Below are 113,787 nucleotides of genomic sequence, written 5' to 3'. Positions count from 1 at the left end.
GTTCGACCTCGGCTTCACCAACTTCCAGCCCTCCGAGGTCGCCAAGCTCGTGCTGGCCCTGTGGGGCGCCCACGTGCTGGCGCTGCGGGCCAGCTACCTCACCGTGCAGAGCCTGCTCGTGCCGCTGGTCCCGGTGTTCCTGCTGCTCTGCGCGCTGCTCATGCTCGAGCCGGACTTCGGGGCCAGCGTCACCCTCGGCCTGGTGCTGTGCGGGCTGCTGCTCGCCGCCGGCGCACCCTGGCGCGTGTGGGCCGGGATCCTCGGCGCGGGGGTGGCGGCCGCCGCCGCGCTCGTGGTCGTGGCGCCGTACCGCATGGAGCGGCTGACGTCGTTCCTGGACCCCGAGGCCGACCCCACCAACGCCGGCTTCCAGGCGATCCGCGGTTTCTACGCCCTGGCCACCGGCGGGTTCTGGGGCGTGGGCCTGGGCAACAGCGCGATGAAGTGGAACCTGCTGCCCGAGGCGGAGTCGGACTACATCTTCGCGATCATCGGCGAGGAGCTGGGTTTCCTCGGCTGCCTCGTCGTCGTCGCGCTGTACGGCGTCCTGGCCGCGGCCGGCTTCCGGATCGCCAAGCGGTCGGCCGACCGGTTCGTCCAGCTGGCCAGCGTGGCCATCACCGTGTGGCTGGTCGGCCAGGCAGCCATGAACATGGGGTACGTGGTGGGACTGGGGCCGGTGACCGGCGTGACGCTGCCGTTGATCTCGGCCGGTGGCACGTCGCTGGTGCTCACCCTCTTCATCGTCGGCCTGCTGATCCGCTTCGCCCGCTCCGAGCCCGCGGCGATCGAGCACCTGCGGCAGCGGGAGAGCGGCCGCCTCGGCCGGCTGCTGCTGCCCGTGCCCCCCGCCGCGGTGGACCCGGTCCGGCCGCGCAGCCGGCGCCGCCCCGCCGAGCCGCGCACGCCCCGGCCGGCCGCCGGCGCCCGGACCGTCGTGCGCGTCCCGCCCGCCCGGACCTCCGGCCAGCCGCGCGAGCGCGCCGCCGCACCGCGGGAGCGGCGGTCGGTGCCCGAGCGGCCCCGCGCCGGCGAGTCCCGGCGGCAGCCCCCGGCCCGGGCCCGCGCCGCGGCGCCGGACGCCCCGAGGCGGCCCCGGTGACCGCCGCGGACCGGCCGGTCAGCGTGGTGCTCGCCGGCGGCGGCACCGGCGGGCACATCGAGCCGATGCTGGCACTGGCCGACGCGCTGCTGCGCCGGGCCGGTGCCGTGGCCGGTGGTGTCCGGGTGACCTGCCTGGGCACCGCCCGGGGCATGGAGACCCGGCTGGTACCCGCCCGCGGCTACGACCTGCGGCTGATCCCGCCCGTGCCGCTGCCGCGCACGCCGACCCCGGACCTGCTCCGGGTGCCGGGCCGCGTGCGGCGCGCGGTCCGGGAGACCCGTGCGCTGCTCGACGAGCTCTCCGCCGACGTCGTCGTCGGCTTCGGCGGCTACGTGGCGCTGCCGGCCTACCTGGCGGCCCGGGGCCGGCGAGGGCGGGCGGGGATACCGATCGTCGTGCACGAGCAGAACGCGCTGCCGGGCCTGGCCAACCGGATCGGCGCCCGCATCGCCGCGCGCGTGGCCGTCACGGTGCCGGGCACGCCGCTGCATCGCGGTGAGCACGTCGGCATGCCGCTGCGGACGGCGATCAGCTCGCTGGACCGCCTCGCGCGCCGGGCCGAGGCGCGGGCAGCCTTCGGGCTGGACCCCGAGCGGCCGACGCTGCTGGTCTTCGGTGGCTCGCAGGGGGCCGCGTCGCTCAACCGCGCCGCGGTCGGCGCCGCCGACGCGCTCACGGGCGCCGGGGTGCAGGTGCTGCACGCGCGCGGACCCAAGAACACCGACGTCGTCGTGCCCGACCGCGCCGCGGGGCAGGCTCCTTACGTCGTCGTCGACTACCTGGAGCGCATGGACCTCGCCTACGCCGCCGCGGACCTGGCACTCTGCCGGTCGGGTGCGGTGACCGTCGCCGAGCTCTCGGCGGTCGGGCTGCCCGCGGCGTTCGTGCCGCTGCCCATCGGCAACGGGGAGCAGCGCCGCAACGCGCTGCCCGTCGTCGAGGCCGGGGGAGGGATGCTGGTGGACGACGCCGAGCTGTCCCCGGCCTGGATCGCCGATCACCTGGTGCCGCTGCTGACCGACCCGTCGGCGCTGGCCGGGTACGCGGCGCACGCCGCGGCCGCCGGTGTGCCGGACGCCGACGAGCGGCTGGCCGACATCGTGCTGGAGGTGGCTCGTAGATGAGCGAGCTCGCGAGCTCATCCGAGGAAAGAGCAGTGCAGGCACGAACGAAGCCGACGAGCGCCAGCGAGGAGGCTCCGTGAGTGCTGCTGCGGTGGCCGCCTGGAAGGACCCGATCCCGGCGCTGGCCGAGCTCGGCGGCGTGCACTTCGTCGGGATCGGCGGGGCGGGGATGAGCGGGATCGCCCGGATCATGCTGGCCCGCGGCGTCCGGGTCTCGGGCACCGACCGCCGCGACACCCCCACGCTCCTGGCCCTGCGGGCGCTGGGCGCGCGGGTCGTCCTCGGTCACGCGCCGGAGAACCTGGGCGACGCCGACACGGTCGTGGTCTCCACCGCCATCCGGGAGGACAACCCCGAGCTCGCCGCCGCCCGTGAGCGCGGCCTGCGGGTGATCCCCCGGGCGGTGGCCCTGGCCGCCGTCATGGCCGGCCGGCGCAGCGTGGCGGTCGCCGGCACGCACGGCAAGACCTCGACCACCTCGATGCTCACCGTCGCGGTCCAGGCGTGCGGCGCCGACCCCTCGTTCGCGATCGGCGGTGACCTCAACGAGTCCGGCAGCAACGCCCACTCGGGGCAGGGCGACGTCTTCGTGGCCGAGGCCGACGAGAGCGACCGGTCGTTCCTGCTGCTGGCGCCGCACGGGGCGACCGTCACCAACGTCGAGGCCGACCACCTGGACAACTACGGCGACCTCGCCGCCGTCGAGGAGGCGTTCGACCGGTTCCTCGGCACGCTGGCCCCCGACGGCTTCGTCGTGCTGTGCGCCGACGACCCCGGCGCGGCCCGCCTCCGGCAGGTGCCCACCCCCGCCCGGGTCCGGACCTACGGCACGTCCGCGGACGCCGACCTGCGCCTGGTGGACGTCGAGGTCGGCCGCGAGACCACGTCGTGGACCGCGGTGCTGGACGGGGAGACCATCGGCCGGGTCGGTATCCGGGTGCCCGGCGAGCACATGGCCCGCAACAGCGCCGCCGCGCTGCTGGCCGGCCTCGAGCTCGGGCTCCCGGCCGAGGGGCTGATCGCCGGGCTGGGCCGCTTCGGCGGCGTGCACCGCCGGTTCGAGCTCAAGGGCGTCGCCGGTGGGGTCCGCGTCTACGACGACTACGCCCACCACCCGACCGAGGTGCGCGCGCAGCTGCTGGCCGCCCGCGCCGTGGCGGGGGAGGGGCGCGTCGTCGTCGCCTTCCAGCCGCACCTCTACAGCCGCACCCGGGAGTTCGCCGACGGCTTCGGTGAGGCCCTCGGGCTGGCCGACGAGGTCGTGGTCATGGACGTCTACGGCGCCCGCGAGGACCCGGTGCCCGGGGTGACCGGCGCGCTGGTGGCCGACGCCGTCCCCCTGCCGGCCGGGCGCGTGCACTTCGAGTCGTCCTGGTCGGCGACCGCCCCGGCGCTGGCCGAGCGGGCCCGGCCCGGTGACCTCGTGATCACGATGGGTGCCGGGAACGTGTCGATGGTGGGTCCCGAGGTGATCGCGGCGCTGACCGCCCGGGACGCCGGATCCGCCCCGCCGCCCGACGGCGCGGCACCGGACCGGTGAGCCGCGCCGCCACCACGCGCGACCGGCAGCGCGGCCCGGCCCCCGAGCCGCGCCGGCCGGACCGGTCGCCGCGGCGACCGCGGCCGGTCGACCCCCGCCGCCGGCTGGCCGTGCGCATCGGCCTGCTGGTCAGCGCGGTGCTGGTGGCGGTCTGGGTCGTGTGGGGGAGTCCGCTGCTGGCCGTCTCCACGGTGCGGGTGGACGGCGCCGGATCGCTCACCGCCGAGCAAGTGCGCGCCGCCGCCGGGGTGGCCGAGGGCACGCCGCTGCTGCGCGTCGACGTCGACGCCGCGGCCGCCCGGGTCGCCCGCCTGCCGCAGGTGGCCTCGGTCCAGGTGACCCGCGGCTGGCCGCGGACGGTGGTCATCACCGTCCGGGAGCGGGTGCCGGTGGCCGTGGTGGAGCAGGCGGGCACCCGGTCGCTGCTGGACGCCGACGGTGTGCTGTTCGACACCGTGACGGGGGAGCCGCCGGCCGGGGCGGTGCCGCTGGAGGTCGCCGACCCCGGACCCGACGACGCGGCCACCCGCGCCGGGCTCGCCGCGCTGGTCGAGCTGCCGCGGGACGTGCGGGAGCAGCTCGCCTCGGTCACCGCCGGCTCCGAGCACGACGTGACGCTGACCCTGACCGACGGCACCACCGTGCTGTGGGGGACGGCCGCGGACTCCGACGAGAAGGCCGACGTGCTGGTCGCGCTGCTGGGCCAGGTGGCGTCGGGGGCCCTGGAGCCGGCCGCGACCATCGACGTCAGCGCGCCGTCCGCCGTCGTCCTGCGCTGACCCCCCGGGCCTTCAGTCGCGGCCGAGGGCGCGTTGCGGGGGGCGGACCGCCGACACGCCGACCCCCTCCGACACGCCCGACCGCGAAAACCTTCTGCGGTGATCCCGCCGACGGCGTGTCCGGCGGGGTCCAGTCCGACATGAGACGGATGAGCAGCGGGTCGTCACGATCAGTGGTGCTGATGTGACCACTGGGTCGCCGGAGTCCGGTGAGGTCCTGCCGATGCGACACGCCGGGCCCGTGACGGTGCTTGTAGGCCCCTCTGGCCACACCTAACTTCGTCCGCGTCGACCCAGTTGACATAACTATAAGGCTTTACTTGAGGATGAGGGTCGAGGTCGGGAGCCCCACATGACACCTCCGCACAACTACCTCGCGGTCATCAAGGTCGTCGGCATCGGCGGCGGCGGGGTGAACGCGGTCAATCGGATGATCGAGGTCGGCCTCAAGGGGGTCGAGTTCATCGCCATCAACACCGACGCCCAGGCGCTGCTGATGAGCGACGCGGACGTCAAGCTCGACGTCGGCCGCGAGCTCACCCGCGGGCTGGGCGCCGGCGCGCAGCCCGACGTCGGTCGGCAGGCCGCCGAGGACCACCGGGAGGAGATCGAGGAGGTGCTCAAGGGCGCCGACATGGTCTTCGTGACAGCCGGCGAGGGCGGTGGCACCGGCACCGGCGGCGCGCCCGTCGTGGCGTCGATCGCCCGGAAGCTCGGTGCGCTGACCATCGGCGTCGTCACCCGCCCGTTCTCCTTCGAGGGCAAGCGGCGGGCCGTGCAGGCCGAGTCGGGGATCGAGGAGCTGCGCAACGAGTGCGACACGCTCATCGTCATCCCCAACGACCGGCTGCTGCAGCTCGGCGACCGCAACGTCAGCGTGATGGACGCCTTCCGCACCGCCGACCAGGTGCTGCTGTCCGGCGTCCAGGGCATCACGGACCTGATCACCACGCCCGGCCTGATCAACCTGGACTTCGCCGACGTCAAGTCGGTCATGTCCGGCGCGGGCTCGGCGCTGATGGGCATCGGAAGCGCCCGCGGGGACAACCGCGCGCTGCTGGCCGCCGAGCAGGCCATCGCCAGCCCGCTGCTGGAGGCCTCGATGGAGGGCGCCCACGGCGTCCTGCTGTCGATCTCCGGCGGCTCGGACCTCGGCCTGTTCGAGATCAACGAGGCGGCGTCGCTGGTCTCCGACGCCGCGCACGCCGACGCCAACATCATCTTCGGTGCCGTCATCGACGACGCCCTGGGTGACGAGGTCCGGGTGACGGTGATCGCGGCCGGCTTCGACAGCGGCCGGCCCAGTGCCCGCAAGGACACCGCGTTCGGGTCGGTGACCCCGGCGACGCCGGCGGCACCGGTGGGGACGCCTCCGCAGGCGCAGCGGCCCGCCGCGGTGCCGCAGCCGGTCCGCCCGGCGGCTCCGGCCGCGACGGGGGAGCGGCTGGTCGGTCACCAGGGTGCACCGGTCGCGCCGGCTCCGGCCGCCGCGCCGGCGCCCGCGCCGGCCCGTCCGGGTCCGCAGGGCGGGGGCATCACGGTGCCGCCGCTGCCGCCCATCCCGGGTCCGGTCTCGGCTGCCTCGGCGGCCGGACGGCGACCGCTGTCCAGCGAGGACTTCGAGGAGGAGCTCGACATCCCCGAGTTCCTGAGGCAGTGACGGAGGACCCCCTGGCCCCCTCGCAGGGGCCCGCCGCGAGCTCGCGAGCGGTGGGGGGCGAGGGGGTCCTTCATCCCTCGGCGGTGCGACCCCGCCGGGTCGTCACCGATCGACGGGGCGGCCGCTCCGTTCCCCCGTACGACTCGTTCAACCTGGGCGGGCACGTCGGCGACGACCCCGCCGCGGTGGCCGCCAACCGCGAGCGCCTGGCCCGGGAGATCGGCGCGGCCGGCGACCGGCTGGTCTGGATGGACCAGGTGCACGGCCGTGGCGTGGCCGTCGTCGACGGCCCGGTGGACGGTCCGCTGCCGGCCACCGACGCGGTGGTGACCTCGACCCCGGGGCTCGTCCTCTGCGTGCTCGTCGCCGACTGCGTGCCGATCCTGCTGGCCGACTCCGAGACCGGCGTGGTCGCCGCGGTGCACGCCGGCCGCGAGGGGGTCCGCCAGGGCGTCGTCCCCGCGGCGCTGTCGGCGATGGCCAGCCTGGGTGCCCGCGCCCGGCACGTGTCGGCGCTGCTCGGCCCCGCGGTGTGCGGAGCCTGCTACGAGGTGCCCGCCGAGATGCAGGCCGACGTCGCCCGCGTCGCGCCGTCCGCCGCCGTTCCCACGCGGAGGGGCACGCCCGGTCTGGACCTGCGGGCCGGCGTCGAGGAGATCCTCCGCCGGGCCGGCATCCCGCAGGTGGTGCACGACCCGCGCTGCACCGGCGAGGACCCGACCCTGTTCTCCCACCGCCGCGACGGGGTCACCGGCCGGCAGGCCGGGGTGGTCTGGCTCGACTAGCGGCCGGGGATGATCCCGGCATGAGCGAGCTCGCCGAGCACCTGCGCGCGGTCCGGGACCGGGTCGACGCCGCCGCCCGCGCGGCCGGTCGCGACCCGGCGTCGGTCGAGGTCCTGGCCGTCAGCAAGACCTTCCCGGCCGACGACGTCCGGGCCCTCGCCGCGCTCGGCCACCGCGACTTCGGTGAGAACCGGGTCCAGGAGCTCACCGCCAAGGCCGCCGAGCTGGCCGACGTCGACGTCCGCTGGCACTTCGTCGGCCAGCTGCAGCGCAACAAGGCCGCCGCCGTCGCGCGCCTGGGAGCCGTCGTGCACTCGGTGGACCGGGAGGCGCTCGTCCCGGTCCTCGGCCGGGTGGGGGAGGAGACCGGGCGGCCGGTCGAGGTCTACGTCCAGGTCGACCTCGGTGGCCCCGAGGGCGAGCTCGCCGCCCGCGGCGGCGCCGCGCCGGACGTCGTCCCCGCGCTGGCCGACGCCGTCGCCGACCACGCCGGGCTCCGGCTGGCCGGCCTCATGGCCGTGGCACCCCGGGGGGAGGAGCCGGCCGCGGCGTTCGAGCGGCTGGCGGAGCTCGCCGCACGGGTCCGCGCGGACCACCCGGAGGCCGCCGGGCTGTCGGCCGGGATGAGCGGCGACCTCGAGGCGGCGGTCGCGGCGGGCGCCACGCTCGTGCGTGTCGGAACCGCGATCTTCGGCCGGCGGCCCCTACCCTCCCCGTCAGATGCGGCTCACCAGCCACGCGAGTCACACCAGTCACACGGGCCTCGCAGGTCCGAGTAGAGGGGGAGGTCCGATGGCAGGCGCCATGCGGAAGATGGGCATCTACCTGGGGCTCGTCGAGGACGACGACGCCCGGGCCTACGGCCGGTACGACGCCCGTCAGTCCGACGACCGCTACGACGACCGCCGCTACGGCCGCTACCTCCCCGAGGACGGCTACGACGACGGTCACCTCGAGGGTCGCGACCACTACGACTACTACGAGGAGGAGCTGGCCGCGCCCGAGCCGCTGCCGGCTCCCGAGCCCGTGGTGCTGCGCCGCGGGGGCACCGCCCGCAGCCTGGGGGTCGCGCCCGCCGCGGGCTCGACGTCGGCCTCGGCCGGCCGGCTGTCCACGGCCTCGTCGCCCGGCGGGTCGGCCGCCAGCGCGGCGGTCGCCCAGGTGCGCGAGCCCGTGGTCGCCGTGGCGCCCGAGCCGGCTCCCGCCCCGACGCCCAAGCCCTACCGCATCACGACGCTGCACCCGCGCACCTACAACGAGGCCCGCCAGATCGGCGAGAGCTTCCGCGAGGGCATGCCCGTGATCATGAACCTGACCGAGATGGACGACGCCGACGCGAAGCGCCTGGTGGACTTCGCCGCCGGTCTGTCGTTCGGGCTGCGCGGTAGTATCGAGCGCGTCACGGCGAAGGTGTTCCTGCTCAGTCCGCGGGACGTCGACGTGACCGCCGAGGACAAGGCGAAGATCCGCGAAGGCGGGTTCTTCAACCAGTCCTAGGCGCCGCCGGCCGCCCGTGGCCGGTGGTCAGCGCGGCACGCCAGTGCCCCCGGACGAACGAGGACCGTGGCCGTTTTCTGGGAGATCCTGTCAGCAGTGCTGCTCGTCTTCCTCATCCTGCTGTTCGCGCGGTTCGTCGTCGACTGGGTGATGGTGCTGGCCCGCAGCTGGCGTCCGTCCGGCCTGGTCGCGGCCGGTCTGGAGGTCGTCTACTCCACCACGGACCCGCCGCTGAAGGCGGTCCGCAAGGTGATCCCGCCGCTGAACCTGGGAGCCATCCGGCTGGACCTCGGGTTTATGGTGCTCCTGATCGCCGTGTTCATCCTGAAGGGGATCGTGGACACCCAGGCCCTCAGATCGTGAGTGCCTCCCTGTCCTCGTCGCGGCGTCGCCGCGTGTCGGCTGGTGGCTGCTGCCGCCCGTCCGAGAACGTCCCTGTTCCCGCCGTCCGACCCGAGGTGAGCTAGTTGCCACTCACGCCTGCCGACGTCCACAACGTCGTCTTCAAGAAGCCGCCGATCGGCAAGCGCGGATACGACGAGGACGAGGTGGACGCCTTCCTCGACGTCGTCGAGGCGGAGCTCGCCCGGCTGATCGAGGAGAACAACGAGCTGCGGGCCAACACCGGCCGCACGCCCGCCGCCGTCGTCGAGCAGCCCGCGCCGGCCCCCGCGCCCGCGCCCGTGCAGGCCCCGCCGCCGGCCGCGCCCCGCGAGGACGACAGCGCCCGCGCCTCCCGGATGCTGGCCCTGGCCACCGAGACGGCCGACCGCTACGTCAACGAGGCCAAGGCCCAGGCCGACGCGATGGTCTCCGACGCCAAGACCAGCAGCGAGCGGATGCTGTCCGACGCACGGGCCAAGAGCGAGCAGATGGTCAGCGAGGCCAAGATGCGCGCCGACACGATGATCGGCGACGCCCGCACCCGCGTGGACACCCTGGAGCGCGAGGCGCGCGCCAAGGCCGCCGCCCTGGAGCAGGACGCCGAGCGCCGGCACTCCGAGGTCGTCAGCGGCCTCGAGCAGAAGCGCAGCAGCCTGGAGCGCAAGATCGAGGAGCTGCGGACCTACGAGCGCGAGTACCGCACCCGGCTGCGGTCCTACCTCGAGTCGCACCTGCGCGACCTGGACGGCCGCGGCTCGGCCGAGCCCGCTCCGGCCGGCCGGCAGAACCAGCACGCCTCCGCCTGACCCCCGGCTCGCACGAGGGCCCCCGGACCGCCTCGGTCCGGGGGCCCTCGTGCGTCCGGGAGGGGCCGCGCCGACGGGCGGGGCGGGTGTGTCCGCCGCTACAGTTCAGCGGTGATCTTGGCGGCCGGACTGCTGGTGCTCGCGGGGCTGGGTCTGTTCGTCGGCGGCCTCGCCACGGGGACGACGAGCTACTACTGGGGCTGCGTCGCCTGCTGCGCGCTCGCGGCGGTGCTGCTCATCGCGGTGCGGCTGTGGCCCCGGTCCCGGGTGGCCGCCGCGGTCGAGCCGGAGAAGGCACGAGGAGCAGAGGTCCGGTCGACGAGCGGGTCCGGGACCGCGGCCGCAGACGACGTGCCGGCCACGCCGGCGGCGCCACGGGAGGCGGTCGCGGAGCCGGCCGCCCCGGCCCGGCGCGGCGCCCACGAGGCCGCGTCCGACGAGGCCCCGTCCGACGAGGACCCGGGCGAGGAGGACGTGGAGGTCACCGACCTGCTCATGGTCGTGGACCTCCGCGACCAGGTGCTCGTCGTCGACGAGCACCCCCGCTACCACCTCGCCGACTGCCGGTGGTTGCGCGGCCGGCCCACGATCCCGCTGCCGGTGGCCGAGGCCCGCTCCGACGGGTTCACCCCGTGCGGCGTGTGCCGGCCCGACCGCTCGCTGGCCGACCTGGCCCGGGCCCGCAAGGCCGCCGACAAGAGCTGACCTCGCGGGCCCGCGAGTTCATCCGGCGCGGACCACCCAGAACCGGGAGCCGCCGGGGCCCTCCACGCCGGGCCCCTCACCGGGGGTGGAGGCGTGCACGGCGACGGCCAGCACCTCGGCCGCGACGGTCTCGGCCTGCTCGGTGAGCGCCTCGGCGAGGGGGCCCTCGGCGGTCCAGGACAGCTCGATCCGGTCGCTGACGGCGAGCCCCGCGGCCTTGCGGGCCTCCTGGACCAGCCGCACCGCCTCGCGGACCAGGCCGGCGCGCTCCAGCTCCGGGGTGAGCGTCAGGTCCAGGGCCACGGTGAGCCCGCCGCCGCTGGCGACGGTCCAGCCCTCGCGCGGGGTCTCGGTGACGACCAGGTCGCCGTCCTCGAGCGGCACGGCGGCGCCGTCGACCTCCACCGACGCCGTCCCCGCCCGGTAGGCCGACACGAGAGCGCCGGCGTCGGCCGCGGCGACGGCCTTGGCGACGGCCTGCACCTGCTTGCCCAGCCGGCGGCCGACGGCGCGGAAGTCGATCTTCACGCTGACGTCGACCAGCTCGCCCTCGACCGCGGAGAGCTCGGTCAGCTCCTGCACGTTCAGCTCGTCGGCGACCTCGGCGACCAGGTCCCGGGGGAGCTGCGCCCAGCCGGCGGCGGCGACGAGGGCCCGGGCCAGCGGCTGCCGGGTGCGCACCTTGGACGACGTCCGCGCCGAGCGGCCCAGCTCCACCAGCCGGCGGACCAGGGACACCTGCTCGACGAGCTCGGGGTCGCGGGCGTCGGCGTCCACCTGCGGCCAGGAGGCGAGGTGCACCGAGTCGACCGCGCCGTCGAGCCCCGGGGCCACGGCGCGGCCCCACACCTCGTCGGTGACGAACGGGGTGAACGGCGCCATGAGCCGGGTCAGCCCGTCGAGCACCTCGTGCAGCGTGCCCAGCGCCGCCGGGTCGCCGTCCCAGAAGCGGCGACGGGAGCGGCGGACGTACCAGTTGGACAGGTCGTCGACGAACTGCGCGAGCTGCCGGCCGGCGCCCTGGGTGTCGAAGTCCTCGAGCGCGGCGGTGACGCCCTCGGTGACCTCGGCGAGGGTGGCCAGCGCCCAGCGGTCCAGCAGCGGCCGCTCCGCCCGCGGGGGAGCCGGCGTCGCCCCCGGGTCCCAGCCGTTGGTCTCCGCGTACAGGGTGAAGAAGCTGGCGGTGTTCCAGTAGGTCAGCAGGACCTTGCGGACCACCTCGGACAGCGTCTCGTGACCGACCCGGCGGGCCGACCACGGCGAGCCGCCGGCCAGCATGAACCAGCGGACGGCGTCGGCGCCGTGCCGGTCCATCAGCGGGATCGGCTCGAGGATGTTGCCCAGGTGCTTGCTCATCTTCCGGCCGTCCTCGGCGAGGATGTGGCCCAGGCAGAGCACGTTCTCGTAGGAGTTCTGCTCGAACACCAGGGTGCCGACGGCCATCAGCGAGTAGAACCAGCCACGGGTCTGGTCGATCGCCTCGCAGATGAACTGCGCCGGGTAGGCCGCCTCGAACTGCTCCTGGTTGCGGTACGGCGCGCCCCACTGCGCGAACGGCATGGAGCCCGAGTCGTACCAGGCGTCGATGACCTGGGGGACCCGGCGGAAGGTGCCCTCCTCGCCGGGCAGCGTGAAGGTCACCTCGTCGATGAACGGCCGGTGCGGGTCCAGGTCGGACAGGTCGCGGCCGGTGAGCTCCGACAGCTCCGCCAGCGAGCCGACGACGACGAGCCGGGTGGGGTCGGCGTCGTTGCGCCACACCGGCAGCGGGGTGCCCCAGTACCGGTCGCGCGACAGCGCCCAGTCGACGTTGTTGTTCAGCCAGTCGCCGTAGCGGCCCCACTGGATGGTCTCGGGGTACCAGGAGGTCTTGCCGTTCTCGGCCAGCAGCTGGTCCTTGACCGCGCTGGTCCGGATGTACCAGGACGGCTGCGCGTAGTACATGAGCGGCGTGTGGCAGCGCCAGCAGTGCGGGTAGCTGTGCTCGTAGCGCTGCTCGCGCCACAGCACGCCGCGCTCGGTCATGTCGACGACGAGCAGGTCGTCGGCGGCCTTGAAGAAGTGCCCGCCCACCAGCGGCACGTCGGCGAGGAAGTGGCCGGTCGAGTCGATCGGGTTCACCACCGGCAGGCCGTAGCCGCGGCAGACGGCGAGGTCGTCGGCGCCGAAGGCGGGGGACTGGTGGACCAGGCCGGTGCCGTCGTCGGTGGTGACGTAGTCGGCGAGGACGACGTAGTGGGCGTCCCCCTCCGGGAACTCGACCAGCTCGAACGGCCGCTGGTAGTGCACCCGCTCCCAGTCCCGGCCCGTCGTGGTGGCCAGCACCTCGCGCGGGGTGTCGGCGCCCAGCACGGCGTCGACCAGGGGCTCGGCGACGACGACGGTGCGCTGGGTGGGTGGGCCGCCGTCGACGGAGTGCTCGGTGCGGACGACGACGTAGGTGACGTCGGGGTTCACGGCGACGGCGGTGTTCGACGGCAGCGTCCACGGCGTCGTCGTCCAGACGAGCAGGTCGGCCCGGCCGGCCCACTCACCGCTGGTGACGGGCAGCCGGACGTACACCGAGGGGTCGGTGATCGACTCGTAGCCCTGGGCCACCTCGTGGTCGGACAGGCCGGTGCCGCAGCGCGGGCAGTACGGCGCGACGCGGTGGTCCTCGACCAGCAGGCCCTTGTCGAAGACCTGCTTGAGCGACCACCAGACGCTCTCGATGTAGTGCGGGTCCATCGTCCAGTAGGCGGTGGACATGTCGACCCAGTAGCCCATCCGGCGGGTGAGCTCGGAGAACGAGTCGACGTGCCGCAGCACCGACTCGCGGCACTTGGCGTTGAACTCCGCGATGCCGAACTTCTCGATGTCGGGCTTCCCGGCGAAGCCCAGCTCCTGCTCGACGGCGATCTCGACCGGCAGGCCGTGGCAGTCCCAGCCGGCGCGGCGGGGCACGTGCCAGCCCTGCATGGTCTTGAACCGCGGGAACACGTCCTTGAACGCGCGGGCCTCGATGTGGTGCGTGCCGGGCCGGCCGTTGGCGGTCGGCGGGCCCTCGTAGACGTTCCACTGCGGCTTGCCCTCGGCGTCCTGCACCGTGCGGGCGAACACCTCGGTCTCCTCCCACCGGCGCAGCACGTCGTGCTCGAGGGCGGGCAGGTCGACCTGCGGGGGCAGCGCACGGAACGGGCCGGGAGAGCTCACGCTCCCATTGTCCCCGAGCCGTCGAGCGGCTTCCGCACTGGTGGAACCGGCCCGACACGTGGGTACGGGACACTGCCCGCGTGACGGGGGGCCGGCGGTGAACACGACGGTCACCGTCGCGCTCGCCATCGGCGCCTCGGTGGTCCTCGTCGCCGCCGTCGCCCTGCGGCTGGCCGACCGGCTCGGCCTGCCCAGCCTGCTGCTCTACCTGGCGCTCGGGGTGGTCCTCGGGGAGAGCGGCCTGGGTGTGCAGTTCGAGGACGTCGAGCTGACCCAGACCCTCGGGGTCGCGGCGCTGGTGGTGATCCTCGCCGAGGGCGGTCTGACCACCCGGTGGGCCGACGTCCGGCGGGCGATCGGGCCGGGCATCGCGCTCTCCACGGTCGGGGTCGCGGTCAGCGTGGCGGTCACGGCCGCGATCGCCGTGTGGCTGCTGGACCTGGACTGGCCCTTCGCCCTGCTCCTGGGCGCCGTCGTCAGCTCCACCGACGCCGCGGCCGTCTTCGCCACCCTGCGCCGCCTCCCGCTGCCGCGGCGGATGGTCGCTTCGCTGGAGGTGGAGAGCGGCCTCAACGACGCCCCGGTCATCCTGCTCGTCGTCGTGCTCGCCGAGCGGCTCACCGGCGGGGAGACGACGGTCTGGTGGCTGACGCTGCTGGAGGTCCTCGCCGAGCTGGCCGGGGGCGCCGTCATCGGCGTCGCGCTGGGCGCCGGCGGGGCCTGGCTCCTGCGCCGCTCCGCCCTGCCGCTGGCCGGCCTCTACCCGCTCGCGACCCTGGCGCTGTGCGTCCTGGCCTTCGCCTCCGCGGACCTGGTGCACGCCTCCGGCTTCGTCGCGGTCTACCTGTGCGGGCTGGTGCTGGGCAACGCGCCGCTGCCGCACCGCTCGGCCAGCGTCGGGTTCGCCGAGGGGATGGCGTCCCTGGCCCAGATCGGCCTCTTCGTGCTGCTGGGCCTGCTGGCGTCGCCGTCGCGGCTGCTCGACGCGCTGGGGCCGGCGCTGCTCGTCGGCGGCGCGCTGCTGCTGGTCGCCCGGCCGGTGTCGGTGCTGGTCAGCCTCGCGCCGTTCCGGATGCCGTGGCCGCAGATGGCGTTCGTGTCCTGGGCGGGGCTGCGCGGGGCGGTGCCGATCGTCCTGGCCACCTTCCCCATCGCCGCCGGGGTCCCGCGGTCGACGCAGGTGTTCGACACCGTCTTCGTGCTGGTCGTCGTCTTCACGCTCGTGCAGGGGCGGTCGCTGCCCTGGGTGGCCCGCCGGCTGGGGATCGCCGCGCCGGTCGCGCCGCGCGAGGTCCAGGTGGAGGCGGCGCCGCTGGAGGAGCTGGACGCCGAGCTGATGCAGCTCACCGTGCCCGAGGGCTCCCGGCTGCACGGCGTGTACCTGCCCGAGCTGCGGCTGCCCGAGGACGCGGCCGTCGTCCTCATCGTGCGGGAGGGCCGGGCCTTCGTGCCGGACGCGACCACCCGGCTGATGCGCGGCGACCAGGCATTGCTGGTCGCCGCGCGGCGGTCGCGGGCCGAGGCCGAGCGCCGGCTGCGTGCGGTGAGCCGGGCCGGCCGCCTCGCCACCTGGCGCGGCGAGACCGGCAGCCCCACGGAAGCCGATTGAGCGGAGTCGCTCGAGCGCGGAAACCGCGCTCGAGCGACTCGCGTCAGCCGACGAGCTCGAGGGTCTTCGTCGTCTCGTCGCGGACCTCGCGCAGGAGCGCCAGGTCCGTGGCCAGGCTGCGGCCGTAGGAGGGGATGGCCTCCTGCAGCTTCGGCCGCCAGTCGTCGACGTGCTGGGGGAAGCAGCGCTCCATCAGCGTGAGCATCGCCGAGACCGCGGTCGAGGCGCCGGGGGAGGCCCCGAGCAGTCCGGCGATGCTGCCGTCGGCGCCGGTGATCAGCTCGGTGCCGAACTGCAGGACGCCCTTGCCGGTGTTCGGGTCCCGCTTGATGACCTGGACCCGCTGGCCGGCGGTGATCATGTCCCAGTCGCCCTGCTCGGCCAGCGGCACGAAGCCCTGGAGGGTGCGGTGCCGGGCGGCGCGAGACTGCAGCAGCTCGCCGATCAGGTACTTCGTCAGCGCCAGCTCCGTGCGGGCGACGCCGAGCATCGAGCCGAGGTTGTTCGGCTTGACCGAGAGCGGCAGGTCGAACATCGACCCGGCCTTGAGGAACTTCGGCGACCAGCCGGCGTACGGCCCGAACAGCAGCGAGTACTCGCCGTCGACCAGGCGCAGGTCCAGGTGCGGCACCGACATCGGCGGGGCGCCGACGGCGGCCTGGCCGTAGACCTTCGCCTGGTGCTGGGTGACCAGCTCGGGGGAGCGGGTGCGCAGGAACTCGCCGCTCACCGGGAACCCGCCGAAGCCGCGGATCTCCGGGATGGCGGCCTGCTGCAGCAGCGGCAGCGCGCCGCCGCCGGCGCCGACGAACACGAAGCGGGTGCGGACGGTCCGCCGCTCGCCGCTCTCGACGTCCTTGACGGTGACCTTCCACCGGCCGTCGTCCTCGCGGTGCAGGTCGTCGACCCGCTGGCCGACGTGCACGTGCACACCGCGGGCCTCGGCCTCGGCGAACTGGAGCCGGGTGAGGGCGCCGAAGTTGACGTCGGTGCCGGCGAGGGCGCGGGTGCCGGCGACGACCTCGCCCGGGTCGCGGCCGGCCATCATCAGCGGGACCCACCCGGCGAAGGTCGCCGCGTCGTCGGTGAACTCCATCCCCTCGAACAGCGGGTGGGCCACCAGGGCGGAGTAGCGGTTGCGCATGTAGCTGCGCCCGTCCTCGCCGGTCACGAAGCTGATGTGCGGCACCGGGGCGATGAAGTCCTTGGGCGACCCCGTCATGCCCTCGCGCACCAGGTGCGACCAGAACTGGCGGGACAGCTGGAACTGCTCGTTGATGGTCGCGGCCTTGGTCGCGTCGACCCGGCCGTCGGGCCCGGCGGGCGTGTAGTTGAGCTCGCACAGGGCGGCGTGGCCGGTACCGGCGTTGTTCCAGGGGCCGGAGCTCTCCTCGGCCACGGCCGGGCCGGACTCGAAGACCGCGATGCTCCAGCCGGGGGCGACGATCCCGAGCAGCGACGCCAGGGTCGCGCTCATGATGCCGCCACCGACGAGGACTACGTCGGGGTCGGTGGCGGGGGCGAGCTCGGTGGACACGCGTTGCCTCTCTGGCCGGGTGGAAGGTCCAACACCGACCATCGGCCTTTCCAGGCCCGGGCACGCCCCCTCGTCGGTGTGAGATGCGTCGTACCCGTCATGAGATGAATCACGCGGACGCGGGTGGTACACGCGGACCACCGCGGCGCGGCGGTCCCGGGAAGGTCCCCCGGCTAGGCTCGACCGACCCGTCCGGGCCGGCGACCGGCCCCCGATCCCAGGAGCGCGCGCTGTCCGACGAGCCCGAGGACGCCCGCGACGACGGCGCCGCGACCGCCGCTGCGGACTCCGGGCCCGCCGCCCGCCGGCCGAGGACCCGCCTGCTGCTCTCCCTCGCCCTCGGCGTCCTGCTGCTCGACCTCGGCACCAAGCTGCTGGTCGTCGCCACCCTCGAGCGGGGCGAGGACGTCCGGCTGCTCGGCGGGGCGCTGCACCTCACCCACGCCCGCAACACCGGGGCGGCCTTCTCCTTCGCCGAGGGCTTCACCGTCGTCTTCACCCTGATCGCGGTCGCCGTGGCGGTCGTCATCGTCCGGGCCGCCAAGAAGCTGTTCTCGCTGGGCTGGGCGGTCGCGCTCGGCCTCGTGCTCGGCGGCGCGGTGGGCAACCTGGTCGACCGGGTCTTCCGCGACCCCGGCTTCCTGCGCGGCGGCGTCGTCGACTTCATCTCGGTCTTCGCCCCCGGCGGCGACTTCTTCCCGATCTTCAACATCGCCGACTCGGCCATCACCTGCGGCGGGATCCTGGGCGCGGTGATGGCGCTGCGGGGCATCGAGTTCGACGGCTCGAAGGCCGGATCGGCCCCGTCCGGGGGCTCGCCGCGAGCCCGCGAGCGGTGAGGGGGACGGGGTCCTTCGGCACAATGGGGCGGTGACGACCGGTCAGCACCGCGCCCTCCCGGTGCCCGACGGGCTGGAGGGCCAGCGGGTCGACCAGGCGCTGAGCCGCCTGTTCGGGCTGACGCGGACGGCGGCCGCGGACCTGGCCGACGCCGGCGGCGTCGTGGTCGACGGCCGGGTGCGCGACAAGGGTGACCGGCTGACCGGCGGCAGCTGGCTCGAGGTCGAGCTGCCGCCCCCGCCCGGCGAGCCCGCCGCGCCGCAGGAGGTCCCCGGCATGGCCGTCGTGTACGACGACGACGACCTCGTCGTGGTCGACAAGCCGGTCGGCGTCGCCGCCCACCCCTCCCCGGGCTGGGACGGGCCGACCGTCATCGGCGGCCTGGCGGCGGCCGGCTACCGGGTGTCGACCTCCGGCGCGGCCGAGCGGCAGGGCGTCGTCCACCGCCTGGACGCCGCGACGACCGGGCTGATGGTCGTGGCCAAGAGCGAGCGGGCGTACACCGCGCTCAAGGCGGCGTTCAAGGAGCGGACGGTCGACAAGGGCTACCACGCCCTGGTCCAGGGCCACCCCGACCCGACCAAGGGCACGATCGACGCCCCGATCGACCGGCACCCGAAGCACGACTGGAAGTTCGCCGTCGTCAGCGGCGGCCGGCCCTCGGTGACGCACTACGAGGTGATCGAGGCGTTCCGCGCCGCGAGCCTGGTCGACGTCCACTTGGAGACCGGCCGCACGCACCAGATCCGCGTGCACTTCTCCGCGATGCGCCACCCCTGCGTCGGCGACCCGCTCTACGGCGCCGACCCGACGCTCTCCGCCCGGCTCGGGATGTCGCGGCAGTGGCTGCACGCCGTCCGGCTGGGCTTCGAGCACCCCGCCGACGGCCGGTGGGTCGAGTTCACCAGCGACTACCCGGCCGACCTCGCCGGGGCGCTGGCGATCCTGCGGGCCGAGGCCCAGGGGTAGGGCCGGCGCCGGGATGGAGGGGCTGCCGACCTCGCTCGCCGACTACGGTCCGGCGGCGCTCTCGGCCGTGGTCGTCGCCGCCTACCTCGTGGCGGGGGAGCCCGTCGTCGGCGCGGTCCTGCACCGCCGGTTCGAGGGGCGGCTGCGCACCGACGCCGGCGCGCGGCGCTCCTTCTACCTGCGGCTGCTGATCCTCGAGTGGGGCCTGGCGCTGCTCGCGCTGGTCATCTGGCTCTCGGCGCCGGACGTCGACGCCGCCGCCGTGGGCATCGCCTGGCCCGACGGCTGGCCCGGTCCGGTGGCCGGTGGCCTGGCGCTGCTGGTGGTCGTCTTCGTCGTCGGGTCGACCCGCGCGCTGCGGGGCGGGGTCCTGCACGACCTCCCGGCCCCCGCCGCCGACGCGGCCGCCGGCCGGCACGCGGAGCTGCCGGTGCACGCCACGCTGGCCCTGCTGCCCCGGACGCGGTCGGAGCGGCGGCTGTTCACCGTGGTCGGGCTGACCGCCGGCATCTGCGAGGAGTGGCTGTACCGGGGGTTCTTCCTGGCCGTGGTCGCCGCGGTCGCCGGGGACCTGCCCGACGTCGTCCTGGTGTTCCTGGCCGCCGTCGCCTTCGGGCTGGCGCACGTCTACCAGGGCATCGGCGGGGTGGTCACCACCGGCGTGCTGGGCGCGGTGATGGCGACGCTCTACCTCGACACCGCCTCGCTGCTGCTGCCGGTCCTGCTGCACGCGCTGATCGACCTGCGGTTCCTCGCCGTGCCCAGCCGGGCGCTGCCCTCGGCCGGTGCCCGGTGAGCGCGACCGTGTCTACCCCGGGCGACTGGGCCGAGGTGCGGGCGCTGCGCACCCGGGTCTTCGTCGAGGAGCAGGGCGTCCCGCCGGAGCTCGAGCAGGACGCCACCGACGCCGTCGCGGTCCGCGCGGTGGGCCGCGACGGGTCCGGCCTCGTCGTCGCCACCGGCCGGCTGTTCGAGCGGGACGGCCGCGGGGTGATCGGCCGGATGGCGGTGGACGCCGGCGCCCGCGGGGCCGGCCACGGGGCGGCCGTGCTGGCCGTGCTGCACGGCGAGGCGCTGCGGATGGGGCTGGCCGAGGTCGAGATCCACGCCCAGCTGTCCGCGCGGGGTTTCTGGGAGCGGGCCGGTTACACGGCGGTGGGGGAGGAGTACGAGGAGGCCGGGATCCGGCACGTCACGATGCGCCGCCGCCTGGAGGACGACACGCACGGCTAGGTGGCGCCGAGCTAGATTGCGCCGCTACTGTCCGGCCCGTGGCTGACGACCGGCGCGCCCAGTGGCTGCGCGGAGTGCTCGACCTGTGCGTGCTCGCGGAACTGGAGCGGGGGGAGTCCTACGGATACGGGGTCGCCCAGGCCCTGGAGGGACTGGGCCTGGGCCCCGTGCCCGGCGGCACCCTCTACCCGGTGCTGGGCCGGCTCGAGCGGGCGGAGCTGATCCGGTCGCGATGGGTCGACTCGGCGGCGGGGCCGCCGCGCAAGTACTACGCCGTGACAGCGGACGGGCAGGCACTGCTGGCCCGGGAGCGCGAGCAGTGGGCCGGCTTCGCCGCCCGTGTCGGGACGGCGCTGTCCCAGGCGGCCCCCCGGTGAGCCCGGACGGAGCGGCCGCCGGGTGGCTCGACGACCTCGGCCGCGCGCTGCGCCGGGAGAACGTCGACGGCTGGCATCACGACCAGGTGCTGGCCGAGGCCCGGCAGCACCTCGCCGACAGTGGGGAGGATCCGCTCGTGGCCTTCGGCCCGGCCGTCGACTACGCCCGTCTGCTCGCCGGTGAGCTGGCCGGCGCGCCCGTCACGCCGCCGCCGTCGGTGGGGCCGGCCCGGCTCCTGGTCGAGGGCGTCGTGAAGACGTACCGCGGGCGACCGGTTCTCACCGGCGTCGACCTGGCCGTCGCCGGGGGCGAGGTGGCGGCGGTGATCGGGCCCAACGGCGTCGGGAAGTCCACCCTGCTGCGCATCTGCGCCGGACTGGAGAGCCCGGACGCGGGCTCGGTGACCGTCACCGGCGGTCTGGGCTACTGCCCCCAGCGCCCGGCGCTGGTGGACCTGCTGCGCGCCGAGGAGCACATGGAGCTGGTGGGTGCCGGGCGTGGCCTGAGCCGGGCGGAGGCCCGCCGGCACGGCGCCCGCCTGGCCGCAGACCTGGACTGGGTACCCGACCGGAGGCTGGTGGGCGACCTGTCCGGGGGAACCCGGCAGAAGCTCAACGTCGTCCTGGCCGCGCTGGGGGACCCGGCCGTCCTGCTGCTGGACGAGCCGTACCAGGGCTTCGACGGGGAGTCCTTCCTCGACTTCTGGGAGCAGGTGTGGCACTGGCGCGACGAGGGGCGGGCCGTCGTCGTCGTGACCCACCGGCCCGAGCAGCTCAAGCGGGTGGACCGGGTCCTGGACCTGGGGCGCGAGGGAGCCGTGGCCCGGAGGCGGTCGCGGTGAGCCGGGTGCGGGCGGTGGCACGTGCCACCGTGGTCGACCTGCTGCGCCGGCGCACCGTCGTGGTGCTCATGGTCCTGGTGCCCCTGGCGTTCTACGCCGCGCGGCACGACCTGGAGGGCCAGTCCATCCGGTTCCTGGCGATGGGTCTGGCGTGGTCGCTGTCGACGCTGGCGGCGTTCGCCGGCCTGGCCGGGCAGGAGATCGACCCACGGCTGCGGCTGTCGGGGTTCGGTGCCGGCGAGCTGCTGGCCGGGCGGGTGCTCGGGCTGTCGTCCTTCGCGCTGCCGCTGGCCGGGCTGTACGCCGCCGTGGTCCTGGTCGACCGGCGTCCCGAGCGGTGGGCGGGCATCCTGCTCGCGCTCGGGCTGACCGTCGCCGTCGCCCTTCCGGTGGGGCTGGTGGTGGCCGCCCTGCTGCGCCGGCCCCTGGAGTCGGCGATGCTCCTGCTGGTCGTCGCGGGGTTGCAGATGCTCCTGGACCCGGCGGGCGACGCGCCCCGCGCCCTGCCGTTCTGGTCGGTCCGCGAGGTGCTCACCTGGACCGTCGACGGGACCGACGGTGGGTACGTCCGGCGGGCGCTGCTGCACGCGGCGGTGGCCGTCGTCGTGCTGGGCGGGACGACGGTCCTGGCGCGTGCCAGGTCCCTCCGGCGCCGTCCCCACCTCCGGCACTCGGTGGTGTGACGAAGCGGACGCCGCCGACCCGCCGGACGGTCGTGACACGTTCCGTCAGACCCTCGGCGTAGACAGCTCCCAGTGCGAGGATCAGGGGCGGCCCCGGAGCTCCGTCGAGCTCCCCGGGCCCGACCAGGACCCCGCACCGCCGGTCTTCCCCACCGGTCGCCCGCCGGCCCGCCGACGGTCGGGCACGCACGACCACGAGGAGATCGACCGAACCGTGAGCAGCGACTCCTTCGTCCACCTGCACGTCCACACCGAGTACTCGATGTTGGACGGCGCGGCGAAGCTGCCCGAGGTGACCAAGGCCGCCGCCGAGCACGGGATGCCGGCACTGGCGATGACCGACCACGGCAACGTGTTCGGCGCCTACGACTTCTACAAGCAGGCGAACTCCGCCGGCGTGAAGCCGATCATCGGCATGGAGGGCTACTACACGCCCGGCTCGCGCTTCGACCGCGCCCCGTTCGACTTCGGTGACAACCTCATCGACGAGGAGGGCGACGGCGGGTCCAACCGCGGCAAGGCGGCGTACACGCACATGACGCTGCTGGCCCGCACCACCGAGGGGATGCACAACCTCTTCCGCATCTCCTCGCTGGCCAGCCTCGAGGGCCAGTACCGCAAGCCGCGCTTCGACCGGGACCTGCTGGAGAGGTACGGCACGGGCCTGATCGCCACCACCGGCTGCCCGTCGGGCGAGGTGAACATGTGGCTGCGCGCCGGCAAGGAGGACAAGGCGCGGGCGGCCGCGGCCGACTTCCAGGACATCTTCGGCAAGGAGAACTTCTACGCCGAGCTGATGGACCACGGGCTGTCCATCGAGAAGAAGACCCGCCCGGCGCTCATGGCCATCGCGAAGGACCTCGGGATCCCGCTGCTGGCCACCAACGACCTGCACTACACGCACAAGGAGGACGCGCAGGCGCACGACGCGCTGCTGTGCATCCAGACCGGCTCGCGGCTGAACGAGACCAACCGCTTCCGCTTCAACGGCGACGGCTACTACCTGAAGAGCGCCGCGGAGATGCGCGCGCTGTTCGACGGCGACCTGCGCTCGGCGTGCGACAACACGTTGCTGGTCGCCGAGCAGTGCGAGGTCCAGTTCACCGAGGGTGCGGACCTCATGCCGCGCTTCCCGCTGCCGCCGGGGGAGGACGAGACCTCCTGGTTCATCAAGGAGGTCGAGCGCGGGCTGCACAAGCGCTACCCGAACGGCATCCCCGACCACGTGCGCAAGCAGGCCGACTACGAGACCGGGATCATCTGCCAGATGGGCTTCCCGGGGTACTTCCTCGTGGTCGCCGACTTCATCAACTGGGCCAAGGACAACGGCATCCGCGTGGGGCCCGGCCGTGGGTCGGCCGCCGGCTCGCTGGCCGCCTACGCCATGGGCATCACCGACCTGGACCCGCTGGCCCACGGCCTCATCTTCGAGCGCTTCCTCAACCCCGAGCGCGTCTCCATGCCCGACGTCGACATCGACTTCGACGACCGCCGCCGCGGCGAGGTCATCCAGTACGTCTCGCAGAAGTACGGCGAGGAGCGGGTCAGCCAGATCGTCACCTACGGCACGATCAAGGCCAAGGCCGCCATCAAGGACGCCGCCCGCGTGCTCGACCGGCCCTTCTCGGTGGGCGACGAGCTGACCAAGCTCATGCCCCCGGACGTGATGGGCAAGGGCATCCCGCTGTCGGGCGTCTTCGACCCCAAGCACGAGCGCTACAAGGAGGCCGCGGAGTTCCGCGCCCGCTACGAGTCCGACCCCGGCGCCGCCGAGGTGGTCGACCAGGCGCGCAAGCTCGAGGGCCTGAAGCGGCAGTGGGGCGTGCACGCCGCCGGCGTGATCATCGGCCGGTACCCGCTGATCGACAGCATCCCGATCATGCGCCGCGAGGCCGACGGCGCGATCATCACGCAGTTCGACTACCCGACCTGCGAGACGCTCGGCCTGCTCAAGATGGACTTCCTGGGCCTGCGCAACCTCACGGTCATCGACGACGCGCTGCGCAACATCGTGTCGAACGGCAAAGAGGCCATCGACCTCGACGAGATCAGCAAGGACCTCACCGACCCGGCCACGTACGCATTGCTGTCCCGGGGCGAGACCCTCGGCGTCTTCCAGTTCGACGGCGGGCCGATGCGCTCGCTGCTGCGCCTCATGCGGCCGGACAACTTCGAGGACATCTCCGCCGTCGGCGCGCTCTACCGACCCGGTCCGATGGGCGCGAACTCGCACACCAACTACGCGCTGCGCAAGAACGGCCAGCAGGAGATCACGCCGATCCACCCCGAGCTGGCCGAGCCGCTCGAGGAGATCCTGGGCGGCACCTACGGCCTGATCGTGTACCAGGAGCAGGTCATGGCGATCGCGCAGAAGGTCGCCGGCTACTCCCTCGGCAAGGCCGACCTGCTGCGCCGTGCGATGGGCAAGAAGAAGAAGTCCGTCCTGGACGCCGAGTTCGTCGGCTTCGAGGCCGGGATGAAGGAGCGCGGCTTCTCGGCCGCCGCCATCAAGACGCTGTGGGACATCCTCGTCCCGTTCGCCGACTACGCGTTCAACAAGGCGCACTCGGCGGCCTACGGCCTGGTCTCCTACTGGACCGCCTACCTCAAGGCGAACTACCCGGCCGAGTACATGGCCGGGCTCCTCACCAGCGTCCAGGACGACAAGGACCGCCGGCCGATCTACCTGGCCGAGTGCCGCCGGATGGGCATCAAGGTGCTCCCGCCGGACGTCAACGAGTCGTCCTGGGACTTCACCGCCGTCGGCACCGACATCCGCTTCGGCCTGGCCTCGGTGCGCAACGTCGGCCACAACGTCGTCGACTCGATCGTGCGGGCCCGCGAGGAGAAGGGCGCCTTCAAGGACTTCGCCGACTTCATGAAGAAGATCGACACGGTGGCCTGCAACAAGAAGGTCATCGAGTCCCTCGCCAAGGCCGGCGCCTTCGACTCCCTCGGCCACTCCCGGCAGGGCATCGTCGCCGTCCACGCGCAGGCGGTGGACTCGGCCATGGGGCTCAAGCGCAAGGAGGCCGAGGGGCAGTTCGACCTCTTCGGCAGCTTCGGCGACGACGCCGGCGCCGACGACCCGTTCGCCGGCGCGCTCGACATCACCATTCCCACCGCGGACTGGTCGAAGAACGAGCGGCTCATGTTCGAGCGCGACATGCTCGGGCTCTACGTCTCCGACCACCCGCTGCACGGGGTGGAGCACGTGCTCACCTCGCACGCCGACACCCCGATCGCGGAGATCAACGCCGGTGGCGTGGAGGACGGCGCGAACGTCACGATCGCCGGCATCCTCACCGCGGTCTCCCCGCGCACCAACAAGCAGGGCGCGCCGTGGGCGATCGCGACGGTCGAGGACCTCGAGTCCGGCATCGAGGTGCTGTTCTTCCCCAAGACCTGGGCCGAGGTGTCGGAGCGGGTGGTCCGCGACCAGATCGTCGTGGTCAAGGGCCGGATCAGCCGCCGCGACGACCAGCCGTCGGTGTTCGGCGCCGAGGTGACCGTCCCGGAGCTCACCGAGGGTCCGCGCGGTCCGGTGCTGGTGTCGATGCCGGCCGCCCGCTGCACGCCGCCGGTCGTCGAGCGGCTGCGCGAGGTTCTCGGCAGCCACCCCGGCACGACCGAGGTTCAGCTGAAGCTGGTCAACGGCGCCCGCGAGACCGTGCTGCGGCTGGACCAGGGGCTGCGCGTGCGGCCGAGCACCGCGCTGATGGGCGACATCAAGGCGCTGCTCGGGCCGACCAGCGTCGCGCTGCTGTGAACCCCCTCCGGTCGTGACCGCGCCGGGAGGGTTCACTGAAGGGGTGAGTGACACCGCCGGCCCGCTGCCGGCTGCCGCGGACACCGGCCCGGTGACGACCACCGGACGTCGCGCCGACCGGCGGTCGCGGCCGGTCGCCGGCCGGTGGGGTGGCGTCGCGGAGCTGCGCGCCGACCTCGTGCCGGCGCTGCGACTGACCGCCGCCCTCGTCCTGACCGGGATCCCTGCCGGCCTGCTGTGGTGGGCGCTGGCGCCGCGGGAGGACTACCGCGTGCTCGCCGACGGCGGCGTGGAGGCCCTCGGTGACACCTCCGCGGAGCTCTTCGCCGCCGATGACGCCGTCTTCGTGCTGATCCTCGCCGGGCTCGGGCTGCTGGCCGGGATCGCTGCCTGGTCGCTGCGCCGCCGTCGCGGGGTCACCGTGCTCGTGGCACTCGCCGTGGGCACCGGCCTGGCCGGGCTGCTGGCCTGGCAGCTGGGGGAGCTGCTCGGTCCCGGCCCGACGGCCGACGAGCTGTCCGACGTCGGGTCGACCGTGACCACCCGGCTGGAGCTGGCGTCGATGCCGGCGCTGGCGGTGGGGCCGTTCGTCGCGGTGCTGGTCTACGTCGTGGCGACGCTGCTGGCCGCCGGCGAGGACCTCGGCCGCGACTAGTCGTCAGCCACGGACCCTCGCCGGGCAGCGCTCCTGTCGCGTTGCACCGGAACAGCACAGCTGCCGGGTGACAGCGACGACGCCGGCTGCAGGGGCATGATCGCCGTCGTGCCCGCGGAGGAGCCGACGTCCGAGCGGACCGTCACCCTGTCGCTGGAGTGGGACCGGGGGGCCGGTGCCGGTTACGTGGCCTTCGGCCGGATCGGCGCCGGCGAGGCCGTGTCGCAGCGGATCGTCGAGAACCCGCTGCCCGGGATCGGCGACGTCGTCCTGGACTTCGACGAGCGGGGCCGGCTCATCGGGATCGAGTTCCTCGACGAGCGCGCAGTCCCGCCGGGTCTCGCCACGCCCTGAGGTGCCTGGGCAGGCGCTCGAAACATGTCGTCACAGCGCCGCTCACCCGCGACGATGAGGTCGTGAAGCTCGCCGACCTGCAGCTCGAGGACAAGACCGTGTCCATCGGCCACCTGGTGCTGACCAGCGGTGGCCGCCGGCAGGAGTTCGTGGACGTGACCGCGGCCTTCGCCGCCGGCTTCATCTACGTCGAGCGTTTCCTCGCCGGCCGGATCGTCGTCAGCGCGTACCCGGCGGCCACCGTCGAGGTGGCCGAGGACATCTCCGCCGGCGGCCCGCTGACGTGGTGACGCCTAGTTGACGCTGGTGGGACCGGCGAAGCGCTGCAGCGGCGCCGGCACCGCGCCGATCGTCTCCAGCAGCGTCAGCTCCCGGCGCAGCAGCCGGGACTCGGTGGCCAGCCGCCGGCGGGTCGCCGACTCCGCCAACAGTGCCTGCCGGTCCTCGGTGGTCAGCAGCGCCGCCGAGGCCACGAGGTAGGACAGCGCCGTCGGGTCGTCGCCCACCGCGGCCATGAGCGCGGCGCTCTCCGCGTCGCTGCTGGGCGGGACGGGTCTGTCCCCGGCCTCGGCCACCTCCTCGCCGTCGCCCACGCGCAGCGCGCCGACCGCGGCCACGTACCGGGCGAACAGGTCACCGACGTTGCGCACGAGGACGTCCATGCTGCCCCGGGCGACCGAGTCGACGAGCTCGTCCAACCCGGCCGCGGCCGCCTCGTCCGGCGGGGCCAGGGGCACCTCGCCGGGCAGCCCCACGATGCCCTCCGCGTCGCCCGCGGCCTCCTCGGCGGCCTCCTCCTCGGCCAGCCACTCGACCTCGGCCTGCAGGTAGGGCGGGTCGTCGGCGACCAGGACGTCGAGCAGCCGGAACCGGTCCCCGCCGACCGTGGAGATGTGGAACCCACCGTCGGACAGCGGCCGCACCGACTGCAGCCGGGCGGTGCAGCCGATGTCGTAGAGCGCCTCGGCCGGCGCCACCCGCTCGACCTCCCAGCCCTGCCGGATGGCCACGACGCCGAAGAAGCCGGGCGTCCGCTCCTCGGCCCGCTGCACCAGCAGGTCGCGCATCAGCCGGCGGTACCGCGGCTCGAAGATGCGCAGGGGCAGGACGACGCCCGGGAAGAGGGGCGTCCCCAGCGGGAAGAGCGGGATGACAGCGCCGGCTTGCATGCCCACGCGGCGAGCCTAGGGCCCCGGGGTGGCGGTACCGGCCGCGGCTACCCTGGGAGGTCGCCGTCCCCTCGCCGCTCCCCGGAGGCATCCCCGTGCTCAGCCGCATCGACCTGCGCGGATCCGCGCTGCCGGGGGTGCGCGAGCTCTCCGGGCTGCTGCCCCGCGCCGCCACCGACATCGACTCGGTGCTGACCACGGTGCGCCCGCTGTGCGAGGACGTGCGCGTGCGCGGCGCCCAGGCGGTCCGCGAGATCACCGCCCGGCTCGACGGGGTGGACGCCGAGGACTTCGCGGTCCCGCCGGCGGCGATCACCGAGGCCCTCTACACCATCGACCCGACCGTGCGGGCGGCGCTCGAGGAGGCGATCGCCCGCGTCCGCCGGGTGCACGCCGACCAGGCCCGCACCGACGTCACCACCCAGGTCGTCCGCGGCGGCACCGTCACCGAGCGCTGGGTCCCCGTCCGCCGGGTCGGCCTGTACGTGCCCGGAGGCCTGGCGCCGCTGCTGTCCAGCGTGGTCATGAACGTCGTCCCGGCGCAGATCGCCGGCGTCGAGTCCATCGCCGTCGCCTCCCCGCCGCAGCGCGACAACGGCGGGCTGCCCGACCCCGGCGTGCTGGCCGCCTGCGCGCTGCTCGGCGTCACCGAGGTCTACGCCGTCGGCGGTGCCCAGGCGATCGCCGTCTTCGGCTACGGCGCGGGGTCCTGCGAGCCGGTCGACATGGTCACCGGTCCGGGCAACGTCTACGTGACGGCGGCCAAGCGGCTGCTGCGCGGGCTCATCGGCATCGACTCCGAGGCCGGCCCGACCGAGGTCGCGATCCTCGCCGACGACACCGCCGACCCGGCGCACGTCGCCGCCGACCTGATCAGCCAGGCCGAGCACGACCCGCTGGCCGGCGCGGTCCTGGTCACCGACAGCGAGGAGCTGGCCGACGCCGTCCTGAGCCTCGTCCCCGCCCAGGTCGCGGCCACCAAGCACTCCGACCGCATCAGCACCGCGCTGCACGGCACCCAGTCCGGCATCGTCCTGGTCGACGACGTGGAGGCGGGCCTGCGCGTGGTCGACGCCTACGCCGCGGAGCACCTGGAGATCCAGACCCGCGACGCCCGCGAGGTCGCGGCGCGGGTGCGCAACGCCGGCGCCATCTTCGTCGGCGCCTGGTCGCCGGTGAGCCTCGGCGACTACTGCGCCGGCTCGAACCACGTGCTGCCCACCGGCGGCTGCGCGCGGCACTCCAGCGGGCTGAGCGTGCAGTCGTTCCTGCGCGGCATCCACGTCGTGGAGTACGACGAGCAGGCCCTCGCCGAGGTCGCCGGCCACATCGACGCCCTCGCCGGCGCCGAGGACCTGCCCGCCCACGCGGCGGCGGTGCGGGCGCGGCAGCGCGCATGACCTCGCTCGACGCCCTGCCGCTGCGCCCGGAGCTGCGCGGCAAGACGCCGTACGGGGCCCCGCAGCTTCAGGTCACCCACCGGCTCAACACCAACGAGAACCCCTATCCGCTGCCCCCGGAGCTGCTCGCCGACCTCGCCACGGCGCTGGCCGAGGCCGCCGTGGAGCTGAACCGCTACCCCGACCGGGACGCGGTCGCGCTGCGCACCGACCTCGCGGCGTACCTGACCCGGACGGCGGGGGAGCGGTTCGGGCCCGAGCAGGTGTGGGCGGCCAACGGCTCCAACGAGGTGCTGCAGCAGATCCTGCAGGCCTTCGGCGGCGCCGGCCGCACCGCGCTGGGGTTCACGCCGTCGTACTCGATGCACCCGATCATCTCCGCGGGCACCGGCACCGGCTGGGTCGACGGGCACCGCCGCGCCGACTTCACGATCGACCCGGACGCCGCCGCCGCGCAGGTGCGCGAGCTCCGGCCGGACGTGGTCTTCGTGACCAGCCCCAACAACCCGACCGGCACCGCGGTCGACCTGGCCACCATCGAGGCGCTCTACGAGGCCACGACCGGGGTGCTCGTCGTCGACGAGGCCTACGCCGAGTTCGCCCGCACCGGGACGCCGTCCGCGCTGAGCCTGCTGCCCGGCCGCCCCCGGCTGGTCGTCAGCCGCACGATGAGCAAGGCCTTCGGTATGGCCGGGCTGCGGCTGGGCTACCTGGCCGCCGACCCGGCCGTCGTCGACGCCCTGCAGCTGGTCCGGCTGCCCTACCACCTGAGCGCGCTCACCCAGGCCGCCGCCCGGGCCGCGCTGGCGCACACCGACGCGCTGCTGGCGACGGTCGACGCGGTCAAGGCCGAGCGCGACCGCATCGTCGCCGCGCTGCCGGGCCTGGGGCTGACCAGCGTCCCGAGCGACGCGAACTTCGTGCTCTTCGGCCGGTTCGCCGACGCGCACGCCGCCTGGCAGGCCATGCTGGACCGCGACGTCCTCGTGCGCGACGTCGGCATCCCCGGCTGGCTGCGGGTGACCGCCGGCACGCCCGCCGAGACCGAGGCCTTCCTCACCGCACTGGGTGAGGTGGCACCCGCCCACCGCCTGGGAGACTGATCCCCATGAACCGCACCGCCCGTGTCGAGCGCGCCACCAGCGAGACCAAGCTGGTGGTCGAGGTCGACCTCGACGGAACCGGCACCAGCGAGATCAGCACCGGCGTCGGGTTCTACGACCACATGCTCACCGCGCTGAGCAAGCACAGCGGCATCGACCTCCGCGTGCAGGCCGACGGCGACCTGCACATCGACGCCCACCACACGGTGGAGGACGTCGCCATCGCCCTCGGCCAGGCCTTCGCCGAGGCGCTCGGGGACAAGAAGGGCATCACCCGCTACGGCGACGCCACCATCCCCATGGACGAGGTGCTCGTCCAGGCCGCCGTCGACCTCTCCGGCCGGCCGTACTTCGTGCACGCCGAGCCCGAGAACATGACGCCGATGATCGGGCCGGACTACCCGACGTCCCTCACCAAGCACGTCCTGGAGACCTTCGCCTTCAACGCGCGGATCTCCCTGCACGTGCGGGTCCTCTACGCCGGCCGCGACGCCCACCACATCGTCGAGGGCCAGTTCAAGGCCCTGGCCCGCGCCCTGCGCGCCGCCGTCGCGCTCGACGGGCGCAGCGGCATCCCCTCGACCAAGGGCGCTCTGTAGCAGGTGAACTCCGGCATCCTGCTGCTCCTGCTGGGCGGCTTCCTGCTGGGCGGCGCGTGGAGCATCTGGAAGTCCGACCCGGACACCGGTGTGCGGACCCCGCCCCAGGTCGCCTTCGCCGTCGTCCTGCTCGTCGCCGCCCTGCTGGCGACCGCGGCGGGCATCCTCCGGCTGGTGTGACCGAGGAGCGGTTCCTCGGGATCGTCCTCGCCGACCCGACGGTGCGGGCCGTGCTCGAGCGGGCGCCGCGGCTCGGCGTCGACGACTGACGAAGGACCCCCGTGCCCCCCACCGCTCGCGAGCTCGCGGCGGGCCCCTGCACGGGGGCCGACCCGGGGGTCAAGGACGCCGACCTCTTCTACTTCGACCCCGACACCTCCTGGGCGGCGGAGGACGCGGTGATCCGCCGCGGTGCCGAGCTGTTCGCCGGCGTCGACGCCCCGGTCGAGATCCGCAACGAGGCCCGGGTGCACCTCTGGTACGCCGACCGCTTCGGGGTGCCGGCGCCGCCGTTCCGCGACTGCGCCGACGCGATCGACCACTTCGCCGCGGTCTGCTGCTGCCTCGGGGTGACCCTCGACGGCGACCGGCCCCGGGTCTACGCCCCCTTCGGCCTCGACGACCTGTTCGGCCTCGTCGTCCGTCCCAACCGGCGGCTGGCCACCCGCGAGGCCTACGAGGCCAAGGCGGCGCGGTGGAGTGCGGTCTGGCCCGAGCTGACCGTGCTGCCGTACGACGCCTGACGGGAATCCCCGCCGGCCCTCCGGCGCTGGTCAGTACCGTGGCAGGCGTGAAGAAGAAGGTCGTCGTCCTCGACTACGGGTCGGGCAACCTGCGCTCGGCCGAGCGCGCCCTGGCGCGGGTGGGCGCCGACGTGACCGTCACCGCCGACCCGCAGGCCGCCCTGGACGCCGACGGTCTGATGGTGCCGGGCGTCGGGGCCTTCGCCGCCTGCATGGACGGGCTGCGCGCCGTCGACGGCCCGAAGATCATCGGCCGGCGGCTGGCCGGTGGGCGCCCGGTGCTCGGGGTCTGCGTCGGCATGCAGATCCTCTTCGAGAAGGGCGTCGAGCACGGCCACGACGCCGAGGGCTGCGGCGAGTGGCCCGGTGTCGTGGAGCCGCTGCAGGCGCCGGTGCTGCCCCACATGGGCTGGAACACCGTCGAGGCGCCCGCGGACTCGGTGCTCTTCGACGGCCTCGCCGACCAGCGCTTCTACTTCGTGCACTCCTACGGCGTCCGCGACTTCACCCTCGGCCAGGACGACCCGACCTCGCGGCTCGCGCCGCCGAAGGTGACCTGGGCCGAGCACGGCGACCGCTTCGTCGCCGGCGTCGAGAACGTCGCCCTGTCGGCGACCCAGTTCCACCCGGAGAAGAGCGGCGACGCCGGCGCGCAGCTGCTCACCAACTGGCTGAACACCCTCTGACCCCCCGAGGAGGAGGGGCGGCTCACCGCAGCCCGGCCCACTCCTCGGCCAGCGCGACCCGCGCCTCGGTGGCCGGGGCCCAGTTCGCCTGCTGGACGCGGAACGGACCCGTGGCCAGTCCGACCAGGACGCCGGCGACGCGTGCCCGCAGCTCGTCGCCGGCGGAGCGCGCGGAGAGGAACGCCTCGACCCGGGCCCGGTAGGTGGCCACGGGGGCCGGATCGGAGGCCAGGAGCTCGAGCAGCGCCAGGTGACCCAGCAGGGTCGCCCAGTCGTCGATGCGCGCACCGGGCCCGGCCGTGTCGACGTCCAGCAGGCCCACGACGCGGCCGGCGTCCACGAGGAGCTGGCCCTCGTAGAAGTCGCCGTGCACGGGCACGAGCGGCTGCGGTCGCACCGCCGCGGCCACGGCGGTGGTGACCCTCCCGAGCCGCGGCCGGAGCTCGGGGCAGATCAGCCCGACCACCGTGGCGTGGGCACGGGTCCGCGGTACCGGATCGGTGGGGTCGCGCCGGCCGGCCGGCCCCCCGAGCGGGGGCAGCGCGTCGAGCACGGTGGCCAGGTGCTCCGGTGGCGGGAGTGCCGCCGGGTCGCCGCCCAGCGCGGCCCGCATCGGCGTGCCGGGCAGAGCGGGGAGGACGAGCACGCCGTCCTCGGTGGTGGCCACCACCGGCGGCACCGGCACGGCCCCGGCCAGCGCCCGGTGCCGGTCGGCCAGCGCGGGCGCGGCGGCCGGTCGCACCACCTTGAGGAACCACCGGCCGTCCGGCGAGGTCGCCTCCACGACGGCGCGGCGGCCGGGCCGGTAGGCGCGCAACCGCAGGCGCAGCGGGCCGGCGTCCACGCCGAGCACCGCCAGCCGCTGCGCGGCGCGTGCTGCCGAGGCCGCCCAGGCCAGGCCGGGCAGGGCCGGGTCGGACGGCCATCGCCACAGGCCGACGGCGACCGTCGACCCGTCGTCCCCGGGACCCTCGACGACCGCGGCGCCCGACGGGATCCGCGAGCCGGTCGCCGCGGCCAGCGACTCCCGCGTGGCCCGGCCGTCGGCCCAGGCGACGTCGGCGACGTACCGGACCGCGGCCGAGCCGTCGGCGCGCAACGTCACGGTCGCAGCCCGCAGGTCGGCGAGGCGGCCGCCCAGAGGTGCCAGGACCGCGGCCCACGCGTCTCCCGCCGCCGGGCCCAGCAGCAGCCGCAGGGACGGTGGCCAGTCGGCGGGGAGGCGGCCGGTCACCAGCGGCCCCGGTGCACGACCTCCTCGACACCCCGGCGCCCGCGCCTCAGCGACGGCGAGCGGCGGTCCCCGTCGCCCGGGTAGCCGACCGCGACGACGCCCACCGGCCGGTGGGTGCCCGGCACGCCGAAGGTCTCGCGCAGCGCGTCCACCCGCTCGGCCGGGACGCCGAAGAAGCAGGCGCCCAGCCCCTCGTCGACGGCGGTCAGGAGCACGAGCAGCGACGCCATGCCGGTGTCGACGTCCCAGTAGGGCACCGGCCACCGGGCCTCGTCGCGGTCGGTCCAGCCCTTGTCCGGCTCGGCGTACCGGTCGAGGTAGGCCTCCTTGTGGCTGAACGGCACGATCAGCAGCGGAGCCCGGCGCATGCGGGTCAGCCAGCCGTCCGGCGTGCCGGAGTCGGTCGTGGCGGCCCAGAACGCGGCCCGCTCCTCGCCGCTCTCCAGCACGAGGAACGCCCACCCCTGGCTGAACCCCGCCGACGGCGCCCGGATCGCGTGCTCCAGCAGACGCTCGCGCACCTCGGCCGGCACCGGCCGGTCGGGGTCGTAGTCGCGGACCATCCGTCTGCGGCGGACCACCTCACCGAACTCCACGGCGGACAGCCTGCCGCAGGGGGTGCAGGCCGCCGCTCCTAGGCTGTGCGCCGTGCCGAAGCTGCAGCTGCTCCCCGCCGTCGACGTCGCCGACGGTCAGGCCGTCCGCCTGGTGCAGGGGGAGGCCGGGAGCGAGACCTCCTACGGCGACCCGCTCGAGGCGGCGATGCAGTGGCAGCGCGACGGTGCCGAGTGGGTCCACCTCGTCGACCTCGACGCCGCCTTCGGCCGGGGCAGCAACCGCGAGCTGCTCGCCCGCGTGGTCGGCGAGCTCGACGTCGACGTGGAGCTCTCCGGCGGCATCCGGGACGACGAGTCCCTGGCCGCCGCGCTGGCCACCGGCTGCCGCCGGGTCAACCTGGGCACCGCCGCGCTCGAGTCGCCCGAGTGGTGTGCCCGGGCCATCGCCGAGCACGGTGACCGCATCGCCGTCGGCCTCGACGTCCGGGGCACCCGGCTGGCCGCCCGCGGCTGGACCCGCGAGGGCGGCGAGCTGTACGAGACGCTCGCCCGGCTCGACGCCGAGGGCTGCGCCCGCTACGTGGTCACCGACATCACCAAGGACGGCACCCTGCGCGGGCCGAACCTCGACCTGCTGCGCGAGGTCTGCGCCGCCACCCCGAAGCCGGTGATCGCCTCCGGCGGGGTCAGCTCGCTGGACGACATCCGGGCGCTGGCCGGGCTGGCCGCGATCGGGGTCGAGGGCGCCATCGTCGGCAAGGCGCTGTACGCGGGTGCGTTCACCCTCCCCGAGGCGCTGCGGGTGACCGAGGAGCTGGCGTGACGGTCCTCAACCTGGGGTCGGCGAACCCCTGGGAGCCGGTGGTCGGCTACAGCCGGATCGTCGTCCGCGGCGACACCGCCTGGATCAGCGGGACGACGTCGACGGTCGACGGCGCGGTCGCCCACCCGGGAGACGCCGCGGCGCAGACCCGCCAGGTCCTGACCACGATCGAGCGGTCGCTGGAGCGGGCCGGGTTCACCCTCGCCGACGTCGTCCGGACCCGGATCTACGTGACCGACATCGGGCGCTGGGAGGAGGTCGGGCGGGTGCACGGCGAGTTCTTCGGCGACATCCGGCCGGCCGCCACGATGGTCGAGGTGTCGGCGCTGATCGACCCGGACCTGCTGGTCGAGATCGAGGCCGACGCGGTGCGGGAGCCGGCAGCGTGAGCCTCGCCGTCCGCGTGATCCCCTGCCTGGACGTCGACGCCGGCCGGGTGGTCAAGGGCGTCAACTTCGTCGACCTGCGCGACGCCGGTGACCCGGTGGAGATGGCCCGCGTCTACGACGCCGAGGGCGCCGACGAGCTGACCTTCCTCGACATCACCGCCAGCTCCGGGGACCGCGAGACCACCTACGACGTCGTCCGGCGCACGGCGGAGAGCGTGTTCATCCCGCTCACCGTCGGCGGGGGAGTGCGCAGCGCCGACGACGTCGACCGGCTGCTGCGCAACGGCGCGGACAAGGTCGCCGTCAACACCGCGGCGGTCGCCCGGCCGGAGCTGATCAGCGAGATCGCCGACCGGTTCGGCAACCAGGTGCTCGTGCTGTCCCTCGACGCCCGCCGCTGCCGGGACGGCGCGGTCACCGACTCGGGCTTCGAGATCACCACGCACGGCGGGCGGCGGGGCACCGGCCGCGACGCCGTCGAGTGGGTCGCGCAGGCCGCCGAGCTCGGGGTCGGCGAGGTCCTGCTCAACTCCATGGACGCCGACGGGACCCTGGCCGGCTTCGACCTGGAGCTGATCCGGGCCGTCCGCCGCGAGGTGACCGTGCCGGTGATCGCCAGCGGGGGAGCGGGCGAGGTGTCGCACTTCGCCCCCGCCGTCGAGGCCGGCGCCGACGCCGTCCTGGCCGCGAGCGTCTTCCACTTCGGGAAGATGCGGATCGGCGAGGTCAAGGCCGCGCTGGCCGGCTCCGGCGTCCCGATCCGCGCCGAGTCCGACCACCCCCTGCCGTAGCGGAGTCGCTCGAGCGCAGGAGCTGCGCTCGAGCGACTCCGTTCAGCTGACCTCGACGCGGGCGACGCCCCGGCGGCCGCTGGTCCACAGCAGCAACTCCATCGGCTCGCCCTCGAGCGTCGGCCCGCCCCTGCCGACGCGCTTCTCCACGCCCGGGACGTCGGTCCGGCGCAGGGTCGCGCCACCGACCCGGCGGGCGAACAGGGTCGCGGTCCGCCAGAGCTGGTCGCGGTCGGCGCGGGAGAGCTCGCGCGGCTCCCACTCCGGCTGGGCCCGGCGCACGTCCTCGTGGTGGATGGCGAACTCCCCGGCGTTGACCAGGTCCCCGACCACCGGCCAGCCCATGGGGCTCCACCGCGGCGCGCCGGCACGCACCCGGTCGACCACCTCGGCGAACGGGGTGGAGGTGCGCATCCGCTCCTCCAGCCGCGCGGAGTGCGCGTGCAGCCCCCGCCCGATCGGGAGCGTCTCGAGCGCGTAGCCCGGCCCGGCGTCGGGCCGGTGGTCGCGGACCACGAGGTGCGCGGCGAGGTGCCCGGTCGTCCACCCCTCGCAGCAGGTCGGCGCGTCGGGCCCGAGGGTCTCCAGCAGATCGGCCAGGGCGGCGCGCTCGCGGGCGGCGAGCGACGCGGGGGAGGACGTCACGGCGCGAGGTCTACCAGGCCCGCCCCCGGAATGCAGCGGCCGGTCCGGCGTTGTGCGGTTAGCGTGCCTAAGGAGACGCGCGAGTGTCGCCGCTGAACAACCTCGAGGAGTGCCGTTGTCCCGCCGCCGAGACGCCGTGGTGCGGCGCGGCCTCCGCCACATCGGCCTCGCCGTCCGCGAGCAGCCGGGCATGTTCACCCTCGCCGTCGCCGCGAGCAGCCTCTACGGCGCCATGACGGTGGCCAGCGCCTACGTGATCGGCGAGATCACCGACCGCGTCGTCCTGCCGGCCTTCGACGAGGGCTCCACCACGGCCGCGGCCCTGACGCTGGCGGCGGTGGCGGTCCTCGGGGTGGCGCTGCTCAAGATCGTCGGCATCCTCGGCCGCCGGCTGTTCGCCGGGATCATGGGCTACCGGCTGCAGGCCGAGTACCGCCGCCGGGTGACCGGCCAGTACCTGCGACTGCCGCTGGCCTGGCACCAGCGGCACCCCACCGGCCAGCTGCTCTCCAACGCCAACTCCGACGTCGAGGCGGCCTGGTTCTTCGTCGCGCCGCTGCCGTTCGCCGTCGGCGCGCTGGTCATGATCGCGATCACCGTCGCCGCGCTGGTGCTCACCGACCCCCTGCTGGCCGTGATCGGGCTGGTCGTCTTCCCCGCCGTCTTCGTGGTCAACGTCGTCTACTCGCAGGTGATGAGCCCGCGGATGCAGCGGGCCCAGCAGCTGCGCGCCGAGGTCAGCGAGGTCGCCCACGAGAGCTTCGACGCCGCCCTGGTCGTGAAGACCCTCGGCCGCGAGGACGTCGAGACCGAGCGCTTCGCCGACCGGGCCACCGAGCTGCGCGACGGGCTGGTCGCCGTCGGCCGGGTCCGCGGCCTGTTCGACCCGCTGATGGAGGCGCTGCCCAACCTCGGCACGCTCGCCGTCCTGCTGGTCGGCGCCGGGCGGGTCGCCGACGGCGCGACCGACGCCGGCGAGCTGGTCTCCATCGCCTACCTGTTCACGCTGCTCGCGCTGCCGATCCGCGCCATCGGCTGGGTGCTGGCCGACCTGCCGCGGGCCCTGGCCGGCTTCGACCGGGTCACGCCCGTGCTGTCGGCGACCGGGGAGACCCCCTACGGCGCCGAGGCGGCCGCGGTCCGCGCCGGCGGGGCCGGCCTCGCCCTGGACGGCGTCGGCTACTCCTTCGACGGCGCCGGCCGCCCGACGCTGTCGGACATCACCTTCGACGTCCCCGCCGGCAGCACCGTCGCCGTCGTCGGCCCCACCGGGTCGGGCAAGTCGACCCTCGCCGGGCTGCTGGTGCGGCTGGTCGACCCGGCCGACGGCACCGTCCTGCTCGACGGGATCGACCTGCGCCGGCTCCGCGAGGGCGAGCTCAGCGGGCAGGCCGCGTTCGTCGCGCAGGGCACCTTTCTCTTCGACGACACCGTCCGCGGCAACGTGACCCTCGGCGGGGACTTCTCCGACGACGAGGTGCGCGCCGCCCTGCGCACCGCGGCCGCCGACGACTTCGTCGACCGGCTGCCCGAGGGCCTGGACACCCGGGTCGGCGAGCGCGGGGCCAGCCTCTCCGGCGGTCAGCGGCAGCGGATCGCGCTGGCCCGCGCCGTCATCCGCCGGCCCCGGCTGCTCGTGATGGACGACGCCACCAGCGCCGTGGACCCCTCCGTGGAGGCGCGCATCCTCGACGCCCTGCGCGACACCGACCCGCCGGCCACCGTGGTGGTGGTCGCCTACCGCCAGGCGACGATCGCCCTGGCCGACGAGGTCGTCTGGCTGGAGGGCGGGCGGGTCCTGGCCCGCGGCAGCCACGAGGAGCTGCTCGCCGAGGTGCCCGGCTACGCGGCCCTGGTGCGGGCGTACGCGCAGGACGAGGTGGCGGCGTGAGCGGACAGGGGCGTGAGCATCGCAGCGAGGGACGAGCGAGGAGCGGAGCGCCCCGCGGGAGCGAACGAGGGGCATCATGACGACCGCCGAGATCGAGGACCGCCGCGAGGGCGCGATCGCCACCCTGCGCCGCGGGCTGCGGATGATGCCGGAGTTCCGCCGCGGACTGCCGGTGACGTTCGCCCTCGCGCTCGTCGCGACCGCGGGCCGGGTGGTCGTGCCGATCGCCGTCCAGCAGGTCATCGACCGCGGGCTGGCCGCTCCGGGCGGCCCCGACATGGACCTGGTGCGGAACCTGGTCGCGATCTGCGCGGTCGTCGTCCTGCTGACCGGCGTCGCGGTGTACCGGATGAACGTGCGGCTGTTCCGCACCACCGAGACGGCGCTGGCCGGGCTGCGCACCCGCGCCTTCCGGCACGTGCACGACCTGTCGGTGCTGCACCAGCAGGGCCAGCGGCGCGGCTCGCTGGTCTCCCGCGTCACCAGCGACGTCGACCAGCTGTCGACGTTCATGCAGTGGGGCGGCGTGCTCGGCGTGGTGAGCCTCGGCCAGCTGCTCGTCGCGACCGTCGTGATGTTCGTGTACTCGTGGCAGCTGACCCTGCTGGTGCTCGCCTGCTTCGTCCCGCTGGGCTACGCCGTGCGGTTCTTCGCCCGCAGGCTGGCCGTCGTCTACGGCGTGGTCCGGGAGCGGGTCGGCGACGTGCTGGCCGCGGTCTCCGAGTCCGTCGTCGGCGCCTCGACGGTCCGCGCCTACGGCGTGCGCGAGCGCACCGCCGCCCGCATCGACTCGGCGATCGGCCGGCACTACCGATCGCAGGTGGAGGCGCAGAAGACGACGGCGGCGGTCTTCGTCAGCGGCGAGTTCATCGCCTCGGTGGCCAACGCCGCGGTGATCGTCGTCGGCGTGCTGCTCGGCCTCGCCGGCGACATCACGGCCGGCACCCTGATCGCCTTCCTCTTCCTCGTGTCGCTGTTCGTCGCGCCGGTGCAGACCGCCAGCGAGGTGCTCAACGAGGCGCAGAACGCCGTCGCCGGGTTCAAGCGGGTGCTCGACATCCTCGACACCGAGCCCGACGTCCGGGACCCCGCCCAGGACGGCGGCGGGCGCACCCTGCCCGACGGGCCGCTCGGGGTCCGCTTCGAGCGGGTCGGCTTCCGCTACGCCCCCGACGCCCGACCGGCGCTCACCGGCGTGGACCTGGAGATCGCGCTCCGGCGGCGGGTGGCGATCGTGGGGGAGACCGGCTCCGGGAAGACGACGTTCGCCAAGCTCGTCACGCGGCTCATGGACCCCACCGAGGGGCGGCTGTCCCTCGGGTCCGCCGACGGCGGCTGGGTGCCCCTGGACGAGGTGGCCTTCGCCTCGCTCCGCTCCCGCGTGGTGATGGTCCCGCAGGACGGCTACCTGTTCGACGCGAGCGTCGCGGCCAACGTCCGCTACGGCCGGCCCGGGCTGACCGACGACGAGGTGGTCGCCGCCTTCACCGAGCTGGGCCTCGGCGACTGGCTGGCCGGCCTCCCCGACGGGGTCGCCACACCGGTCGGGCAGCGCGGGGAGTCGCTGTCGGCCGGCGAGCGGCAGCTGGTCGCCATCGCGCGGGCCTACGTCGCCGACCCGGACCTGCTGGTGCTCGACGAGGCGACCAGCGCGGTCGACCCGGCGACCGAGCGACGGCTCACCGAGGCGCTGGACCGGCTGACCAGCGGCCGGACCACCCTGACCATCGCCCACCGGCTCTCCACCGCCGAGCGGGCCGACGAGGTGCTCGTCGTCGACGCCGGCCGGGTCGTCCAGCGCGGCAGCCACGACGAGCTGGTCGCGGTCGAGGGCCCCTACGCCCGCCTGCACGCCTCCTGGCGCCGCTCTTCGACCGGGCAGACCGAGCCGGTCGGCTGAGCCGGGCGCCGCTAACCTCCGACCCGTGCCGTCTCGCAGCGCCGCCGCGTCCCTGCCCGGCTGGGGCGGTGGGCGGATGCCGTGGACGGCGCTGACCGCGGTCGTCTGCGGAGGAGTCGCGGTGATCCCGCTGCTGCTCATGGCGGTGCTGCTGTTCGCGGTGGGCGGGCTGAGCTCCGACAGCGCCCGGGAGCCCTGGGTGTGGATCGTCTTCCTGGCGCCGGTCGTGCAGCTGGCCGCCGCCATGTGGCTGGTCCTGCGGCGGGGGTGGCTGCCCCTGGTGCTCGCGGTCCTGCCCTCGGCGGCTCTGCTGTGGGCCGTCTACTCCGCGGCCGAGGACGAGGGCGACGCGGTGGGCGCCGGCCCGGTCCTCCTCGTGCTCTTCCCGCTGCTCGCGGCGGGGTTCGCCGCCGCTCCGCCGACCCGGCGGTGGCTGGCCGCCCGGCCGGGGCGGGCGCGCGCCACCGGCTGACCGCGCCGGCCCGTCGTCCTACGCTGCCGGTCGTGCCGCCCGCCCGCCGACGCTCCCCGCGCGCCGCGCCCGTCCTGCCGCAGGCGGGGCGGACGGCGGTGCGGCAGCGACCGGACCTGGCGCCGTTCGTGGTGCTCTTCGCCGTCCTGGTGGCCGCCGAGGACCTCTACGTCGGCTGGCTGCTGTGGGAGCCCGACCCCGGCCTGTACTGGTACGTGCTCGTCGCGGCCGCGCTGGCCGCATGGGCGCTGACCGGCGCGGCCCTGGTCTGGCAGGGCCGGGCGCGCGGCTGGGTGGTCCTGGCGCTGGCCAGCAGCGTGCCGCTGGCCTTCCTGCTCCTCCTCCTGCTCCGGTCCGGGTCGCTGGGAGGGACGAGCCAGGTGGTGTGGTGGACGCTGGCGATGCTGGTCGGCCCGGTCGGGTGCCTGGCGCTCGCGACGCACCGCACGGTCCGGGAGTGGACGGCGCTTCGGCGCGCTAAGCTTCCCCCGGTGCGCGCCCGTCGGAGCGGCCGCGCCGGTTAGCGTGCCCCTGTGACCGACACAGACGTCGTGGTGGTGGGGGCCGGGCTCGCCGGCCTGGTGGCGACCGCGGAGCTCGCCGACGCGGGCAAGCGGGTCGTGCTGCTGGACCAGGAGCCCGAGGCCTCGTTCGGCGGGCAGGCCTGGTGGTCGTTCGGCGGCCTGTTCCTCGTCGACTCCCCGGAGCAGCGCCGGCTGCGCGTGCACGACTCGCTCGAACTGGCCCGCCAGGACTGGTTCGGCACCGCCGCCTTCGACCGCGCCGAGGACCACTGGCCGCGCCAGTGGGCCGAGGCCTACCTGCAGTTCGCCGCGGGGGAGAAGCGCGCCTGGCTGCGCTCGCAGGGCGTCGGCTTCTTCCCGGTCGTCGGGTGGGCCGAGCGCGGCGGCTACACCGCCACCGGGCACGGCAACTCGGTGCCGCGGTTCCACATCGTCTGGGGCACCGGTCCCGGCATCGTCGAGCCGTTCGCGCGGCGGGTGCGCGAGGCCGTCGACCGCGGCCTGGTCCAGCTCCGTTTCCGGCACCGGGTCGGCGAGCTGGTCGTCAGCGGCGGCGCGGTGACCGGCGTGCGCGGCGCGGTGCTCGAGCCCAGCGACGTCGCCCGCGGCGAGGCCAGCTCCCGGACCGAGCTGGAGCCCTTCGAGCTGAGCGCCCAGGCCGTCGTCGTCACCTCGGGCGGGATCGGTGGCAACCACGAGCTGGTCCGCCGCAACTGGCCCGAGCGGCTCGGGCCGGCGCCGCGGCGGCTGCTCTCCGGCGTCCCCGCGCACGTCGACGGGCACATGCTCGAGGCGACCGAGGCCGCCGGGGCGAACCTGATCAACCGCGACCGCATGTGGCACTACACCGAGGGCATCGCCAACCACTCGCCGGTCTGGGCCCGGCACGGCATCCGGATCCTGCCCGGCCCCTCGTCGCTGTGGCTCGACGCCACCGGCAAGCGGCTGCCGGTGCCGCTGTTCCCCGGCTTCGACACCCTCGGCACGCTCGCCCACATCGGGCAGACCGGACACGAGCACACCTGGTTCGTCGCCACCGAGAAGATCGTCGAGAAGGAGTTCGCGCTGTCGGGCTCCGAGCAGAACCCGGATCTCACCGGCAAGGACGTCAAGCTCCTGCTCAACCGCGTGAAGTCCGGCGTCTCCGGCCCGGTGCAGGCCTTCCTCGACCGCGGTGAGGACTTCGTCGTCGCCCGCACGCTGCCCGAGCTGGTCGCCGGGATGAACCGGATCACCGGCGGGGAGCCCGAGGTGCCGCTGGCCCGGGTCGAGGAGGAGGTCGTGGCGCGCGACCGCGAGGTCGCCCACCCCTTCACCAAGGACCTGCAGATGACCGCCATCCGCGGCGCCCGGACCTACCTCGGCGACAAGCTGATCCGCGTCGCGCCCCCGCACCGGCTGCTGGACCCCGAGGCCGGACCGCTCATCGCCGTCCGCCTCAACCTGCTCACCCGCAAGACCCTCGGCGGCCTGGAGACCGACCTCTCCGGCCGGGTCCTGCGGCCCGGCGGGGACCCGTTCCCCGGCCTGTACGCCGCCGGTGAGGTGGCCGGTTTCGGCGGCGGCGGGATGCACGGTTACCGGTCGCTCGAGGGCACCTTCCTCGGCGGCTGCCTGTTCTCCGGGCGGACGGCGGGCCGGGCGCTGGCCGCGGACCTGTGACCGCACCGCGCGACCCCTGGTCCGACCCCGACAGCCCCACCGAGCAGGGCGCCCCGTACAGCGGGCCGCCGGCGTACGGCACCGCCCCGTACCCGGTGCCGGGCTACGGCCAGCCCGGCTACGGCCAGCCCGGGTACGGCCAGCCCGGCTACGGCCAGCCCGGGTACGGCTGGCCCCCGCCACCGGCGTACGGCGCCCCGGGCGGCTGGCCGGCCCCGCCGCCGCGTGGTCCCCGGCGCCCCGGCCAGGTCATCACGGCCGCGGTGCTGGCCCTGGTCCAGGCCGCGCTGGTCGCCTTCACCTCGGCGTACCTGCTGCTGTTCGCCTCGGTCGTCCTCGGCATCGAGCTGGACACCGACGCCTACGTCGACCCCCGGGCCGCCGACATCGCCGACGAGGCGCAGGTGCTGGCCTGGCTGCAGTTCGCCTCGGTGGTCGCCCTGCTCGTCGCGGGTGTCCTGGCGCTCAACCGCCGGGACCGCGGCACCTGGTGGGCCCTGCTGGTCGCCCTCGGGGCGCAGCTTCTGCTCGCCCTCTACTGGGTGGTCCGCATCGTCGGGCTGCTCGGGGACGTCCCCGAAGCCGACGACGCCGTTCCGCTCCTGGTGTTCTGCGCCCTGGTCTTCGCCGCCGGACCGGCCGTCGGCATGGGCCTGCTGGTCGCCCGCTCGTCCCGGGAGTGGTTCGCCACCGCGTCGCGCTGACGCCGGTGTCCTGCGCCGCCGGTCGCCGGGGGAGGATCGGGGCATGACCGCCGTCCCGCCCGCTCCCGCTCTCGACCCGGCTGTCGCCGCGCTGCTGCGCCGCGACCCGGCCGGTCTCGTGGTCGCCGTCGTGCAGCAGCACGACAGCGGCGAGGTGCTGATGGTGGCGTGGATGGACGACGAGGCGCTGCACCGCACCCTCACCACCGGCCGGGCGACGTACTGGTCGCGCAGCCGCCAGGAGTACTGGGTCAAGGGCGAGACGTCCGGGAACCGCCAGTGGGTGCGCGACGTCCGCGTCGACTGCGACGGCGACGCGCTGCTCGTCCTCGTGGACCAGGAGGGCGCCGCCTGCCACACCGGCGAGCGCAGCTGCTTCTTCCGCGGCCTCCCGACCACCGTGGGGAGTCCGTCGTGACCGGAGGACGGGCGATGCGGCTGGGGGAGACCTACCCGAGCCGCGAGGACTTCACCGCGCTCGACGGCGCAGGCGGCGGCCGGGCGATGGTGCCGGTGGTGCGCCGGCTGCTGGCCGACGGCCTGACCGCCGTCGGCATCCACCGCACCCTCGCCGGCGACCGCCCCGGCACGGTGCTGCTCGAGTCGGCCGAGCAGGGCCGGCAGTGGGCGCGGTACAGCTTCGTCGGGGTCCGCAGCGCCGGGGTGCTCACCGAGCGCGACGGCGCCAGCCAGTGGCTCGGCGACCCGCTGCCCGGGCTCACCGACGACCTGCCGGCCGACCCGCTGGCCGCCGTCCGCACGCTGGCCCGGCGGCTGCGCACCCCGCGCACCGAGGGGCTGCCGCCGCTGACCGGCGGTCTCGTGGGCTACCTCGGGTACGACGTCGTCCGGCGGCTGGAGCGGCTGCCGCAGCTGGCCACCGACGACATGGGCATGCCCGAGCTCGGCATGCTGCTGGTCACCGACCTGGCCGTGGTCGACCACACCGAGGGCAGCGTGCTGCTCATCGCCAACGCGTTCGCCTCCGACGACCCCGGCGCCGCCTGGGACGACGCGGTCGCCCGGATCGACGACATGGCCGCGGCGCTGGCGAAGGGGGCGCCGGCGGGCCTGGCGGCGTTCACCCCGGCCGACCCGCCGCCGGTCACGAGCAACATGGCACCCGGGGTGTTCGAGGACGGCGTGGAACGCGTCCGCGAGCACATCCGTGCCGGGGACGCCTTCCAGGTGGTCCTCGCCCAGCGGTTCGAGGTCGCCACCGAGGTCGACGCGCTCGACCTCTACCGGGTGCTGCGCGCGACCAACCCGTCGCCCTACATGTACCTGCTGCGCTTCGCCGGCCGGGAGACGCCCTTCGACGTGGTCGGCTCCTCGCCGGAGGCGCTGGTGACCGTGACCGGCCGCTCCGCGGTCGTGCACCCGCCGGCCGGTACTCGCCCCCGCGGCGCGACGCCGGAGGAGGAAGCCCGCCTCGCCGAGGGGTTGCTCGCCGACCCCAAGGAGCGCGCCGAGCACGTGATGCTGGTCGACCTCGCCCGCAACGACCTCGGCCGGGTGTGCGTGCCGGGCACGGTCGAGGTGCCCGACTTCATGCGGATCGAGTACTACAGCCACGTCATGCACCTGGTCTCCACCGTGGCCGGCGAGGTCGCCCCGGAGTGGGACGCGCTGGACGTCTTCGACGCGACCTTCCCGGCCGGCACGGTGTCCGGCGCCCCGAAACCGCGGGCGATGGAGATCATCGAGTCGCTGGAGCCGACCCGGCGGGCGCTCTACGCCGGCACCGTCGGCTACGTCGACGCCAGTGGCGACCTGGACATGGCCATCGCGATCCGGACGGCGGTGCTGCACCAGGGCCGGGCGTACGTGCAGGCCGGCGCCGGGATCGTGGCCGACAGCGACCCGGCCACCGAGGAGGCCGAGACGCGGCACAAGGCGCGGGCGGTGCTCTCGGCGATCGCGGCCGCCGAGGGGATGCGGGAGCTGGCATGACCGGCTCGCGGCGCGAGCTCGGCGCGGCCGTCGCCGGGCTCGCCGTCGCCGGGGGGCTCGCGCTCTCGGCCGGCGGGCAGACCTGGGCCACCGCCACGGTGACCCGGCAGGCGCCGCTGCCGCCGATCGCCGAGGAGCTGACCGGCACCGACCTCGCCGCGCTGGTGCCGGCCTGCGGGCTGCTGCTCCTGGCCGCGGCGGTGGCGGTGATCGCCGTCCGCGGGCGGGGCCGGCAGCTGGTGGGCCTGCTCGCGTGCGTCGGCGGTGGCACGCTGCTGTGGTCGGGGCTGCGGGCGCTGCTCCACGACCCGGGGCTGGCCGACCTCTCCGACGGCACGGCCGCCGCCGCGACCGCACTGACCATCAGCCGGTCGGTCGCCTGGCCGGTGCTGGCCGTCCTGGCCGGGGTGCTGGGCGCCGCGGCCGGGGGCCTGGCCGTCCTCCGGGGCGCGGGGTGGCAGGGCATGGGCCGCCGCTACGAGCGGACGGCGACCGCTGCGCCGGCCGCGGCCGGCACCCGGGAGGACCGGGCCCTGGACGCGTGGCGGGCCCTGGACCGTGGCGAGGACCCCACGGCCGACCCGACGGCCGACCCTCCGGCGGACCCGACGGCACCCCCGCCGGGAGGCGTCGGAGACCGCCTCTAGAGTGGGTCCACCACGGGGAGAAGGGGCCGGAGTACCCCGGACCAGGGCGTACACGCGTGATCTGCGTCGCCTGCGAGCGTCCGACCCTCGTGGCCGAGCTTCGACGTCCATCACGGAGGAGGGGTCGTGAACGTCCTCGACGAGATCGTCGCCGGCGTGCGGGAGGAACTGGCCGCACGCGAGGCAGCGACCCCGCTCGCGGAGGTCATGGCCGCCGCCCGTGACACCCGCCCCGCCCTCGACGCCCAGGCCGCGCTGCGCGCCCCCGGCGTCGGGGTCATCGCGGAGGTCAAGCGGCAGAGCCCGTCCAAGGGCGCGCTCGCCGAGATCCCCGACCCCGCGGTGCTGGCGACGCAGTACGCGGCCGGCGGCGCCCGGGTCATCAGCGTGCTCACCGAGCGCCGTCGCTTCGGCGGCAGCCACGCCGACCTCGCCGCCGTCCGGGCCGCGGTCGACGTCCCGGTGCTGTGCAAGGACTTCGTCGTCAGCAGCTACCAGGTGCACGAGGCGCGGGCGCACGGCGCCGACGTCGTCCTGCTCATCGTCGCCGCCCTGGAGCAGAACGTCCTCCTCGGTCTGCTGGAGCGGGTCGAGTCCCTCGGCATGACCGCGCTGGTCGAGGTGCACACCGAGGCCGAGGCCGACCGGGCGCTGGACGCGGGGGCGTCGGTCATCGGCGTCAACGCCCGTGACCTGACCACGCTGCAGGTCGACCGCTCCACCTTCGAGCGGATCGCCCCCGGGTTGCCCTCGACCGTGGTCAAGGTCGCCGAGTCCGGCGTCCGCGGCCCGCACGACCTCATCTCCTACGCCGCGGCCGGCGCCGACGCCGTCCTCGTCGGCGAGGGGCTGGTGACCGCCGGCGACGCCCGTCAGGCGGTCGCGGACCTGGTCGTCGCCGGGTCGCACCCGGCCACCCCGCGCCCCAGCCGCTGAAGAAGGACCCTCCTGCCCCCGCCACTCGCGAGCTCGCGGGCCCCTGCAGGAGGGCCACGCCGTACCCCTGCGCCATGTCAGCCGCCGGACGCGGGACACTGGGCGCATGACCACCAGTCCCGTACGCCCGCCCGAGTCGCGACCCGCTCCGGCGGCGCCGACCTGGCCGGACGCCACGGGCCACTTCGGCGTCTTCGGCGGTCGCTTCGTCCCCGAGGCGCTGATCGCCGCGCTCGACGAGCTGACCGAGGCCTACGAGGCCATGAAGGTCGACCCGGCCTTTCTCGAGGAGTTCGCCGCGCTGCAGCGCGACTACACCGGCCGGCCCAGCCCGATCACCGAGGTGTCGAGGTTCGCCGAGCACTGCGGTGGCGCCCGGGTGCTGCTCAAGCGCGAGGACCTCAACCACACCGGCTCACACAAGATCAACAACGTGCTGGGCCAGGCGCTGCTCACCAAGCGGATCGGCAAGAGCCGGGTGATCGCCGAGACCGGTGCCGGCCAGCACGGCGTCGCCACGGCGACCGCGGCGGCGCTCATGGGGCTGTCCTGCACCGTCTACATGGGCGAGGAGGACACCCGCCGCCAGGCGCTCAACGTGGCCCGCATGCGGCTGCTCGGCGCCGAGGTCATCCCGGTCACCACCGGCTCGCGCACCCTCAAGGACGCGATCAACGAGGCGTTCCGCGACTGGGTGACCAACGTGGAGACGACGAACTACGTGTTCGGCACCGTCGCCGGGCCGCACCCGTTCCCGGCCATGGTCCGCGACTTCCAGCGGGTCATCGGCGACGAGGCCCGCGCCCAGCTGCTCGAGCGGGAGGGCCGGCTGCCCGACGCCGTCCTGGCCTGCGTGGGCGGCGGCTCCAACGCGATCGGCATCTTCACCGCGTTCGTCCCCGACGAGGGCGTCCGGCTGGTCGGGCTGGAGGCCGCCGGCGACGGCGTGGAGACCGGCCGGCACGCGGCCACGATCACCGGCGGGTCGCCCGGGGTGCTGCACGGTGCCCGCTCCTACCTGCTGCAGGACGACAACGGGCAGACGATCGAGTCGCACTCGATCAGCGCCGGCCTCGACTACCCCGGCGTCGGCCCCGAGCACTCCTACCTGCACGACATCGGCCGGGCCGAGTACCGCCCGGTGACCGACGCCGAGGCCATGGAGGCCTTCGCGCTGCTGTGCCGGACCGAGGGGATCATCCCGGCGATCGAGTCGGCGCACGCCCTGGCCGGCGCGATGCGGCTGGGCCGGGAGGTGGGCCCGGACGCCCTGCTGCTGGTCAACCTCTCCGGCCGCGGCGACAAGGACGTCGAGACCGCGTCGACCTGGTTCGGGCTCGGCGACCGCGAGGAGGTCGACCCCGGGCCGGGCCTGGACACCGACCAGCAGCCCACCGAGGGCGCCGTCAGCAACGACGAGGCCGTCGCCGGCCAGGACGCGGGGGAGCAGGCATGAGCGCGCTGCAGCAGCGGATCTCCGCCGCGCGGGCCGAGGGGCGGGCGGCGCTGATCGCCTACCTGCCGGTCGGCTACCCGGACGTCGACGCCTCGATCGCGGCGATGGTGGCGGCGGTCGAGGGTGGGGCCGACGTCGTCGAGATCGGCGTCCCCTATAGCGACCCGGGCATGGACGGCCCGGTCATCCAGGAGGCCGTGGACGTCGCCGTCCGCGCCGGGGTCGGGATGCGCGACGTGCTGCGCGCGGCCGAGGCCGTCGCCGCCGCCGGTGCCGTCCCGGTCGTCATGAGCTACTGGAATCCGGTCGAGCGCTACGGCGTCGACCGGTTCGCCGCCGACCTGGCCGCGGCCGGGGGAGCGGGGGCCATCACCCCCGACCTCATCCCGGACGAGGCGGGCGCCTGGATCGCCGCCTCCGACGCCGCCGGGCTGGACCGGGTCTTCCTGGTCGCCCCGTCGTCCACTCCGGCGCGGCTGCGCTCCACCGTCGCGGCCAGCCGGGGGTTCGTCTACGCCGCCTCCACGATGGGCGTGACCGGCACCCGGGCCACGGTCGGCGACGCCGCCGAGTCGCTGGTCGCCCGGACCCGTCAGGCGATCGCCGACGTCGGCACCGACCTCCCGGTCTGCGTGGGGCTCGGGGTCTCCGACGGCGAGCAGGCCGCCGAGGTGGCCGGGTTCGCCGACGGCGTCATCGTCGGGTCGGCCTACGTGCGCACGCTGCTCGAGGGCCGCGGTCCCGACGGCGTCCGCGGGCTGTCCGAGGACCTGGCCCGCGGGGTCCGGCAGCGGGCCGGGGCGCCGGCATGACGGGCGAGCTCGCGAGCGCGTCCGGAGGCGGAGCCGCGCTCGCCAGCATCCCGAGCCCGAGCGAGGGCGTCTGGGAGCTCGGCCCCGTGCCGATCCGCGCCTACGCGCTGGCGATCATCGCCGGGATCGTCCTCGCCTGCTGGATCTCCGAGAAGCGCTGGGTGGCCCGTGGCGGTCGCCCCGGCGAGGTCCTCGACATCGCCGTCTGGGCCGTGCCCTTCGGCATCGTCGGCGGCCGGATCTACCACGTGCTCACCACACCGCAGCCGTACTTCGGCGAGGGCGGGGACCCCCTCAAGGCCTTCGCCATCTGGGAGGGCGGGCTCGGCATCTGGGGCGCGATCGCCTTCGGGGGCGTGGGCGCCTGGATCGCCTGCCGCCGGATGGGCATCCCGCTGCCGGCGTTCGCCGACGCGATCGCGCCGGGCCTGCTGGTCGCCCAGGCGGTCGGCCGGCTGGGCAACTGGTTCAACCAGGAGCTCTTCGGCGGACCGAGCGACCTGCCGTGGGCGCTCGAGATCGACCGGGAGCACCGGCCGCTGGAGTACCTCGACGTCGCGACGTTCCACCCGACGTTCCTCTACGAGCTGCTGTGGAACCTGGCCGCCGCCGCGGTCGTCGTCTGGGCCGACCGGCGCTTCCGGCTCGGGCACGGGCGCGCCTTCGCCCTGTACGTCGCGCTGTACTGCACCGGCCGGCTGTGGATCGAGCTGCTGCGCACCGACCCGGCGAACGAGTTCTTCGGCGTCCGGCTCAACGTCTTCACCTGCCTGGTCGTCGGGCTGGCCGCCGTCGCCTACATGGTCGTGCTGCGCGGCCGGCCGCGAGAGGTGCTCGACCGGCGGGGTGACGATGGTGACACCCGGCCGGGCCAGCGGCCGGCCGGTACCGCTGCCGTGCCCGTGACCAGCGCGGACGCCGAGGCCGCCGACCGCGCCGGTGACGACGATCACCGCCCGGCGAACGGTTCCTGAACACGGGGGTACGGCCGCCCGTTCACCCGGGAAAACCACGTGTTACGGCTGTGTACCCTTCCCTCGGACCCGCCGGTGATCCCGGCGGATCGCACGTGTCGGACCGGGCCAGCGTCGCCCCGCGGACGACGGCCCCCCGGCACCATCCGTGGGACTCTCGACCTGACCGGTCCGGGCACGTCCCCGCGCCGGCCGCCCGCCCGCAGCGCCTTCGCACACCGCCCCCTCTGACCACCACCGGCCGGGCCTCCGCCCCGCTGCGTGCCTCCTCGCGAGCGCGCGCGAAAACGCCGACGACGGGAGTGACATGACCGGGTCCACCTCACCTCGCACCGCGCGGCCCACCCCCTCCGCCGTCCCCTTCTCGGCCGTCCCGCCGGCCGCCGGGCTGTACGACCCCGCGAACGACACCGACGCCTGTGGCGTGGCGTTCGTCGCCGACGTGCAGGGGCGGCCCAGCCGCGCGCTGGTCGCCGCGGGCCTCACCGCGCTGCACAACCTGGACCACCGCGGCGCCGCCGGCTCCGAGCCCAACAGCGGTGACGGCGCCGGCATCCTCACGCAGGTCCCCGACGCCCTCCTGCGGGCCAGCGTGGACTTCGACCTGCCGCCCGTGGGCGAGTACGCCGTCGGCATCGCCTTCATGCCGGTCGACGAGACCGAGCGCGCCGCGCGCGTCGAGGACGTCGCCCGCATCGCCGCCGAGGAGGGGCTGACCGTCCTCGGCTGGCGCGAGGTCCCGGTCGACCCCGACGGCGCGGACCTCGGCCCCACCGCCCGCGCGGTCATGCCGCACTTCGCGCAGGTCTTCGTCGCCGAGACGATGGGCGCCCGCGCCGACGCGACCGCCTTCGGCGGCAACACGGTGTGCAACGGCGTCAGCCGGCTGGAGCGGCGCTCGTTCGTGCTGCGCAAGCGCGCCGAGCGGGAGGCCAGCGAGGCCGGCAGCTCCCTGTACGTCGTCTCGCTGTCGTCGCGCACGATCACCTACAAGGGCATGCTGACCACCGACCAGTTGCCCGCGTTCTTCCCCGACCTGCGCGACGAGCGGTACGAGTCGGCGATCGCGCTGGTGCACAGCCGGTTCTCGACCAACACCTTCCCGAGCTGGCCGCTGGCCCACCCGTTCCGGCTCATCGCCCACAACGGCGAGATCAACACGATCAAGGGCAACCGCAACCGCATGCGGGCCCGCGAGGCCAAGCTCGAGACGCAGATGTTCGACGGTCCGGCCGGCCCGGCCAGCGAGCTCGGCCTGGAGCGGATCTTCCCGGTCACCGCCAGCGACTTCAGCGACTCGGCCACCTTCGACGAGGTGCTCGAGCTGCTGCACCTGTCCGGCCGCTCGCTGCCGCACGCGGTGCTCATGATGATTCCGGAGGCCTGGGAGAACCACGCGGAGATGGACCCGGCCCGCCGGGCCTTCTACCGGTTCCACTCCTCGATCATGGAGCCGTGGGACGGCCCCGCCGCGGTCGCCTTCACCGACGGCACGCTGATCGGCGCGGTCCTCGACCGCAACGGCCTGCGCCCCGGCCGCTGGTGGCACACCAAGGACGACTGGGTCGTGCTGGCCAGCGAGGTCGGCGTCCTGGAGATCCCCGACGCCGAGGTCGTCGCCAAGGGCCGGCTGCAGCCGGGCCGGATGTTCCTCGTCGACACCGCCGCCGGGCGGATCCTGTCCGACGAGGAGGTCAAGGGCGCCCTCGCGGCCGAGAACCCCTACGACGACTGGCTGCACGCCGGCCTGGTGCACCTGCCCCAGCTGCCGGAGCGGCGCCGCTCGCGGCCCAGCCACGAGTCCGTCGTCCGCCGCCAGCAGCTGTTCGGGTACACCGAGGAGGACCTGCGCGTCCTGCTCACCCCGATGGCGTCGTCCGGTGCCGAGCCGATCGGCTCGATGGGCACCGACACCCCGGTGGCGGCGCTGTCGGACCGCTCGCGGCTGCTCTACGACTACTTCGGGCAGCTGTTCGCCCAGGTGACCAACCCGCCGCTGGACGCCATCCGCGAGGAGCTGGTGACCAGCCTCGGGCGGACCTTCGGTCCGGAGCAGAACCTGCTCAACGCCACCCCGGCGTCCTGCCGGCAGGTCTTCCTGCCGTTCCCGGTGATCGACAACGACGAGCTCGCCAAGATCCTGCACATCGACGACGACGGCGACCTGCCCGGCTACGCCGCCGTCCGGATCACCGGTCACTTCGACGTCAACGGCGGGGGACAGGCCCTGGCCAAGGCGGTCGAGGAGCTGCGCACCAAGGCCAGCAAGGCCATCGCCGCCGGTGCCCGGATCATCGTGCTGTCCGACCGCGACTGCGACGAGAACCGTGCGCCGATCCCGTCGCTGCTCATGACGGCCGCCGTCCACCACCACCTGGTGCGCGAGCGGACCCGCATGGAGGTCGGCCTCGTCGTCGAGTCCGGCGACTGCCGCGAGGTGCACCACGTCGCGCTGCTGCTGGGTTACGGCGCGGCGGCGGTCAACCCGTACCTGGCGTTCGAGTCGATCGAGGACCTGATCCGCGACGGCGTGCTGACCGGCGTGGAGCCGGCGCAGGCGGTGCGCAACACCGTCAAGGCGCTGGGCAAGGGCGTCCTCAAGGTCATGAGCAAGATGGGCATCAGCACCGTCGGCTCCTACACGATGGCGCAGATCTTCGAGGCCGTCGGCCTGGCCGAGGACGTCGTCGACGAGTACTTCACCGGCACCTCCTGCCCCCTCGGCGGCGTCGGCATGGACGTCCTCGCCGAGGAGGTCGCGATGCGGCACCGGCGCGCGTACCCGGCCAACCCGACCGAGCGGGCCCACCGCCGGCTGGAGACCGGTGGCGACTACCAGTGGCGCCGCGAGGGCGAGGTGCACCTGTTCAACCCCGAGACGGTGTTCCTGCTCCAGCACTCGACCCGCGCCCGGCAGTACGACGTCTTCGAGCGGTACACCAAGGAGGTCGACCAGCTCTCCCGGGACGCGGCGACCCTGCGCGGCCTGTTCGAGCTCAAGACCGGGGTCCGCCCACCCGTCCCGCTGGACGAGGTCGAGCCGGTCAGCGAGATCGTGAAGCGCTTCCAGACCGGCGCGATGAGCTACGGCTCCATCTCGCAGGAGGCGCACGAGACGCTCGCGATCGCCATGAACCGGCTGGGCGGCAAGTCCAACACCGGTGAGGGCGGCGAGGACCCGGCGCGCTTCGTCCCCGACCCGAACGGCGACCTGCGCCGCTCGGCCATCAAGCAGGTCGCCAGCGGCCGCTTCGGGGTCACCAGCGAGTACCTGGTCAACGCCGACGACATCCAGATCAAGATGGCCCAGGGCGCCAAGCCCGGCGAGGGCGGCCAGCTGCCCGGGCAGAAGGTGTACCCGTGGGTGGCGCGCACCCGGCACTCGACGCCGGGCGTGGGGCTGATCAGCCCGCCGCCGCACCACGACATCTACTCGATCGAGGACCTCAAGCAGCTCATCCACGACCTGAAGAACGCCAACGACCAGGCGCGGGTCCACGTCAAGCTGGTCGCCGAGGTCGGCGTCGGCACCGTCGCGGCCGGTGTCAGCAAGGCGCACTCCGACGTCGTCCTGATCTCCGGGCACGACGGCGGCACCGGTGCCGCGCCGCTGACCTCGCTCAAGCACGCCGGCTCGCCGTGGGAGCTCGGCCTGGCCGAGACCCAGCAGACGCTGCTGGCGAACGGGCTGCGCGACCGGATCACCGTGCAGGTCGACGGCCAGCTCAAGACCGGTCGCGACGTCGTCATCGGCGCGCTGCTCGGTGCCGAGGAGTTCGGCTTCGCGACGGCGCCGCTGGTGGTCTCCGGCTGCATCATGATGCGGGTCTGCCACCTCGACACCTGCCCGGTCGGCGTCGCCACCCAGAACCCGGAGCTGCGGAAGCGCTTCACCGGGCGCCCGGAGTTCGTCGTCACCTTCTTCGAGTTCATCGCCGAGGAGGTCCGCCGCTACCTGGCCGAGCTGGGCTTCCGGAGCCTGGACGAGGCGATCGGCCGCGTCGAGGTGCTCGACACCCGCAAGGCGGTCGGCCACTGGAAGGCGCAGGGCCTGGACCTGTCCAAGCTGCTGGCCGTGCCCGAGCTGCCCGAGGGCACGCCGCGGCGCAAGGTGCGCGACCAGGACCACGGCCTGGACGTGGCGCTGGACCAGACGCTGATCCAGTTGTGCGAGGGCGCGCTGCTCGACGCGCGGCCGGTGCGCCTGGAGCTGCCGGTGCGCAACGTCAACCGCACCGTCGGCACGATGCTCGGCGCGATGGTCACCCGGCGCTTCGGCGGCGAGGGCCTGCCCGAGGGGACGATCGACCTCACCTTCAGCGGGTCGGCCGGCCAGTCGTTCGGCGCGTTCGTCCCCCGGGGCATCACGATGCGGCTGTTCGGCGACGCCAACGACTACGTCGGCAAGGGCCTGTCCGGCGGGCGCATCGTCGTCCGCCCGGCCCGCGAGGCGACCTTCGCCGCCGAGGACAACGTCATCGCCGGCAACGTCATCGGCTACGGCGCGACCGCGGGGGAGATCTTCCTGCGCGGTCGGGTCGGTGAGCGGTTCTGCGTCCGCAACTCCGGGGCGCTGGCCGTCGTCGAGGGCGTCGGCGACCACGCGCTGGAGTACATGACCGGCGGCCGCGCGGTCATCCTCGGTGCCACCGGGCGCAACATCGCCGCGGGCATGTCCGGCGGTGTCGCCTACGTGCTCGACCTGGCCCGGCACCGGGTCAACGGCGAGATGGTCGACGTCGACCCGCTCGACGGCGAGTCCGCGGCCTGGCTGCGCGACGTGCTCGTCCGCTACCAGGCCGACACGGAGTCCACGGTCGCCGCCGCGCTGCTCGCCGACTGGGGCCGCTGGTCCGAGCGGTTCAGCGTGATCATGCCGCGCGACTACCGCCGGGCCCTGGACGCCCGCCGGGCCGCCGAGGCCGCCGGTACGGACGTCGACCGCGCCGTCATGGAGGCCGCTCGTGGCTGACCGCACCCGCCCCGCACCCACCACCGCTCGAAGGGAGGCCGACCGTGGCTGACTCCACGGGGTTCCTCAAGTACGACCGCGCCCTGCCGCCCCGCCGGCCGGTCGACGTCCGCATCCTGGACTGGAAGGACGTCTACCTCACCCGCGAGACCGGCGAGGACGAGGTCTTCCCGGTGGCCGCGGTGCGCCAGCAGGCCGCCCGCTGCATGGACTGCGGGATCCCGTTCTGCCACCACGGCTGTCCGCTGGGCAACCTGATCCCGGAGTGGAACGACCTCGCCCGCCGGGACGACTGGACCGACGCGATCGAGCGGCTGCACGCCACCAACAACTTCCCGGAGTTCACCGGGAAGCTGTGCCCGGCGCCGTGCGAGGGCTCCTGCGTCCTGAACCTGCAGGAGTCGCCGGTCACGATCAAGCAGATCGAGTGGGAGATCATCGACCAGGCGTTCCAGCGGGACCTGGTCACCCCGCAGCCGGCGCAGGAGCGCACCGGCAAGAAGGTCGCCGTCGTCGGCTCCGGCCCGGCCGGGCTGGCCGCCGCCCAGCAGCTGACCCGCGCCGGGCACGAGGTCACCGTGTTCGAGCGGGCCGACCGCATCGGCGGCCTGCTCCGCTACGGCATCCCCGAGTTCAAGATGGAGAAGGCCGTCCTGGACCGGCGGCTGGACCAGATGCGCGCCGAGGGCACCCGCTTCGTCACCGGGGTGGACGTCGGCGGCAGCGGGGCCGACGACCTGAGCGTCGACCAACTGCGCGGCGACTTCGACGCCGTCGTCCTGGCCGGCGGCGCGACCGTCGGCCGCGACCTGCCCGCCCCGGGGCGCGAGCTCGCCGGCATCCACCTGGCCATGGAGTACCTGCCGTACGGCAACCGGCAGGCCCTCGGCGAGCTCGACCACCCACCGATCGACGCCCGCGGCAAGCACGTCGTGATCATCGGCGGCGGCGACACCGGCGCCGACTGCCTCGGCACGGCCCACCGCCAGGGCGCGGCCTCGGTCACCCAGCTGGAGATCATGCCGGCGCCCCCCGGCAGCCGGGCCCAGGACAACCCCTGGCCGACCTACCCGATGGTCATGCGCGTCTCGAGCGCCCACGAGGAGGGCGGCGAGCGGCTGTTCAGCGTGAACACCGAGCGCTTCCTCGACGACGGGCAGGGCAACGTGCGCGCGCTGCTGCTGCACGAGGTGGAGCGGGTCGACGGCCGGTTCACGAAGATCGAGGGCACCGAGCGCGAGCTCCCCGCCGACCTGGTGTTCCTGGCCATGGGCTTCACCGGCGCGCAGCGCGAGGGTCTGGTCGACGGCCTGGGCGTCGAGGTCGACGGCCGGGGCAACGTCGCCCGCGACGGGGACTTCATGTCCACCGTGCCCGGCGTCTTCGTCGCCGGCGACATCGGCCGCGGCCAGTCGCTCATCGTGTGGGCCATCGCCGAGGGCCGCTCGGCCGCCGGCGCGGTCGACGCGTGGCTCACCGGTGGCGAGTCCGAGCTGCCGCGGCCGGTCACGCCCACGGCGGTCGCGCTCCGATGAAGGACCCCCGTGCCCCCCACGCCTCGCCAGCTCGGCGCGGGCCCCTGCACGGGGGCCGGGCGTGGGGGACACGGGAGTCCGGTCCCACGCGCGGCGCAGGCGCCCACTAGCGTTCTCGTCATGCCCCGCCGCGCCAAGATCGTCTGCACACTCGGTCCCGCCACCAGCTCCATCGAGCAGGTCACCGCACTCGTCGAGGCCGGCATGGACGTCGCCCGGCTGAACTTCAGCCACGGCGCGCACGCCGACCACGAGGCCGCGTACCGCGTGGTGCGCGAGGCCTCGGACCGCACCGGCCACGCCGTCGCCGTCCTCGCCGACCTGCAGGGCCCCAAGATTCGCCTGGGCACCTTCGCCGAGGGCAAGGTGGAGTGGCCCACCGGCGCCCGGATCTGCATCACCGTCGACGACGTCCAGGGGACCGCCGAGCGCGTCTCCACCACCTACAAGGGCCTGGCCGCCGACGCCCGCGTCGGTGACCGGCTGCTGGTCGACGACGGCAAGCTCGCGCTCTCGGTCGTCGAGATCGACGGCCCCGACGTGTGGTGCCTGGTCGTCGAGGGCGGCCCGGTCTCCAACAACAAGGGCCTGTCGCTGCCGGGTGTCGCGGTCAGCGTCCCGGCGCTGTCGGAGAAGGACGCCGAGGACCTCCGCTTCGCGCTGCACCTGTCGGTGGACTTCGTCGCGCTGTCGTTCGTCCGCTCGCCGGCCGACGTCGAGCTGGTCCGCGACATCATGCGGCAGGAGGACGTCTACGTCCCCGTGATCGCCAAGCTGGAGAAGCCCGAGGCGGTCGCGAACCTCGAGGCCATCGTCGAGGCCTTCGACGGCATCATGGTCGCCCGCGGCGACCTCGGCGTGGAGCTCCCGCTCGAGCAGGTGCCACTGGTCCAGAAGCGCGCCGTCCAGGCCGCCCGGGAGCGCAACAAGCCGGTCATCGTCGCCACGCAGATGCTCGAGTCGATGATCGAGAACTCGCGGCCGACCCGCGCCGAGGCCTCCGACGTCGCCAACGCCGTCCTCGACGGGGCCGACGCCGTGATGCTGTCGGGCGAGACCTCGGTCGGGAAGCACCCCATCGCCGCCGTCCGCACGATGGAGCGGATCATCGACGCCGTCGAGAGCGACAACGTCCGCGCGCCGGAGCTGGTGCGGGTCTCCCGCTCCCGCGCCGGGGCCATCGTCCGGGCCGCCCGCGACATCAGCGAGACGCTCGGGGTCAAGGCACTCGCGACCTTCACCCAGACCGGCGAGACCGCCCGTCGCCTCGCCGCGCTGCACCCCCGCCAGCCGCTCCTCGCCTTCACCGTCGACGCCCGGGTGCGCAGCCAGCTGGCGCTGTCCTGGGGCGTGGAGACCTTCCTCGTGCCCGAGGTCCAGCACACCGACGACATGGTCGAGCAGGTGGACTTCTCGCTGCTGGCGATCGGCCGGCTCAAGGAGGGCGACCGGGTCGTCGTCGTCGCCGGCAGCCCGCCCAACACCGTCGGCTCGACCAACCTCATCCGCGTGCACGAGGTGGGCACCGACTCGTGAGCGGAGGCAGCGACGACGTCGCCGCGCTCCTCCAGGTGCTCGACCTGGAGGAGCGCGAGCCCGGCGTCTACGTCGGCCAGACGCCGAAGACCACGCGCCAGCGGGTGTTCGGTGGCCAGGTGGCCGGGCAGGCGCTCATGGCCGCCGAGCTGACGACGACGGGCGGGCGGCCGGTCCACTCGCTGCACTCCTACTTCCTGCGTCCCGGAGACCCGAACGAGGAGATCCGCTACGTCGTCGAGCGGATCCGCGACGGCCGGTCGTTCTCCACCCGCCGGGTGCTGGCCCACCAGCGTCGCCGTGGCGAGGACGTGGCGATCTTCGCCCTGACCGCGGACTTCCACCAGCCCGAGCCGGCCGCCGTCACCCACGCGCTGCCGATGCCGGACGTCCCGCCGCCGGACGCCGTCCCGACGGCCCTGGAGTACGCGCGCCGGCACGGCAAGGAGGACGACGAGCACCTGGAGCTGCTCGGGCAGGCGGTCGACCAGCGGTCCCTGGACGACCCGTTCGCGCGGGTGCCCAAGCAGGAGCCCGACACCCGGTCCTACGGCTGGTTCCGGGTGGCCGGGCGGCTGCCCGACGACCCGACGATCCACGCGGCCGCGCTGACCTTCGTCACGGACCTGACGCTGCTCGGCGCCGGCCTGGCCCGCAAGGGCGGCTGGCACGACCGCTACCAGGGCGCGAGCCTGGACCACGCGGTGTGGTTCCACGCGCCGGTGCGGGCCGACGAGTGGTTCCTCTACGAGACCGACAGCCCCGCCGCCGCCGGCGGGCGGGCGCTGAACTTCGGCCACATCTGGTCGGTCGACGGCACGCACGTCGCGTCCGTCGCCCAGGAGGGCCTCATCCGCGACCTCGGGGAGTAGGGCCCCCGGAGGGTCACCCGGCGGGCGCCTGCACGGCGACCTGCGTCGCCGTCTCGTCCTGCGCGGCGGGCGTCTCGACCGGCACCTCCGCCGGCTCGTCCGCCCGCTCCTCGGCCTGCGGTACCTCGACGGCTGCGGCCTCCTGCTCCGCCTGCTGCGCCGCTGCGGCGGCGCGCTCGGCCGCCCGGCGCTCGGCCTCGGCCCGCTCCTCGGCCGCCAGCCGGGCCCGCTCGGCGGCGGCCTCGGCGAAGTCGCGGGACAGCCAGTCGTGGTTCTCGCACAGCAGCTGCCAGAGGCGTTCGACCGTGGCCCGGGTCGTCGTCGGTGCGCCCACGGCCGCCCGGAGGACGACGCGGCCGCGCACGGTGGTGTGGGTCAGGAAGACCTCGCCGCCGTCGTTGAGCCGCTCCAGCAGGGTCATCGTGGCGACGTCGGCGTCCACCTCGTCCTCCCAGCGGGGGCGGAGGCACACCAGCGACAGCGGATGGGGCGTCGCCACCTCGAACCGCTCGTCGGCGTCGGCCCAGCCGGCCAGCTCCTGGGCCAGCGCGACGCCGGACCGGATGTGGGCGCGCAGCCCCTCGGCGCCGTACCAGCGCAGCACGAACCACAGCTTCAGCGCCCGGAACCGCCGGCCCAGCTCGATCTGCCAGTCCCGGTAGTCCACGACCCCGCCGCTGTCGGTGGCGGCGTTGCGCAGGTACTCGGGGAGGATCGCCAGCGCACCGGTGAGGGCCGCCCGGTCGGCGACCCAGAAGAGCGTGGCGTCGAACCCGGTGAGCAGCCACTTGTGCGCGTCGGTGGTGTAGCTGTCGGCCCACTCGACACCGTCCTGCAGCGGGCGCAGCTCCGGCACCAGGCCGCTGACCCCGGCGTAGGCGGCGTCGACGTGCAGCCAGACGCCGAACCGCTGGCAGATGGGCCCCAGCTCCAGCAACGGGTCGACGGCGGTGGTGGACGTCGTCCCCACGGTCGCGCAGACCAGCACCGGCTTCAGGCCGCGGGCCACGTCACGCTCCAGGCGGGCGGCGAGCGCCGCCGGGCGCATCGCGAGGTCGTCCCCGACCTCCACGATCCGGACGGCGTCGCTGCCGAGCCCGGCGATGCGCACCGCCTTCTCCATCGACGAGTGCGTCTCGGCGGAGACGTAGACGGTGCACTCCTCGGGCTCGACGCCGTGCCGGACCGTGGCGCCGCCGCTCGCGCGGTGCAGCGCGGCCAGCAGCGCCACGAGGTTCGCGCCGGAGCTCGAGTCCTGGATCACGCCCCCGCCGGTGCCGGTGGAGCGGAAGGACGCCGGGAGGTCGAGCAGGCCCGCGAACCAGTCCAGGACGTGCTGCTCGAGCTCGGTCGCGGCCGGGCTGGTCACCCACGACATGCCCTGCACGCCGAGCCCCGCCGACACCAGGTCGCCGAGCACCGAGGGGCCGGAGGTGTTGGCCGGGAAGTAGCCGAAGAAGCCGGGGTGCTGCCAGTGGGTCAGCCCGGGGACGACGACCCGGTCGAGGTCGGCCAGCACGGCCGACAGCGGCTCGCCCTGCTCGGGCGGTGCGTCGGGCAGCGCGGCACGGACGTCGCCGGGCGCCACGGGGGAGCGGACGGGCAGCCCGGGCAGCCGGGTCCAGTAGTCGGCGATCCAGTCGACCACCTCGTGGCCGTGCCGCCGGAACTCCTCGGGGGTCATGTGCGGTGCAGGCTCGGTCACACCCCCACCGTATTCGGCACCAGCTCGCCGGCGGACGAGCGGCCGTCAGGCCGCTGTCGCCGAGGAGTGGGGGCCGGAGGCTCCCGCGACCGAGGGGACGGACGGGCTCAGCGCAGCAGGGGGACGGCACGTGGCCGCGGTGTCGGCCGGAGGCCGACAGATCACGGGGTGCCCCCGGTGCGACTCGAACGCACACTGCGCGGGTTTTGAATCCGCTCCCTCTGCCGATTGGGGTACGGGGGCGTGCCGGACACCACACGTCCGACGGCGCATCCGCAGCCTAACGGGCCTGCTCAGGCGGCCCGGCATCGCTAGGCTCCTCGCCCGTGAGCACCGAGCCGACGCGTGTCCTCATCGCCGAGGACGAGGCCCTGATCCGCCTCGACCTCAAGGAGATGTTGGAGGAGGAGGGCTACGTCGTCGTGGCCGAGGTCGGCGACGGCCAGCAGGCCGTCGACCGCGCGCGGGAGCTCGCGCCCGACCTCGTCATCCTCGACATCCAGATGCCGGTCCTCGACGGGCTGTCGGCCGCCGAGCAGATCGCCGGTGACCGGGTGGCGCCGGTGATCGTGCTGACCGCGTTCAGCCAGCGGGAGCTGGTCGAGCGGGCCCGCGACGCCGGTGCGATGGCCTACCTGGTCAAGCCGTTCTCCAAGAACGACCTCGTGCCGGCCATCGAGGTCGCGCGCGCCCGGTTCGCCGAGCTGTCCGCGCTGGACGGCGAGGTCCGCTCCCTGGAGGACCGGCTCGAGGCCCGCAAGGTCGTCGAGAAGGCCAAGGGCGTGCTGATGACCCACCAGGGGCTGACGGAGGCCGAGGCCTTCCGGTGGATCCAGCGGACCGCCATGAACGAGCGGACGTCGATGAAGGCGCTCGCCCAGCGCATCCTCGACGAGGGCGTCGCCGCCGAGGGTTCGCCCGCCTGAGCGGCCGATCCCGCGGCCCGGCCGCCCGCGTAACTCGGGCGCAACACGGTAGATCACGACCTCATCACGGTCCCTCGACCGTGATCCGCATGCCCGTCCCCAGCGGTTACCTTCGCTCCACTCAGCGGCCCTCGGGGCGGCATCTGCCGTCCTCGGGGGCCTCGGAACGACGTGACACACCTGGGAGTTCATTGATGCGCACTGGCAGGAACGCTCGCGGCATCGCCGTGACGAGCGTCGCGCTCATCGCGCTGGCCGCCTGCGGCGGCGGAGACGACGACGGCGACGACAACTCCTCCGGCGGCGGCGGCGACAGCGGCTCGTCCGGCGGCGGGGTCAACATCTACGGCTCCGACGGCAACATGGGCAGCGCGCTGGGCGACCAGTTCAGCACCCCTGGTGACCTGGCCGGCATGCAGGGCACCACGCCCCTGACCGACCTCAGCGACGACTTCAAGGCCCGGCTCGACGCGATCGACCCGGACCTCGGCGGCACGTACAACTACGCCGGCGAGACCTACGACGCGTTCGTCCTGATCTCGCTGGCCGCGCAGGCCGCGGGCAGCAGCGAGGCCCGCGACTTCGCGCCGTACATCAACGGGCTGACCTCCGGTGGCGACAAGTGCACCGACTTCGCGGCCTGCCTGGAGATCCTCAACGCCGGCGGGAACGTCGACTACGACGGTGCCTCCGGTCCGCTGGACTTCACCGAGGCCGGCGAGCCCGCCGTGGCGTCCTTCGGTCTGCTCACCTTCGGTGACGACAACGCCATCGACGACTCGCTGACCGAGTTCCAGGTCACCGGCGACGAGACCCTGGCCGCCGGCGACGAGGGCGCTCCCGCCCCGGTCGCTCCGGGCGCCACCGGCGACCCGCTGGTCATCGGCACGCTGCTGCCGCTGACCGGGTCGCTCGCCTTCCTCGGCCCGCCCGAGGTCGCCGGTGCCCAGCTGGCCCTGCAGGAGGTCAACGAGGCCGGTGGCGTGCTCGGCGCGCCGGTCCAGCTGATCGAGACCGACTCCGGTGACACCTCCACCGACACCGCGAACACCAGCGTCGACCGCCTCCTGGCGGAGAACGCGGACGCGATCATCGGTGCGGCGTCCTCGTCGGTCAGCCTCACGGTCATCGACAAGATCGTGAACGCCGGCGTCCTGCAGATCTCGCCGGCCAACACGTCCGACCAGTTCACCGACTACAACGACCAGGGGCTGTACTTCCGCACCGCGCCCCCGGACCAGCTGCAGGCGGTCCCGCTGGCCGACCTCGTGCTCGCCGACGGCAACAGCCGCGTCGGGATCCTGAACCTGAACGACGCCTACGGCACCGGTCTGCAGGAGAACGTCGCGGCGAACCTGGTCGACGGTGGCCTGGCCGAGGACGACATCCTCGCCATCACCTACGACCCGAACGCCTCGTCGTACGACTCCGAGGTCCAGCGGATGGTGGAGTTCGACCCGGACGCCATCATCGTGATCGGGTTCGACGAGTCGGCCCGCATCATCCAGGAGCTCAACGCGCAGGGCATCGGCCCGGCGGGCGAGTGATCCGACAGGCGCGCTGCCCCCGGCAGCACGCCTGACGCGCACCACCGGCAGCGGCCCGGCACCGATCTCGGTGCCGGGCCGCTGTGCGTCCGGGGGCGGGGAGGTGCCCGGCCCCGAGCGGCCACGGACGGACACCTCCTGCCCCCGCGGGCCCTGTGCGCGTCGGGCGCGTGGTGCAGGACCTCCGGAGGGACCCTCGACCCGCACCGCAGCAGCGGCCGGTGCCGGGCGCCCGAGCGGCAGCGGACGGAGGCTCCGTGGCCCCTCTGCGGGCCCTGCGCGTGCGGTGCCGGTCCTGCGGGAGCCGCACAGAACGCGCTCCACCCGCGATGGCCCTGGCCGTCGTGCCGGGAAGACGACGCCGGCCCCCTCCCCGGGTGAGGGGAGGGGGCCGGCGTCGTCGCAGCGGAGCGTCAGCAGGCGCTAGTGGGCCTTGGCGAGCGTCCCCAGGTAGAGCTCGATCACCTTGGGGTCGTGCATGAGCGACTCACCGGTGTCGGTGTAGGCGTTGCGACCCTGGTCCAGCACGTAGCCGCGGTCGCAGATCTGCAGGCACCGGCGGGCGTTCTGCTCGACCATGATGATCGAGACGCCGGTCGCGTTGATCCGGCGACAGCGGATGAAGACCTCGTCCTGGTAGGCGGGGGAGAGGCCCGCCGAGGGCTCGTCGAGGAGCAGCACGGACGGGGACATCATCAGCGCCCGGCCCATGGCGACCATCTGCCGTTCGCCGCCGGACAGCGAGCCGGCCTTCCCCTTGCGCCGCTCGCCGAGCAGCGGGAAGAGGTCGATCACGTAGTCGAAGCGCTCCTGGAACGTCTTGGGCCGCAGGTAGACGCCCATCTGCATGTTCTCCTCGATGGTGAGCGAGGGGAACACGTTGTTGTTCTGCGGCACGTAGCCCACGCCGAGCTCGACCAGGCGGTGCGCAGGGGCGGAGGTGATGTCCTCGCCGCGGAGGGTCACCGTGCCCGAACGGACGGGGATCAGCCCGAAGAGGGTCTTGAGCAGCGTCGACTTGCCGGCCCCGTTCGGGCCGATGATGCCGACGAGCTCGCCCTCCTGCAGGTAGAAGTCCGCCCCGCGCAGGATGTTGACGCCGGGCACGTAGCCGGCGACCAGGTCGTCGGCACGGACCAGGGCGCCCTCGGCGAGGCGGACGTGCTCCTCCCGGGTGGCGGCCTTCTCGGCGGGGGAGAGCTCGGCGGTGGTCGCCGCCTCCTGGGCGCGGGTGACGCCCTCGCCGGACTCGTCGACCTCGAACAGCGGCTCGCTCATCGCTGGGTCCCCTCGCCGTCGGTGCGCTCCGAGGTCAGGACCTCGCCGGTGGTGCCCTCTTCGCGGGCGATGGCCGCCTCGGCCTCGGCGAGCACCTGGTCCTCCTCCTCGATGGTGAGCGGGGCGTCGTGGTGGGCGCCCAGGTAGGCGTCGACCACGGCCTGGTTCTGGCTGATGGACTCGGGCGGGCCCTCGGCGATCACCCGGCCGGCGGCCATGACGACCACCCAGTCGCTGATGTCGCGGACGACGTCCATGTCGTGCTCGACGAAGATCACCGTCATGCCCTGCTCGCGCAGGTCCTTGACGTGCCCGAGCAGGCTCTGGGTCAGCGCGGGGTTCACGCCGGCCATCGGCTCGTCGAGCATGACGACCTTCGGGTCGCTCATCAGGGCGCGGGCCATCTCGAGCAGCTTGCGCTGACCGCCGGAGAGGGTGCCGGCGAAGTCGTCCTTCTTGGCGTCGAGCTTGAAGCGGGCGAGCAGCTCGAGGGCCTTCTCGGTGTTGGCCGCCTCCTCCTTCTTCCAGACCCCGGGGACCAGCGAGCGGAAGAAGCCCTCACCGCGCTGGTCCTTGGCGCCGAGCAGCATGTTCTGCAGCACGGTGAGCCGGGACAGCGCCTTGGTGAGCTGGAAGGTGCGGACGACGCCCAGGCGCGCGACCTGGTGCGGCGACAACCGGCCCAGCGACCGCCCGTCGAACGACCACGTGCCGGCGTTGGGCTGGTCGAACCCCGTGAGCAGGTTGAACAGCGTGGTCTTGCCGGCACCGTTCGGGCCGATCAGGCCGGTGATGCCGCCCCGCTGGATCTCGAGGTGGTCGACCGACACGGCGGTGAGACCGCCGAAGGTGCGCGTCACGCCGTCGACGACGATCGCCGGGTCGGGCTTGGCGACGCCGATCTCCCACGGGACGTCCCGCAGGGCGGCCTGCGCCAGCCGGGCCGGCGCCGCGGGGGCGCCGGACAGCTGCGAGGCCGCGGTGGCGCCGTGTGGCTGGTCAGCGGGCATCGAGCATCACCTCTCGTCGGTCACCCAGGATGCCCTGGGGCCGGAAGATCATGAGGAGCATCAGGCCCAACCCGATGATGATGAACCGGATGTAGGCGATGTCGGTGGTCGACAGCAGGTCGCCCCACTCGAAGAGGCCGAAGAACGAGTTGTCCCCGCTCACCAGCGCGGCGAGGGCACTGTCGGAGAAGGCGATGATGAACCAGAGCAGCATCGCGCCGATGACCGGTCCGAGGACGCGGGCGGCGCCGCCCAGGATCAGCGCACCGTAGGCCAGGAACGTGTTGGCGTTCTGGTACTGGTCCGGGTTCTGCGACCCGGTACCGACGGCGTAGATCATCCCGCCGAGCGCGCCGAAGATGCCGCCCAGGACCAGCGACTGCATCTTGAACGCGTAGACGTTCTTGCCCAGCGCGCGGGCGGCGTCCTCGTCCTCGCGGACGGCGCGGAGCACGCGGCCCCACGGGCTGCGCATGAGCGCCCAGACCAAGAGGCAGCTGAGGGCCACGAGCGACCACCCGACGGTGATCACCCACAGCTCACCGCCGCTCCAGCGGGTGCCCAGTATGTCGTACCGCTTGGCGACGTCCCACGGGGCGAGGGAGAGGAAGCCGCCGTTGAAGTCGGAGATGCCCTGCGTGCTGTTGGTCAGCTCGGTCGACCCGCCGGACCGGAACAGCAGGCGCAGGGCCTCGGCGGAGGCGATGGTGACGATCGCGAGGTAGTCGGCGCGCAGTCGCAGCGTGGGCAGGCCGAGCAGCAGCGCGAGGAGCACCGCCGCGGCGATCCCGATGAGGACGCCGACCCAGAACGGCAGGTCCCACTTCGAGACGGAGATGGCGATGCCGAAGCCGCCGAGCATCGCGAAGGCGATCTGACCGAAGTTCAGCAGCCCGGTGTACCCGAAGTGCACGTTGAGCCCGATGGCGAGCAGGGCGAAGAAGACCGCCTGGTAGGCGAACATCGCGCGGACGCCGAGGGTGAAGGCGTCGAGGAGATCGGCCACGGCGGTCAGCCGACCCGGGAGCGGCTGCCCAGGATGCCCTGGGGCCGGACGACGAGGATGAGGATCAAGAGGAGGAGCCCTCCGACGTATTTGACGTCGTCGCGGATGACGAGCGTGGACATCTGGACGAAGACGCCGACGATGATGCTGCCGACCAGGGCGCCGTAGGCGGTCCCGAGGCCGCCCAGCGTGACGCCGGCGAACATGAGCAGGAGCAGGCGGAAGCCCATGTCCCACTGGATCTGGTCCGACAGGCCGAGCAGCACGCCGCCGAGCGCGGCCAGCGCGCCACCCATGACCCAGACGATGAGGATCACCCGGTTCACGTCGATGCCCGACGAGGCCGCGAGGTCGCGGTTGTCGGCCACCGCGCGCATGGCCTTGCCGATCCGGGTCCGCTGCAGCATCAGCGCGACGGCGACGAGGACGACCAGCGAGATGATGATCGAGTACAGGTCGCGGTCGGTGAGCGCGAAGGCGCCGTAGTCGCGGGCGCGCTGCGACTGGTAGTCCTCGTACGGGTTGGACCGGCCGCCGTAGACGGTCTGGATCAGGTAGCGGACGGCCAGCGACAGGCCGATGGAGACCACCAGCGCCGCGACGAGCCCGGTTCCGCGCCGGCGCAGCGGCCGCCACAGGGCGAGCTCGTTGAGCGCGCCGACGAGGCCACCGATGACGACCGCGATCACCGCGGCGCCGAGCAGCGGGATGTCGGCGTCGACGTTCAGGTAGAAGGCGACGATCGCGCCGATGGTGACCAGCTCGCCGTGGGCGAAGTTGGTCAGGCCGGTCGTGCCGAAGATCAGCGACAGGCCGACCGCGCTGATGGCGATCAGCAGCCCGAAGCGCAGGCCGTCGACGAACAGCTGCACGGCGAGGATGCGGTCGCTCCCGCTGCCGCGCTGACCGTCGGACAGGCCGAAGTTGACCGGCTCGCGGCCGTTCGGCTCGACGGTCACCGTCCGGGTGTCGCCCGCGCCACCCACCGTGACGTTCTCGGGCAGCGAGTCGGTGTCGAGGGTGACGACGTACTCGCCGGGACCGGGCACCGGCACGGAGAACCGGCCGCGCTCGTCGGTCTCGCCCTCGCCCACCTCCTGCCCGTCGGGGGTCTCGACGGTGATGGTGACCCCGGCGATGGGTCCCGTGGCGCCGGTGGTCAGCGTTCCGCGGACCTGCTCGCCGGCCGCCGAGGCGACGCCCGGCGTCAGGGCGGCGATCGCGAGGCCGAAGAAGGTGACCAGCAGCAACCGCAGGACGGTGTACCGGTGCCGCGAGGACCGGTGACCGGAGGTGCCGGTCTGCCCTGCGGAGGGGGACGACGTCCGACGGGGGTCTTCCCGGCGGACGCGGCTTGGCGCGTGCGTCACGCGTGCTCCCTGCGTGTGAGTGGAGCGTGGACGTTAACCCAGAGATGTTGCACAACTGTTCCGTGGCCGGACAGCTGTGACCGTTCCGCGACCAGGCACTCCCGTCACCGCCGTCACGCCGGCGGCGCGTCGGAGGGGCCCGGGGTGTCGGCGGTGCCATCCTGCGCGCACCGTCCAGGGGAGGCATCCGGTGCCCGCATCCGGTTCTCGGTCCCACGTCCGGACCCGCGTCGCGCGGCCCGGCGACCTGCCCGTCGTCCTGTCGCTGGTCCGCCAGCACCGGGCCGACTCCCACGCCGAGGGCGTCCTCACCGGTCAGGCGCCGGGGTCGGCGGCCGCGGCCGGGTTCCGGCGGCTGCTGGCCGATCCCGAGCACGTCGTCGTCCTCGCGGTCCTGCCGGGCGGGACCACCCACTCGGGTGACACCCCGGGGGACGAGGTCGTCGGCCTCGCCGTCCTCGGGCTGGATCCGCTGTCGGCCGTGCTCGGCGTCCCGCAGGTGACCGTGGACAACCTGGTCGTGCACCGGGACCACCGGCGCCGCGGTGTCGGGGCGGCCCTGCTGGCCGCCGCGGCCGAGCACGCCGAGCGGTGCGGCGCCGACCACGTCGTCGCCGCCGTCGGGCCCGATGCGGAGCGGCAGCGCTTCTTCGCCCGCATGGGCTTCGCCCCGCTGCACACCCGCCGGATCGTGCCGCGGGAGAACCTGCTGCGGGCCCTGGCCGGCTGGCAGCGCGGCGGCGTCGCCGTCCCCGCGCCGCGCCGCGCGCGTCCGCGCCGGCCGCTGCCGGCCCGGGTGCTGCCCGCCCTGGGCCGGGCGCTGGAGGTCTGAGCCTCAGCTCGCCAGCGTCATGCAGGTCAGCCGTGCGGTGGCGGTGACCCGGCCGGTGTCGTCGGTGACCTCGACCAGGAAGGTCGACAGCGTCCGGCCGCGGCGGACCGGTGTGGCGACGGCGGTGACGGTGCCCGATGTGGCCGCCCGCAGGTAACTGGCGTTGAGCTCGACGCCCACCACCCGACGATCGGGACCGGCGTTGAGCGCCGCGGCCCACGAGCCCACGGACTCCACCAGCGCGCAGGTGGCCCCGCCGTGCAGCAGTCCGTAGGGCTGCTCGTTGCCCTCGACCGGCATCGTCGCGACCGTCCGGCCGGGGTCGAAGTCGGTGATGCGGATGCCGAGCTTGTCGTCGAGCGGGCTGGTCTGGCCGGCGGGGATCCAGGCGGGGGGTGCGGAGACGGTCACGGGTCTGCACGGTAGGACTCCGCGCTCCGGCTCCTGTCGGTGGGCGGACCTAGGATCGCGGGCGATGTCCGCACCGGTCACCACCTCCGCGCCCGCCGCCCCCTCCACGCCGGACGGGGCACGTCCCCGCCTGCTGCTGCTCGACGGGCACTCGCTGGCCTACCGCGCGTTCTTCGCGCTCCCGGTCGAGAACTTCTCGACGACGACGGGGCAGCCGACGAACGCCGTCTACGGCTTCACCTCGATGCTGATCAACGTCCTGCGCGACGAGCAGCCCAGCCACCTCGCCGTGGCCTTCGACGTCGGCCGCAAGACGTTCCGCAGCGAGATCTACGCCGAGTACAAGGCCAACCGGTCGGAGAGCCCCACCGACTTCCGCGGCCAGGTCAGCCTCATCCAGGAGGTGCTCGCCGCGCTGCACGTCCCGGTGATCACCGCCGAGAACTACGAGGCCGACGACGTCATCGCCACCCTCACCGTGCAGGCCGTCGCCGCCGGGATGGACGTGCTGATCTGCACCGGCGACCGGGACGCGCTCCAGCTGGTCAACGAGCACGTCACCGTGCTGTACCCGCGCAAGGGCGTCTCCGACCTGACCCGGTTCACGCCGGAGGAGGTCGAGACCAAGTACGGCCTGACCCCGACGCAGTACCCGGACTTCGCGGCGCTGCGCGGCGACCCCAGCGACAACCTCCCCAGCATCCCGAGCGTGGGGGAGAAGACCGCGGCGAAGTGGGTGCGGGAGTACGGCTCGCTCGACGCGCTGGTCGACCAGGTCGACACGGTCAAGGGCAAGGTGGGGGAGAAGCTGCGCGAGCATCTGTCCTCGGTGCTGCAGAACCGGCGGCTCACCGAGCTCGACCGCGCGGTGCCGCTCGAGGTCGGCCCGTCCGACCTCGCCGTCCAGGCGTGGGACCGCAACGAGGTGCACACGCTCTTCGACAACCTGCAGTTCCGGGTGCTCCGGGACCGGCTGTTCGCCACCCTGACCAGCGCCGAGCCCGAGGTCGAGGGCGGCTTCGAGGTCACCGAGGACGACGTGGCGCCCGGCGGCCTCGGTGCATGGCTGGCGGAGCACGCCACCGGCCGCACCGGGCTGGTGTTCCGGGGCACGTGGGGCCGCGGCACCGGCGAGCTCACCGGCCTGGCCCTGTCCGCCGGCGACGACCACGCCACCTTCGTCGACCTCGGCCCCGACCTGGACGCCGCCGACGAGCAGGCGCTGGCGGCCTGGCTGGCCGACCCCGACCGGCCCAAGGTCGCCCACGACGTCAAGGGCCCGCTGCTGGCGGTCTGGTCGCGGGGCTGGGAGGTCCAGGGCCTGGTCAGCGACACCGCGCTCGCCGCCTACCTGACCAACCCCGGCCAGCGGTCGTTCGACCTGGGCGACCTCGCGGTCCGGTACCTGCGCCGGGAGCTCAAGGACGCCGCCGCCCCCGAGGGTCAGCTCACCCTCGACGGGCTGGGTCCGAGCGAGGCGGACCTCGCGGCCGAGGCAGCGCACGCCGACGTCCTCAAGGCGGTGGCGGTCAACGACCTGTCCGACGCGCTCGAGCAGCTCCTCGGCCAGCGCGGCGGTGACTCGCTGCTCGGCGGCATCGAGCTGCCCCTGACCCGGGTGCTGGCCGCCATGGAGTACCGGGGCATCGGAGCCGACCTGGACTTCCTGCACGACCTGCAGAAGGAGTTCGCCGACGGCGTCGCCGCGGCCGCCGCCGAGTGCTACGCCGTCATCGGCCACGAGGTGAACCTCGGCTCGCCCAAGCAGCTGCAGACGGTGCTGTTCGACGAGCTCGGGCTGCCCAAGACCAAGAAGATCAAGTCGGGTTACACCACCGACGCCGAGGCCCTCACCTCGCTGCTGGCGCAGACCGGGCACCCGTTCCTCGAGCACCTGCTGCGGCACCGCGACGTGACCCGGCTGCGCACGGTCATCGACGGACTGATCCCGATGGTCGACGACGGCGGCCGCATCCACACGACCTTCCAGCAGACGATCGCGGCCACCGGGCGGCTGTCGTCCACGGACCCGAACCTGCAGAACATCCCGATCCGCACCGCGGAGGGGCGCCGCATCCGGCAGGCGTTCGTGGTCGGCAGCGGGTTCGAGTCGCTGATGACCGCCGACTACAGCCAGATCGAGATGCGGATCATGGCCCACCTGTCCGGCGACGAGGGCCTGATCGAGGCCTTCACGTCGGGGGAGGACCTGCACTCCTTCGTGGCCTCCAAGGCCTACGACATCCCGATCGACCAGGTCGACCCGGAGATGCGCCGCCGGATCAAGGCGATGAGCTACGGCCTGGCCTACGGGCTGAGCGCCTACGGGCTCGCCCAGCAGCTCCGGATCACCCCCGAGGAGGCGCGCGGTCAGATGCACGCCTACTTCGAGCGCTTCGGCGGGATCCGCGACTACCTGGACACCGTGGTCGACGAGGCGCGCAAGACCGGCTACACGGTCACCACGCTCGGCCGGCGCCGGTACCTGCCGGACCTGACCAGCGACAACCGGCAGCGCCGGGAGATGGCCGAGCGGATGGCCCTCAACGCCCCGATCCAGGGCTCGGCGGCCGACGTCATCAAGGTCGCGATGCTGCGGGTGGAGCGGGCCATCGCCGCCGAGGGTCTGCGCTCGCGGATGCTGCTCCAGGTGCACGACGAGCTCGTGCTCGAGGTCGCGCCGGGGGAGCGGGACGCGCTGGAGACCCTGGTCCGCCGCGAGATGGCCGGCGCTGCCGAGCTGTCGGTGCCGCTGGAGGTCTCGGTGGGCTTCGGCCGGACGTGGAACGACGCCGCCCACTGAGTGATCTGCGGTCCTCCGGACCGCACCGCGGCCACGTGCCGTCCCGACCAGGGGGGAGCCGTTGCCCATGTCGCCGTCGGGAGGTCCTCCGGACCCCCGCTTCGGATCCACTCGGGCCGGGAGGCGTCCCCGGCTCGAGTGCCGTCGCGACCCCGGCCTCGTGCTCCGCGGAGGTCGGCGTGAAGACCCGCAGCGGCTTCACCGTCGAGTCGGTGACCCGCGTCGGGGACGCTGGAGGGGCACCCGGTCTCGGGCGAGGAGGCGTTCGTCCTGTCCCGGGCCGACGACGGCGTCGTCCACCTGACCCTGCGGTCGCTCACCCGGCCGGGTCGCGGGGTCTGGCGGCTCGCGTTCCCGGCCGTCCTCGTCGCGCAACGGTGGTACCGCTGGCGCTACCGGCGGGCACTGCGCAGCTGAGGCCGCCGGACCCTCGACCTGAGGTTAAGGCTCAGGGTCGGTGGGTGACCAGGATCAGCGTGCCGGGCACGAGGGCGCCGCGGGCGGGGGACCACTGGCCCCACTCCTGGGTGCGACCCGGCGTCCACTCCGGCTCGACCAGGTCGTCCAGCACCAGCCCGGCGCCCACGACGGCCCGCACCCAGTCGCCGACGGTGCGGTGGTGCTCGACGTAGGTGGCCCGCCCGTCGTCGTCGGTCTCCACGTACGGCGTCCGGTCGAAGTAGGACGACGTCACCGTCAGGTCCGCCGGGTCGGGGGAATCCGGCAGCGGCCAGCGCATCGGGTGGTTGACCGAGGCCACGAACCGGCCGCCGGGCCGGAGCACCCGGGCCACCTCCCGCAGCGCCCCCTCGACGTCGGCCACGAACGGCAGCCCGCCGAACGCGGAGCAGACGACGTCCACGCTGGCGGCGGCCAGGGGCAGCGCCCCCACGTCGGCCTGCAGCAGGGGGACGGGCAGACCGGTCGCCCGGTTGAGCTCCGCGGCACGGGCGAGCATCCCGGCCGACAGGTCCAGCGCGACGACGTCCGCCCCGGCCCGCCGCAGCCAGCGGGCGCAGGGCGCGGACCCGCAGCCCACCTCGAGCACCCGTCGGCCGGCGACGTCCCCGAGCAGGTGCGCGTCGGCCTCACGCAGCCCCTCGGGGCACCACAGGAAGTCGACGTCGCCCAGGTCGTCGCCGTGCTCGGCGAGGTAGGCCGGCGCTGCGGCGTCCCACCACAGCCGGTTGGCCCGCACGGATTCGTCGTCGCCCGCGCGGCGCCGGGCGACGCCTCCGGCGGCCGGGTATCCGTCGGGACCCAGGGGGAGACTCATCGCCGTCGAGGGTGACACGCCGTGGTCGGCGGACCGGTCGCGGACCCAGGTGGACCCGGACCCCTCGGGCTCCGTACCATGGGGAGTGCGCCAGAGGTCTGTCAACGCTGTCCCTGCTCGGGGCCCTGTCCTTCCGAGCATCGATGCGCGCGCCGGCGCTCCCCGCGGTCACCCGGCCGCGGGACGTCCTGTCCCTACGCATCCCCCGTCCGGAGCACTCGACCACATGACCTCCACCCAGGTCCGTCCTTCCAAAACCCCCCAGGTCGCCATCAACGACATCGGTAGCGCCGAGGACTTCCTCGCCGCCATCGACCAGACGATCAAGTACTTCAACGATGGCGACATCGTCGAGGGCGTCATCGTCAAGGTCGACCGGGACGAGGTGCTGCTGGACATCGGCTACAAGACCGAGGGCGTCATCCCCTCGCGTGAGCTCTCCATCAAGCACGACGTCGACCCCAACGAGGTTGTCAAGGTCGGCGACGAGGTGGAAGCCCTGGTCCTCCAGAAGGAGGACAAGGAAGGCCGCCTGATCCTGTCCAAGAAGCGCGCCCAGTACGAGCGCGCCTGGGGCACGATCGAGGCGAAGAAGGAAGCCGACGAGGTCGTCACCGGCACCGTCATCGAGGTCGTCAAGGGTGGCCTCATCCTCGACATCGGCCTGCGCGGGTTCCTCCCCGCCTCGCTGGTCGAGATGCGCCGCGTCCGCGACCTGCAGCCCTACGTGGGCCGCGAGCTCGAGGCGAAGATCATCGAGCTCGACAAGAACCGCAACAACGTCGTCCTCTCCCGTCGCCAGTGGCTGGAGCAGACGCAGTCCGAGGTCCGCAGCGAGTTCCTCAACAAGCTCGCCAAGGGTCAGGTCCGGTCCGGCGTCGTCTCCTCGATCGTCAACTTCGGTGCCTTCGTGGACCTGGGCGGCGTCGACGGCCTGGTGCACGTGTCCGAGCTGTCCTGGAAGCACATCGACCACCCGTCCGAGGTCGTCGAGGTGGGCCAGGAGGTCACCGTCGAGGTCCTCGACGTCGACCTGGACCGCGAGCGCGTCTCCCTGTCGCTGAAGGCGACGCAGGAGGACCCGTGGCGTCAGTTCGCCCGGACCCACCAGATCGGCCAGGTCGTGCCGGGCAAGGTCACCAAGCTGGTGCCGTTCGGTGCGTTCGTCCGCGTCGACGAGGGCATCGAGGGCCTGGTGCACATCTCCGAGCTGGCCGAGCGCCACGTGGAGATCCCGGAGCAGGTCGTGCAGGTCGGCGACGAGATCCTGGTCAAGGTCATCGACATCGACCTGGACCGCCGCCGGATCTCGCTGTCGCTCAAGCAGGCCAACGAGGGCGTCGTCGGCGAGGAGGACACCTTCGACCCGGCCGCCTACGGCATGGCTGCGTCCTACGACGAGCAGGGCAACTACATCTACCCCGAGGGCTTCGACCCGGAGACGGGCGAGTGGCTCGAGGGCTTCGACGAGGCCCGCGAGGCGTGGGAGAAGCAGTACGCCGAGGCGCAGGCGCGCTACGAGGCGCACCGCAAGCAGATCGCCGCTGCCAAGGAGGCCGACGCCGAGGCCGCCGCGGGTGGGAACTACTCCTCGGGCGGTGACGTCGAGACGACCGACGCGTCCGGTGGCACCCTCGCCAGCGACGAGGCGCTCGCCGCGCTGCGGGCCAAGCTCGCCGGCGGGGAGTGAGCTCAGCGCCACGGTGGTGAGCTGACAGTCCGACCACGGAGGCCCAGGACCGACAGGTCCTGGGCCTCCGTGCTGTCCGGGGCGGTTGTCCTGCCGCGAGGACTGTGCGCCTGGCGACCGATCCGACGTCGGAACCGTCACCAGGCGCACAGCGCCCGTGGGGCGGTGCTACAGGCTGAGGATGATCGCGAAGGCGGTGCGCGGACGGCCGCCCGAGCCGGCGAGGAACGACCAGGTGTGGCGGCCGGCCGGCGCGCTGGTGGTGAGCCAGCGGAGGAAGGCGTTGCGGGGCCCGGCGACGGCCTCGCGCTGCGCGAGACGCTCCCGGACGCCGGGCAGGTCGCTGGCGCGCACACCGGAGGGCCGGTCGAGCCGGTGCCGGCCGCGGGCGCCCGCGGGGGACGTCGGGACGGTGGCCTGCATGGAGCGTGACATCGCGGTTCTGCCTCTCTCGGCGGGGAAGATCGCCGAGGCGGACGTTATGAGCCGTGACGGGTGTGACTGGTGCGACGCGCCGGACAGGACGGGCTCGTGTTACCTGTCCGTGATCGTCGCCGGGGTGCTGGCTACTGTCCGTGCGTGCTGCGCATCGGGTTGACGGGCGGGATCGGGTCGGGGAAGAGCACCGTGTCGCGGCTGCTCGCCGAGCGGGGAGCGGTCGTCGTCGACGCCGACGCGATCGCCCGCGAGGTGGTCGAGCCGGGGACCGTCGGGCTGGCGGCCGTGGTGGCCGCCTTCGGAGACGAGGTGCTCGCCGCCGACGGGACGCTGGACCGGCCCGCGCTGGGCGCGATCGTCTTCGCCGACCCCGAGGCCCGCGGCCGGCTGAACGCGATCGTGCACCCGCTGGTGCGCGAGCGGGCGGCAGAGCTGGCCGGCCAGGTCCCCGCGGACGGCGTCGTGGTGCACGACATCCCGCTGCTCGTGGAGTCCGGCCAGGCGGCGGGGGAGGCGCGGAGCGCGCACGACCTCGTGCTGGTGGTGGAGACCGACCTGGACACCCGGCTGGCCCGGCTGGTGCAGCGCGGGATGACCGAGGACGACGCCCGCGCCCGGATCGCCGTCCAGGCCACCGACGAGGAGCGCCGCGCCGTGGCCGACGTCGTCCTGGACAACAGCGGGACGCCCGAGGAGCTGGCCGCCCAGGTCGACCGGTTCTGGGCCGAGCACGTGGCGCCCCGGCTCGGCTGACCGGGGCCGGAGACGACGAGAGGCCCCGACCGTCCGGTCGGGGCCTCTCGTGCCGGTGGGCGATACTGGGTTCGAACCAGTGACCTCTTCCGTGTCAGGGAAGCGCGCTACCACTGCGCCAATCGCCCGGGGTCCGGTCTCTCGACCGGCCCGCTCCACCGCTCTCGCGAGCGAGACGAGGTGGAGACGGGATTTGAACCCGTGTAGACGGCTTTGCAGGCCGTTGCCTCGCCTCTCGGCCACTCCACCGCACACACGAGCGCCGGTCTCGCGACCAGCGCCCGAGGTTCCGAGCGGACGACGGGATTCGAACCCGCGACCCTCACCTTGGCAAGGTGATGCTCTACCAACTGAGCCACGTCCGCGTTGCAGGGAGAACATTACACGGCCCCTGAACCGCTTCGAGGGGGGGTCCCCCCTCGGGGTCAGCGACCCCCCGGGTCCGCGCCGCCGCCGGACAGCAGGGCCGCCAGCTCGTCGTCCACCTGGAGCACCGCCGCCTCGGTGCCCACCGGGACGAGCTGCTCGGTCTGCCGCAGGAACGCCGCGACGGCATTGCGCGACACCTCGAACAGCGCCTCGCCCGACGGTGCCCGCAGGTGCAGGAAGAGGACGTCGCCCGTGGTGCGGGCCGGCCACAGCCGGACGTCGCCCTCGCCGGCCGGCCGGTCCAGCCCGGCGCGCAGCAGGTCCCGGGCCAGCAGCCAGGAGATGCCGTCGTCCCCCTGGGGGTCGCCGAAGCCGATCCGGACCGCGTAGGGGTCGGCGACGTCGTAGTCCAACGTCGCCGGCACCTCGGTCCACGAGTGCGGTCCGACGAGGTGCAGCGTCGTGCGGGTGGTGTGTCCGGAGGTGGAGCGGCTCGCCATGACCGGGGAACGACCGAACCGTCGTGTGGTTGCGCCCCCACGACGCCCGGGCGTGTCGTCGTCCGACGAGGTTCCCCCGAACGGGGTGAACCGACGTCCTCGCCCGTTCCGAATGCCGCGTGTGACCATGGGAACCGTGACCCGCCCCGCGCGCCGACTCGGGGACGATCCCGGGGACGCCGACATCGTCGCCCGGCTCTGCCAGGGCGACCGCTCGGCCGTCGACGACCTGTACGACCGGTTCCGCCGTCCCGCGTTCGCCCTGGCCCGCCGGGTGCTCACCGACGACGTGCTGGCCGAGGACGTGCTACAGGACGCCTTCCTCGCCGTGTGGCGCGACCCGACCGCCTACGACAGCACGCGCGGGAGCTTCTCCTCCTGGTTCCTGGCGATGGTCCACCACAAGGCCGTGGACGCCGTCCGGCGGGAGGAGTCGCAGCGTCGTCGCCAGGTGCGCGCCGAGCAGGAGGTCGTGCTGGCGGTGCCCACCGCGACCGCGGACGTCGAGGACGACGCCTGGACCCGGGTGGTCGCCGAGCAGGTCCGCACCGCTCTCGGCAGCCTCCCCGACGCCCAGCGCGAGGCGCTGACCCTCGCCTACTACGGCGGGTACACCCAGCGGGAGGTCGCCGCCCTCACGCGCGCGCCGCTGGGCACGGTGAAGACACGCATGCTCGCCGGCATGCGCCGGCTCAAGAAGGACCTGGGCGGCGTCGCGGGCGCCGCCCTCGGCGGTGCCCTGGGGCAGGCCGCGGTGGACGGGACGAACCGATGATCGACCAGGGGGCCGGGGCGGGCCCGGACCGGCACGAGCCCTTCGACGAGCTGGCGGTCGGCTGGGCGCTGCACGCCCTGGAGCCGGAGGACGACGCGGTCTTCAGCGCGCACCTGCCGGGCTGCGCCCGCTGCGCGCGCACCGTCGCCGAGACCGCCGAGGTGATGGGCGCCATGGCCACCGACCTGCCCCAGGCGGAGCCGAGCACCGGTCTGCGCGAGCGGCTGCGGGCCGCCGTGGAGTCCACCGAGCAGGTGTCCCGCCCGGAGCCGCCGCAGCCCGTCGCGCCGCCGCAGGTCGTGCCGCTGGCGCCGCGCCGCGCCGCGCCGGCCCCCTCGGCCGCCGAGGACCGCCCGCCGGCCGTCGTCGGGGTGGGGGACGGCACCCGGCCCGCGTGGCGACGGGTCCTGCCCAACGCCCTGGTCGCCGCCGCGGCCGCGGCCGTCCTCGGCCTCGGCGCCTGGAACGTCGTGCTCGACGACGCCCGGGACGACGCGGTCGCCAGCGCCGCGGAGCAGACGCGCATCGTGGAGTCGCTGCTCGAGCCCGGCACGGCGACGGTCGCGCCGCTCACGGAGGACGGCGAGCGGGTGGCCACCGTCGTGGCCCGGGACGCCCAGGTGCAGGTCGTCACCCAGGGGCTGGGGCCCAACGACCGGGAGTCGGAGACCTACGTCGTGTGGGGGATGACCGACGACGAGGCGCCCGTCGCGCTGGGGACCTTCGACGTGGTCCGGTCACAAATCGACGTCCGGACCGTAGGCTCCACCTCGACCGGGCTCGACGACTACAGCGGCTACGCCATCAGCATCGAGCCGGGCCGGGAAGCTCCGGCGGAACCGTCGGAGGTCGTGGCGACCGGGTAGGTGACCAGCTGAGCGAGCAGGAGACGGTGGCGGCCCCCGGGGCAGCCCTGCCGACACCGCGCAGCGGCGAGCCGGCCGGGCTGGACGCCGCGCGGTCGGCCGAGGAGCGCCGGGCGCACTTCGCCGACGACGGCGTCCACTCGCTGCGCGAACGCGTGGCCGAGTCGGCCTGGCGCCGCCGCATCGCCGCCCGGCGCAGTGTCGACCACGCCTACCGGGTCTGCGTCGGCATCGTCGGTGGCGTCGTGGTCGCGTTCGGCCTGGTGACCATCCCGCTGCCCGGTCCCGGCTGGCTGACCGTCATCGCCGGCCTGTTCGTCCTGGCCAGCGAGTTCTTCTGGGCCGAGCGGCTGCTGGAGTTCACCAAGCGGCACGTCAAGGCGTGGACCGACTGGCTGGGCCGGCAGCCGATCTGGGTACGGGGGCTCATCGGGCTGGCCACCGCGGCCTTCGTCTACGGCGTCCTGGTGGTCACGCTGCACCTCACCGGCGTCCCGGACTGGGTGCCGGGGTGGGTGCCGCTCTGGCGGTAGGCGTCTGGCACAATCGGATGCGCAGCGGGCGATTGGCTCAGTGGTAGAGCGCTTCGTTCACACCGAAGAGGTCACTGGTTCGAACCCAGTATCGCCCACCGGCACGAGGGCCCCAGGTCGGTCGACCTGGGGCCCTCGTCGTGCGTCCGGCCGGTATCAGTCCGTGGCGGGGCCGTAGGTCAGGTGGACCACGCCGTTGGACAGCGGCTGCGCGTCCAGCAGCGACAGCGGCGTCCTCGCCGTCCCCTCCGGGAACAGCCGGATGCCGCTGCCCACCGCCACGGGGTAGACGTACAGGTGCAGCTCGTCGGCCAGCCCGTCGGCGACCAGTGCCCGCACCAGGGTCGCGCTGCCGCTGACGTAGAGGTCGCCCTCGGCCTTGAGCGCGCGGATGCGGTCGGGGTCGTAGCCGCCCAGCACCGCCGAGTTCCGCCAGACCGCCTCGGCGTCGGTCAGCGTGGAGGACACGACGTGCTTGGGGGTGTCGTTGAAGAACGGCGCCCCGGGGTCGTCCTCCACGGTCCGGGTGGACCAGGCCGGGGCGAACATCTCGAAGGTGGTGCGGCCGAGCAGGATGCCCGTGGCCGGTGCCGTGATGGCCCCGATGGACGCCGCGAGGTCGTCGGGGAAGCCGTAGTCCATCGTCCACATCGGGGCGTCGACCACGCCGTCGACGGTGGTGAACTCGTGTACCCGGAGGGCGCCCATGTCCTGCTCCTGCTCTGTCCAGGGGCGCCCGGTGGCGCCGCCAGTGCGGATGTCGAGGGGGAGACCCGCGCCGGGCCGCCGACTCATCGGTGGCTAGCGTGCCTCGTCGTGCCCGCACTCTCCCGCCTCGTCTCCTCCCGCTCGTTCCCCGAGGGCTGGCTCCGGGAGGGCGTCCACGCACCGCACTTCCTCGTGGTCGACGCGGTGTCCCAGGTCTGGGAGGAGGTGCTGATCGGTCTCGGGGACGACCTGCTCCACCCCCGCCACCTCGCGGTGGTCCGGGTGGCCTTCGACTACCGCCACGAGGTCTTCGTGGCGCCGGGCGAGTTCGAGGTGGACGTCGTCCGCATCGGCCGGACCTCCGTCGAGCTCGCCGTCCGCCTGCACCGGGGCGGGCGGCCCGTCGTCGACGCGCAGGTCGTGCTCGCGAACGTGGACGACGACCGCACCGCGGCCGTGCCCCTGTCCGACCGCCAGCGCGCCGCCCTGGAGACGATCGCCGTCCCGCGGGAGGTCCCGGCCCCCTGAGCCGGCGGCGGGATCGGCGTCCGGGGCGGACCATGGGGGAGTGCCCCAGCCCGACCGCGCCGCCCGGCTGACCGCGGCGCTGGTGCGCGACGGCGCCACCTGCATCTGGTGCGGGCGGACGCTCGGAGGGCTGGTCCCGGCGACCACCGAGCACGTCGTCCCGCGGGTCAAGGGCGGTCCCTCCTGGGCCGAGAACGAGGTGGCGGCCTGCCGGCGCTGCAACGCCGCCCGGGGGCACGCCGCGCCGGTGGAGTGGCTGGAGGAGTGCCGGCGGCGCGGCTGGTCGCCGGACGCGCCGCGCCTGGAGCGGGCGCTCACCGACCTGGCCGCCGCCATCGCGGCCCGGGGTGGCCAGCGCCGCGCGCGTCCCTACATCGACGCCCAGCTCCGCCGGCTGCGCAGGCGCGCCCCCCGCGCGGCGGGTGCGTAGCGTCGCGCCGGTGAGCACGGTGGTCGGGGTCGTCGAGCAGGTGCTCGTGTACCCGGTGAAGTCGGCGGGCGGCCGGTCGGTTCCGCAGGCGCACGTCGACGCCGACGGCCTGCGCGGCGACCGGGTGCACGCCGTCGTCGACGCCGTCACCGGTGAGCCGGTGCGGGCGAGGACCGCGCCGCGGCTGCACGAGGTCGCCGCCACGGGCGACGTCGACGCCGACACCGCGGCGCTGAGCGCGGTGCTCGGCCGGCCGGTGCGGCTCGCCGCACCCGATGCGGGGCCCCAGGGTGCCGCCGTGCACCTCGTCAGCCGCCGGGCCGTCGAGCTCGCGGCGACCGGGGAGGTGCCGGCCGGCTGCTCGGCCGAGGACCCGCGGGCCAACCTGGTGCTCACCCTCCACGCCGCCGACGACGAGCGGACCTGGGTCGGCCGGGAGCTCCAGGTGGGGGAGGCGGTCCTGCGCCTGACCCGACTGCCGAAGCACTGTCTCGGGGTCTACGCCGACGTGCTGCGGCCCGGCGCGGTCGCGGTCGGGGACCCGGTGTCGCTCACCGGCGCGGAGCCGGCGCGCCGCTAGCGTCCGCGTCGTGTCGACGACGGGCCTCCGGTGCCGCCCCGCCGTCCTCGCCGCGCTGCTGGTGCTGGCCGGCTGCGGCGCCGCGGACCCGGCCCCGGCCGGAGCGCCGCCGGGCGCCGGCTCCTCCGCGGCTCCGCCGCCGCCGGAGGAGATCACCCTCGTGGCGACCGGTGACGTGCTGGTGCACCAGGGGCGGGCGCTGACCGGCGGCGCGGAGCTCCCCGGCGGCGGTTACGACTTCTCCGCCGTGTTCGCCCCGGTGGCGCCGATCACCGCCGCGGCCGACCTCGCGGTCTGCCACCTCGAGACGCCGGTCGCCCCGCAGGGAGGGCCGTACTCCGGGTATCCGAGCTTCTCGGTCCAGCCGGAGATCGTCGACGCGCTGGCCGGCGCGGGCTACGACCTGTGCTCGACGGCCTCCAACCACTCCCTGGACGCCGGCACCGCCGGGCTGGTGCGCACCCTCGACACGCTGGACGCGGCCGGGATCGCGCACAGCGGCACCGCCCGCAGCGCCGCCGAGAGCACGACGCCGACGCTGGTCGATGTCGACGGGGTGACCGTCGGGCACGTCGCGGCCACGTTCTCGCTCAACGGCGTGCCGCTGCCCCCGGGCCGGGAGTGGTCGGTCGACGTCGTCGACGTCCCCGACGTCACCCCGGTGCTGGAGGCAGCCGCCCGGGCCCGGGCCGCCGGCGCGGAGATCGTCGTGGCCAGCCTGCACTGCTGCGCCGAGTACGAGCACGAACCCACCGCTGCGCAGGAGGAGGCGGTGGCGACCCTGCTCGCCTCGCCCGACGTCGACCTCGTCCTCGGTCACCACGCCCACGTCGTCCAGCCGATGGTCCGGATCGGCGACGAGTGGGCGGCCTACGGCCTGGGCAACGCGCTCGCCGAGCACGCCACCCGCGGCCACGCGACCGAGGACTCGGTCATCGCCCGCTTCACGTTCACCCGCGGGCCCGACGGGCGCTTCGCCGTCACCCTCGCCGAGGCGGTGCCGGTCGCGATCGAGCTCGGCCCCGACGCCGTCCGGCTGGTCCCCGCCGACCCCGGCACCGCCGCCCGGGTGACGGAGGTCCTCGACGCGCGGGGGGCGGTGGCGGCCGGACTGCGCATCGTCCCCGCCTGACCGGCGACGCACGCCCGAAAGCGGGTGGACCGGTGGATACGCTGCTGGTGTCCCGGCCGCCCGGCCGGTCCGCCCACGATCCGTAGGAGTTCCCGTGTCCGCCGCGCCCCTCCCTGCCGCTGTCGCCCCGATCCGGGTGCCGGCCGGGACGACGGCCCTGCAGGCGCTCAAGGACGCCGGCGTCCCGCTCAAGGGGCCCGACGGCGCCGTCGTCGTCCGCGAGGTGGTCAGCGGCGAGCTCAAGGACCTCGCCTGGACCCCCGACGCCGACGCCGAGGTGGAGCCCGTGCCGGCGGCGAGCCCCGACGGCCGCGCGGTCATCCGGCACTCGACCGCGCACGTGCTCGCCCAGGCCGTGCAGGACCTGTTCCCCGGCACCCGGCTGGGCATCGGCCCGCCGGTGGAGAACGGCTTCTACTACGACTTCGACCCCGAGCGGCCGTTCACCCCCGAGGACCTGCAGGCGCTCGAGAAGCGGATGACCGAGATCGTCCGCGCCGGGCAGCACTTCGCCCGCCGGGAGATCAGCGACGCCGACGCGCAGACCGAGCTCGCGCACGAGCCGTACAAGCTCGAGCTCATCGGGCTCAAGGGTGGGGCCGGGGAGGCGGCCGAGGGTGCCGACGTCGAGGTCGGCGGCGCCCAGCTGACGATGTACGACAACCTCGACGCACGCACCGGCGACCGGGTCTGGACCGACCTGTGCCGCGGCCCGCACCTGCCGCGCACGTCGAACATCCCCGCCTTCAGCCTCACCCGGTCGGCGGCGGCCTACTGGCGCGGCAGCGAGAAGAACCCGCAGCTGCAGCGCGTCTACGGCACCGCGTGGGAGAGCAAGGACGCGCACAAGGCCTACCTGGAGCACCTCGCCGAGGCCGAGCGCCGCGACCACCGGCGCCTGGGCGTCGAGCTCGACCTGTTCAGCTTCCCCGACGAGATCGGCTCCGGGCTCGCCGTCTTCCACCCCAAGGGCGGGGTGGTCAAGCGCGAGATGGAGGACTACGTCCGCGCGCGGCACCTCGAGGAGGGCTTCGACTACGTCGGCAGCCCGCACATCAGCAAGGGCGGCCTCTTCGAGACCTCCGGGCACCTCCCGCACTACGCCGACACGATGTTCCCGCCGATGGAGCTGGAGAACAGCGAGTACTACCTCAAGGCCATGAACTGCCCCATGCACAACCTGATCTTCAGGTCGCGCGGGCGGTCCTACCGCGAGCTGCCGCTGCGCTTCTTCGAGTTCGGCTCGGTCTACCGGTACGAGAAGTCCGGCGTGGTCCACGGCCTCACCCGCGTGCGCGGGCTCACCCAGGACGACTCGCACAGCTACGTGACCCCCGAGCAGGCGCCCGGCGAGGTCCGGCACCTGCTGGCCTTCGTGCTCGGGCTGCTGCGCGACTTCGGCCTGGACGACTACTACCTGGAGCTGTCCACCCGGGGCGACGACCCGGACAAGCAGGCCAAGTTCATCGGGTCCGACGAGGAGTGGGCGCTGGCCACCCAGGTCCTCGAGGACGCCGCCCGCGAGACCGGGCTGGAGCTCGTGCCCGACCCGGGTGGCGCGGCGTTCTACGGCCCGAAGATCTCCGTGCAGGCGCGCGACGCCATCGGCCGCACCTGGCAGATGTCGACCATCCAGTACGACTTCAACCAGCCGGCCCGCTTCGGCCTGGAGTACACGACCCCGGGCGGTGACCGGGCGCAGCCGGTGATGATCCACTCGGCCAAGTTCGGCTCGATCGAGCGGTTCTTCGGCGTGCTCACCGAGCACTACGCCGGCGCGTTCCCGGCCTGGCTGGCGCCGGTGCAGGTGGTCGGCATCCCGGTCACCGACGAGCAGGTGCCCTACCTGGCCGACGTCGCGCTGGAGCTGCGGGCGAAGGGCATCCGGGTCGAGGTCGACGACTCCGACGACCGCATGCAGAAGAAGATCCGCACGGCGAGCAAGCAGAAGGTGCCCTTCGTGCTCATCGCCGGCGCCACCGACGCCGAGGCCGGCGCGGTCTCCTTCCGCTTCCGTGACGGCAGCCAGCACAACGGTGTCCCGGTCGCCCACGCCGTCGCGGCCGTCGTCGACTGGGTCGCCTCGCGGGCGAACTCCGACCCGGCGGCCGAGGCGCTCCAGGTCGCCGGATGAGCGAGCACGGCGCGAGCGACGACGGCGGTCCCACGACCGTCTTCGAGCACCTGTGGACGCCGTACCGGATGGCCTACATCCGCGGCGAGGGCAAGCCGACCGGCGCGCACGACTGCCCGTTCTGCCTCATCCCGCAGATGGACGACGAGGAGGGGCTGATCGTCGCCCGCGGCGCCTCGGTCTACGCCGTGCTCAACCTCTACCCGTACAACGCCGGCCACCTGATGGTGGTCCCGTACCGGCACGTGCCGGACTACACCGACCTCACCGCGGACGAGGTCGCCGAGCTGGGCCTGTTCACCCAGACGGCGATGCGCGTGGTGCGCTCGGTGAGCGGCGCTCACGGCTTCAACATCGGGATGAACCAGGGGTCGGTCGCCGGCGCCGGCATCGCCGACCACCTGCACCAGCACGCGGTGCCGCGCTGGGGCGGGGACACCAACTTCATGCCGGTCATCGGGCTGACCCGGGTGCTCCCGCAGGTGCTGCGCGAGACCCGGGACCTGCTGGCCGCGTCCTGGCCCTCCTCGCTGCCGGCCCGCACGTCCGACACCGGGGACGCCTGATGCTCGGCTCGGGGGCGCGCGCGGCCGTCGGCCGGTTCTGGGCGCCGGTCGTCGGCGCCCTGCTGCGCGCCGGGGTCACCGCGGACGCCGTCACGGTCACCGGCACGCTCGGCGCGGTCGCCGGCGCGGTCGGGCTCATCGCCACCGGGCACCTCTTCTGGGGCGCGTTCACCGTCACCGTGTTCGTGCTGCTCGACATGCTCGACGGCGCCCTCGCCCGGGCCCGCGGCGGCGGCTCGCTGTTCGGCGCGGTGCTCGACTCCAGCCTGGACCGGGTGGTCGACGCCGCCGTCTTCGGGGCGCTCGTCTGGTGGTTCACCGGCGAGGGCGACAACCGCCTGCTCGCCCTGGTGGCCCTGCTGTGCCTGGTGCTGGGGGTGCTCACCTCCTACGTGAAGGCGCGCGCCGAGGGCGTCGGGCTGCGCTGCGACGTCGGGATCGTGGAGCGGACCGAGCGGCTGATCCTCGTGCTGACCGGGACCGGGCTGTACGGCCTCGGCCTGCCCTACGCCGTCCACGTCGGGCTGTGGGTGCTGCTGGCCGGCAGCCTCGTCACCGTGGTGCAGCGCGGGGTGGAGGTGCACCGGCAGGCGAGCGGACGGTCCTTGCCGAGCACCCCGGCGGCCCCGTGACGGCGGCCGCCCGGCTGACCGACCTCGCCTACGCCGCCGGGTGGAGCGCGGTCAAGGCGCTGCCCGAGCCGGTGGCCCGCGGGGGCTTCGACGCCGCCTTCGCCTGGGTCGCCCGTCGCGACGGGCGGGGCGTCCGGCAGCTGCGCGCGAACCTGCGGGTGATCACCGGCGGCACCCTGGACGAGGCCGAGCTCGACGCGCTGACCCTGCGGGCGATGCGCAGCTACGGGCGTTACTGGCAGGAGACGTTCCGGCTGCCGCGGCTGTCCCGGGAACGGATCCTGCGCGATGTCGAGGTGGTCGGCGGGGAGCACCTGGACCGGGTGCTCGCGGAGGGCCGGCCGGTGATCGCGGCGCTGCCGCACAGCGGGAACTGGGACGCCGCGGCCGTCTGGTTCGTCGAGCGCCTCGGCGGTCCCTTCCTGACCGTCGCCGAGCGCCTGGAGCCGGAGTCGCTCTACCGCCGGTTCCTGGAGTTCCGCGAGTCGCTGGGCATGCGCGTCGTCCCGCTGACAGGAGGGCCGCGGCCCAGCGCCACGGTGCTGCGCGAGTGGCTCGACGGCGGCGGCACGGTGTGCCTGCTCAGCGACCGCGACCTCCCCGGCAACGGCATCCCGGTCACCTTCGCCGGGCGGCCCACCACCATGCCCGGCGGCCCGGCGGTGCTCGCCGCCCAGACCGGCGCGGCGCTGCTGCCGATGGTCTGCTCGTTCACCGAGCGCGGGTGGCGGCTCACCTGGACCCCGGAGGTCCCGGTGGGCACCTCCGGCCGGCTGCGCGAGCGGGTCACCGCCGCCACCCAGGCCGTCGCCGACGCCTTCGCCTCGACGATCGCCCGGCAGCCCGAGGACTGGCACGTGCTCGGCCGGATCTGGCCCGACGTACCGCCCGACCCCGAGACGCGTCGCTGAGATGGACCGGCCGCTGCGCATCGGGATCGTCTGCCCGTACCACTGGGACCGCCCCGGCGGTGTCCAGTACCACGTGCGCGACCTGGCCGAGACCCTCCGCGGCCTCGGCCACCACGTGGAGGTCCTGACCCCGGCCCAGCACGAGGAGTCGCTGCCGGCCGAGCACGTCACCTTCGCCGGACGCACCGTGCCGATCCCGTACAACGGCTCGATGGCCAGCGTGCAGTTCGGCCCGATCTCGGCGGCCCGCGTCCGCCGCTGGCTGCGCGAGGGCCACTTCGACGTCGTCCACGTGCACGACCCGGCGCCGCCGTCCATCGGCCTGCTCGTGCTCATGATCGCCAAGGGCCCGATCGTGGCGACGTTCCACGCCGCCACCGTGCGGTCCAAGTGGCTCACCGCCTGGGGGCCGGTCATCCGGCCCTGGCTGGAGCGGATCAGCGGCCGGATCGCGGTCTCCGACTTCGCCCGCCGGCTCCAGGTGGAGCACCTGGGCGGCGACGCCGTCGTCATCCCGAACGGGGTGCACGTGGCGCCGTTCGCCGACGGTCCGCCGCTGCCCGGCCTGACCCGGGGCGCCGGGATGCCGACCATCGGCTTCCTCGGCCGCTACGACGAGCCCCGCAAGGGCCTGCCGGTGCTGCTCGAGGCCCTGCCCGCGGTGGTCCGGCGGCACCCCGACGTGCGGCTCCTCATCGCCGGCCGGGGCGACCCCGAGGCGCTGCAGGCGTCGATCCCCCCGGAGCTGCGTCCGCACGTCCAGCTCCTGGGCGAGCTCACGGAGGCCGACAAGGCGGCGTTCCTGCGGTCGGTGGACGTCTACTGCGCGCCCAACCTGCTGGGGGAGTCCTTCGGGATCATCCTCATCGAGGCGCTCGCCGCCGGGGCCCCGATCGTCGCCGCCGACCTCGACGCCTTCGCCGCCGTCCTGGAGGACGGCGAGGTGGGCGTCCTGGTCCGGCGGGGCGACCCCGCCGCGCTGGCCACGGCGCTGGGCGACCTGCTGGCCGATCCCGACCGCCGCGCGGACCTCTCCGCCCGTGGGCGGGAGGCCGCCTGGGCCTACGACTGGTCGGTCGTCGCCCGCCGGGTGCTCGCCGTCTACGAGACGGTGGTGCTGCCGGGCGGCGGGGAGGTCACCGCCTCCGACGACGACGCCGACGTGATCGGCGCGACCGGGCCGGGCCGGCAGCCCCTCCGGCGGCGGGTGCGGCGCTAGCCTCCACCGTCGTGGGCCTCCCTGTCTGGACGATCGTCGCCGGCGTCGTCGTCCTGCTCCTCGCCGTGTGGACGGCGTGGACGCTGACCCGGCTGCGCCGCCTGGAGGCCCGGGTGGACCGGGCGCGCACGGCGCTGGAGACCCAGCTGCGCCGCCGTGCCGCGCTCGCGGCCGAGGTCGCCCGCGAGGCCGCCCCGCTGCTGGGACCGGAGCGGACGGCCGGTCTGGCGCGGGCGGCGGCCGGGGCCCGGCTGCCGTGGACGCCGGACCGCGAGCTGGCCGAGAACGTGCTGGGCCGGGAGCTGCGTGCGCTGGTCGGCGAGCTGCCCCAGCTGGCCCCGGCACTGGCCGCGGACCTGTCCGGCACCGCCCAGCGGGTCGGCCTGGCCCGGCGGTTCTACAACGACGCCGTCCGGGACACGGCAGAGCTGCGCGGGCGCCGGCTGTCCCGGCTGCTGCGGCTGCACGCCCGGCGGCCGCTGCCGCGCTACTTCGACATCGACGACAGCCTCGGGGAGCTGGTCGGCACCGCCGGTCCGGGCCGCTCCTGACCTCCTCTTAGGATGGAGTGGGTCCAGTCAGGGCCCGACCCCCGAGCTCCTGCGAGGCCAGTGCCATGTCGACGCCCGATCAGACCCCCGCGCGCGCCATCGGCACCGGCGCGGTCAAGCGCGGCATGGCCGAGCAGCTCAAGGGCGGCGTCATCATGGACGTCGTCACGCCGGAGCAGGCCCGGATCGCCGAGGACGCCGGGGCCGTCGCCGTCATGGCGCTCGAGCGGGTGCCGGCCGACATCCGCGCCGAGGGCGGCATCTCGCGGATGAGCGACCCGGACATGATCGAGGGGATCATCTCCGCGGTCTCCATCCCGGTGATGGCCAAGGCGCGGATCGGGCACTTCGTGGAGGCGCAGGTCCTGCAGAGCCTGGGCGTGGACTACGTCGACGAGTCCGAGGTGCTCACCCCGGCCGACGAGGCGCACCACATCGACAAGCACGCGTTCACCGTGCCGTTCGTGTGCGGCGCCACCGACCTGGGCGAGGCGCTGCGCCGGATCGCCGAGGGCGCGGCGATGATCCGCTCCAAGGGCGAGGCCGGGACCGGCAACGTCGTCGAGGCCGTGCGGCACATGCGCTCGATCCGCGCCGGCATCCGGCAGCTGACCACGCTCGACGAGCCCGAGCTGTTCGTGGCGGCCAAGGAGCTGCGCGCGCCGTACGACCTGGTGGCCGAGGTCGCCCGCACCGGCAAGCTGCCCGTCGTCCTCTTCACCGCCGGCGGCATCGCCACCCCGGCCGACGCGGCGATGATGATGCAGCTGGGCGCCGAGGGCGTCTTCGTCGGTTCGGGCATCTTCAAGTCCGGCGACCCGGCGCAGCGCGCGGCGGCCATCGTCCAGGCCACGACCTTCGCCGACGACCCCGACGTGATCGCCAAAGTGTCCCGCGGTCTCGGCGAGGCGATGGTCGGCATCAACGTCGCCACGCTGCCCGAGTCCGAGCGGTTCGCCACCCGCGGCTGGTGACGGCCGGGGGAGCGGGGGACGTCACCGTCGGGGTACTGGCGCTGCAGGGCGACGTCCGCGAGCACCTGGCGGCGCTGACCGCCGAGGGTGCCACCGCCGTGCCGGTGCGCCGGCCCGGGGAGCTCGCCGCGGTGGACGGCCTCGTCCTGCCCGGCGGCGAGTCGACGACGATCGCGAAGCTCGCCACCCGGTTCGGGCTGATGGAGCCGCTGCGGGTCGCCGTCCGGGACGGGCTGCCGGTGTACGGCTCCTGCGCCGGGATGGTGCTGCTGGCCGACCGGCTGCTCGACGCCCCCGCCGACCAGCCGACCGTCGGCGGGCTGGACGTGACGGTGCGGCGCAACGCCTTCGGCCGGCAGGTGGACTCGTTCGAGTCGACGGTCCGGCTGGGGGAGGCGACGGTGCCGGCCGTCTTCATCCGGGCGCCGTGGGTCGAGGAGGCCGGGCCGGGGGTGCAGGTCCTCGGCCGGGTACTCGGCGGGACGGGCGACGGTAAGATCGTGGCGGTTCGCCAGGGGGACCTCCTGGCCACCAGCTTCCACCCCGAACTGACCGGGGACCGCCGGGTGCACGCGCTCTTCGTCGAGATGGTGCGCAGAGCCGTGGACAAGGCCCGGGGGCGCAGGTCCGGCGCCGTCGCCGGCGACGAGAGGAGAGCGGACACGTGAGTGGCCATTCCAAGTGGGCGACGACGAAGCACAAGAAGGCCGGGATCGACGCCAAGCGGGGCAAGCTCTTCGCCAAGCTGATCAAGAACATCGAGGTCGCGGCCCGCACCGGCGGTGGCGACCCGGCGGGCAACCCGACGCTGTTCGACGCCATCCAGAAGGCGAAGAAGAGCTCGGTCCCGAACGACAACATCGACCGCGCCGTCAAGCGCGGCTCCGGCGCCGAGGCCGGTGGCGTCGACTACCAGGGCATCACCTACGAGGGCTACGCCCCGGGCGGGGTCGCCGTCCTGATCGAGTGCCTGACCGACAACAAGAACCGGTCGGCCATGGAGGTCCGCACGGCGATGACCCGCAACGGCGGGAACATGGCCGACCCGGGCTCGGTGTCTTACCTGTTCTCCCGCAAGGGTGTCATCGTCGTCCCGGCCGCCGACGGCGTCGACGAGGACTCGGTGCTCATGGCCGTCCTGGACGCCGGCGCCGAGGAGGTGCGCGACCAGGGCGACTCGTTCGAGGTCGTCTGCGAGCCGACCGACCTGGTCGCCGTCCGCACCGCGCTGCAGGACGCCGGCATCGACTACGACTCCGCCGACGCCGCGTTCGTGCCCAGCGTGAGCGTCGAGCTCGACGAGGACAGCGCCGCCAAGGTGTTCCGGCTCATCGACGCGCTCGAGGACTGCGACGACGTGCAGAACGTCTACGCCAACTACGACGTCTCCGACGAGGTGCTGGAGAAGATCTAGGACCACCCTTCCCCCCACGCCTCGCACGCTCGGCGCGGGCCCCTGAAGGGCGGCCAACGGTGTGTCGGTGTCGTGGTGACGGTGGCGGGGGCTAGCCTCGGTCGAACACCAGTTCGGCAACCAGGAGGCGCGGGCATGCGGGTGCTGGGCATCGACCCCGGGCTGACCCGGTGCGGGTGGGGAGTGGTCGACGGCCGCCCCGGCGCCCGGCCCCAGGCGGTCGGCGTGGGCGTGGTCCGCAGCTCCCCGGAGCTGGACCTGGAGCTGCGCCTGCTGGAGCTGCACACCGCCGTGACGGCGCTGCTGCGCGAGCACCGGCCCGACGTCGTCGCCATCGAGCGGGTGTTCACGCAGAACAACAAGGGCACCGCCACCGGCACCGCGCAGGCCGCCGGGGTCGCCGCGCTCGCCGCGGCCCAGGCCGACCGGTCGGTCGCCTGGCACACCCCGAGCGAGGTCAAGGCCGCGATCTCCGGCAACGGCCGGGCGGACAAGGAGCAGGTCACCCTCATGGTGACCCGCGTGCTCGGGCTGGCGACGGCCCCGAAGCCGGCCGACGCCGCCGACGCCCTGGCGCTGGCGGTGTGCCACGTCTGGCGCGGGCCGGCGCAGCAGCGCCTCCGGGTGGCTGCCCTGGCCGGTGGGATCGGTGCGAGCATCCAGCCGCGGACGTTGCCGCGGTGGCAGGGGGTCTGACGGACGTGATCGCCAGTGTGAGCGGCCGGGTGGCCGCGGTCTCGCCGGACGGCGCGGTGGTCGAGGTCGGCGGCATCGGCCTGGCCGTGCAGTGCACGCCCGGGACGATCGCCCGGCTGCAGGTGGGGGAGAGCGCCCGCCTGTCGACCAGCCTCGTCGTCCGCGAGGACTCGCTCACCCTGTACGGCTTCGCCGACGACGACGAGCGCCAGCTCTTCGAGCTGCTGCAGACCGCCAACGGCGTCGGGCCCCGGCTGGCGCAGGCGGTGCTGGCGATCCACCCGCCGCGCGAGGTGCGCCGCGCGGTGTCGATGGCCGACGTCAAGGCGCTCATGCAGGTCCCCGGCATCGGCAAGAAGGGCGCCGAGCGGCTGATCCTCGAGCTGCGCGACCGCCTCGGCACCACGAGCAGCGACACCCAGCTCGACGGGCCGGCCCTGCCGTCCGGCGCCGGCCCGCTGACGCCGGTGGCGCCGTGGCGCGACCAGCTCACCGCGGCCCTCGTGGGCCTGGGCTGGTCGGGCAAGGAGGCCGACACGGCCCTCACCGCGCTCGCGCCGGTTGCCGAGGAGCAGCAGGGCAACGGCGGGGTGCAGATCTCGGTGCTGCTGCGGCAGGCGATCCAGCTGCTGGGGCGGTCATGAGCGCACAGCGGCGTGAGCATCGCAGCGAGCGCCAGCGAGCGAGGAGCGGAGCGCTGGGCGGGAGCGGGGGGCAGGGCTCGTGACCTCGCCGTTCGACCGCGCGCTGTCCGGCGAGGTGGACGACGACCTCGGCCGGCAGTTCGCCGTGTCCCCGCAGGCCGGCGAGGAGGAGCGGGTCGTCGAGTCGGCCCTGCGCCCGCACTCGCTGCACGACTTCATCGGTCAGCCGAAGGTGGCCCGGCAGCTGGCGCTGGTCCTCGAGGGCGCCAAGCGCCGGGGCCGACCGCCGGACCACGTGCTGCTCTCCGGCCCGCCCGGACTCGGCAAGACCAGCCTGGCGCTGATCATCGGCTCGGAGCTGGGCACCTCGGTGAAGATCACCAGCGGCCCGGCGATCGAGCGCTCCGGCGACCTCGCGGCGATGCTGTCCAACCTGGGCCCCGGAGACGTGCTGTTCATCGACGAGATCCACCGCATCGCCCGGCCGGCGGAGGAACTGCTGTACATGGCGATGGAGGACTTCCGGGTCGACGTCGTCGTCGGCAAGGGCCCGGGCGCCACGGCCATCCCGCTGGACATCGCCCCGTTCACGCTCGTCGGCGCGACCACCCGGGCGGGCCTGCTCACCGGACCGCTGCGCGACCGGTTCGGCTTCGTCGGGCAGATGGAGTTCTACGAGCCGGCCGAGCTGCAGCAGGTGCTCGCCCGCAGCGCCGAGCTGCTCGGCGTCGAGCTCACCGACGACGGCTCCGCCGAGATCGCGGGGCGGTCCCGGGGCACCCCCCGGATCGCCAACCGGCTGCTGCGCCGGGTGCGCGACTACGCCGAGGTGGAGGCCGACGGGCGGGTGACCCTCGCCGTCGCCCGCGCGGCCCTGGCGCTGTACGACGTCGACGACCTCGGGCTGGACCGGCTGGACCGCGCGGTGCTCGAGGCGCTGGTCGTGCGGTTCGGCGGCGGGCCGGTCGGCGTCTCGACGCTCGCGGTGGCCGTCGGCGAGGAGCCGCACACGGTCGAGGAGGTCTGCGAGCCGTTCCTCGTGCGGGCGGGGCTGCTGGCCCGCACGCCGCGCGGACGGGTCGCGACCGAGGCCGCCTGGCGGCACCTCGGGCAGCCGCTGCCGCGTGGCGGCCTCCCCCTCGGGGGTGGCTCACCCGCCACGCTGGCCCCTCGTGCGGACACCGAACCGCTGTTCGACGCCTAGACTGCTCGTCGCTGGCGCGCAACTCGACTGCCATCCGGTCCGGCCTCCGTGCCTGCACGGTCGGTCGCTGTGCGCGCCCCAGCGATGTCACAGCCGACGTACCCGAGCGGTCCCGTCCCGGACCGCACCGACCGCGCGCGATCCCGGCGCGGTAGAGAGGCACCCCTGCCGTGGAGCTCTTTCCCCTCGTCCTGCTCGCGCTCGCCTTCGTGCTGCTGATCGTCATGCCGGCGCGCCAGCGCAAGCGGATGGTCGCCCAGCAGCAGGAGATGCAGGAGGCGCTGCAGCCCGGGACGCCGATCATGACCACCAGCGGCATCCACGGCACCGTCGCCGGCAAGACCGAGACCACCGTCGACGTGGAGATCGCCCCCGGCGTGGTCGTGACGTTCGCGCGGCAGGCGATCCTCGAGGTGCGCAAGCCGGTGGTCGACGCCGACGGCACGGTCTCCGGTGAGTCCGCCCCGGGTGCCGTCGACGGCGGCCCCGCCGACCCCACCCGCTGAGCCGCGCTCCCCATGGCCAACCGATCCACACCGGCGCGCCGGTACTTCGCGGCGTTCCTGCTGATCGTCGCCGGTCTGTACGCGCTCGTCTTCCTCACCGGGGACACCCGGACCCCGCAGCTGGGCCTGGACCTGCGCGGCGGCACGACGGTCACCCTCACCGCGCAGACGCCCGGGGGCGGCGCCCCCGACCCCGAGGACCTGGAGCTGGCCCGCCAGATCATCGAGCAGCGGGTGAACGGTCTCGGCGTCTCCGAGGCGGAGGTGGTCACCGAGGGCGACACGAACATCGTCATCTCGGTCCCCGGTGACGACGGCGAGCAGGCCCGCGAGCTCGGGCAGACCGCCCAGCTGCGCTTCCGCCCGGTGATCTGCCCGGGGACGGACCCGCTCTGCGCGACGCTCGACCCGACGGTCGCCGGCACCACCCCGACCGACCCGGCGGCGCCCACCGACACGGCGGCCCCCAGCGACGGCGCGGCCCCCACGGACGCCGCCGCCCCGACCGACGCCGCCCCGACCGACGCCGCCCCGACCGACGCCGCCCCGACCGACGCGGCCACCCCGACGGAGTCCGCGGCGCCCACCGGCACCGAGGGCGCCGGCGACCCTGCGGCAGAGGGCGGCGAGGCCGTCCCGCCGGTCGAGGCGGCGACCCCCGAGGAGGCCGGCCCGGCCTACAGCGCGCTGCGCTGCGACACCCAGGACGGTCCGGTCCTACCGGCCTCGCCGGACTCCTACGTCGCCGTCTGCAGCGACGACGGCGCCGAGAAGTTCCTCCTCGGCCCGGCGATCATCGAGGGCACCTCCATCGACGACGCGCGCGCCGGCACGCAGCAGGGCACCGGCGGCTGGATCGTCCTGCTGGACTTCGACGGCAGCGGCGAGCAGACCTGGGCCGAGTACACCGCCGCGCACGTCCAGGAGCGGGTGGCCTTCACCCTCGACGAGCGGGTCGTCTCCGCTCCGGTCATCGAGAGCGCGATCACCAGCAACCCGACCACCATCACCGGTGACTTCGACCAGGAGAGCGCCACCGAGCTGGCCAACCAGCTCAAGTACGGCGCGCTGCCGCTGACCTTCGAGCAGGCCACCGCGCAGTCGATCTCCACCGAGCTCGGCGAGGAGCAGCTGCAGGCCGGCCTGATCGCCGGCGCCATCGGCGTGGGGCTGGTCTTCCTCTACGCGCTGCTCTACTACCGCCTGCTCGGGTTGGTCATGATCGCCAGCCTGGTGCTGTCCGCCGTGGTGGTCTACGCCTGCCTGGTCCTGCTGGGTCGCCAGATCGGGTTCACGCTCAGCCTCGCCGGCATCGCCGGGTTCATCGTCTCGATCGGCATCACGGCCGACTCGTTCGTCGTCTACTTCGAACGGCTCAAGGACGAGATCCGCGAAGGCCGGACGCTGCGCTCGGCCGTGCCCCGCGCCTGGGTCCGTGCCCGGCGGACGATCCTCTCGGCCGACGCGGTGAGCTTCCTCGCCGCGGCGATCCTCTACTGGCTGGCGATCGGGGACGTGAAGGGCTTCGCCTTCACGCTGGGCATGTCGACCGTGCTCGACCTCGTCGTCGTCTTCCTCTTCACCCATCCGCTGCTGGCGGTGCTGGCCCGGTTCAAGAGCTTCGGGAGCAACCGCTTCTCGGGCCTGGGCCGCGGCCTCGACCGCACCGTCGCCCAGGCTCCGGGGCGGGGTGCCGGCCGGCAGCTGGTCGGCGCGGGCGCCCGGACGGCCACCGCAGCCACCGACAGGAGCAGGGCATGAGCCGCGAGCAGGACCCGGCCGCCGAGGAGATCCCGGTCGGCACCGACGCCGACGAGGAGCGCGACGCCTCGGCGGCCGCCGACGACGCGGCCGCTGCGGCCGACGACGACGCCCTGGCCGACGCCGGCCTGCCCCGCGAGGGCGCCAGCGACGACGGGACGGACGAGGAGGCCCGGCGCCCCGCGCGCCGCGCCTCGCTGGCCCACCGGCTCTACAACGGCGAGGCCGGGCTCGACGTCGTCGGGCGCAGCCGGCTGATCTACAAGGTCACCGCCGTCGTGGTGCTGCTGTGCATCGCCTCGATGGTGTTCCGCGGGTTCAACTTCGGGATCGACTTCGCCGGCGGCAACAGCTTCCGGCTGCCCGGCTCCGAGCAGCAGCTCACCGAGGTCCGGGAGGCCGCGGAGGACGCCGGTGCCGAGGTCGCGACCGCGCAGGTCGTGGGCGGCAACTCGATCCTGCTGCGCACCGAGGGCCTGGACAACGAGGGCGAGCGGGCGGTCGTCGCGGCCGTCGCCGACGCGGCCGGGATCGAGCCGGACCAGGTCAGCCCCGAGTCGGTCAGCGCCGAGTGGGGCGAGGACATCACCGAGCAGGCGCTCATCGCCCTCGTGGTGTTCCTCGTGGCCGTCATCGCGTTCCTGGCGATCCGCTTCCAGCCGAAGATGGCCATCGGTGCGATCGCGGCCCTGCTGCACGACATCGTGGTGACCGCCGGCGTCTACTCGCTGATCGGCTTCGAGGTCACGCCGTCCACGGTCGTCGGCTTCCTCACCATCCTCGGGTTCTCGCTGTACGACACCGTCGTCGTCTTCGACAAGGTGGACGAGAACACCCGGGGGCTGGCGCAGAGCGCCCGCATGACCTGGGGCGAGGCCGCCAACCTCGCCGTGAACCAGACGCTCATGCGGTCGATCAACACGTCGGTCATCGCGCTGCTGCCGGTCGCCGGTCTGCTCTTCGTCGGGGCCGGGCTGCTCGGCGTCGGCACGCTCAAGGACCTCGCGCTGGTGCTGTTCGTCGGGCTGGCGGCGGGTGCGTACTCGTCGATCTTCCTGGCGACGCCGATCGTGGCCGACCTCAAGGAGCGGGAGCCGGAGGTCGTCGCCCTGCGCAAGCGGGTGCTCGCCCGCCGGTCCTCGGCCGCCCGCGAGGGGCGGGGTACCGGACCGGGGCGCGGCCCCGTCGCCAGCGCCCGCCGCTCGCCGTCGGCCCGCCGGCAGACCGCGGTCGGCGTCGCCGAGCGGGTGGACGACCTCGGTCCGGCGCAGGCCGACGTCGTGGTCGAGTCGCCGTCCTCGGTGGGTCCCGGCGAGCCACGCAGCGGCGCCACCGCGGCTCCTCGACCGGGGGCGCGGCCGCAGCGGCCGGCCGGCCGGCGGGGCAGCGGCAGCGCCGGCGGCAAGAAGCGCCGGTGAGCACCGGCGCGGGTCCGGGGGCCGACCTGCCCCTGGACGAGCTCGTCGCCTCGATCGCCGTCGACGTCCCCGACTTCCCGTCGCCGGGGATCGTGTTCCGGGACCTGACGCCGGTCTTCGCCGACGGCCCCGCGTTCCGCCGGGTCGTCGACGGCCTGGCGTCGGCGGCCTCGGTGGACCCGCGGGTCGCCGCCCTGGCCTCGTCCGGGGACGGTGCGCACCCCGGGTTCGACGTCGTCGTCGGGGTGGAGGCGCGCGGGTTCCTGCTCGCCGCCGCCGTGGCGCTCGACGCGGGGGTGGGCGTGGTGCCGGTCCGCAAGGCCGGCAAGCTGCCCCGCGCCCGCGTCTCGGCCGAGTACGACCTCGAGTACGGCTCGGCGACGCTGGAGCTGCACACCGACTCGATCGCGCCGGGCCAGCGGGTCCTGGTGGTCGACGACGTCCTGGCCACCGGTGGCACCCTGGCCGCGGCCATCGGCCTGGTCGAGCAGCTCGGCGGCGTGGTCAGCGCGGTGGCGGTGGTCGTCGAGCTCGCCGAGCTGGGCGGTCGCCAGCAGCTTGCGCCGCACACGGTGCACGCGCTCTGGGCGACCTGAGCCGACGCAGCCGGCCCGCCACCTGAGGGGCAGACCACCCGCCCGGACGCGCCGTTCCCGGGGGCTGCCCCGCTAGCATGGGGAGGGTCGTCCCTCCTCGAGCCCGTAGGAGTCGTTGTGGCCCCCGATGCAGCCGGCACGAACCTGGCTGCCGGGCGCCTCGGGACCGGAGCCCCGGCGACCACGCCGACCGCCACCGGCGCAGCGGCGGCCGAGCCCGCGGCCCTGCCGGCGGGTGCCCCGGCGGGCGAGCGCGCCCCGCTGCCGCCGCGACCGGCGGTCCGCCGTCCCGACGACGTCGGCTCCGAGCCACCCGCGGAGAACGACCCCGGGACCCCCCGCCGCCGGGTACGCGACCGGCTGGCCCGCCGGATCGTCGCCGGGCAGCGCAGCACCGTCGTCCGCCCGGTCCTCGAGCCGCTGGCCGCGCTGCACCGGCAGAGCCACCCCAAGGCCGACCTGGCGGTGCTGCAGCGGGCCTACGACGTCGCCGAGGCCGCGCACGCCAGCCAGAAGCGCAAGAGTGGCGACCCCTACATCACCCACCCGCTCGCGGTCTCCACCATCCTCGCCGGCCTCGGCATGGACACCACCACGCTGATCGCCGCGCTGCTGCACGACACGGTGGAGGACACCGGGGTCACCCTCGAGTCGGTCACGCGGGACTTCGGGCCCGAGGTCGCGCACCTCGTCGACGGCGTCACCAAGATCGACAAGGTCAAGCTGGGCGACGCGGCGCAGGCCGAGACGATCCGGAAGATGATCGTCGCGATGTCCCGCGACCCCCGGGTGCTGGTCATCAAGCTGGCCGACCGGCTGCACAACATGCGCACGCTGCGCTTCCTCCCGCCCGAGAAGCAGGAGAAGAAGGCCCGCGAGACGCTGGAGATCCTCGCCCCCCTGGCCCACCGGCTGGGCATGAACACCATCAAGTGGGAGCTCGAGGACCTCGCCTTCGCGACGCTGTACCCCAAGCGCTACGACGAGATCGTCCGGCTGGTGGCCGAGCGGGCGCCGTCCCGCGACACCTACCTCGCCGAGGTCACCGCGTCGGTGACCGAGCAGCTCAAGGCCGCCGGGATCGAGGCCGTGGTGACCGGCCGGCCCAAGCACTACTACTCGATCTACCAGAAGATGATCGTCCGCGGCCGGGACTTCACCGACATCTGGGACCTGGTCGGCATCCGGATCCTCGTGGACTCCGTCCGCGACTGCTACGCCGCGCTGGGCATCATGCACGCGCACTGGCAGCCGGTACCGGGCCGCTTCAAGGACTTCGTCGCGATGCCGAAGTTCAACATGTACCAGTCGTTGCACACGACCGTGATCGGTCCGCAGGGCAAGCCGGTCGAGCTGCAGATCCGCACGCACGACATGCACCGCACCGCGGAGTTCGGGATCGCGGCGCACTGGAAGTACAAGGAGAAGGCGCGGGCCGGCGGGAAGCCCGTGGCCGGTGAGTTCGGCGCCGCCAAGCCCGGGTCGCCCGACGACATGCTGTGGCTGCGCCAGTTGCTGGACTGGCAGCGCGAGGCGCAGGAGCCCGGTGAGTTCCTGGAGACCCTGCGCTACGACCTCGGTCCGCAGGAGGTCTTCGTCTTCACGCCCAAGGGCGACGTCGTCAGCCTGCCCGGGGACTCCACCCCGGTCGACTTCGCCTACGCGGTGCACACCGAGGTCGGGCACCGCTGCATCGGCGCCCGGGTCAACGGGGCGCTGGTGTCGTTGGACAGCAAGCTGACCAACGGCGACGTCGTCGAGATCTTCACCTCCAAGTCGCCGACGGCCGGGCCGTCGAAGGACTGGCTGGCGTTCGTCGGCTCCTCCCGCGCGCGCACCAAGATCCGCCAGTGGTTCACCAAGGAGCGCCGCGAGGACGCCGTCGAGGCCGGCAAGGAGGCCCTGACCCGGGCCATGCGCAAGGCGGGGCTCCCGCTGCAGCGACTGCTCGGCGGCGAGGCGCTGTCGACCCTGGCCAAGGAGCTCAACCACGCCGACGTGACCGCGCTCTACGCGGCGGTGGGGGAGAACCACCTCTCCGCGGCCTCGGTGGTCGAGAAGCTGATCGCGGCGCTGGGCGGCACCGAGGGGGCGGTCGAGGACATCGCCGAGACGGCGATCCCGACCCGGCGGGTCGGCCCGCGCCGGGCGGCCGGCGGCGACCCCGGCATCGTCGTCCACGGGATGACCGACGTCTGGGCCAAGCTCGCGAAGTGCTGCACCCCGGTCCCCGGGGACGACGTCCTGGGCTTCGTCACCCGCGGCGGCGGCGTGAGCGTGCACCGCACCGACTGCACCAACGCCGAGGACCTGCAGCGCAAGCCCGAGCGGCTGGTCGAGGTCGAGTGGGCGAGCCAGCCCGGCTCGGTGTTCCTCGTCGCGATCCAGGTCGAGGCGCTGGACCGGCACCGGCTGCTCTCCGACGTGACCAAGGCGCTGGCCGACGAGCGGGTCAACATCCTGTCGGCGTCGGTGCAGACCAGCCGCGACCGCGTCGCGATCAGCCGCTTCACCTTCGAGCTGGCCGACCCGGCGCACCTGGGGGCCGTGCTGCAGACGGTCCGGAACGTCGACGGCGTCTTCGACGTGGAGCGCGTCACCGCGTAGGAGCAGCCGTGCGGCTCAGGCGGTCTCGGGGTCGTCGAGGAACGCCGGGTTCTCGCAGGTGGCTCCGGGCTCCGGGGTGTTGGCGGGGTCCATCGTCAGCGTGTCGGCGAACTGCGCCAGGCGCGGGTCGTCGGCCGACTCCACCGTGAGCTGGTGGTTCCACGCCTGGATGCTGACCGGCGCCCCGAGCCCCTCGTAGGGCGACATCATCCGGTGGGGGACGCCCTCCACGAGTTCGGCGAGCGTCGCGATCTCGTCGTCGGTCAGCGCGTCCGGGTCGTAGGTGATCCAGACCGCGCCGTGCTCGAGGGAGTGGACGGCGTTCTCGTGCCGGACGTCGACGTCGTAGACGCTGCCGGTGCAGTCGGCCCAGGCGGAGGCGTGCGGGCCGCCCACCGGCGGGCTCTCGTCGTAGTCGACCACGCCGGGGACGTGCGACTGGCCGGCCGCGTAGTCGGCGACGCGGGTGTCGCCCAGCGGCGGGCCGCCTCCCGTGGCGGGCGACGCGGTGCCCGCGACAGTGGTGCTGCAGCCGGCCAGCGCGAGGACGCCGGCGGTCAGCAGGGCCGCTCCGCGGGCGGTCGTCATCCGCGGACCTCCGCGGACTCGATGACGACGTCCTCGATGGGGGCGCCGCCGCCGGGGGAGGGGTCGAACGAGCCGTCGTGCCCGGCTGCCGCGATGCCGCGGACCACGTCGAGGCCGGCGTCGTCGAGCGTGCCGACGACGCTGTAGTCCGGCGACAGCCGCGTGTTGACGTAGCAGATGAAGAACTGGCTGCCGGTGGAGCCGGGCGCACCGCTGTTCGCCATCGCGACCGTGCCGGCGGGGTAGGCGGTGTCGGCGTCGACCTCCTGCTCGAACCGGTAGCCCGGGCCGCCGCGGCCGGTGCCGGTCGGATCGCCGCACTGCAGGACGCCGAAGGTCGCGGAGTCGACCAGCCGGTGGCAGGGGCTGCCGTCGAAGAAGCCGGCGTCGGCCAGGTGGGCGGTGCTCGCGGCCGCGCAGGGAGCGCTCGCGGCGTCCAGCGTCAGGAGGAGCTCGCCCTGCCCGAGGGTCATCGCGACCGTGGTCTCGCCCTCGGCCGGGACCTCCTCGGGCGGGGTGCCGACGTCCACGCCGGAGCCGTCGGACACCCAGTCGCAGGTCACCGTCGCGCCGGAGGACCCCGCGGTCGGCTCGTCGTCGTCCGATCCGCAGCCGGCGACGGCCAGCACGACGGCGGCCAGCGCGCCGGCGGCGCGCAGCCGGCTCACTGCAGGACCGTCATGGAGGTGATGGTCACCGGGGTGTTCGGGGCGCCGCCGCCGGGGCTGGGCTCGAAGGAGCCGTCGTTGCCGGCGGCCGCGATCTGGTCGAGGACGGCCAGGCCGGCCTCGTCCACGGTCCCGACCGGCGTGTAGCTCGGCGGGAGCTGGGTGTCGACGAAGCACAGGAAGAACTGGCTGCCGGTCGAGCCCGGCGCGCCGCTGTTGGCCATCGCGATGGTGCCCCGCGGGTACGCCGTCCCCTCCGGGATCTCCTCGTAGAAGCGGTAGCCCGGGCCGCCCTGGCCGGTGCCGGTCGGGTCGCCGCACTGCAGCACGCCGAACTCGGGCTGGTTGACCTCGCGGTGGCAGGGGGAGCCGTCGAAGAAGCCGACCGAGGCCAGGTAGGAGAAGCTCGCCGCCGCGCAGGGGGCCTTGGCCCGGTCGAGGGTGAAGGTCATGTCGCCGGCCGACGTGGCGACCGCCAGCGCCGTCGTGCCGCTGGCCGGGGTCGCCTCGGGGGTGGGCGGCAGGCCGACGTCGGTGTCGGAGCCGTCGCGGGCGAAGTCGCAGGTCACCGTGCCGTCGGGGTTCACGACCGGCGCGACCGGCGTGTCGGCGAGGGGAGCGCTCGTGGTCGGGTCGGTGGCGGTGGTGTCGCCGTCGTCGTCCCCGCCGAGGGTGGTGACCAGCAGGACGGCGCCGACCACGAGGACGACGGCGGCGGCGGTCACCGCGACGAGCAGGTTGCGGCGGCGCTTGCGGGCCAGCTCGGCGCGGCGTTCCAGCTGCCGCTGCAGGTGGCGCTGGGCGGCCTGCCGGCGCTGCTTGTTGCTCGGCACGGGGGAGCACTCCTCGGACGTACGGCTGCTGCGGGGCCGGCGGCCCGGGAGGGGCGCCCCGCTGGTCGGTGCGCGAGTCTAGGCGGCGGACCTGGGGATCCCCGGATCTGCGGCGCGGGGCGGGTCGGGGAGAGCCGACGGCACCGGTGATCACCCCCGCGTAACCTGCACGGGTGCTCATCCGCTCGTTCCCGGCCGGCGCCTTCGGCACCAACTGCTACGCCGTCGCCACCGGACGCGGCCAGGAGTGCGTGATCGTCGACCCCGGCCAGGACGCCGTCGAGCCGCTGTCGCAGATCATCGCCGAGGACGGGCTGAAGCCGGTCGCGGTCGTGCTCACCCACGGCCACCTGGACCACACCTTCTCCGTCGTCCCGGTCTGCGAGGGGTACGACATCCCCGCGTACATGCACCCGCTGGACAACGGGATGCTCACCGACCCCGCCCGCTGGTTCGGCCCGCAGCTGGCCCGGCTGGTCGCCGGCGCCCGCTTCCCCGACCCGTCGGAGGTCGTGCCGCTGGACGACGGCGCCGTCCTCGACCTGGCCGGGGTGCGGCTGACCGTCCGGCACGCCCCCGGCCACACCGACGGCTCGGTGGTCTTCGGGCTCGACCTCGGTGAGGCGCCGGGCCTGTTCGCCGGCGACGTGCTGTTCCAGGGATCGGTGGGCCGCGTCGACCTGCCCGGCGGGTCCTGGCAGAAGATGCTGGCCTCGCTGCGCGACGTCGTCCTCCCGCTGGACGACGAGACGATCGTGCTGCCCGGGCACGGCGGGCTGACCACGATCGGTCGCGAGCGGGCGACCAACCCCTACCTGGCCGAGGCCGCGTCGTCGCAGCCGGCGCCGAAGGGCCGCGGGCTGTGAGCGGCGGGTTGACCGCGCCGAAGGGCACGTTCGACACCCTGCCGCCGGAGTCCGCGCGGTTCCTCGCCGTCCGCGACACCCTCACCGCGCCGCTGCGGCGGGCCGGGTACGGCTACGTCGAGACGCCGGTGTTCGAGGAGACCGCCGTCTTCTCCCGCGGGGTCGGGGAGTCCACCGACGTCGTGACGAAGGAGATGTACACCTTCGACGACCGCGGCGGCCGCTCCCTGACGCTGCGCCCCGAGCTCACCGCCGGGCTGATGCGCGCCTTCATCGAGCACCGCCTCCACACCGGTGCGCTGCCGGTCAAGCTGTGGACCGTCGGCTCGGCGTTCCGCTACGAGCGCCCGCAGGCCGGCCGGTACCGGCACTTCACCCAGGTCGACATGGAGGCCCTGGGCATCGACGACCCGGCGCTGGACGCCGAGGTGGTGGCACTCGGCGTGCAGGGCTTCCGTGACCTCGGGCTGACCGACTTCGAGCTGCTGCTCACCTCGCTGGGCGACGCGACCTGCCGGCCGCAGTACCGCGAGCTGCTGGTCGCGTTCCTCGACAAGCTGGACCTGGACGAGGAGACCCGCCGGCGCGCGGCGATCAACCCGCTGCGGGTGCTGGACGACAAGCGGCCGGAGGTACAGGCGCAGCTCGACGACGCCCCGCTGATGGTCGACCACCTGTCGGACTCGACGAAGGCGCACTACGACGCCGTCCGCCAGCACCTCACCGACCTCGGGGTGACCTGGACCGAGGCGCCGAAGCTGGTCCGCGGCCTGGACTACTACACGAAGACGACGTTCGAGTTCGTGCACCACGGCCTCGGCGCCCAGTCGGCGATCGGTGGCGGCGGGCGGTACGACGGGCTGTCCGCGGCGCTCGGTGGCCCCGACGTCTCCGGCATCGGCTACGCGGTCGGGGTCGACCGGACGCTGCTGGCGGTGCAGGCCGAGGGGCTCGACATCGGCACCAGCCCCGGCGTGCAGGCCTTCGTCGTCCCGCTGGGGGCCGAGGCCAAGCGGCTCGCCGTACGGCTGGTCGGGCAGCTGCGGGCCGCCGGCGTCTCCGCCGACACCGTCTACGGCGACCGCGGGCTCAAGGGCGCGATGAAGGCCGCCGACCGGTCCGGCGCCTCGCACGTCGTCGTCATCGGCGACCGCGACCTGGCCGAGGGCGTGGGGCAGCTCAAGACCATGGCGACCGGCGAGCAGGAGGCGGTCCCGGTGGCCGACCTGTTCGATGCCGTGAAGCGTGCGACGGTGAACGTGAGTGCGACGCGCGAGTGAGCATCGCAGGGAGCGCCAGCGACCGAGGAGCGGAGCGAGTGCGGAGCCGAACAGGGGGCGGGGAGTGAGCATGGAGCAGCGGCCGCTGGGCCGGACCGGGGCAGAGGTCGGCGTCGTCGGGCTGGGGACGTGGCAGCTGGGCGGGGACTGGGGCGACGTCGACGACGAGGCCGCCGAGGCGGTGCTCGAGGCCGCACTGGCCGCCGGGGTGACCCTGCTGGACACCGCCGACGTGTACGGCGACGGCCGCTCGGAGGAGCGGATCCGCCGGGTGCTGGCCGCGGTGTCCGAGCGTCCGTTCGTGGCTACCAAGGCCGGGCGCCGCGCGGACCCCTTCGAGGCCGCCACGTACACGCCGGAGAACCTCCGGGCCTGGGTGGACCGGTCGCGGCGCAACCTCGGCGTCGACACCCTCGACCTCGTGCAGCTGCACTGCCCGCCGCCGGCCGTCTACAGCGACCAGCGGGTGTACGACACGCTCGACGGGTTCGTCGCCGACGGCTCGATCGCCGCCTACGGCGTCTCGGTGGAGACGGTGGCCGAGGGGCTGACCGCGCTGCAGCACCCCGGCGTCGCCACCATCCAGGTGATCCTCAACGTCTTCCGCCGCAAGCCGCTGGAGGAGCTGCTGCCCGCGGCGCAGGCGGCCGACGTGGGCATCCTCGCCCGGGTGCCGCTGGCGAGCGGTCTGCTGACCGGCAAGTACGACGAGTCGACGACGTTCCCGGCCGACGACCACCGGAACTTCAACCGCAACGGCGAGGCCTTCGACGTCGGCGAGACCTTCGCCGGCGTGCCCTTCGAGATCGGCGTCGCGGCGGCCCGCGAGGTCGCGGCGATCGCCGGGGACGCACCGACGGCGGCCTTCGCGCTTCGCTGGGTGATCGACCAGCCCGGCGTCACCACCGTGATCCCCGGCGCCCGCAACGTCGAGCAGGTCCGCGGCAACGTCGCCGCCGCCGAGCTGCCCCGCCTGACCGAGAGCCAGCTCGCCGACCTCGAGCGCGTGTACGACGAGCGCATCCGCGCCCACGTGCACGACCGCTGGTGAACCCGACCCCCACAGAGAGAGATCCCCGTGCTCCGCACCCATGACGCCGGCACCCTCCGCGGTACCGACGCCGGCTCGACGGTCACCCTGGCCGGCTGGGTCGCCCGCCGCCGCGACCACGGCGGCGTGGTCTTCCTCGACCTGCGCGACGCCTCGGGCTACGTCCAGGTCGTCGTCCGCGAGGAGGAGGCGCACGCGCTGCGCAACGAGTACTGCGTGCTCGTCACCGGCGAGGTCCGCCAGCGCCCGGCCGGCAACGAGAACCCCGAGCTGCCCACCGGCGACCTCGAGGTCGTCGCCGGCGAGCTGCGCGTGCTGTCGGCCGCCGCGCCGCTGCCGTTCCCGATCGAGACGGACTCGGCGGCGTCGGACGACGTCCGCTACCGGTTCCGCTACCTGGACCTGCGCCGCCAGGACCCGGCCCGGATCATGCGGCTGCGCAGCGAGATCAGCCGGGTCGCCCGCGGCGTCATGGCCGGGCACGGCTTCACCGAGGTCGAGACGCCGACGCTGACCCGCTCGACGCCCGAGGGTGCGCGCGACTTTGTCGTGCCGGTCCGGCTGCAGCCGGGCAAGTGGTACGCGCTGCCCCAGTCGCCGCAGCTGTTCAAGCAGCTGCTGATGATCGGCGGCCTGGAGCGCTACTACCAGATCGCCCGCTGCTTCCGGGACGAGGACTTCCGCGCCGACCGGCAGCCGGAGTTCACCCAGCTCGACTTCGAGATGAGCTTCGTCGAGCGCGACGACGTGCTCGCCATCGCCGAGGACGTCGTCCGGTCGCTGTGGCGCGAGCTGGCCGGGTACGAGGTGCCGGAGATCCCGCGGATGACCTACCGCGAGGCGATGGACCGCTTCGGCTCCGACAAGCCCGACCTGCGGTTCGGCATCGAGCTGACCGAGCTGACCTCCTACTTCGCCGACACCCCGTTCCGGGTGTTCCAGGCGCCGTACGTGGGCGCGGTCGTCATGCCCGGCGGTGGCTCCCAGCCGCGGCGGGCGTTCGACGCCTGGCAGGACTGGGCCCGGTCCCGCGGCTCGCGCGGCCTGGCCTACGTGACCATCGCCGAGGACGGCACGCTCGGCGGGCCGGTGGCCAAGAACATCTCCGAGGCCGAGCGCGACGGGCTCGTGGCCGCCGTCGGCGCGAAGCCCGGCGACTGCGTCTTCTTCGCCGCCGGTGCCCGTCGCACCTCGCAGGAGCTGCTCGGCGCCGCGCGCAACGAGATCGCCAAGCGGCTGGAGCTCATCGAGCCCGGGACCTGGTCGTTCCTCTTCGTCGTCGACTTCCCGATGTTCGAGGAGACCGAGGACGGCGAGTGGACCTTCATGCACCACCCGTTCACCTCGCCCACGCCCGAGTGGCGGGAGCGGTTCGCCGACGACAAGGGCGCGGCGCTGTCCGACGCCTACGACATGGTGATCAACGGCAACGAGGTGATGAGCGGCTCGGTCCGTATCCACGACGCCGCGCTGCAGGAGCGCGTCTTCGAGACCCTCGGCATGTCCCGCGAGGAGGCGCGCGAGCGGTTCGGCTTCTTCCTCGAGGCGTTCGCCTACGGCCCGCCGCCGCACGCCGGGGCCGCGCTCGGCTGGGACCGGCTGACCGCGCTCCTGGCCGGCGTCGACTCGATTCGCGAGGTCATCGCCTTCCCGAAGACCGGCGCCGGTTTCGACCCGCTGACCAGCGCCCCGACGCCGATCTCCGACGCGCAGCGCAAGGAGGCCGGCATCGACGCCAAGCCCGAGGAGCCCGCGCTCCCCGGCCAGCCCGGTGCCCCCGGGCCCACGGACCCGACGAGGGGCTGAACCCCGCACTCCTGCGGTGTTCCTCGTGCTCCTGCGGTGCTGCAGCACCGCGACACCACGAGGAACACCGCAAGAGGTCGCGGACCCCGCGGTGTCCTAACGTCAGCGTCATGCCGCTGCGCGCCCGCACCCTGCTCGGACCCGGCCCGTCGAACCCCTACCCGGAGGCCACGGTCGCCCTGGGCCGGCCGCTGCTCGGGCACCTCGACCCGGTCTTCCTCGGGATCCTCGACGAGACCTCGGACCGGCTCCGGCAGCTGTTCGGGACGGCGAACCGGCGGACCCTCCCGCTGTCGGCGACCGGCTCGGCGGGCATGGAGGCGTCCTTCGTCAACACCGTCGGCCCGGGCGACGTCGTCGTCGTGGCGGTCAACGGCCTGTTCGGCGAGCGCATGGTCGACGTCGCCTCCCGGTGCGGCGCCGAGGTCGTGCGGGTGGACCACGAGTGGGGGCAGCCGGTCGACGGCGAGCGGGTGCTCGCCGCCCACCCGGCGCCGAAGCTGATCGCCGCGGTCCACGCCGAGACCTCCACCGGCGTCCGCTCGGACCTGGAGCCCCTGGCCGCCGGCAAGGGCGACGCGCTGCTGCTGGCCGACTGCGTGACCTCGCTGGGTGGCATCCCGGTGCGGCTGGACGACTGGGGCGTCGACCTCGCCTACTCGGGCTCGCAGAAGTGCCTGGGCACCGCGCCCGGCCTCGCGCCCTTCACGATCAACGACCGGGCCTGGGAGCGGCGGATCGAGAAGCCGCAGAGCTGGTACCTCGACCTCGGCATGCTCGGCGGGTACGCGGGCGAGGCGGCCGGCAGCGGCGGGCGTACGTACCACCACACCGCGCCCACCGGGATGGTCGTCTCGCTGCACGCGGCGCTCGGCCGGATCCTCGACGAGGGCCTGGACGCCGTGCACGCCCGGCACGCCGAGGCCGGCCGGCTGCTGCACGAGGGCCTGGCCGAGCTGGGGCTCGAGCTCTTCGCGGCCGACGGGCACCGGCTGCCCGAACTGACGACCGTCCGCGTACCCGAGGGCGTCGACTCGGCGGCGGTGCGGGCCGAGCTGCTCGAGCGGTACGACGTGGAGATCGGTGCCGGCGCCGGCGCCTACGCGTCCTCGGTGTGGCGGATCGGCCTGATGGGTGCCAACGCCCGGCCCGACCGGGTGGCGCTGGTGCTCGCGGCGCTGCGCGCGGTCCTCGGGCGGTGAGCGCGCCGGCGCCGGCGTCCGCGCCCGCCGTCCCGGCGCCCCGCCTCGCGGCGTCGGCGGGCCTGCCCGAGTGGGCGTTGCTGCCGTTGGCCGCCGTCGTGTGGTGGGTCGGCGGTCACCTGTGGTGGCTGCTCGGCGGGATGGACGCCTACGCCGGGACCAGTGCGCTGCCGCTGGCTGCCGGCTGGCTCAGCTGGCTGGTGCTCGGCGCGCTGACCGGCGGCGTCGGGGCGGGACTGGTGGGCCGGCTGGGCCGGCGGCGCGGCCTCTCGCTGGCCGCGACCGGGAGCGGGCTGGCGCTCGCCGTCGCGGTCACGCTGCTCCAGTCGCTGGCGTCGGTGTCCGACGCGCCGGGGAGCGGCTTCGACGAGGAGCCCGTCGTCCTCGCCGGGCTCTCCGCGGTGGTCGTGACCACGGCGGTCGGGGGCTGGCTGCTGGGCTCGGCCGCGCTGCTGGGCCGCCCGGGTCTCGGCGTCGGTCTGGGCGTCCTCGCCGGGCTGGCGCCGCCCTGGTCCTCCTCGGTCGTGTCGGCGGTCGCGCACCCGAGCGGGAGCGGATCACTGGGCACGGTGTCGGCCTGGTTCGGCGCGATCGTGCTGGTCGCCGCGCTCGTCGCCGTCGGGACGACGCCACCCCTGCGGCTGCTGTGGTGGCCGCTCGTGGTGCTGCTGGCCTGGTCCACCGGACCGCTGATGACCGCGGCAGCGTGGCTGGAGCCCCTGCTCCGACCCGGGTACGGGCTCCCGGACACCCTCCCGGACGCACTCTCCGGCGCGTGGCAGGTCTTCCGGTTGTCGGCGTCGCCCGATGCGCGGGACCTGACGCCGTGGGTGGTCGCCCTGGTCGTGGCGGTCGTGATCGCCCTCGTCGTCCCGCTGCTCCGCCGCGGTGGCGCCACTCCCAGCCGCGACCATGGGCCCGCGGCAGGGAGCGGGATCCTGTCGGCATGATGCCCGCACCGGTCGACCCTCGTGACGCCCGCTGGGAAGTGGACGACCCCGTCTACCGGGTCTACTTCTGGAGCGGCCCGTCGGCGGAGCCCGGGTCCGACGGCGTGCTCGTGGTGCCGTACTGCGAGGAGTGGCGCCTGACGGGAGCGGCCGACGTCCACGAGGTGCTCGCCTGGGCGAACGGCCCCGAAGCGCGTGGTCGCGTCTTCGAGCTGTTCGTCGAGTCGTCGCACGGCGAACTCGGGCTGCTCCGACTGGCCGGGACGAGCCCGACCCGTCCCGAGAGCCGGTAGCGGCCCAGGCGGCGGGGGTCGAACACCTCAGCCCAGGCGGGCGAGCTGCTCCAGGCTGAGCTGCAGGTCGGCGGCGGCGGCCGAGTCGACGATCGACGCCGGCCGGGAGGCGCCGGGGATCGGCAGGACGACGTCGGACTGGGCCAGATGCCAGGCCAGCGTCACCTGGTACACCGACACCCCCAGCTCGGCGGCCACCTCCGCGAAGGCCGGCGCGGTGGCCTCCAGCGACCCGGCCGCCGAGACGCCGCCGAACGGGCTCCACGGCAGGAACGCCAGACCGTGGTCGGCGCAGTGGGCGAGCTCGTCGGCGGAGAACCGCCAGCCGGGGGAGAACTGGTTCTGCACCGCGACCAGCGCGTCGCCCACCACGGACCGGGCGACGTCGATCTGCGCGATGTCGGCGTTCGAGATCCCGACCCTCCGGACCAGCCCGGCGTCGACCAGCGCCCGCAGCCCCGCCATCGACTCCTCCCACGGCGTCTCGGGGTCGGGCCGGTGGAACTGGTACAGGTCGATGGCGTCGACGCCGAGCCGGCGAAGCGAGCCCTCGCACGCGCGGCGCAGGTAGCCCGGCGTGCCGTCGAGCCCCCAGTCGCTGCCCTGCCGGGTGTGCCCGCCCTTCGTCGCCACCAGGACGTCGCGGGCACCAGAGCCGTAGGAGCGCAGCGCCCGCGCCACCAGCTCCTCGTTGTGCCCGAACTCGCCCTCGTCGGCGGCGTAGGCGTCGGCGGTGTCGATCAACGTCACTCCCGCGTCGAGCGCGGCGTGGACGACGGCCTCGGCCTCGTCCGGCGAGGGCCGGTCGGACTTCGTGGACAGCGGCATGGCGCCGAGTCCGATCGCGCTGACGGTCCGGTCGCCGAGTCGTCTCTGCTGCATGGGGGTGTCGTGCCCCGCGGGTAGCGTCGGTACCCGTGAGCTCGCTGTTCGACGACCCGGAGCCGCCCGACGGCGCCACCGTCGACCCCGGAGCGCCGCTCGCCGTCCGGATGCGGCCGCGGTCGCTCGACGAGGTGGTCGGCCAGCAGCACCTGCTCGGCCCGCGCTCGCCGCTGCGCCGCCTGGTCGAGGCCGACGAGCCGATGTCGCTGGTCCTCTACGGGCCGCCGGGCACCGGGAAGACGACGCTCGCCCACGTCATCTCGCTGGCGACCAAGCGGCAGTTCGTGCAGCTGTCGGCGCTGGACTCCGGGGTCAAGGAGGTCCGCGCGGTCATCACCGCGGCCAAGCGCGAGCTCACCTACGCCGGGCGGCGCACGGTCCTCTTCATCGACGAGGTCCACCGCTTCTCCAAGACCCAGCAGGACTCGCTGCTGTCCGCGGTCGAGGACCGGATCGTCAGCCTCATCGCCGCCACGACCGAGAACCCGTTCTTCTCCGTGGTCAGCCCGCTGCTGTCGCGGAGCCTGGTGCTCGCGCTCCAGCCGCTGGCCGACGACGACGTCCGCACCCTTCTGCAACGGGCGCTGACCAGCGACCGCGGGCTCGACGGCGCCGTGACGCTCAGCGCCGAGGCCGAGGAGCACCTCGTGCGGATCGCCGGCGGGGACGGCCGCAAGGCGCTCACCGCGCTCGAGTCCGGCGCCGGAGCGGCCGTGGCCGCCGGCGCCGCGGAGATCGACCTGGCCACGCTGGAGACCGCCGTCGCCCAGGCCGCGGTCCGCTACGACCGGCAGGGCGACCAGCACTACGACGTCGCGAGCGCGCTGATCAAGTCGATCCGCGGCAGCGACGTCGACGCGGCGCTGCACTACCTCGCGCGGATGGTCGAGGCGGGGGAGGACCCGCGGTTCATCGCCCGCCGGCTCGTGATCTCCGCCAGCGAGGACATCGGCATGGCCGACCCCACCGCGCTGCAGACCGCGGTCGCCGCGGCCGAGGCGGTGGCCTTCATCGGCATGCCGGAGGGGCACTTCCCACTGGCCCACGCCGTCGTCCACCTGGCCACCGCGCCGAAGTCCAACGCGATCACCGTGGCGATGGGGGAGTCCGTGGCCGACGTCCGGGCGGGGCTGGCCGGGCCGGTGCCCCCCGGGCTGCGCGACGCCCACTACGCCGGCGCGAAGAAGCTCGGCCACGGCGGCACCTACCGGTACCCGCACGACGCGCCGGACGGCATCGTCGCCCAGCAGTACCCGCCGGACGCGCTGGTCGGGCGGGACTACTACCGGCCCACCCAGCGGGGCGCCGAGGGGCCGATCGCGGCGCGGCTGCCGAAGCTGCGGGCGATCCTGCGCCGCACCCGCTGACCGGCCCGCCCCACCCGTCCCGGCAGCCGGGGCCGCCGGGGACCCGCCGACTACTGTGACCACGCCGGGTCGGCCCGGCGAACGTCTGGGGAACGACGAACAGGAGACGCCGCGTGTCCGCAGGAGAGTGGGCCGGACTGATCGCCGCCCTCGCGCTGGTGTTGCTGGTCCTGCTGCTGGCCGTCCCGCTGCTCAAGCTGGGCCGCACGCTCGACGAGACCACGCTGACCATCCGCCAGGTCCGCGAGCAGAGCGCCCCGATCCTGGCGCAGGCGACCACCACGGTCACCCACGTCAACTCCAACCTCGAGCGGGTCGACGACATCACCGGCAACGCCGCCAACGTGTCGAGCAACGTCGCCGCCCTGACCAGCGTCGTGGCCGCCACCCTCGGCAGCCCGCTGATCAAGGTCGCCGCGTTCAGCTACGGCGTCCGCAGCGCCGCCCGCAAGCGTCGCGAAGGCGTGGCGCTCGCCGAGGCCGCGCAGCGGGACAAGGACGCCCGGCGCGCGCGCCGTGCCGCCCGGCGGGCCGCCTGATGCGCCGGCTGTTCTGGTTGGCCATGGGCGTGACCATCGGCGCGCTCGTCGTCCGCAAGCTGTCCGCCGCCGCGGAGAAGATGACCCCGCAGGGCATCGCCGGCTCGATCGTCGAGGGCCTGCGCGACCTGGCCGACGCCATCGGCGAGTTCGGGGCCGACGTGCGCGCCGCCGCGGAAGCCCGCGAGGGTGAGCTGCGTTCCGGCACGGGGCTGGACGCGCCGCTGCCCGAGCGCGGCGCGGTCGAGCTGCCCGGCCGGCACAGCGCACCGCACGCCGACCGCTGAACCCCCCGGCGGGGCCGGCCGCAGCCCCGGACTCCCCGCACCTCGAGAACCCGAGTAGGACATGCAGACCGCCGAGATCCGCCGTCGTTTCCTGGACCACTTCGCCGCCCGGGGCCACACCGTCGTCCCCAGCGCCTCGCTGGTCTCGCCGGACCCGTCGCTGCTGTTCACCGTCGCCGGCATGGTGCCGTTCATCCCGTACCTGACCGGCCGCGAGCCCGCGCCCTACCCGCGCGCCACGAGCGTGCAGAAGTGCGTGCGGACCCTCGACATCGAGGAGGTCGGCAAGACCACCCGGCACGGCACGTTCTTCCAGATGAACGGCAACTTCTCCTTCGGCGACTACTTCAAGGAAGGCGCCATCCAGCACGCCTGGGACCTCGTCACCGGCCGGGTGGAGGACGGCGGGCTGGGCTTCGACCCGGAGCGGATCTGGGTCACGG

Annotated in this window: 111 protein-coding genes and 5 tRNA genes (2 of these 116 running past the window's edge); 92 read left to right on the top strand and 24 right to left on the bottom strand. The window is 74.2% G+C overall.

Annotation, left to right across the window (positions count from 1 at the left end):
* From ftsW to DQ240_RS06130, 11 genes are all read left to right on the top strand, one after another.
* Positions 1-1,102 carry the 3' portion of a putative lipid II flippase FtsW gene (gene ftsW / locus DQ240_RS06180; protein ID WP_233498539.1) on the top strand. 359 nt of this gene lie to the left of the window's left edge, so 1,102 of the gene's 1,461 nt are visible here — the last part of the coding sequence; its start codon lies beyond the left edge, outside the window; it ends in the stop codon at positions 1,100-1,102.
* Positions 1,099-2,229 (top strand): undecaprenyldiphospho-muramoylpentapeptide beta-N-acetylglucosaminyltransferase, encoded by a 1,131-nt coding sequence (murG, locus tag DQ240_RS06175; protein WP_113838737.1) that lies wholly within the window; start codon positions 1,099-1,101, stop codon positions 2,227-2,229. Before ftsW ends, murG begins: the two co-directional genes overlap by 4 nt.
* Before the next feature lie 76 nt (positions 2,230-2,305).
* Entirely contained in the window at positions 2,306-3,769 is a 1,464-nt protein-coding gene (gene murC / locus DQ240_RS06170) for a UDP-N-acetylmuramate--L-alanine ligase (protein ID WP_113838736.1), read from the top strand.
* Positions 3,766-4,548, top strand: coding sequence for a cell division protein FtsQ/DivIB (locus DQ240_RS06165; protein ID WP_233498538.1), 783 nt, complete (start codon positions 3,766-3,768; stop codon positions 4,546-4,548). Before murC ends, DQ240_RS06165 begins: the two co-directional genes overlap by 4 nt.
* Positions 4,549-4,900: 352 nt before the next feature.
* Complete coding sequence (gene ftsZ / locus DQ240_RS06160; RefSeq protein WP_113838735.1) at positions 4,901-6,208, top strand: cell division protein FtsZ; 1,308 nt, start codon at positions 4,901-4,903, stop codon at positions 6,206-6,208.
* Between the two features lie 83 nt (positions 6,209-6,291).
* On the top strand, positions 6,292-6,993 hold the full coding sequence (pgeF, locus tag DQ240_RS06155; protein ID WP_199589107.1) for a peptidoglycan editing factor PgeF: 702 nt from the start codon (positions 6,292-6,294) through the stop codon (positions 6,991-6,993).
* 20 nt (positions 6,994-7,013) lie between these two features.
* Positions 7,014-7,772: a YggS family pyridoxal phosphate-dependent enzyme gene (locus tag DQ240_RS06150; RefSeq protein ID WP_113838734.1), complete on the top strand. Its 759-nt coding sequence runs from the start codon at positions 7,014-7,016 to the stop codon at positions 7,770-7,772.
* A gap of 13 nt (positions 7,773-7,785) precedes the next feature.
* Positions 7,786-8,490: a cell division protein SepF gene (locus DQ240_RS24380; protein ID WP_113838733.1), complete on the top strand. Its 705-nt coding sequence runs from the start codon at positions 7,786-7,788 to the stop codon at positions 8,488-8,490.
* A 66-nt stretch (positions 8,491-8,556) separates the two neighbouring features.
* Complete coding sequence (locus tag DQ240_RS06140) at positions 8,557-8,853, top strand: YggT family protein (RefSeq protein ID WP_113838732.1); 297 nt, start codon at positions 8,557-8,559, stop codon at positions 8,851-8,853.
* Positions 8,854-8,957: 104 nt separating this feature from the next.
* Positions 8,958-9,680, top strand: coding sequence for a DivIVA domain-containing protein (locus tag DQ240_RS06135; RefSeq protein ID WP_113838731.1), 723 nt, complete (start codon positions 8,958-8,960; stop codon positions 9,678-9,680).
* A 111-nt stretch (positions 9,681-9,791) separates the two neighbouring features.
* Complete coding sequence (locus tag DQ240_RS06130) at positions 9,792-10,385, top strand: hypothetical protein (RefSeq protein WP_113838730.1); 594 nt, start codon at positions 9,792-9,794, stop codon at positions 10,383-10,385.
* 18 nt (positions 10,386-10,403) lie between these two features.
* Here the strand turns inward: DQ240_RS06130 and ileS are convergent, their stop codons facing one another.
* Positions 10,404-13,577 carry an isoleucine--tRNA ligase gene (gene ileS / locus DQ240_RS06125; protein WP_199589105.1) on the bottom strand — a complete coding sequence of 1,058 codons (3,174 nt, stop codon included), beginning with the start codon at positions 13,575-13,577 and terminating at the stop codon, positions 10,404-10,406.
* Positions 13,578-13,674: 97 nt separating this feature from the next.
* On the opposite strand from ileS, the gene DQ240_RS06120 reads away from it, so the two are divergent.
* Complete coding sequence (locus DQ240_RS06120; RefSeq protein WP_113838729.1) at positions 13,675-15,186, top strand: potassium/proton antiporter; 1,512 nt, start codon at positions 13,675-13,677, stop codon at positions 15,184-15,186.
* Positions 15,187-15,229: 43 nt separating this feature from the next.
* On the opposite strand, the gene mqo is transcribed toward DQ240_RS06120, so the two are convergent.
* On the bottom strand, positions 15,230-16,723 hold the full coding sequence (gene mqo, locus DQ240_RS06115) for a malate dehydrogenase (quinone) (protein ID WP_199589103.1): 1,494 nt from the start codon (positions 16,721-16,723) through the stop codon (positions 15,230-15,232).
* Positions 16,724-16,827: 104 nt separating this feature from the next.
* Here mqo and lspA point away from each other — a divergent pair, with 104 nt between their 5' ends.
* The 11 genes from lspA to DQ240_RS06060 all read left to right on the top strand — a co-directional run bounded on the left by lspA (position 16,828) and on the right by DQ240_RS06060 (position 26,735).
* Positions 16,828-17,562: a signal peptidase II gene (lspA, locus tag DQ240_RS06110; protein ID WP_233498537.1), complete on the top strand. Its 735-nt coding sequence runs from the start codon at positions 16,828-16,830 to the stop codon at positions 17,560-17,562.
* 31 nt (positions 17,563-17,593) lie between these two features.
* Complete coding sequence (locus DQ240_RS06105; protein ID WP_113838727.1) at positions 17,594-18,532, top strand: RluA family pseudouridine synthase; 939 nt, start codon at positions 17,594-17,596, stop codon at positions 18,530-18,532.
* A 13-nt stretch (positions 18,533-18,545) separates the two neighbouring features.
* Positions 18,546-19,328, top strand: coding sequence for a CPBP family intramembrane glutamic endopeptidase (locus DQ240_RS06100; protein ID WP_113838726.1), 783 nt, complete (start codon positions 18,546-18,548; stop codon positions 19,326-19,328).
* A complete protein-coding gene (locus DQ240_RS06095; protein ID WP_113838725.1) occupies positions 19,325-19,765 on the top strand; it encodes a GNAT family N-acetyltransferase in 441 nt (146 codons plus the stop codon). The genes DQ240_RS06100 and DQ240_RS06095 overlap by 4 nt, the downstream gene beginning before the upstream one ends.
* A 38-nt stretch (positions 19,766-19,803) precedes the next feature.
* Entirely contained in the window at positions 19,804-20,142 is a 339-nt protein-coding gene (locus DQ240_RS06090; protein WP_113838724.1) for a PadR family transcriptional regulator, read from the top strand.
* Entirely contained in the window at positions 20,139-20,984 is an 846-nt protein-coding gene (locus DQ240_RS06085) for an ATP-binding cassette domain-containing protein (protein WP_199589101.1), read from the top strand. The genes DQ240_RS06090 and DQ240_RS06085 overlap by 4 nt, the downstream gene beginning before the upstream one ends.
* 14 nt (positions 20,985-20,998) lie before the next feature.
* Positions 20,999-21,667 carry a hypothetical protein gene (locus tag DQ240_RS06080; RefSeq protein WP_147261945.1) on the top strand — a complete coding sequence of 223 codons (669 nt, stop codon included), beginning with the start codon at positions 20,999-21,001 and terminating at the stop codon, positions 21,665-21,667.
* 214 nt (positions 21,668-21,881) lie between these two features.
* Entirely contained in the window at positions 21,882-25,436 is a 3,555-nt protein-coding gene (dnaE, locus tag DQ240_RS06075; protein ID WP_113838852.1) for a DNA polymerase III subunit alpha, read from the top strand.
* Positions 25,437-25,479: 43 nt separating this feature from the next.
* Entirely contained in the window at positions 25,480-26,091 is a 612-nt protein-coding gene (locus DQ240_RS06070; protein WP_158548552.1) for a DUF2567 domain-containing protein, read from the top strand.
* A gap of 108 nt (positions 26,092-26,199) precedes the next feature.
* Positions 26,200-26,445 carry a DUF2283 domain-containing protein gene (locus tag DQ240_RS06065; RefSeq protein ID WP_158548550.1) on the top strand — a complete coding sequence of 82 codons (246 nt, stop codon included), beginning with the start codon at positions 26,200-26,202 and terminating at the stop codon, positions 26,443-26,445.
* Positions 26,446-26,507: 62 nt separating this feature from the next.
* Positions 26,508-26,735, top strand: a complete 228-nt coding sequence (locus DQ240_RS06060; RefSeq protein ID WP_113838720.1) for a hypothetical protein — start codon at positions 26,508-26,510, stop codon at positions 26,733-26,735.
* Between the two features lie 3 nt (positions 26,736-26,738).
* On the opposite strand, the gene DQ240_RS06055 is transcribed toward DQ240_RS06060, so the two are convergent.
* A complete protein-coding gene (locus DQ240_RS06055) occupies positions 26,739-27,614 on the bottom strand; it encodes an LON peptidase substrate-binding domain-containing protein (protein ID WP_113838851.1) in 876 nt (291 codons plus the stop codon).
* Positions 27,615-27,709: 95 nt separating this feature from the next.
* Here DQ240_RS06055 and hisD point away from each other — a divergent pair, with 95 nt between their 5' ends.
* The 6 genes from hisD (at position 27,710) to hisH (ending at position 32,145) form a co-directional block, all read left to right on the top strand.
* The gene (hisD, locus tag DQ240_RS06050) at positions 27,710-29,014 is read left to right on the top strand and encodes a histidinol dehydrogenase (protein ID WP_113838719.1); all 1,305 of its coding nucleotides are present in this window, start codon (positions 27,710-27,712) and stop codon (positions 29,012-29,014) included.
* A complete protein-coding gene (locus DQ240_RS06045) occupies positions 29,011-30,117 on the top strand; it encodes a histidinol-phosphate transaminase (RefSeq protein ID WP_113838718.1) in 1,107 nt (368 codons plus the stop codon). Before hisD ends, DQ240_RS06045 begins: the two co-directional genes overlap by 4 nt.
* A gap of 5 nt (positions 30,118-30,122) precedes the next feature.
* Positions 30,123-30,716 (top strand): imidazoleglycerol-phosphate dehydratase HisB, encoded by a 594-nt coding sequence (hisB, locus tag DQ240_RS06040; RefSeq protein ID WP_113838717.1) that lies wholly within the window; start codon positions 30,123-30,125, stop codon positions 30,714-30,716.
* 3 nt (positions 30,717-30,719) lie between these two features.
* Positions 30,720-30,896: a hypothetical protein gene (locus tag DQ240_RS23555; protein ID WP_199589099.1), complete on the top strand. Its 177-nt coding sequence runs from the start codon at positions 30,720-30,722 to the stop codon at positions 30,894-30,896.
* A 101-nt stretch (positions 30,897-30,997) separates the two neighbouring features.
* Entirely contained in the window at positions 30,998-31,459 is a 462-nt protein-coding gene (locus DQ240_RS06035) for a nucleotidyltransferase family protein (RefSeq protein WP_113838716.1), read from the top strand.
* 47 nt (positions 31,460-31,506) lie between these two features.
* Positions 31,507-32,145: an imidazole glycerol phosphate synthase subunit HisH gene (gene hisH / locus DQ240_RS06030; RefSeq protein ID WP_113838715.1), complete on the top strand. Its 639-nt coding sequence runs from the start codon at positions 31,507-31,509 to the stop codon at positions 32,143-32,145.
* A 22-nt stretch (positions 32,146-32,167) separates the two neighbouring features.
* Here hisH and DQ240_RS06025 read toward each other — a convergent pair whose 3' ends face one another.
* Together DQ240_RS06025 and DQ240_RS06020 are read right to left on the bottom strand one after the other, a co-directional pair.
* Complete coding sequence (locus DQ240_RS06025) at positions 32,168-33,379, bottom strand: aminoglycoside phosphotransferase family protein (protein ID WP_113838714.1); 1,212 nt, start codon at positions 33,377-33,379, stop codon at positions 32,168-32,170.
* On the bottom strand, positions 33,376-33,975 hold the full coding sequence (locus tag DQ240_RS06020; RefSeq protein WP_113838713.1) for a nitroreductase family protein: 600 nt from the start codon (positions 33,973-33,975) through the stop codon (positions 33,376-33,378). Before DQ240_RS06020 ends, DQ240_RS06025 begins: the two co-directional genes overlap by 4 nt.
* A gap of 52 nt (positions 33,976-34,027) precedes the next feature.
* Between DQ240_RS06020 and priA the strand changes: the two genes are divergently transcribed.
* The 3 genes from priA to hisF are packed head-to-tail and all read left to right on the top strand — an operon-like array spanning position 34,028 to position 35,939.
* Entirely contained in the window at positions 34,028-34,759 is a 732-nt protein-coding gene (gene priA / locus DQ240_RS06015; RefSeq protein WP_113838712.1) for a bifunctional 1-(5-phosphoribosyl)-5-((5-phosphoribosylamino)methylideneamino)imidazole-4-carboxamide isomerase/phosphoribosylanthranilate isomerase PriA, read from the top strand.
* A complete protein-coding gene (locus tag DQ240_RS06010; RefSeq protein ID WP_113838711.1) occupies positions 34,756-35,148 on the top strand; it encodes a RidA family protein in 393 nt (130 codons plus the stop codon). The genes priA and DQ240_RS06010 overlap by 4 nt, the downstream gene beginning before the upstream one ends.
* Positions 35,145-35,939, top strand: a complete 795-nt coding sequence (gene hisF / locus DQ240_RS06005) for an imidazole glycerol phosphate synthase subunit HisF (protein ID WP_113838710.1) — start codon at positions 35,145-35,147, stop codon at positions 35,937-35,939. The genes DQ240_RS06010 and hisF overlap by 4 nt, the downstream gene beginning before the upstream one ends.
* A gap of 42 nt (positions 35,940-35,981) precedes the next feature.
* Here hisF and DQ240_RS06000 read toward each other — a convergent pair whose 3' ends face one another.
* A complete protein-coding gene (locus DQ240_RS06000; protein WP_233498536.1) occupies positions 35,982-36,584 on the bottom strand; it encodes a TIGR03085 family metal-binding protein in 603 nt (200 codons plus the stop codon).
* A 115-nt stretch (positions 36,585-36,699) separates the two neighbouring features.
* Between DQ240_RS06000 and DQ240_RS05995 the strand changes: the two genes are divergently transcribed.
* The 17 genes from DQ240_RS05995 to DQ240_RS05915 all read left to right on the top strand — a co-directional run bounded on the left by DQ240_RS05995 (position 36,700) and on the right by DQ240_RS05915 (position 59,430).
* Positions 36,700-38,475, top strand: a complete 1,776-nt coding sequence (locus tag DQ240_RS05995; RefSeq protein WP_233498535.1) for an ABC transporter ATP-binding protein — start codon at positions 36,700-36,702, stop codon at positions 38,473-38,475.
* Between the two features lie 76 nt (positions 38,476-38,551).
* Positions 38,552-40,375 (top strand): ABC transporter ATP-binding protein, encoded by a 1,824-nt coding sequence (locus tag DQ240_RS05990; RefSeq protein WP_113838708.1) that lies wholly within the window; start codon positions 38,552-38,554, stop codon positions 40,373-40,375.
* 25 nt (positions 40,376-40,400) lie between these two features.
* Entirely contained in the window at positions 40,401-40,847 is a 447-nt protein-coding gene (locus DQ240_RS05985; RefSeq protein WP_147261944.1) for a hypothetical protein, read from the top strand.
* A gap of 32 nt (positions 40,848-40,879) precedes the next feature.
* Positions 40,880-41,371: a hypothetical protein gene (locus tag DQ240_RS05980; RefSeq protein WP_147261943.1), complete on the top strand. Its 492-nt coding sequence runs from the start codon at positions 40,880-40,882 to the stop codon at positions 41,369-41,371.
* 9 nt (positions 41,372-41,380) lie between these two features.
* Positions 41,381-43,033 carry an FAD-binding dehydrogenase gene (locus DQ240_RS05975; RefSeq protein WP_113838705.1) on the top strand — a complete coding sequence of 551 codons (1,653 nt, stop codon included), beginning with the start codon at positions 41,381-41,383 and terminating at the stop codon, positions 43,031-43,033.
* The gene (locus DQ240_RS05970; RefSeq protein WP_113838704.1) at positions 43,030-43,737 is read left to right on the top strand and encodes a hypothetical protein; all 708 of its coding nucleotides are present in this window, start codon (positions 43,030-43,032) and stop codon (positions 43,735-43,737) included. The genes DQ240_RS05975 and DQ240_RS05970 overlap by 4 nt, the downstream gene beginning before the upstream one ends.
* Before the next feature lie 43 nt (positions 43,738-43,780).
* The gene (gene hisI / locus DQ240_RS05965; protein WP_113838703.1) at positions 43,781-44,155 is read left to right on the top strand and encodes a phosphoribosyl-AMP cyclohydrolase; all 375 of its coding nucleotides are present in this window, start codon (positions 43,781-43,783) and stop codon (positions 44,153-44,155) included.
* Positions 44,152-45,690, top strand: a complete 1,539-nt coding sequence (locus DQ240_RS05960; protein WP_233498534.1) for an anthranilate synthase component I — start codon at positions 44,152-44,154, stop codon at positions 45,688-45,690. The genes hisI and DQ240_RS05960 overlap by 4 nt, the downstream gene beginning before the upstream one ends.
* Complete coding sequence (locus tag DQ240_RS05955; protein ID WP_113838701.1) at positions 45,687-46,337, top strand: Trp biosynthesis-associated membrane protein; 651 nt, start codon at positions 45,687-45,689, stop codon at positions 46,335-46,337. The genes DQ240_RS05960 and DQ240_RS05955 overlap by 4 nt, the downstream gene beginning before the upstream one ends.
* 126 nt (positions 46,338-46,463) lie before the next feature.
* Positions 46,464-47,273, top strand: a complete 810-nt coding sequence (gene trpC / locus DQ240_RS05950; protein WP_113838700.1) for an indole-3-glycerol phosphate synthase TrpC — start codon at positions 46,464-46,466, stop codon at positions 47,271-47,273.
* A 106-nt stretch (positions 47,274-47,379) separates the two neighbouring features.
* Positions 47,380-48,729 (top strand): tryptophan synthase subunit beta, encoded by a 1,350-nt coding sequence (trpB, locus tag DQ240_RS05945; protein ID WP_113838699.1) that lies wholly within the window; start codon positions 47,380-47,382, stop codon positions 48,727-48,729.
* Entirely contained in the window at positions 48,726-49,541 is an 816-nt protein-coding gene (gene trpA / locus DQ240_RS05940; RefSeq protein WP_113838698.1) for a tryptophan synthase subunit alpha, read from the top strand. Before trpB ends, trpA begins: the two co-directional genes overlap by 4 nt.
* Entirely contained in the window at positions 49,538-50,515 is a 978-nt protein-coding gene (gene lgt / locus DQ240_RS05935; protein WP_113838697.1) for a prolipoprotein diacylglyceryl transferase, read from the top strand. The genes trpA and lgt overlap by 4 nt, the downstream gene beginning before the upstream one ends.
* Positions 50,516-50,822: 307 nt before the next feature.
* Entirely contained in the window at positions 50,823-55,487 is a 4,665-nt protein-coding gene (gltB, locus tag DQ240_RS05930; protein WP_113838696.1) for a glutamate synthase large subunit, read from the top strand.
* A gap of 44 nt (positions 55,488-55,531) precedes the next feature.
* Complete coding sequence (locus tag DQ240_RS05925; RefSeq protein WP_113838695.1) at positions 55,532-57,022, top strand: glutamate synthase subunit beta; 1,491 nt, start codon at positions 55,532-55,534, stop codon at positions 57,020-57,022.
* A gap of 120 nt (positions 57,023-57,142) precedes the next feature.
* Positions 57,143-58,558 (top strand): pyruvate kinase, encoded by a 1,416-nt coding sequence (pyk, locus tag DQ240_RS05920; RefSeq protein ID WP_113838694.1) that lies wholly within the window; start codon positions 57,143-57,145, stop codon positions 58,556-58,558.
* Positions 58,555-59,430, top strand: a complete 876-nt coding sequence (locus tag DQ240_RS05915; RefSeq protein WP_113838693.1) for an acyl-CoA thioesterase II — start codon at positions 58,555-58,557, stop codon at positions 59,428-59,430. Before pyk ends, DQ240_RS05915 begins: the two co-directional genes overlap by 4 nt.
* Positions 59,431-59,443: 13 nt before the next feature.
* Here DQ240_RS05915 and DQ240_RS05910 read toward each other — a convergent pair whose 3' ends face one another.
* A complete protein-coding gene (locus tag DQ240_RS05910) occupies positions 59,444-61,135 on the bottom strand; it encodes a pyridoxal-dependent decarboxylase (RefSeq protein WP_233498533.1) in 1,692 nt (563 codons plus the stop codon).
* A 169-nt stretch (positions 61,136-61,304) separates the two neighbouring features.
* Positions 61,305-61,378: transfer RNA gene (locus DQ240_RS05905), tRNA-Leu, on the bottom strand.
* An 83-nt stretch (positions 61,379-61,461) separates the two neighbouring features.
* Here DQ240_RS05905 and DQ240_RS05900 point away from each other — a divergent pair.
* Positions 61,462-62,061, top strand: coding sequence for an ANTAR domain-containing response regulator (locus DQ240_RS05900; RefSeq protein WP_113838691.1), 600 nt, complete (start codon positions 61,462-61,464; stop codon positions 62,059-62,061).
* A 227-nt stretch (positions 62,062-62,288) separates the two neighbouring features.
* Positions 62,289-63,608 carry an ABC transporter substrate-binding protein gene (locus DQ240_RS05895; RefSeq protein WP_369831997.1) on the top strand — a complete coding sequence of 440 codons (1,320 nt, stop codon included), beginning with the start codon at positions 62,289-62,291 and terminating at the stop codon, positions 63,606-63,608.
* Between the two features lie 423 nt (positions 63,609-64,031).
* Here DQ240_RS05895 and DQ240_RS05890 read toward each other — a convergent pair whose 3' ends face one another.
* The 4 genes from DQ240_RS05890 to DQ240_RS05875 are packed head-to-tail and all read right to left on the bottom strand — an operon-like array spanning position 64,032 to position 68,152.
* Positions 64,032-64,886, bottom strand: a complete 855-nt coding sequence (locus DQ240_RS05890; protein ID WP_199589098.1) for an ABC transporter ATP-binding protein — start codon at positions 64,884-64,886, stop codon at positions 64,032-64,034.
* Positions 64,883-65,896 carry an ABC transporter ATP-binding protein gene (locus DQ240_RS05885; RefSeq protein ID WP_113838689.1) on the bottom strand — a complete coding sequence of 338 codons (1,014 nt, stop codon included), beginning with the start codon at positions 65,894-65,896 and terminating at the stop codon, positions 64,883-64,885. The genes DQ240_RS05890 and DQ240_RS05885 overlap by 4 nt, the downstream gene beginning before the upstream one ends.
* The gene (locus DQ240_RS05880) at positions 65,886-66,902 is read right to left on the bottom strand and encodes a branched-chain amino acid ABC transporter permease (protein WP_199589097.1); all 1,017 of its coding nucleotides are present in this window, start codon (positions 66,900-66,902) and stop codon (positions 65,886-65,888) included. The genes DQ240_RS05885 and DQ240_RS05880 overlap by 11 nt, the downstream gene beginning before the upstream one ends.
* Before the next feature lie 5 nt (positions 66,903-66,907).
* Positions 66,908-68,152, bottom strand: a complete 1,245-nt coding sequence (locus DQ240_RS05875) for a branched-chain amino acid ABC transporter permease (RefSeq protein WP_233498532.1) — start codon at positions 68,150-68,152, stop codon at positions 66,908-66,910.
* A 310-nt stretch (positions 68,153-68,462) separates the two neighbouring features.
* Between DQ240_RS05875 and DQ240_RS05870 the strand changes: the two genes are divergently transcribed.
* A complete protein-coding gene (locus DQ240_RS05870; protein ID WP_158548548.1) occupies positions 68,463-69,104 on the top strand; it encodes a GNAT family N-acetyltransferase in 642 nt (213 codons plus the stop codon).
* A 3-nt stretch (positions 69,105-69,107) separates the two neighbouring features.
* On the opposite strand, the gene DQ240_RS05865 is transcribed toward DQ240_RS05870, so the two are convergent.
* A complete protein-coding gene (locus DQ240_RS05865) occupies positions 69,108-69,515 on the bottom strand; it encodes a PaaI family thioesterase (protein WP_113838687.1) in 408 nt (135 codons plus the stop codon).
* 64 nt (positions 69,516-69,579) lie between these two features.
* Between DQ240_RS05865 and polA the strand changes: the two genes are divergently transcribed.
* Both polA and DQ240_RS24490 read left to right on the top strand, forming a co-directional pair.
* Positions 69,580-72,318 (top strand): DNA polymerase I, encoded by a 2,739-nt coding sequence (gene polA, locus DQ240_RS05860; protein WP_113838686.1) that lies wholly within the window; start codon positions 69,580-69,582, stop codon positions 72,316-72,318.
* Between the two features lie 231 nt (positions 72,319-72,549).
* Positions 72,550-72,735 (top strand): DUF1990 family protein, encoded by a 186-nt coding sequence (locus DQ240_RS24490; protein WP_113838846.1) that lies wholly within the window; start codon positions 72,550-72,552, stop codon positions 72,733-72,735.
* A 31-nt stretch (positions 72,736-72,766) separates the two neighbouring features.
* Here the strand turns inward: DQ240_RS24490 and DQ240_RS05850 are convergent, their stop codons facing one another.
* A complete protein-coding gene (locus DQ240_RS05850; RefSeq protein WP_113838685.1) occupies positions 72,767-73,594 on the bottom strand; it encodes a class I SAM-dependent methyltransferase in 828 nt (275 codons plus the stop codon).
* Between the two features lie 226 nt (positions 73,595-73,820).
* On the opposite strand from DQ240_RS05850, the gene rpsA reads away from it, so the two are divergent.
* A complete protein-coding gene (gene rpsA / locus DQ240_RS05845) occupies positions 73,821-75,284 on the top strand; it encodes a 30S ribosomal protein S1 (RefSeq protein WP_113838684.1) in 1,464 nt (487 codons plus the stop codon).
* A 168-nt stretch (positions 75,285-75,452) separates the two neighbouring features.
* Here rpsA and DQ240_RS05840 read toward each other — a convergent pair whose 3' ends face one another.
* A complete protein-coding gene (locus DQ240_RS05840) occupies positions 75,453-75,707 on the bottom strand; it encodes a hypothetical protein (RefSeq protein WP_233498531.1) in 255 nt (84 codons plus the stop codon).
* Between the two features lie 156 nt (positions 75,708-75,863).
* Here DQ240_RS05840 and coaE point away from each other — a divergent pair, with 156 nt between their 5' ends.
* Positions 75,864-76,475, top strand: a complete 612-nt coding sequence (gene coaE / locus DQ240_RS05835) for a dephospho-CoA kinase (protein WP_113838682.1) — start codon at positions 75,864-75,866, stop codon at positions 76,473-76,475.
* Between the two features lie 56 nt (positions 76,476-76,531).
* On the opposite strand, the gene DQ240_RS05830 is transcribed toward coaE, so the two are convergent.
* The 4 genes from DQ240_RS05830 to DQ240_RS05815 form a co-directional block, all read right to left on the bottom strand.
* Positions 76,532-76,603 (bottom strand) — tRNA-Val (locus tag DQ240_RS05830).
* Positions 76,604-76,653: 50 nt separating this feature from the next.
* Positions 76,654-76,724: transfer RNA gene (locus DQ240_RS05825), tRNA-Cys, on the bottom strand.
* Between the two features lie 43 nt (positions 76,725-76,767).
* Positions 76,768-76,840: transfer RNA gene (locus DQ240_RS05820), tRNA-Gly, on the bottom strand.
* Between the two features lie 60 nt (positions 76,841-76,900).
* Positions 76,901-77,344: an SsgA family sporulation/cell division regulator gene (locus tag DQ240_RS05815; RefSeq protein WP_113838681.1), complete on the bottom strand. Its 444-nt coding sequence runs from the start codon at positions 77,342-77,344 to the stop codon at positions 76,901-76,903.
* A gap of 127 nt (positions 77,345-77,471) precedes the next feature.
* Here DQ240_RS05815 and DQ240_RS05810 point away from each other — a divergent pair, with 127 nt between their 5' ends.
* The 4 genes from DQ240_RS05810 (at position 77,472) to DQ240_RS05795 (ending at position 79,616) form a co-directional block, all read left to right on the top strand.
* Positions 77,472-78,119 (top strand): sigma-70 family RNA polymerase sigma factor, encoded by a 648-nt coding sequence (locus tag DQ240_RS05810; RefSeq protein WP_233498555.1) that lies wholly within the window; start codon positions 77,472-77,474, stop codon positions 78,117-78,119.
* Complete coding sequence (locus tag DQ240_RS05805) at positions 78,116-78,985, top strand: anti-sigma factor domain-containing protein (protein ID WP_113838679.1); 870 nt, start codon at positions 78,116-78,118, stop codon at positions 78,983-78,985. Before DQ240_RS05810 ends, DQ240_RS05805 begins: the two co-directional genes overlap by 4 nt.
* Before the next feature lie 26 nt (positions 78,986-79,011).
* Positions 79,012-79,518, top strand: coding sequence for a TIGR02611 family protein (locus tag DQ240_RS05800; protein WP_233498530.1), 507 nt, complete (start codon positions 79,012-79,014; stop codon positions 79,516-79,518).
* 26 nt (positions 79,519-79,544) lie between these two features.
* Positions 79,545-79,616 (top strand) — tRNA-Val (locus DQ240_RS05795).
* A 58-nt stretch (positions 79,617-79,674) separates the two neighbouring features.
* On the opposite strand, the gene DQ240_RS05790 is transcribed toward DQ240_RS05795, so the two are convergent.
* Positions 79,675-80,226 (bottom strand): dihydrofolate reductase family protein, encoded by a 552-nt coding sequence (locus tag DQ240_RS05790; RefSeq protein ID WP_113838678.1) that lies wholly within the window; start codon positions 80,224-80,226, stop codon positions 79,675-79,677.
* Between the two features lie 108 nt (positions 80,227-80,334).
* Between DQ240_RS05790 and DQ240_RS05785 the strand changes: the two genes are divergently transcribed.
* The 21 genes from DQ240_RS05785 (at position 80,335) to DQ240_RS05685 (ending at position 100,729) form a co-directional block, all read left to right on the top strand.
* On the top strand, positions 80,335-80,754 hold the full coding sequence (locus DQ240_RS05785) for a thioesterase family protein (protein ID WP_113838677.1): 420 nt from the start codon (positions 80,335-80,337) through the stop codon (positions 80,752-80,754).
* Positions 80,755-80,794: 40 nt separating this feature from the next.
* On the top strand, positions 80,795-81,184 hold the full coding sequence (locus DQ240_RS05780; RefSeq protein ID WP_113838676.1) for an HNH endonuclease: 390 nt from the start codon (positions 80,795-80,797) through the stop codon (positions 81,182-81,184).
* A gap of 10 nt (positions 81,185-81,194) precedes the next feature.
* Positions 81,195-81,764 carry an MOSC N-terminal beta barrel domain-containing protein gene (locus DQ240_RS05775; RefSeq protein WP_233498529.1) on the top strand — a complete coding sequence of 190 codons (570 nt, stop codon included), beginning with the start codon at positions 81,195-81,197 and terminating at the stop codon, positions 81,762-81,764.
* 10 nt (positions 81,765-81,774) lie between these two features.
* Complete coding sequence (locus tag DQ240_RS05770) at positions 81,775-82,896, top strand: CapA family protein (protein ID WP_113838674.1); 1,122 nt, start codon at positions 81,775-81,777, stop codon at positions 82,894-82,896.
* 94 nt (positions 82,897-82,990) lie between these two features.
* On the top strand, positions 82,991-85,030 hold the full coding sequence (gene thrS / locus DQ240_RS05765; protein WP_113838673.1) for a threonine--tRNA ligase: 2,040 nt from the start codon (positions 82,991-82,993) through the stop codon (positions 85,028-85,030).
* Positions 85,027-85,596 (top strand): HIT domain-containing protein, encoded by a 570-nt coding sequence (locus DQ240_RS05760; protein ID WP_113838672.1) that lies wholly within the window; start codon positions 85,027-85,029, stop codon positions 85,594-85,596. Before thrS ends, DQ240_RS05760 begins: the two co-directional genes overlap by 4 nt.
* Positions 85,596-86,228: a phosphatidylinositol phosphate synthase gene (pgsA, locus tag DQ240_RS05755; protein WP_113838671.1), complete on the top strand. Its 633-nt coding sequence runs from the start codon at positions 85,596-85,598 to the stop codon at positions 86,226-86,228. The genes DQ240_RS05760 and pgsA overlap by 1 nt, the downstream gene beginning before the upstream one ends.
* The gene (locus tag DQ240_RS05750) at positions 86,225-87,139 is read left to right on the top strand and encodes a phosphatidylinositol mannoside acyltransferase (RefSeq protein WP_113838670.1); all 915 of its coding nucleotides are present in this window, start codon (positions 86,225-86,227) and stop codon (positions 87,137-87,139) included. The genes pgsA and DQ240_RS05750 overlap by 4 nt, the downstream gene beginning before the upstream one ends.
* A gap of 1 nt (position 87,140) precedes the next feature.
* A complete protein-coding gene (locus DQ240_RS05745; protein WP_233498528.1) occupies positions 87,141-88,358 on the top strand; it encodes a glycosyltransferase family 4 protein in 1,218 nt (405 codons plus the stop codon).
* 11 nt (positions 88,359-88,369) lie between these two features.
* Positions 88,370-88,909 carry a hypothetical protein gene (locus DQ240_RS05740; protein ID WP_113838669.1) on the top strand — a complete coding sequence of 180 codons (540 nt, stop codon included), beginning with the start codon at positions 88,370-88,372 and terminating at the stop codon, positions 88,907-88,909.
* A 65-nt stretch (positions 88,910-88,974) separates the two neighbouring features.
* Positions 88,975-89,883: a pyridoxal 5'-phosphate synthase lyase subunit PdxS gene (pdxS, locus tag DQ240_RS05735; RefSeq protein WP_113838668.1), complete on the top strand. Its 909-nt coding sequence runs from the start codon at positions 88,975-88,977 to the stop codon at positions 89,881-89,883.
* On the top strand, positions 89,880-90,551 hold the full coding sequence (gene pdxT / locus DQ240_RS05730) for a pyridoxal 5'-phosphate synthase glutaminase subunit PdxT (protein WP_113838667.1): 672 nt from the start codon (positions 89,880-89,882) through the stop codon (positions 90,549-90,551). The genes pdxS and pdxT overlap by 4 nt, the downstream gene beginning before the upstream one ends.
* Entirely contained in the window at positions 90,548-91,297 is a 750-nt protein-coding gene (locus DQ240_RS05725; protein WP_113838666.1) for a YebC/PmpR family DNA-binding transcriptional regulator, read from the top strand. The genes pdxT and DQ240_RS05725 overlap by 4 nt, the downstream gene beginning before the upstream one ends.
* 135 nt (positions 91,298-91,432) lie before the next feature.
* Positions 91,433-91,993, top strand: coding sequence for a crossover junction endodeoxyribonuclease RuvC (gene ruvC / locus DQ240_RS05720; RefSeq protein WP_113838665.1), 561 nt, complete (start codon positions 91,433-91,435; stop codon positions 91,991-91,993).
* Positions 91,994-91,998: 5 nt separating this feature from the next.
* Positions 91,999-92,637, top strand: a complete 639-nt coding sequence (gene ruvA / locus DQ240_RS05715) for a Holliday junction branch migration protein RuvA (protein ID WP_113838664.1) — start codon at positions 91,999-92,001, stop codon at positions 92,635-92,637.
* 79 nt (positions 92,638-92,716) lie between these two features.
* A complete protein-coding gene (ruvB, locus tag DQ240_RS05710) occupies positions 92,717-93,841 on the top strand; it encodes a Holliday junction branch migration DNA helicase RuvB (protein ID WP_113838663.1) in 1,125 nt (374 codons plus the stop codon).
* A gap of 170 nt (positions 93,842-94,011) precedes the next feature.
* Positions 94,012-94,347 (top strand): preprotein translocase subunit YajC, encoded by a 336-nt coding sequence (gene yajC / locus DQ240_RS05705; protein WP_113838662.1) that lies wholly within the window; start codon positions 94,012-94,014, stop codon positions 94,345-94,347.
* A gap of 12 nt (positions 94,348-94,359) precedes the next feature.
* The gene (gene secD, locus DQ240_RS05700) at positions 94,360-96,108 is read left to right on the top strand and encodes a protein translocase subunit SecD (protein ID WP_113838661.1); all 1,749 of its coding nucleotides are present in this window, start codon (positions 94,360-94,362) and stop codon (positions 96,106-96,108) included.
* Positions 96,105-97,526: a protein translocase subunit SecF gene (gene secF / locus DQ240_RS05695; RefSeq protein WP_199589095.1), complete on the top strand. Its 1,422-nt coding sequence runs from the start codon at positions 96,105-96,107 to the stop codon at positions 97,524-97,526. Before secD ends, secF begins: the two co-directional genes overlap by 4 nt.
* A complete protein-coding gene (locus tag DQ240_RS05690; protein ID WP_113838660.1) occupies positions 97,523-98,122 on the top strand; it encodes an adenine phosphoribosyltransferase in 600 nt (199 codons plus the stop codon). The genes secF and DQ240_RS05690 overlap by 4 nt, the downstream gene beginning before the upstream one ends.
* 117 nt (positions 98,123-98,239) lie before the next feature.
* Positions 98,240-100,729 carry a bifunctional (p)ppGpp synthetase/guanosine-3',5'-bis(diphosphate) 3'-pyrophosphohydrolase gene (locus DQ240_RS05685; protein ID WP_113838659.1) on the top strand — a complete coding sequence of 830 codons (2,490 nt, stop codon included), beginning with the start codon at positions 98,240-98,242 and terminating at the stop codon, positions 100,727-100,729.
* Positions 100,730-100,744: 15 nt separating this feature from the next.
* Here DQ240_RS05685 and DQ240_RS05680 read toward each other — a convergent pair whose 3' ends face one another.
* Genes DQ240_RS05680 through DQ240_RS05670 form a run of 3 tightly spaced genes read right to left on the bottom strand, consistent with a single transcriptional unit; the run spans position 100,745 to position 102,818 of the window.
* Positions 100,745-101,317, bottom strand: coding sequence for a DUF3105 domain-containing protein (locus DQ240_RS05680; protein WP_113838658.1), 573 nt, complete (start codon positions 101,315-101,317; stop codon positions 100,745-100,747).
* Complete coding sequence (locus tag DQ240_RS05675; RefSeq protein ID WP_113838657.1) at positions 101,314-101,985, bottom strand: peptidylprolyl isomerase; 672 nt, start codon at positions 101,983-101,985, stop codon at positions 101,314-101,316. The genes DQ240_RS05680 and DQ240_RS05675 overlap by 4 nt, the downstream gene beginning before the upstream one ends.
* Positions 101,982-102,818 carry a peptidylprolyl isomerase gene (locus tag DQ240_RS05670; protein WP_113838656.1) on the bottom strand — a complete coding sequence of 279 codons (837 nt, stop codon included), beginning with the start codon at positions 102,816-102,818 and terminating at the stop codon, positions 101,982-101,984. The genes DQ240_RS05675 and DQ240_RS05670 overlap by 4 nt, the downstream gene beginning before the upstream one ends.
* 173 nt (positions 102,819-102,991) lie before the next feature.
* On the opposite strand from DQ240_RS05670, the gene DQ240_RS05665 reads away from it, so the two are divergent.
* From DQ240_RS05665 to DQ240_RS05635, 7 genes are all read left to right on the top strand, one after another.
* Positions 102,992-103,684 carry an MBL fold metallo-hydrolase gene (locus DQ240_RS05665; protein ID WP_113838655.1) on the top strand — a complete coding sequence of 231 codons (693 nt, stop codon included), beginning with the start codon at positions 102,992-102,994 and terminating at the stop codon, positions 103,682-103,684.
* An 8-nt stretch (positions 103,685-103,692) separates the two neighbouring features.
* Positions 103,693-104,964, top strand: coding sequence for a histidine--tRNA ligase (gene hisS / locus DQ240_RS05660; RefSeq protein ID WP_233498527.1), 1,272 nt, complete (start codon positions 103,693-103,695; stop codon positions 104,962-104,964).
* A gap of 70 nt (positions 104,965-105,034) precedes the next feature.
* Positions 105,035-106,015, top strand: a complete 981-nt coding sequence (locus DQ240_RS05655; protein WP_113838842.1) for an aldo/keto reductase — start codon at positions 105,035-105,037, stop codon at positions 106,013-106,015.
* Between the two features lie 27 nt (positions 106,016-106,042).
* Positions 106,043-107,821: an aspartate--tRNA ligase gene (gene aspS / locus DQ240_RS05650; protein WP_113838653.1), complete on the top strand. Its 1,779-nt coding sequence runs from the start codon at positions 106,043-106,045 to the stop codon at positions 107,819-107,821.
* A gap of 110 nt (positions 107,822-107,931) precedes the next feature.
* Complete coding sequence (locus DQ240_RS05645) at positions 107,932-109,023, top strand: alanine--glyoxylate aminotransferase family protein (RefSeq protein WP_113838652.1); 1,092 nt, start codon at positions 107,932-107,934, stop codon at positions 109,021-109,023.
* Positions 109,020-109,973 (top strand): hypothetical protein, encoded by a 954-nt coding sequence (locus DQ240_RS05640; RefSeq protein ID WP_113838651.1) that lies wholly within the window; start codon positions 109,020-109,022, stop codon positions 109,971-109,973. The genes DQ240_RS05645 and DQ240_RS05640 overlap by 4 nt, the downstream gene beginning before the upstream one ends.
* Complete coding sequence (locus tag DQ240_RS05635; protein WP_147261942.1) at positions 109,970-110,266, top strand: hypothetical protein; 297 nt, start codon at positions 109,970-109,972, stop codon at positions 110,264-110,266. The genes DQ240_RS05640 and DQ240_RS05635 overlap by 4 nt, the downstream gene beginning before the upstream one ends.
* A gap of 27 nt (positions 110,267-110,293) precedes the next feature.
* Here DQ240_RS05635 and DQ240_RS05630 read toward each other — a convergent pair whose 3' ends face one another.
* Complete coding sequence (locus tag DQ240_RS05630) at positions 110,294-111,148, bottom strand: aldo/keto reductase (protein ID WP_113838649.1); 855 nt, start codon at positions 111,146-111,148, stop codon at positions 110,294-110,296.
* Between the two features lie 35 nt (positions 111,149-111,183).
* Here DQ240_RS05630 and DQ240_RS05625 point away from each other — a divergent pair, with 35 nt between their 5' ends.
* The 4 genes from DQ240_RS05625 to alaS form a co-directional block, all read left to right on the top strand.
* A complete protein-coding gene (locus DQ240_RS05625) occupies positions 111,184-112,518 on the top strand; it encodes a replication-associated recombination protein A (protein ID WP_113838648.1) in 1,335 nt (444 codons plus the stop codon).
* 113 nt (positions 112,519-112,631) lie between these two features.
* Positions 112,632-113,057 carry a DUF948 domain-containing protein gene (locus DQ240_RS05620; RefSeq protein WP_113838647.1) on the top strand — a complete coding sequence of 142 codons (426 nt, stop codon included), beginning with the start codon at positions 112,632-112,634 and terminating at the stop codon, positions 113,055-113,057.
* Positions 113,057-113,344 (top strand): hypothetical protein, encoded by a 288-nt coding sequence (locus tag DQ240_RS05615; protein ID WP_113838646.1) that lies wholly within the window; start codon positions 113,057-113,059, stop codon positions 113,342-113,344. Before DQ240_RS05620 ends, DQ240_RS05615 begins: the two co-directional genes overlap by 1 nt.
* Before the next feature lie 61 nt (positions 113,345-113,405).
* Positions 113,406-113,787: the 5' end (the start) of an alanine--tRNA ligase gene (alaS, locus tag DQ240_RS05610; protein WP_113838645.1), read on the top strand. Its footprint extends 2,303 nt past the window's final position; only the first 382 of its 2,685 coding nucleotides appear in the window; the start codon lies at positions 113,406-113,408; the stop codon falls past the right edge of the window.

The sequence above is a fragment of the Blastococcus sp. TF02A-26 genome (assembly GCF_003319125.1).
Taxonomy (GTDB): domain Bacteria; phylum Actinomycetota; class Actinomycetes; order Mycobacteriales; family Geodermatophilaceae; genus Trujillonella.
Note: the sequence above shows the minus strand (reverse complement) of the source record. Positions and strands in the feature narration are given on the sequence as shown.

What these genes read in the sequence shown, in the direction of transcription:
- ftsZ (WP_113838735.1), top strand. Translation starts at nt 4,901, where the DNA reads ATGACACCTCCGCACAACTACCTCGCGGTCATCAAGGTCGTCGGCATC.
- DQ240_RS06150 (WP_113838734.1), top strand. Translation starts at nt 7,014, where the DNA reads ATGAGCGAGCTCGCCGAGCACCTGCGCGCGGTCCGGGACCGGGTCGAC.
- DQ240_RS24380 (WP_113838733.1), top strand. Translation starts at nt 7,786, where the DNA reads ATGGCAGGCGCCATGCGGAAGATGGGCATCTACCTGGGGCTCGTCGAG.
- lspA (WP_233498537.1), top strand. Translation starts at nt 16,828, where the DNA reads ATGAATCACGCGGACGCGGGTGGTACACGCGGACCACCGCGGCGCGGC.
- DQ240_RS06100 (WP_113838726.1), top strand. Translation starts at nt 18,546, where the DNA reads ATGGAGGGGCTGCCGACCTCGCTCGCCGACTACGGTCCGGCGGCGCTC.
- DQ240_RS06055 (WP_113838851.1), bottom strand. Translation starts at nt 27,614, where the DNA reads ATGCAAGCCGGCGCTGTCATCCCGCTCTTCCCGCTGGGGACGCCCCTC.
- DQ240_RS06045 (WP_113838718.1), top strand. Translation starts at nt 29,011, where the DNA reads ATGACCTCGCTCGACGCCCTGCCGCTGCGCCCGGAGCTGCGCGGCAAG.
- hisB (WP_113838717.1), top strand. Translation starts at nt 30,123, where the DNA reads ATGAACCGCACCGCCCGTGTCGAGCGCGCCACCAGCGAGACCAAGCTG.
- DQ240_RS05990 (WP_113838708.1), top strand. Translation starts at nt 38,552, where the DNA reads ATGACGACCGCCGAGATCGAGGACCGCCGCGAGGGCGCGATCGCCACC.
- hisI (WP_113838703.1), top strand. Translation starts at nt 43,781, where the DNA reads ATGACCGCCGTCCCGCCCGCTCCCGCTCTCGACCCGGCTGTCGCCGCG.
- DQ240_RS05955 (WP_113838701.1), top strand. Translation starts at nt 45,687, where the DNA reads ATGACCGGCTCGCGGCGCGAGCTCGGCGCGGCCGTCGCCGGGCTCGCC.
- trpB (WP_113838699.1), top strand. Translation starts at nt 47,380, where the DNA reads ATGACCACCAGTCCCGTACGCCCGCCCGAGTCGCGACCCGCTCCGGCG.
- trpA (WP_113838698.1), top strand. Translation starts at nt 48,726, where the DNA reads ATGAGCGCGCTGCAGCAGCGGATCTCCGCCGCGCGGGCCGAGGGGCGG.
- lgt (WP_113838697.1), top strand. Translation starts at nt 49,538, where the DNA reads ATGACGGGCGAGCTCGCGAGCGCGTCCGGAGGCGGAGCCGCGCTCGCC.
- gltB (WP_113838696.1), top strand. Translation starts at nt 50,823, where the DNA reads ATGACCGGGTCCACCTCACCTCGCACCGCGCGGCCCACCCCCTCCGCC.
- pyk (WP_113838694.1), top strand. Translation starts at nt 57,143, where the DNA reads ATGCCCCGCCGCGCCAAGATCGTCTGCACACTCGGTCCCGCCACCAGC.
- DQ240_RS05890 (WP_199589098.1), bottom strand. Translation starts at nt 64,886, where the DNA reads ATGAGCGAGCCGCTGTTCGAGGTCGACGAGTCCGGCGAGGGCGTCACC.
- DQ240_RS05885 (WP_113838689.1), bottom strand. Translation starts at nt 65,896, where the DNA reads ATGCCCGCTGACCAGCCACACGGCGCCACCGCGGCCTCGCAGCTGTCC.
- polA (WP_113838686.1), top strand. Translation starts at nt 69,580, where the DNA reads ATGTCCGCACCGGTCACCACCTCCGCGCCCGCCGCCCCCTCCACGCCG.
- DQ240_RS05850 (WP_113838685.1), bottom strand. Translation starts at nt 73,594, where the DNA reads ATGAGTCTCCCCCTGGGTCCCGACGGATACCCGGCCGCCGGAGGCGTC.
- rpsA (WP_113838684.1), top strand. Translation starts at nt 73,821, where the DNA reads ATGACCTCCACCCAGGTCCGTCCTTCCAAAACCCCCCAGGTCGCCATC.
- DQ240_RS05840 (WP_233498531.1), bottom strand. Translation starts at nt 75,707, where the DNA reads ATGCAGGCCACCGTCCCGACGTCCCCCGCGGGCGCCCGCGGCCGGCAC.
- DQ240_RS05815 (WP_113838681.1), bottom strand. Translation starts at nt 77,344, where the DNA reads ATGGCGAGCCGCTCCACCTCCGGACACACCACCCGCACGACGCTGCAC.
- DQ240_RS05810 (WP_233498555.1), top strand. Translation starts at nt 77,472, where the DNA reads ATGGGAACCGTGACCCGCCCCGCGCGCCGACTCGGGGACGATCCCGGG.
- DQ240_RS05805 (WP_113838679.1), top strand. Translation starts at nt 78,116, where the DNA reads ATGATCGACCAGGGGGCCGGGGCGGGCCCGGACCGGCACGAGCCCTTC.
- DQ240_RS05790 (WP_113838678.1), bottom strand. Translation starts at nt 80,226, where the DNA reads ATGGGCGCCCTCCGGGTACACGAGTTCACCACCGTCGACGGCGTGGTC.
- DQ240_RS05760 (WP_113838672.1), top strand. Translation starts at nt 85,027, where the DNA reads ATGAGCGAGCACGGCGCGAGCGACGACGGCGGTCCCACGACCGTCTTC.
- pgsA (WP_113838671.1), top strand. Translation starts at nt 85,596, where the DNA reads ATGCTCGGCTCGGGGGCGCGCGCGGCCGTCGGCCGGTTCTGGGCGCCG.
- DQ240_RS05745 (WP_233498528.1), top strand. Translation starts at nt 87,141, where the DNA reads ATGGACCGGCCGCTGCGCATCGGGATCGTCTGCCCGTACCACTGGGAC.
- pdxS (WP_113838668.1), top strand. Translation starts at nt 88,975, where the DNA reads ATGTCGACGCCCGATCAGACCCCCGCGCGCGCCATCGGCACCGGCGCG.
- ruvC (WP_113838665.1), top strand. Translation starts at nt 91,433, where the DNA reads ATGCGGGTGCTGGGCATCGACCCCGGGCTGACCCGGTGCGGGTGGGGA.
- secD (WP_113838661.1), top strand. Translation starts at nt 94,360, where the DNA reads ATGGCCAACCGATCCACACCGGCGCGCCGGTACTTCGCGGCGTTCCTG.
- secF (WP_199589095.1), top strand. Translation starts at nt 96,105, where the DNA reads ATGAGCCGCGAGCAGGACCCGGCCGCCGAGGAGATCCCGGTCGGCACC.
- DQ240_RS05680 (WP_113838658.1), bottom strand. Translation starts at nt 101,317, where the DNA reads ATGACGACCGCCCGCGGAGCGGCCCTGCTGACCGCCGGCGTCCTCGCG.
- DQ240_RS05655 (WP_113838842.1), top strand. Translation starts at nt 105,035, where the DNA reads ATGGAGCAGCGGCCGCTGGGCCGGACCGGGGCAGAGGTCGGCGTCGTC.
- DQ240_RS05645 (WP_113838652.1), top strand. Translation starts at nt 107,932, where the DNA reads ATGCCGCTGCGCGCCCGCACCCTGCTCGGACCCGGCCCGTCGAACCCC.
- DQ240_RS05635 (WP_147261942.1), top strand. Translation starts at nt 109,970, where the DNA reads ATGATGCCCGCACCGGTCGACCCTCGTGACGCCCGCTGGGAAGTGGAC.
- DQ240_RS05630 (WP_113838649.1), bottom strand. Translation starts at nt 111,148, where the DNA reads ATGCAGCAGAGACGACTCGGCGACCGGACCGTCAGCGCGATCGGACTC.
- DQ240_RS05615 (WP_113838646.1), top strand. Translation starts at nt 113,057, where the DNA reads ATGCGCCGGCTGTTCTGGTTGGCCATGGGCGTGACCATCGGCGCGCTC.